Annotated in this window: 98 protein-coding genes (2 of these 98 running past the window's edge); 87 read left to right on the top strand and 11 right to left on the bottom strand. The window is 48.8% G+C overall.

Annotated elements, in window-relative coordinates; genetic code table 11:
- Nucleotides 1–793, bottom strand: the start of a protein-coding gene (locus tag POF51_RS16240) for a sigma-54 interaction domain-containing protein (RefSeq protein WP_069848242.1). It extends 968 nt beyond the left edge of the window; 793 of the gene's 1,761 nt are visible here — the first part of the coding sequence; the start codon lies at nucleotides 791–793; its stop codon lies beyond the left edge, outside the window.
- Nucleotides 794–928: 135 nt separating this feature from the next.
- Here POF51_RS16240 and POF51_RS16235 point away from each other — a divergent pair, with 135 nt between their 5' ends.
- The 18 genes from POF51_RS16235 (at nucleotide 929) to POF51_RS16150 (ending at nucleotide 24,756) form a co-directional block, all read left to right on the top strand.
- Nucleotides 929–2,122, top strand: a complete 1,194-nt coding sequence (locus POF51_RS16235; protein ID WP_271755725.1) for an NAD(P)/FAD-dependent oxidoreductase — start codon at nucleotides 929–931, stop codon at nucleotides 2,120–2,122.
- Nucleotides 2,119–3,144, top strand: coding sequence for a 4-hydroxyproline epimerase (locus POF51_RS16230; protein WP_271755724.1), 1,026 nt, complete (start codon nucleotides 2,119–2,121; stop codon nucleotides 3,142–3,144). Before POF51_RS16235 ends, POF51_RS16230 begins: the two co-directional genes overlap by 4 nt.
- Before the next feature lie 33 nt (nucleotides 3,145–3,177).
- Nucleotides 3,178–4,062 (top strand): dihydrodipicolinate synthase family protein, encoded by an 885-nt coding sequence (locus POF51_RS16225; RefSeq protein WP_017252195.1) that lies wholly within the window; start codon nucleotides 3,178–3,180, stop codon nucleotides 4,060–4,062.
- A gap of 13 nt (nucleotides 4,063–4,075) precedes the next feature.
- Nucleotides 4,076–5,515 (top strand): aldehyde dehydrogenase family protein, encoded by a 1,440-nt coding sequence (locus POF51_RS16220; RefSeq protein WP_271755723.1) that lies wholly within the window; start codon nucleotides 4,076–4,078, stop codon nucleotides 5,513–5,515.
- A 43-nt stretch (nucleotides 5,516–5,558) separates the two neighbouring features.
- The gene (locus POF51_RS16215) at nucleotides 5,559–6,563 is read left to right on the top strand and encodes a proline racemase family protein (protein WP_069848233.1); all 1,005 of its coding nucleotides are present in this window, start codon (nucleotides 5,559–5,561) and stop codon (nucleotides 6,561–6,563) included.
- A 153-nt stretch (nucleotides 6,564–6,716) separates the two neighbouring features.
- On the top strand, nucleotides 6,717–7,082 hold the full coding sequence (locus POF51_RS16210; protein WP_017252192.1) for a YisL family protein: 366 nt from the start codon (nucleotides 6,717–6,719) through the stop codon (nucleotides 7,080–7,082).
- Nucleotides 7,083–7,241: 159 nt separating this feature from the next.
- Nucleotides 7,242–13,796, top strand: a complete 6,555-nt coding sequence (locus POF51_RS16205) for a carboxypeptidase regulatory-like domain-containing protein (RefSeq protein WP_069848230.1) — start codon at nucleotides 7,242–7,244, stop codon at nucleotides 13,794–13,796.
- A gap of 145 nt (nucleotides 13,797–13,941) precedes the next feature.
- Nucleotides 13,942–14,835 carry a MurR/RpiR family transcriptional regulator gene (locus POF51_RS16200; RefSeq protein ID WP_069848228.1) on the top strand — a complete coding sequence of 298 codons (894 nt, stop codon included), beginning with the start codon at nucleotides 13,942–13,944 and terminating at the stop codon, nucleotides 14,833–14,835.
- A gap of 89 nt (nucleotides 14,836–14,924) precedes the next feature.
- Nucleotides 14,925–15,689 carry a glucosamine-6-phosphate deaminase gene (nagB, locus tag POF51_RS16195; RefSeq protein WP_017252189.1) on the top strand — a complete coding sequence of 255 codons (765 nt, stop codon included), beginning with the start codon at nucleotides 14,925–14,927 and terminating at the stop codon, nucleotides 15,687–15,689.
- Nucleotides 15,690–15,810: 121 nt separating this feature from the next.
- Nucleotides 15,811–16,563, top strand: coding sequence for a hydrogen peroxide-dependent heme synthase (gene hemQ, locus POF51_RS16190; protein ID WP_069848225.1), 753 nt, complete (start codon nucleotides 15,811–15,813; stop codon nucleotides 16,561–16,563).
- 121 nt (nucleotides 16,564–16,684) lie between these two features.
- Nucleotides 16,685–17,509 (top strand): YcdB/YcdC domain-containing protein, encoded by an 825-nt coding sequence (locus tag POF51_RS16185; protein WP_244521758.1) that lies wholly within the window; start codon nucleotides 16,685–16,687, stop codon nucleotides 17,507–17,509.
- Between the two features lie 141 nt (nucleotides 17,510–17,650).
- Nucleotides 17,651–18,352 (top strand): hypothetical protein, encoded by a 702-nt coding sequence (locus tag POF51_RS16180; RefSeq protein WP_244521757.1) that lies wholly within the window; start codon nucleotides 17,651–17,653, stop codon nucleotides 18,350–18,352.
- 152 nt (nucleotides 18,353–18,504) lie between these two features.
- Nucleotides 18,505–19,494: an aromatic acid exporter family protein gene (locus POF51_RS16175; RefSeq protein ID WP_083261649.1), complete on the top strand. Its 990-nt coding sequence runs from the start codon at nucleotides 18,505–18,507 to the stop codon at nucleotides 19,492–19,494.
- Nucleotides 19,495–19,719: 225 nt separating this feature from the next.
- Nucleotides 19,720–20,094 (top strand): DUF2642 domain-containing protein, encoded by a 375-nt coding sequence (locus tag POF51_RS16170; protein WP_069848223.1) that lies wholly within the window; start codon nucleotides 19,720–19,722, stop codon nucleotides 20,092–20,094.
- A 14-nt stretch (nucleotides 20,095–20,108) separates the two neighbouring features.
- A complete protein-coding gene (locus POF51_RS16165) occupies nucleotides 20,109–20,306 on the top strand; it encodes a hypothetical protein (protein WP_069848220.1) in 198 nt (65 codons plus the stop codon).
- Nucleotides 20,306–21,814 (top strand): glycosyltransferase, encoded by a 1,509-nt coding sequence (locus POF51_RS16160; RefSeq protein ID WP_244521756.1) that lies wholly within the window; start codon nucleotides 20,306–20,308, stop codon nucleotides 21,812–21,814. Before POF51_RS16165 ends, POF51_RS16160 begins: the two co-directional genes overlap by 1 nt.
- A gap of 46 nt (nucleotides 21,815–21,860) precedes the next feature.
- Complete coding sequence (locus POF51_RS16155) at nucleotides 21,861–22,568, top strand: glycosyltransferase family 2 protein (protein WP_069848216.1); 708 nt, start codon at nucleotides 21,861–21,863, stop codon at nucleotides 22,566–22,568.
- 4 nt (nucleotides 22,569–22,572) lie between these two features.
- The gene (locus tag POF51_RS16150) at nucleotides 22,573–24,756 is read left to right on the top strand and encodes a polysaccharide pyruvyl transferase family protein (RefSeq protein ID WP_271755720.1); all 2,184 of its coding nucleotides are present in this window, start codon (nucleotides 22,573–22,575) and stop codon (nucleotides 24,754–24,756) included.
- A gap of 62 nt (nucleotides 24,757–24,818) precedes the next feature.
- Here POF51_RS16150 and POF51_RS16145 read toward each other — a convergent pair whose 3' ends face one another.
- Entirely contained in the window at nucleotides 24,819–25,007 is a 189-nt protein-coding gene (locus POF51_RS16145) for a small acid-soluble spore protein H (protein ID WP_069848211.1), read from the bottom strand.
- 145 nt (nucleotides 25,008–25,152) lie between these two features.
- Between POF51_RS16145 and POF51_RS16140 the strand changes: the two genes are divergently transcribed.
- The 5 genes from POF51_RS16140 to POF51_RS16120 all read left to right on the top strand — a co-directional run bounded on the left by POF51_RS16140 (nucleotide 25,153) and on the right by POF51_RS16120 (nucleotide 28,122).
- Entirely contained in the window at nucleotides 25,153–25,629 is a 477-nt protein-coding gene (locus POF51_RS16140; RefSeq protein WP_069848208.1) for a MarR family winged helix-turn-helix transcriptional regulator, read from the top strand.
- A 76-nt stretch (nucleotides 25,630–25,705) separates the two neighbouring features.
- Nucleotides 25,706–26,890, top strand: coding sequence for an ArsA family ATPase (locus tag POF51_RS16135; protein WP_271755719.1), 1,185 nt, complete (start codon nucleotides 25,706–25,708; stop codon nucleotides 26,888–26,890).
- Nucleotides 26,887–27,081 carry a hypothetical protein gene (locus tag POF51_RS16130; protein WP_017252176.1) on the top strand — a complete coding sequence of 65 codons (195 nt, stop codon included), beginning with the start codon at nucleotides 26,887–26,889 and terminating at the stop codon, nucleotides 27,079–27,081. The genes POF51_RS16135 and POF51_RS16130 overlap by 4 nt, the downstream gene beginning before the upstream one ends.
- Nucleotides 27,082–27,106: 25 nt before the next feature.
- Nucleotides 27,107–27,457, top strand: a complete 351-nt coding sequence (locus POF51_RS16125) for a DUF6463 family protein (protein WP_069848203.1) — start codon at nucleotides 27,107–27,109, stop codon at nucleotides 27,455–27,457.
- A gap of 113 nt (nucleotides 27,458–27,570) precedes the next feature.
- A complete protein-coding gene (locus POF51_RS16120) occupies nucleotides 27,571–28,122 on the top strand; it encodes an NADAR family protein (RefSeq protein WP_069848200.1) in 552 nt (183 codons plus the stop codon).
- Nucleotides 28,123–28,230: 108 nt separating this feature from the next.
- Here POF51_RS16120 and POF51_RS16115 read toward each other — a convergent pair whose 3' ends face one another.
- Both POF51_RS16115 and POF51_RS16110 read right to left on the bottom strand, forming a co-directional pair.
- Nucleotides 28,231–29,388, bottom strand: a complete 1,158-nt coding sequence (locus POF51_RS16115) for a serine hydrolase domain-containing protein (RefSeq protein WP_069848198.1) — start codon at nucleotides 29,386–29,388, stop codon at nucleotides 28,231–28,233.
- Nucleotides 29,389–29,667: 279 nt separating this feature from the next.
- Entirely contained in the window at nucleotides 29,668–30,267 is a 600-nt protein-coding gene (locus tag POF51_RS16110; protein ID WP_271755718.1) for a hypothetical protein, read from the bottom strand.
- Nucleotides 30,268–30,480: 213 nt separating this feature from the next.
- On the opposite strand from POF51_RS16110, the gene POF51_RS16105 reads away from it, so the two are divergent.
- The 22 genes from POF51_RS16105 to POF51_RS16000 all read left to right on the top strand — a co-directional run bounded on the left by POF51_RS16105 (nucleotide 30,481) and on the right by POF51_RS16000 (nucleotide 57,069).
- Entirely contained in the window at nucleotides 30,481–31,203 is a 723-nt protein-coding gene (locus POF51_RS16105; protein WP_069848194.1) for an amino acid ABC transporter ATP-binding protein, read from the top strand.
- A 50-nt stretch (nucleotides 31,204–31,253) separates the two neighbouring features.
- Nucleotides 31,254–32,066 carry an ABC transporter substrate-binding protein gene (locus tag POF51_RS16100; protein ID WP_069848192.1) on the top strand — a complete coding sequence of 271 codons (813 nt, stop codon included), beginning with the start codon at nucleotides 31,254–31,256 and terminating at the stop codon, nucleotides 32,064–32,066.
- 65 nt (nucleotides 32,067–32,131) lie between these two features.
- On the top strand, nucleotides 32,132–32,821 hold the full coding sequence (locus POF51_RS16095) for an amino acid ABC transporter permease (RefSeq protein ID WP_017252169.1): 690 nt from the start codon (nucleotides 32,132–32,134) through the stop codon (nucleotides 32,819–32,821).
- Nucleotides 32,822–32,848: 27 nt separating this feature from the next.
- Nucleotides 32,849–33,580 carry an IclR family transcriptional regulator gene (locus POF51_RS16090; protein WP_069848190.1) on the top strand — a complete coding sequence of 244 codons (732 nt, stop codon included), beginning with the start codon at nucleotides 32,849–32,851 and terminating at the stop codon, nucleotides 33,578–33,580.
- Between the two features lie 129 nt (nucleotides 33,581–33,709).
- Nucleotides 33,710–34,759 (top strand): ornithine cyclodeaminase family protein, encoded by a 1,050-nt coding sequence (locus POF51_RS16085; RefSeq protein WP_069848188.1) that lies wholly within the window; start codon nucleotides 33,710–33,712, stop codon nucleotides 34,757–34,759.
- Nucleotides 34,760–34,792: 33 nt separating this feature from the next.
- Entirely contained in the window at nucleotides 34,793–35,914 is a 1,122-nt protein-coding gene (locus POF51_RS16080) for an aminotransferase (protein WP_271755717.1), read from the top strand.
- A gap of 223 nt (nucleotides 35,915–36,137) precedes the next feature.
- Nucleotides 36,138–37,019 (top strand): LysR family transcriptional regulator, encoded by an 882-nt coding sequence (locus POF51_RS16075; RefSeq protein WP_069848184.1) that lies wholly within the window; start codon nucleotides 36,138–36,140, stop codon nucleotides 37,017–37,019.
- A gap of 144 nt (nucleotides 37,020–37,163) precedes the next feature.
- Nucleotides 37,164–37,442, top strand: coding sequence for a hypothetical protein (locus tag POF51_RS16070; RefSeq protein ID WP_017252164.1), 279 nt, complete (start codon nucleotides 37,164–37,166; stop codon nucleotides 37,440–37,442).
- Between the two features lie 811 nt (nucleotides 37,443–38,253).
- Nucleotides 38,254–39,432 (top strand): ROK family protein, encoded by a 1,179-nt coding sequence (locus POF51_RS16065; RefSeq protein ID WP_069848182.1) that lies wholly within the window; start codon nucleotides 38,254–38,256, stop codon nucleotides 39,430–39,432.
- Nucleotides 39,433–39,456: 24 nt separating this feature from the next.
- Nucleotides 39,457–40,581: an extracellular solute-binding protein gene (locus tag POF51_RS16060; protein WP_069848180.1), complete on the top strand. Its 1,125-nt coding sequence runs from the start codon at nucleotides 39,457–39,459 to the stop codon at nucleotides 40,579–40,581.
- 123 nt (nucleotides 40,582–40,704) lie between these two features.
- Nucleotides 40,705–41,781, top strand: coding sequence for an ABC transporter ATP-binding protein (locus POF51_RS16055; RefSeq protein WP_017252161.1), 1,077 nt, complete (start codon nucleotides 40,705–40,707; stop codon nucleotides 41,779–41,781).
- 14 nt (nucleotides 41,782–41,795) lie between these two features.
- Complete coding sequence (locus tag POF51_RS16050; protein WP_069848178.1) at nucleotides 41,796–43,523, top strand: ABC transporter permease; 1,728 nt, start codon at nucleotides 41,796–41,798, stop codon at nucleotides 43,521–43,523.
- A 53-nt stretch (nucleotides 43,524–43,576) separates the two neighbouring features.
- On the top strand, nucleotides 43,577–46,096 hold the full coding sequence (locus POF51_RS16045) for an NEW3 domain-containing protein (RefSeq protein WP_442869574.1): 2,520 nt from the start codon (nucleotides 43,577–43,579) through the stop codon (nucleotides 46,094–46,096).
- A 120-nt stretch (nucleotides 46,097–46,216) separates the two neighbouring features.
- Nucleotides 46,217–48,748, top strand: coding sequence for an NEW3 domain-containing protein (locus POF51_RS16040; protein ID WP_271755715.1), 2,532 nt, complete (start codon nucleotides 46,217–46,219; stop codon nucleotides 48,746–48,748).
- 109 nt (nucleotides 48,749–48,857) lie between these two features.
- Nucleotides 48,858–50,366, top strand: a complete 1,509-nt coding sequence (gene argH, locus POF51_RS16035; RefSeq protein WP_271755714.1) for an argininosuccinate lyase — start codon at nucleotides 48,858–48,860, stop codon at nucleotides 50,364–50,366.
- Entirely contained in the window at nucleotides 50,366–51,382 is a 1,017-nt protein-coding gene (locus POF51_RS16030) for an N-acetylglucosamine kinase (RefSeq protein WP_271755713.1), read from the top strand. The genes argH and POF51_RS16030 overlap by 1 nt, the downstream gene beginning before the upstream one ends.
- Nucleotides 51,383–51,392: 10 nt before the next feature.
- Complete coding sequence (locus POF51_RS16025; RefSeq protein ID WP_271755712.1) at nucleotides 51,393–52,130, top strand: PIG-L deacetylase family protein; 738 nt, start codon at nucleotides 51,393–51,395, stop codon at nucleotides 52,128–52,130.
- A gap of 143 nt (nucleotides 52,131–52,273) precedes the next feature.
- A complete protein-coding gene (locus POF51_RS16020) occupies nucleotides 52,274–54,799 on the top strand; it encodes an SEL1-like repeat protein (RefSeq protein WP_271755711.1) in 2,526 nt (841 codons plus the stop codon).
- 232 nt (nucleotides 54,800–55,031) lie between these two features.
- Entirely contained in the window at nucleotides 55,032–55,292 is a 261-nt protein-coding gene (locus POF51_RS16015; RefSeq protein WP_170831594.1) for a hypothetical protein, read from the top strand.
- Between the two features lie 81 nt (nucleotides 55,293–55,373).
- Complete coding sequence (locus POF51_RS16010; protein ID WP_069848163.1) at nucleotides 55,374–55,931, top strand: nitroreductase family protein; 558 nt, start codon at nucleotides 55,374–55,376, stop codon at nucleotides 55,929–55,931.
- Nucleotides 55,932–56,028: 97 nt separating this feature from the next.
- Entirely contained in the window at nucleotides 56,029–56,376 is a 348-nt protein-coding gene (locus POF51_RS16005; RefSeq protein ID WP_069848161.1) for a DUF1801 domain-containing protein, read from the top strand.
- A 78-nt stretch (nucleotides 56,377–56,454) separates the two neighbouring features.
- On the top strand, nucleotides 56,455–57,069 hold the full coding sequence (locus POF51_RS16000) for a PH domain-containing protein (protein ID WP_069848159.1): 615 nt from the start codon (nucleotides 56,455–56,457) through the stop codon (nucleotides 57,067–57,069).
- A gap of 231 nt (nucleotides 57,070–57,300) precedes the next feature.
- Here the strand turns inward: POF51_RS16000 and POF51_RS15995 are convergent, their stop codons facing one another.
- Entirely contained in the window at nucleotides 57,301–58,995 is a 1,695-nt protein-coding gene (locus POF51_RS15995) for a PucR family transcriptional regulator (protein WP_069848157.1), read from the bottom strand.
- A 214-nt stretch (nucleotides 58,996–59,209) separates the two neighbouring features.
- On the opposite strand from POF51_RS15995, the gene POF51_RS15990 reads away from it, so the two are divergent.
- From POF51_RS15990 to POF51_RS15930, 13 genes are all read left to right on the top strand, one after another.
- Nucleotides 59,210–59,818 carry an ankyrin repeat domain-containing protein gene (locus POF51_RS15990; RefSeq protein WP_069848155.1) on the top strand — a complete coding sequence of 203 codons (609 nt, stop codon included), beginning with the start codon at nucleotides 59,210–59,212 and terminating at the stop codon, nucleotides 59,816–59,818.
- 8 nt (nucleotides 59,819–59,826) lie between these two features.
- Entirely contained in the window at nucleotides 59,827–60,738 is a 912-nt protein-coding gene (locus tag POF51_RS15985; RefSeq protein WP_069848153.1) for a DUF2877 domain-containing protein, read from the top strand.
- The gene (fdrA, locus tag POF51_RS15980; protein ID WP_069848151.1) at nucleotides 60,720–62,264 is read left to right on the top strand and encodes an acyl-CoA synthetase FdrA; all 1,545 of its coding nucleotides are present in this window, start codon (nucleotides 60,720–60,722) and stop codon (nucleotides 62,262–62,264) included. The genes POF51_RS15985 and fdrA overlap by 19 nt, the downstream gene beginning before the upstream one ends.
- Nucleotides 62,265–62,266: 2 nt before the next feature.
- Nucleotides 62,267–63,691 (top strand): DUF1116 domain-containing protein, encoded by a 1,425-nt coding sequence (locus POF51_RS15975; protein WP_069848149.1) that lies wholly within the window; start codon nucleotides 62,267–62,269, stop codon nucleotides 63,689–63,691.
- Nucleotides 63,692–63,772: 81 nt separating this feature from the next.
- Nucleotides 63,773–65,254 carry a cytosine permease gene (locus POF51_RS15970; protein WP_069848316.1) on the top strand — a complete coding sequence of 494 codons (1,482 nt, stop codon included), beginning with the start codon at nucleotides 63,773–63,775 and terminating at the stop codon, nucleotides 65,252–65,254.
- 18 nt (nucleotides 65,255–65,272) lie between these two features.
- Nucleotides 65,273–66,223, top strand: coding sequence for a carbamate kinase (gene arcC, locus POF51_RS15965; protein ID WP_069848147.1), 951 nt, complete (start codon nucleotides 65,273–65,275; stop codon nucleotides 66,221–66,223).
- Between the two features lie 27 nt (nucleotides 66,224–66,250).
- Nucleotides 66,251–66,703 (top strand): nucleoside deaminase, encoded by a 453-nt coding sequence (locus POF51_RS15960; RefSeq protein ID WP_069848145.1) that lies wholly within the window; start codon nucleotides 66,251–66,253, stop codon nucleotides 66,701–66,703.
- A gap of 218 nt (nucleotides 66,704–66,921) precedes the next feature.
- A complete protein-coding gene (locus tag POF51_RS15955; protein ID WP_069848143.1) occupies nucleotides 66,922–67,977 on the top strand; it encodes an ankyrin repeat domain-containing protein in 1,056 nt (351 codons plus the stop codon).
- Between the two features lie 551 nt (nucleotides 67,978–68,528).
- Complete coding sequence (locus tag POF51_RS15950) at nucleotides 68,529–69,182, top strand: YcdB/YcdC domain-containing protein (protein ID WP_244521755.1); 654 nt, start codon at nucleotides 68,529–68,531, stop codon at nucleotides 69,180–69,182.
- Nucleotides 69,183–69,325: 143 nt separating this feature from the next.
- Nucleotides 69,326–69,892: a DUF1273 domain-containing protein gene (locus POF51_RS15945; protein WP_069848141.1), complete on the top strand. Its 567-nt coding sequence runs from the start codon at nucleotides 69,326–69,328 to the stop codon at nucleotides 69,890–69,892.
- Nucleotides 69,893–69,948: 56 nt separating this feature from the next.
- Nucleotides 69,949–70,461 (top strand): hypothetical protein, encoded by a 513-nt coding sequence (locus POF51_RS15940; RefSeq protein WP_069848139.1) that lies wholly within the window; start codon nucleotides 69,949–69,951, stop codon nucleotides 70,459–70,461.
- A gap of 233 nt (nucleotides 70,462–70,694) precedes the next feature.
- Nucleotides 70,695–71,555: an MBL fold metallo-hydrolase gene (locus POF51_RS15935; RefSeq protein ID WP_069848314.1), complete on the top strand. Its 861-nt coding sequence runs from the start codon at nucleotides 70,695–70,697 to the stop codon at nucleotides 71,553–71,555.
- 555 nt (nucleotides 71,556–72,110) lie between these two features.
- The gene (locus POF51_RS15930) at nucleotides 72,111–72,803 is read left to right on the top strand and encodes an aspartate/glutamate racemase family protein (protein ID WP_069848135.1); all 693 of its coding nucleotides are present in this window, start codon (nucleotides 72,111–72,113) and stop codon (nucleotides 72,801–72,803) included.
- A 94-nt stretch (nucleotides 72,804–72,897) separates the two neighbouring features.
- On the opposite strand, the gene POF51_RS15925 is transcribed toward POF51_RS15930, so the two are convergent.
- Nucleotides 72,898–73,347, bottom strand: a complete 450-nt coding sequence (locus POF51_RS15925; protein ID WP_244521754.1) for a pentapeptide repeat-containing protein — start codon at nucleotides 73,345–73,347, stop codon at nucleotides 72,898–72,900.
- 128 nt (nucleotides 73,348–73,475) lie between these two features.
- On the opposite strand from POF51_RS15925, the gene POF51_RS15920 reads away from it, so the two are divergent.
- From POF51_RS15920 to POF51_RS15890, 7 genes are read left to right on the top strand one after another with little or no spacing between them, the layout of a single operon-like run.
- Complete coding sequence (locus POF51_RS15920) at nucleotides 73,476–74,552, top strand: putative 2-aminoethylphosphonate ABC transporter substrate-binding protein (RefSeq protein WP_017252107.1); 1,077 nt, start codon at nucleotides 73,476–73,478, stop codon at nucleotides 74,550–74,552.
- 17 nt (nucleotides 74,553–74,569) lie between these two features.
- Nucleotides 74,570–75,619, top strand: a complete 1,050-nt coding sequence (locus tag POF51_RS15915) for a putative 2-aminoethylphosphonate ABC transporter ATP-binding protein (protein ID WP_069848131.1) — start codon at nucleotides 74,570–74,572, stop codon at nucleotides 75,617–75,619.
- A 5-nt stretch (nucleotides 75,620–75,624) separates the two neighbouring features.
- Nucleotides 75,625–77,334 carry a putative 2-aminoethylphosphonate ABC transporter permease subunit gene (locus POF51_RS15910; protein ID WP_069848129.1) on the top strand — a complete coding sequence of 570 codons (1,710 nt, stop codon included), beginning with the start codon at nucleotides 75,625–75,627 and terminating at the stop codon, nucleotides 77,332–77,334.
- A 3-nt stretch (nucleotides 77,335–77,337) separates the two neighbouring features.
- Entirely contained in the window at nucleotides 77,338–78,132 is a 795-nt protein-coding gene (gene phnX, locus POF51_RS15905) for a phosphonoacetaldehyde hydrolase (RefSeq protein WP_069848127.1), read from the top strand.
- Nucleotides 78,129–79,247, top strand: coding sequence for a 2-aminoethylphosphonate--pyruvate transaminase (phnW, locus tag POF51_RS15900; RefSeq protein WP_069848125.1), 1,119 nt, complete (start codon nucleotides 78,129–78,131; stop codon nucleotides 79,245–79,247). Before phnX ends, phnW begins: the two co-directional genes overlap by 4 nt.
- Before the next feature lie 19 nt (nucleotides 79,248–79,266).
- On the top strand, nucleotides 79,267–80,430 hold the full coding sequence (locus POF51_RS15895) for a saccharopine dehydrogenase family protein (RefSeq protein ID WP_069848123.1): 1,164 nt from the start codon (nucleotides 79,267–79,269) through the stop codon (nucleotides 80,428–80,430).
- 25 nt (nucleotides 80,431–80,455) lie between these two features.
- Nucleotides 80,456–81,244: a DeoR/GlpR family DNA-binding transcription regulator gene (locus POF51_RS15890; protein WP_069848121.1), complete on the top strand. Its 789-nt coding sequence runs from the start codon at nucleotides 80,456–80,458 to the stop codon at nucleotides 81,242–81,244.
- Between the two features lie 56 nt (nucleotides 81,245–81,300).
- On the opposite strand, the gene POF51_RS15885 is transcribed toward POF51_RS15890, so the two are convergent.
- Together POF51_RS15885 and POF51_RS15880 are read right to left on the bottom strand one after the other, a co-directional pair.
- Nucleotides 81,301–82,947: an AraC family transcriptional regulator gene (locus tag POF51_RS15885; protein WP_069848119.1), complete on the bottom strand. Its 1,647-nt coding sequence runs from the start codon at nucleotides 82,945–82,947 to the stop codon at nucleotides 81,301–81,303.
- A gap of 125 nt (nucleotides 82,948–83,072) precedes the next feature.
- Complete coding sequence (locus tag POF51_RS15880; protein WP_069848117.1) at nucleotides 83,073–84,059, bottom strand: ABC transporter substrate-binding protein; 987 nt, start codon at nucleotides 84,057–84,059, stop codon at nucleotides 83,073–83,075.
- 274 nt (nucleotides 84,060–84,333) lie between these two features.
- On the opposite strand from POF51_RS15880, the gene POF51_RS15875 reads away from it, so the two are divergent.
- The 7 genes from POF51_RS15875 (at nucleotide 84,334) to nagA (ending at nucleotide 92,835) form a co-directional block, all read left to right on the top strand.
- Nucleotides 84,334–85,308, top strand: a complete 975-nt coding sequence (locus POF51_RS15875; RefSeq protein ID WP_069848115.1) for an ABC transporter substrate-binding protein — start codon at nucleotides 84,334–84,336, stop codon at nucleotides 85,306–85,308.
- 129 nt (nucleotides 85,309–85,437) lie between these two features.
- Complete coding sequence (locus POF51_RS15870; protein WP_069848113.1) at nucleotides 85,438–87,030, top strand: AraC family transcriptional regulator; 1,593 nt, start codon at nucleotides 85,438–85,440, stop codon at nucleotides 87,028–87,030.
- Nucleotides 87,031–87,162: 132 nt separating this feature from the next.
- Nucleotides 87,163–88,218 (top strand): FecCD family ABC transporter permease, encoded by a 1,056-nt coding sequence (locus POF51_RS15865; protein WP_069848110.1) that lies wholly within the window; start codon nucleotides 87,163–87,165, stop codon nucleotides 88,216–88,218.
- 2 nt (nucleotides 88,219–88,220) lie between these two features.
- Nucleotides 88,221–89,252 carry a FecCD family ABC transporter permease gene (locus POF51_RS15860; RefSeq protein WP_069848108.1) on the top strand — a complete coding sequence of 344 codons (1,032 nt, stop codon included), beginning with the start codon at nucleotides 88,221–88,223 and terminating at the stop codon, nucleotides 89,250–89,252.
- Nucleotides 89,253–89,457: 205 nt separating this feature from the next.
- Complete coding sequence (locus POF51_RS15855; RefSeq protein WP_083261646.1) at nucleotides 89,458–90,492, top strand: VOC family protein; 1,035 nt, start codon at nucleotides 89,458–89,460, stop codon at nucleotides 90,490–90,492.
- Nucleotides 90,493–90,540: 48 nt separating this feature from the next.
- A complete protein-coding gene (locus POF51_RS15850) occupies nucleotides 90,541–91,620 on the top strand; it encodes an NAD(P)H-dependent flavin oxidoreductase (RefSeq protein ID WP_069848106.1) in 1,080 nt (359 codons plus the stop codon).
- Between the two features lie 45 nt (nucleotides 91,621–91,665).
- Nucleotides 91,666–92,835: an N-acetylglucosamine-6-phosphate deacetylase gene (gene nagA / locus POF51_RS15845; RefSeq protein WP_069848104.1), complete on the top strand. Its 1,170-nt coding sequence runs from the start codon at nucleotides 91,666–91,668 to the stop codon at nucleotides 92,833–92,835.
- A gap of 508 nt (nucleotides 92,836–93,343) precedes the next feature.
- Here the strand turns inward: nagA and POF51_RS15840 are convergent.
- Nucleotides 93,344–95,197, bottom strand: coding sequence for an SgrR family transcriptional regulator (locus POF51_RS15840; RefSeq protein ID WP_069848102.1), 1,854 nt, complete (start codon nucleotides 95,195–95,197; stop codon nucleotides 93,344–93,346).
- A 148-nt stretch (nucleotides 95,198–95,345) separates the two neighbouring features.
- On the opposite strand from POF51_RS15840, the gene POF51_RS15835 reads away from it, so the two are divergent.
- The gene (locus tag POF51_RS15835) at nucleotides 95,346–96,566 is read left to right on the top strand and encodes an MDR family MFS transporter (protein WP_069848100.1); all 1,221 of its coding nucleotides are present in this window, start codon (nucleotides 95,346–95,348) and stop codon (nucleotides 96,564–96,566) included.
- A 38-nt stretch (nucleotides 96,567–96,604) separates the two neighbouring features.
- Here the strand turns inward: POF51_RS15835 and POF51_RS15830 are convergent, their stop codons facing one another.
- Entirely contained in the window at nucleotides 96,605–96,976 is a 372-nt protein-coding gene (locus POF51_RS15830) for a VOC family protein (RefSeq protein WP_069848308.1), read from the bottom strand.
- A 98-nt stretch (nucleotides 96,977–97,074) separates the two neighbouring features.
- Here POF51_RS15830 and POF51_RS15825 point away from each other — a divergent pair, with 98 nt between their 5' ends.
- Nucleotides 97,075–98,001, top strand: a complete 927-nt coding sequence (locus POF51_RS15825; RefSeq protein WP_069848098.1) for a serine/threonine protein kinase — start codon at nucleotides 97,075–97,077, stop codon at nucleotides 97,999–98,001.
- Here the strand turns inward: POF51_RS15825 and POF51_RS15820 are convergent.
- The gene (locus tag POF51_RS15820) at nucleotides 97,982–100,021 is read right to left on the bottom strand and encodes a VWA domain-containing protein (protein WP_069848096.1); all 2,040 of its coding nucleotides are present in this window, start codon (nucleotides 100,019–100,021) and stop codon (nucleotides 97,982–97,984) included. The genes POF51_RS15825 and POF51_RS15820 overlap by 20 nt on opposite strands.
- A gap of 550 nt (nucleotides 100,022–100,571) precedes the next feature.
- Between POF51_RS15820 and POF51_RS15815 the strand changes: the two genes are divergently transcribed.
- The 13 genes from POF51_RS15815 to POF51_RS15755 all read left to right on the top strand — a co-directional run.
- Nucleotides 100,572–102,740 carry a transcriptional regulator gene (locus POF51_RS15815; RefSeq protein WP_069848094.1) on the top strand — a complete coding sequence of 723 codons (2,169 nt, stop codon included), beginning with the start codon at nucleotides 100,572–100,574 and terminating at the stop codon, nucleotides 102,738–102,740.
- Between the two features lie 150 nt (nucleotides 102,741–102,890).
- Nucleotides 102,891–103,316 (top strand): membrane-associated protease 1, encoded by a 426-nt coding sequence (locus POF51_RS15810; protein WP_069848092.1) that lies wholly within the window; start codon nucleotides 102,891–102,893, stop codon nucleotides 103,314–103,316.
- Nucleotides 103,317–103,418: 102 nt separating this feature from the next.
- Complete coding sequence (locus POF51_RS15805) at nucleotides 103,419–103,865, top strand: J domain-containing protein (RefSeq protein WP_069848090.1); 447 nt, start codon at nucleotides 103,419–103,421, stop codon at nucleotides 103,863–103,865.
- Between the two features lie 189 nt (nucleotides 103,866–104,054).
- Nucleotides 104,055–104,609 carry an FHA domain-containing protein gene (locus tag POF51_RS15800; protein ID WP_069848087.1) on the top strand — a complete coding sequence of 185 codons (555 nt, stop codon included), beginning with the start codon at nucleotides 104,055–104,057 and terminating at the stop codon, nucleotides 104,607–104,609.
- A gap of 71 nt (nucleotides 104,610–104,680) precedes the next feature.
- On the top strand, nucleotides 104,681–105,211 hold the full coding sequence (locus POF51_RS15795; protein ID WP_017252081.1) for an FHA domain-containing protein: 531 nt from the start codon (nucleotides 104,681–104,683) through the stop codon (nucleotides 105,209–105,211).
- 5 nt (nucleotides 105,212–105,216) lie between these two features.
- Entirely contained in the window at nucleotides 105,217–106,056 is an 840-nt protein-coding gene (locus POF51_RS15790) for a PP2C family protein-serine/threonine phosphatase (protein WP_017252080.1), read from the top strand.
- 20 nt (nucleotides 106,057–106,076) lie between these two features.
- On the top strand, nucleotides 106,077–107,927 hold the full coding sequence (locus POF51_RS15785; protein WP_069848085.1) for a PP2C family protein-serine/threonine phosphatase: 1,851 nt from the start codon (nucleotides 106,077–106,079) through the stop codon (nucleotides 107,925–107,927).
- A complete protein-coding gene (locus POF51_RS15780) occupies nucleotides 107,924–109,201 on the top strand; it encodes a normocyte-binding protein (protein WP_069848083.1) in 1,278 nt (425 codons plus the stop codon). The genes POF51_RS15785 and POF51_RS15780 overlap by 4 nt, the downstream gene beginning before the upstream one ends.
- A complete protein-coding gene (locus POF51_RS15775; RefSeq protein WP_069848081.1) occupies nucleotides 109,192–109,887 on the top strand; it encodes an iron-dependent peroxidase in 696 nt (231 codons plus the stop codon). Before POF51_RS15780 ends, POF51_RS15775 begins: the two co-directional genes overlap by 10 nt.
- A 51-nt stretch (nucleotides 109,888–109,938) precedes the next feature.
- A complete protein-coding gene (locus POF51_RS15770; RefSeq protein WP_271755706.1) occupies nucleotides 109,939–112,611 on the top strand; it encodes a molecular chaperone in 2,673 nt (890 codons plus the stop codon).
- A 44-nt stretch (nucleotides 112,612–112,655) separates the two neighbouring features.
- Nucleotides 112,656–113,435, top strand: a complete 780-nt coding sequence (locus POF51_RS15765; RefSeq protein WP_271755735.1) for a DNA and RNA helicase — start codon at nucleotides 112,656–112,658, stop codon at nucleotides 113,433–113,435.
- 14 nt (nucleotides 113,436–113,449) lie between these two features.
- Nucleotides 113,450–114,118, top strand: a complete 669-nt coding sequence (locus POF51_RS15760) for a hypothetical protein (protein ID WP_271755705.1) — start codon at nucleotides 113,450–113,452, stop codon at nucleotides 114,116–114,118.
- Nucleotides 114,115–115,343: the 5' portion of a contractile injection system protein, VgrG/Pvc8 family gene (locus tag POF51_RS15755; RefSeq protein WP_271755704.1), read on the top strand. Its footprint extends 196 nt past the window's final position; 1,229 of the gene's 1,425 nt are visible here — the first part of the coding sequence; the start codon lies at nucleotides 114,115–114,117; the stop codon falls past the right edge of the window. Before POF51_RS15760 ends, POF51_RS15755 begins: the two co-directional genes overlap by 4 nt.

Genomic DNA, 115,343 nt, shown 5'->3' with positions numbered 1-115,343 from the left:
CTTGCTGTAAGTGGTTCACTTTTTTGTTGGCGTTCAACAGCTCCTGATTCAGTCGGACCTGGCTCGTGATATCGGTTTCCGCCGCGACAGCACCGATGATTTTGTCATGCAAATAGATCGGATTGGTATTGATGAGCACGACGAGATCCTCCCGCGGCTGATGCTGATGACGGTAGAGAGACTGTCCGCTTTGCAGAGATTTGAGCGTTTCGAGCATCTCGAGTGGGAAAAATTCGGTGATCGGGCGACCAATCGTTTCTTTTGCTTTCAAGGAAAAGATTCGTTCAGCCCCTTCTGTCCAAACCATCACACGTGCTTTTTCGTCGATGACGGATATAGAAGCGTCCATGGTCTTGATCATCGTCTCGAAATACGCTTCCAAGATCTCGTACGAGGAAAAAATGGCTTGTATGACTGCGCCTCGATGAAGGTAGCCGATAGGGACTCCGGGCTGTTTTTCGATCAGGAGATAGTTGTGAGTAGCTAGCAGGTGGATAGCGTCGGCCAATGTTGAATCCAGTGTCGTCACAGCAGCTGGTTCCCAAGGGGCTTGTGTGCAATCGATCGTCAAGTTGACGGTTAAATGGGAGGAATTGGCCACATACCAGGTGGCTTGACGCTGGACAAATACAGGAATGGTTTCGTCCAACTGAGGAGGGAAAAGCTCTTGGTCGTTAAAAATCCGCATGTTTGTCTGTATCAACTCGGTTAAGGCAGGAAGTTTGTGATTCAACTCGATCATCCCTTTTAAAAGAGGTAGTTCAAGTGTATAAAATTTTGAACATTTTCTCATTTATTATACATTCGCTCTTTCGGTTGTCAAAGAATTTAGACGAAATATTTTGGGAATCTCGCTTGGAACGATTGGCATGGCTTTTGCAAAAAAAGAGTAAGAGAGTAGCAGAATACGCATTTGAGGAGAATCAGCATGACAGTACAAACCCATGCGCAGATTGCGGTAATCGGCGGTGGCATAATCGGTGCGGCGATTGCGTATTACGCTGCGAAGGCTGGATTGGATGTCGTTGTCCTGGAAAAAGGCGAGCTGGCATCAGGGACGTCCTCACGCTGTGACGGGAATATTTTAGCGATCGACAAGGACCCCGGCTTTGACAGTCAGATGTCCCTGAAAAGCCAGATGCTCGTTGATCAGCTGAGCCGGGAGCTGGACCATACGTTTGAATATCGGGCGCCGGGAAGCATTCTCGTCTGCGAATCAGAGGCAGAGATGGAAGCCGCTCATGAATGGGTGAGACGGCAAAAGGAAGTCGGACTGCCATTTCGGATGCTGGACCGATCGGATATTCGGCAGGAGTCGCCTTACTTTGCCGACGACTTGCTGGGAGGCTTGGAGTGCGCCACCGATTCTACCGTCAATCCGTACATGCTGACCTTTGCCCTGTTTGAAGGAGCGAAAAAGCATGGAGCGAGGATCATGCGCCGTACAGAGGTCAAGTCGCTTAGACGTGATCAGGTGACGGGAACGTTTCACATCGGGCTTGGTACAGGCAGCATGACAGCCAAGCAGGTCGTCAACGCCGCGGGAGTATGGGCGCCAGTCATTGGCAACATGGTCGGGGTGGATATTCCGATCGTTCCGCGCAAAGGGCATTTGATCGTCGCCTCGAGACAGATGCCTGTCGGCGTGCGAAAGGTGATGGAGTTCGGCTACCTCATCTCGAAGTTTGGCGGAGTGCGACAAGTAGACGAGGAGACAGAGAAGTATGGAGTCGCGCTCGTATTTGAACCGACAGAAAGCCAGAACTTCTTGATTGGCTCCAGTCGTCAGTTTGTAGGCTTTGATTCGCGGATTGATCTGAATGTCGTCAGGTGCATGGCGAGAAGAGCACTGCGCTTTTATCCGAAGATCGCCGACTTCGCCATTATCCGTACGTATTGCGGTTTGCGCCCGTGGACAGAGGACCACTTGCCGATTATTTCTCGCGTAGAAAAAGTTCCTGGTTACTTTATCGCGGCTGGTCATGAAGGAGATGGAATCAGTCTGGCTGCCGTCACAGGCAAGCTAGTGTCCGAGATGCTAGTCGATCAGACAGACACCATTATTCCGACAGAGCCGCTGTGCTTGGAACGGTTTACGAAAAAAGGAGTGTTGCATCCATGAAAGCAACGAGGGTGTTTACCACCATTGACACGCATACCGGGGGAAACCCTACCCGGACGGTAATCAGTGGTCTGCCAAAGCTTACTGGGGCCACGATGGGAGAAAAAATGCTGCAGATGAAGGACGAGTACGACTGGATTCGCACGTTTTTGATGTATGAGCCGCGCGGGCATGATGTGATGTCGGGTGCCTTGATTGTTGACCCATGCCATCCGGATGCGGATGTGGGAGTGATCTATATCGAGACAGGCGGATACTTGCCGATGTGCGGCCACGATACGATCGGTCTATGCACAGCGCTGGTGGAGACTGGCATGATCCCCGTGACTGAGCCGGTGACAAAGCTTACGCTCGATACGCCAGCAGGACTGGTCGAGGTAGACATACAGGTAGAGGGAGGAAAAGCCAAGGAAGTATCATTTGTGAACATTCCAGCCTTCCTCTATCAGCAAGATGTGACGGTAGATGTAGAAGGGATTGGAGCGGTGACCTGCGATATTGCGTACGGTGGAAATTTTTATGCCATCACAGATGCACGCAAGCTCAATTTCGAACTGACGCCAGCCCATGCATCCACCATTGTCGATACGGCTGTCACGATTCGAAAAGCGATTAATCAGGCCATGGAGATCGTTCATCCAGAGAAGCCGTTTATTCGCGGACTGACCCATGTGGAGTTCTTTACGGCCCCTGACAATCCGGGAGCGGATGTGAAAAATACCGTCGTCGTACCGCCGGGCGGAATCGACCGATCGCCATGTGGAACGGGCACTTCCGCCAAGCTGGCGACTCTGTTTGCCAAAGGGGAGATCGGGATAGACGAACCGTTTGTGCATGAGAGCATCGTCGGTTCTCTGTTTACAGGAAGAGTGCTGCAGGTGACGGAGGAAGGGGAGCTGCCTGCTGTCATCACCCGAATTGCAGGCTCGGCCTGGCTGATGGGTAAGCATACGATTTTTTACAATCCGGAAGACGAGCTGGCGAATGGCTTTTTACTCATACCAGCCGCAACTGATCATTAAAACACAAACCCAAACGTGAGAGGAGAATGAAAAATGGGAAGATTTGAAGGAGTGTACGTGGCGATTGTCACACCGTTTACAAGCGACTATGAGGTGGATTACAAACGCTTGACGGAATTGTGTGACTGGTTGATTCAGGAGGGCGTAGACGGACTGGTTCCGTCCGGTTCGCTGGGAGAATACGCGACAATGACAGGAGAAGAGCGGGCAAAAGTCATTCATACCGTGATCGCTGCCGCAAAAGGTCGAGTACCGGTGGTTGTAGGCTCTGCTGCCCCGTCTACCCGTCAAGCTGTGGAATGGGTGCAATTCTCCAAGGATGCGGGAGCAGCAGGCGTAATGGCCTTGCCTCCGATTAACTACAAGCCATTGGAAAATGAAGTGTTTGCCCACTATGAGGCACTGAACACAGTCGGGCTGCCGATTATTGCCTACAACAATCCTCACGATTACAAAATCGACCTGACACCGGATATTTTGGCAAGACTGGCGAAGTTTGAAAATATCGTCGCGGTGAAGGAATTCTCCGGAGACGTACGCCGCATGCAGGACATTCTTGCCCTGACGGATTTAGAAGTCATGGTCGGTGTAGACGATCTCGTCATGGAGGGTGGCTTGATCGGGGCGACAGGCTGGATCTCAGGTGTACCGAATGCACTGCCAAAAGAAGGCGTGGAGCTGTTCCGTCTGGCACGGGCAGGCAAGCTCGCCGAGGCACAGGCGCTTTATCGTCGATTGTTGCCGTTGTTCCACTACGACGCGAGTCCACAATTGGTACAGTCGATCAAATACATGATGGAGCTGGCAGACTTCCCAGTAGGACCGACTCGTCCGCCGCGTCTGCCGCTGTCTGAAGAATACTACGCGGGCATTAAAAAGGCGTTTGACTACGCTGTCGGCGCTGCAAGTGGACGATAGGGGGACGGGCAGAATGCACAGCAAAAACTGGATTGGCGGCGAATGGATGACGCCGTCAGGGAAGGAACTAACGGTCAAGAACCCATCGCGTATCACAGAAGAAGTCGGCGTTCTGCACCTGTCTGATCGGTCGCATGTTTTTGCCGCTGAACAGGCAGCTCGTGCAGCACAGATCGGCTGGGCAAAACAAACGGGTGCGGCTCGTGGCGAAATCCTTTTTCAAATGGCTGCCGCACTAGAGGCAAATGCAGACAGCTTGGCACAGCTGGCAAGCCGGGAAATGGGCAAGCAGCTTGGCGAGATGCGCGGAGAAGTGGCGCGCGGGGTCAGTCTGTTGCGCTATTATGCCGGAGAAGGGATGCGTTCCAACGGCAACCTGATTCCTTCTTCAGATACGAACGTTCTGCAATACAGCCGTCGTATCCCGCTCGGAGTCGTGGCGGTCATCACTCCATGGAACTTCCCCGTTGCGATCCCCATCTGGAAGATCGCCCCAGCACTCATTTGCGGGAATACAGTCATCTGGAAGCCAGCGGAAAATGGTTCGCTCACAGCGACACGACTAGCTGAAATATTTGCGGAAACAAAGCTGCCTGCGGGTGTGTTGAATCTGGTGATTGGCAAGGGCCGAGAGATCGGCAATACACTCACGAATGAAGCTGAAGTCGATGCAGTCAGCTTTACTGGCTCATCTGAAACAGGCAGACAGATTGCCATCGCGTGCGCGGGTCGCAATATCAAGTATCAAACCGAGATGGGCGGAAAAAATGCGGCAGTCGTTTTGGCTGATGCTGATCTGGATAAAACGGTTCCGATTTTGCTCAGTGGCGCGTTTCGATCGGCTGGTCAAAAATGTACGGCTACCAGCAGGATCATTGTAGAAAAAACGATCTATCAGCCACTGGTCGAGCGATTGCAATCGGCTATGGAGACGTGCCGGGTAGGAGATGCCAGCGATCTGGAAGCGTATTTGGGGCCAGTTGCCTCGGCTGCACAGTATGAGACGGTTGGGCAATACATCGCATTGGCTAATGATGCAGCAACAGTCATTGCCCAAAGCCCATCATATGCAAAAGAGGAGCAAGGCTATTACATCCGTCCCCAAATTGTCGAGGGTGTTGCTGCCAATCATCGCCTCGTTCAGGAGGAAGTGTTCGGACCATTGGCTGTGCTTTTGACAGCAGACGGTTTTGACGAGGCAGTGGAGCTGTGCAACCAGTCTGTATACGGACTGAGCGCTTCGCTGTTCACCCGAGATTTGGCGAGTGCCCATCGCTTCTTGGATGTAGCGCAGGCGGGAATGGTTCGGGTCAATCAGGAGACGGCAGGTGTGGAATACCAGGCTCCATTTGGCGGCATGAAGCTGTCCAGCTCACATACACGGGAGCAGGGTCAGGCGGCGCTTGATTTCTACAGTACGACGAAAACATGCGCGATCAAATACGCGTGGTGATCCATCGAGCTTTTCGCCAATCGCATAAAAAGGTGAGGATGTTATGCACATCAATCAGTTGTTTACGACAATCGAGGCCCATACCGGAGGGGAGCCACTGCGCATCATGACAGGCGGCATCCCACCGCTCGCGGGCAAAACGATTCTAGAGAAGCGGCGCTATTTTCGGGAGGAGCTGGACTATATCCGGCGGATCCTTATGTATGAGCCGCGAGGGCATCATGGGATGTACGGTTGTGTCATGACAGAGCCTGTCAGTCCAGATGCGGCATTTGGCGTGCTGTTCATGCATAACGAGGGCTACAGTACCATGTGCGGGCATGGAATCATTGCGGTTGTGACGGCTGCCATTGAGACTGGAATCCTTCGGCTGGAAGATCCAACAGAGCGTATTGTGATTGACAGTCCAGCAGGAAGAATCATTGCACATGCTAACGCGGAAGAATCGCTGGTCCATTCCGTCTCGTTTGAAAATGTCCCCTCCTTTGTTTTGGCACAAGACGTTCCTATTGAGTGGGGAGGACGTACCTTTTCAGTGGACATTTCTTTTGGCGGAGCATTCTATGCAGTAGTACAGGCGGAAGATATCGGGGTTCAGGTAGAAATTGAGCAATTGGCCGAGCTGCAAGAGTGGGGCAAGCGAATCAAGGAACAAATCGAGGCGACAATGGAGGTTGTTCATCCGTTGGAACCTGAGCTTAAAGGCATCTACGGGGTGATTATCTCGGATAAGCCGAGAGTGAAAGGATCAGACCTGCGCAACGTGACGATTTTCGCCGACAAACAGATCGATCGCTCACCATGCGGTACAGGTACTGCGGCTCGCGTAGCCACTTTGCATGCGCGAGGCAAGCTGGCTGCTGGAGAATCGTTTGTCCATGAAGGAATTGTCGGGAGCCAGTTTATCGGCAAGGTGGTAGCAACCACACAGGTGGGGAGCTATCCGGCTGTCATTCCGAGCATAGAAGGAACGGCGTTCATCACAGGTCTGCATCAATTTGTCGTTGACCCTACGGACCCGCTGAAAGACGGATTTTTACTGCGATAGGATCGTTTGCTAGAAAAAAGAGGTTGCCGATCACAGGCAGCCTCTTCTTCATTCCCCAAAATGCCTGGTCACAATACTGCCACGCATTGGGACATCAGCATTTTTCCCCTTCTTCTGGTATAATGGACAAGATTGAATTTAGGAGTAAAGGGGTTGAATTTTTTGCCGTACAAAGCGTTAATTGAAGCGCATGTGGGTAGCTGGGAAGTCGCATTCGTGCTCTTGATCGTTGCCTACATCCTGTATCGCGTGGGTAAAGCAAAAGCAGGCAAGATCGTACATATGCTGCTCAGACTCATGATGGTCATCATTCTTGTATCGGGAGCTTGGATGCTTTTCGTGGGTCACGCAACAGATTTCTATTTCTACATGAAGGGCATCATCGCGGTTATCGCCTTTGGTTTGATGGAAATGTCTCTGGGCAAAGCAAAGCGACAAGAAGGCAGCATCGGCTTCTTCATCGGCTGTATTGTCGTTTTGGTGCTGGTTATTCTGCTTGGCTATCGCGTATTTATGTAAGATAGGCAATACGGGAAGGAAAAGGGTTTCCTCGCAAGAAATATTTGCGGGCGAAGGCCCTTTTTTTGTTGGGACGGGCACGAACAAGCCAATTAGCAAAGGGAGGGCCGGGGCCATATCACTCTATGTACATATGTTAGAGGGGAGAGGTGAGGAAAAATGGCCTATCCTTCTGACAGTCAATTCATCCCGTTTATGCTCGGGGGAAGTTCATTCGGGGACGTCCCAAACGATGAAAGTCCCGGCTCTGTCGACATGGTAGGAAACGCTACATTTCCTGTTGCTTTTTTAGCGTATGATGGAACGAATCTTTATTTTCGGATGAGAGTCAACGAAGACCCAAGAAATTCGCAGAAAACAGGGTTTCAAAACTTTGCTTGGGGATATTTGGTCAATACAACTGGGGTGGCTGGCACATACCAGTGGATGTTGGGTGTGCAAGGCTTGCGTAATCGTATTGCGTTAATTCAAAATACGATTGTTGAATTCAACTCGTGGACGGATCAGGCAGAGGGCACAAACGGCAGTGGAGCGCCGAACTGGCAAGCGCCGATTATCAATTTTGACACAGCTCGTGTGCGGCTGACGAATGACGGTTCAAATTTTAGCGGCAATCCTGATTACTTCATCGATCTCGTCATGCCGGCTGCTACTTTTTTTTCAACGATCGGTGTTACCTCCCTTACTTCCCTTCAATTCCTTCCGTTTACCTCTACCAATGACAACAATTACAACAAGGACTCTCTGCGGACCAGTGAAGGCTTTAGCTTTGTCAATTCCTTGAGCGATACGACTACCATAGCGACGGGAGACGTACGGGCCAGTCTCGCAATCGACAAGCAGCTAACAGCAGGACCGGCAGTCGTTACCACAGGACAACTATCGCAATGGACGGGATCGATCAGTGTTACCAATACGGGGAAGAGCCAGGCAACGACAGTCGTTGTCAACGATTTGATTGAGCTGGATCAGGTAACGGCTTTTACAGTAAATACAACAAGTATCGGCTCTGTCATCTACAATCCCCTCACGAAGGTGCTCAGCTGGACGATCGGCAATTTGGCCGCTGGTTCTACTGCCAGCTTGTCATTTACGGTCAATGGGGTTTTCGCGGTCTCTCCAGGCGGAACGCGGCGGTTAAACACAGCGACAGTCACTGGTGTAGACAGCTTCTCTGGCGGGATGCTTTCTCCTGTTCAGGATAATATTGTCATCACGGTTAACTTGGCTGGAAGTGTTGCTGGCGTAGTGCTTGACCAGTCCACGAACTTGCCTGTGGCAGGTGCGCATGTCGAGCTGTATGATTCGATTCCCGTACTAATCGGAACGACGACAACGGACACAGATGGTGCCTATTCGTTTACTGGATTGGCTCCTGGTCTGTATTCTGTGTCGGTGACCGCGCCGACTTATGACCCAAAAATTCAGTTCGTGAGCGTTTTAGCAGGGCAAACCACAAGATCAGACATTCTGCTTCCTCCGAGTCCAGGTCAGGTGAATGGGACGATAACAAATACCGGATTGGCACCCATATCAGGGGCAGTGGTAAAGCTCATTAATACGACAGGCGTGACCGTAAACCAGACAGTGACAGGGGGAGGGGGGACCTATTCGTTTACCAATGTCGTGCCGGGTGCCTATACCCTTGCAGTCAGTGCGGATACATTCCAGCCAGCAACAGTCGCAATCAATGTCATTCGAGCCCAGACGACTACACAAAATGTAGTGCTCCAGACATCCGTTGCCCAGCTATCCGGTCTGGTGACAGGTCCGGGTGGTATACCGATTGCCGGGGCATTGGTGGAAGTGCTGAACCAGACAGGTATTACGCTGACGGAAACGACAACAAATGGAGCTGGCACGTATCTGCTGACCAAGCTCGCAGAGGGTGTTTATCAAATCCGTGTCAGTGCCGCAGGCTTTTCCACACAATTAGCTGGAATCAGTCTGCAAGCGGGCGATGCCAAAGTCCTTGATTTTTCTTTGACGACTGCATTTGGAACGGTAAGTGGAACCATTTCCGATGCGCAAACGGGTGAGGAAATCCCAAATGCGAGCATCAAGGTGGTAACTCGTTCGGGAATTGTTGTAGGAGAGACATTAACCGACGTGAATGGAGACTACTCCTTATCTTTACTAGGTCCCGAAACCTATGTCCTTACGGCTGCTGCTGAGGGGTATGCGGGCCAAACAGTGGGGATAGAAATCATTGCTGGAGCTACTACAACGGTTGACCTCCAATTGGAAAAGCTGGCAGGGGTATTGAATGGGACTGTCTCGGACACAGGGAGCAATCCGCTTGGTAATGCCACTGTCATTGTTATGAAGGGAATTGTTCCTGTGGCGCAGGCCATTACCGACAATGCTGGCACCTTTTCCTTCCCGCACTTGGCCCCAGGCACGTATACCGTAACCGCTTCGGCTTCTGGTTATTCCACTGTTGTGTTGGGGGCAACTGTGCTGCCTCAGGAAATAGCGTCCCTTGCTTTTGTCCTGCAAGCTTCTCCGGGATCAATCGCAGGACAGGTGGTCGACAGCGGCAATCAGCCGATTCAGGGAGCCACTGTCATCATTAGGGAAAATACAGCAGCAGGTGCTGTTGTCGCTACAGTATTGACTGATGGAAACGGACAGTATGTGGTACCTAATTTGCTACCGCAGGCGTACGTTGTCATCGTATCTGCTCCAGATAAAACGACAGTGATCACAGGCGCAGTCGTCACCTCATTGACGACAACAACGGTGAATGTACAGCTGGCAGATTTGCCGGGAAGCATTTCAGGTTCGATTTTCGATGCTACGTCGGGTCTGCCGATCACAGGCGCTTCGATAGAGGTTAGCGTGTTGAACCAAGCTGGGGCAATCATCGCCCATGCAAATAGCGATCTGTCTGGAAATTACGTGATCACAGGGCTTGCACCCGGAGTTTACACCATTACCGCTCGTGCAACCAATTATGAAACGAGCAGTGCTTCCGCCACTGTACTTGCGAATACGAATACGCCTGTCAGCTTGTCATTGTTTGCGAGTCCGGGTGAGATCCAAGGACAGGTGCTCGCTGCAGGGACGTTACAGCCGATTGCCGGTGCACAGGTAAATGTTCTCGATTTCAATGGCTCCGTCGTGCATTCGGTATACAGCGATAGTCAAGGAAGCTTTGTTATCACGGGCTTGGCAGCAGGTCAATACGTCATCAGGGCTTTAGCGGATGGCTTTCAAACCAATCACGTCGGAGCCATTGTGCTCGCGAATACAACTACTCCTGTCCAGCTTCAGCTCAATCAGGATTTCGGTTTTATTAGCGGGACAGTAGCACCTGTCGTTCCGGGAACTACCATTCAATTGTTTGATATCAATAACCTGTTGATTGGTACTGTCGTCGCAGATGGGAATGGGGCATTTTCATTTTCAGGGGTCGCACCCGGCTCTTATATCCTTACAGCTACCGCTCCTGGCTACGCTGTGCAATCTGTTGGGGCGATCGTACAGCCTGGGCAGACGACCAACGTTTCATTTGCGCTTACCCCGAATCCGGCCAGTATTTCTGGAACCGTGCTAGACACGGGGATGCAGCCGATTGTCAATGCCGTTGTCCGTATACTGGATTTGAATGAGACGACAATAGGCTTTGGCTATACGGATTCAAACGGTGCCTATACAATTGGCAACCTGCCTGCTGGATCATTTGTCGTGGTGGCAAGTGCCCCTGAATATGTTACAGGCTCGGTTGGTGTTACACTTGGACCCGGTGAAAATAAGACCGGGGTAGACTTTACCCTTGAGGCAAATGCAGGCGGGATTAGTGGACAGGTGACGGATGCGACAAATCCCGCGATAATCATTGCAGGCGCCGTTGTACTGATTCGTTCCATAAGTAACGGAAATGTAGTGGCTACAGCAAGTACCGACCAGACTGGTAGCTATTTCATTCAACATCTGTTGCCGGGTGCTTATACCGTCACGGTAAGCGCGCCTAGCTATGCTGATCAATCAGTAGGGGCCAATGTAGTCAGTGGAGAAACGACGGGGGCTAATGTGGCGCTCTTGCCAATGCCTGGGTCCATCGTGGGAAGTGTCATAAACAGCTTGGGTGTACCTGTTATGGGAAGCGAAATCAACGTCAAGCTGATGGATAGCAATCAAGCCGTCATACAGAGCTTGCTCGCGAATGAATCGGGTGTATTTTTCATTGGGAGTGTCGCTCCCGGTGTTTACACCGTTATCGCGTCAGCGCCTGGCTATGCCGTAGGAAGTATCGGCGTGATCGTGACAGCCAATACTGCAACTTCAACGACTGTCACGTTACCTGACTTGCCTGCGGCTATCTCGGGTGTGGTGACCAATCAGATGACGGGATTCGGGATTCCGGGAAGCACCGTGCTCATTACGGATGGCCATGGCGTTGTGCTTGCTCAATTATTGACAGATGATCAAGGCAATTTTTTGGCAGAGAAGCTTCCGCCGGGTGTCGTAAATGTAACCGTTTCTGCGCTGAATTTTGTATCTGTCTCGCAGGCGGTTATTTTGCAAGGGGGCATGACCACCAACTTTCAGCAGCAATTAGTTCCCAATCCCGGCAGTTTATCCGGTGTTGTGACTGATCTGGAGACGGGCTTGCCGATCATTGGTGCAACGGTAATCGTCTTCGACAGCACCCGTGCCGCTGTGGGCTCCGTATTGACTGATGCAACGGGTAACTTTTCACTTGATAGGCTGGCTCCCGGAGGGTACACCGTCAATGTCAATGCAACTGGATATGCAAGCGATGTGGCTGGCGCACAGATACAAGCAGGGGCTGCGTCTGTATTAAGCTTTGCGTTAAACGAGTTGCCCGGTGGGATAGCTGGTACAGTGCGAGAGGAAGGTACGGCCTTGCCGATTGCTGGTGCGGTCATTACTGTTCGACAGGGAAGTCCGTCTGGAACGATACTGGCTATTGTCCTGACGAATGCGCAGGGTCAGTATATGGTGAGTGGACTGTCCCCGGCGAGCTATACACTGATCGCAAGTGCTACGGGATTTGCTGCTGAGGCTTCAACAGCTATGGTCGGATTGGGAGCGACTACCGGTCTTGATTTTTCTCTGCCGAGTCTGCCTGCAAGTGTCACAGGAGAAATTAGTGACGCTCTTCTCAGCACTCCTTTGCCGAATACGCTCGTCCGATTGCTGGGCAACAATAACACGATCCTCTTTTCAACGCAGACAGACGCTCAGGGGATATACTTCCTTGATGGATTTGTGGCTGGAAATTACACCATTTTGGCAAGGAACGAAAGCTATCAGAGGGAGAGTGTCTCCTTTGATGTAGCTCCTGGGGGAACAGCTACAGTCAATATCCCACTGGACCCGAATCCTGGTGTTTTGCAGGGCACTGTCAGGGATGCACTTGATGGTACGCCACTGGTAGGGGCGGAAGTGTTGATCTTTTTCCCTGGCACAAACAACTTGTTGTCTCGGACGATTACGGACGGTCTCGGTCAGTTTAAAATCGACGGCTTGGCGCCTTTAACCTATACACTTGCGATTAGCGCTCAAAACTACACTACCCAACCTGTTGGTGCGACGATCTTTTCCGGACAGACCACTACGATTGAAGTGGGGCTGCCCCCTTTTCCAGCCGCTGTAACAGGTCGGGTACAGGGTGCTGGTGGAGGAGTTGTTCCGAATGCATTGATACAAGTGAAGGATTCACACGGGACATTGTTCGGCAGTGCGATTACAGATGACCTGGGCAACTTCGCTGTTGGCAATCTGCCGTCAGGAACGTATTTCATAAGCGCAAGTAAAGACAACTACGCAGCGGCAACGCAGAGTATCACCGTGACTGCTGGACAGACACTTGGCGGAGTCATTTTGACGATGTCTCCTCTACCAGGCAGCATCTTCGGACAGGTGACCAATCAGTTGACGGGACTCCCGATCACAGGGGCAGCTGTTGCGATTCAGCTATTTTCTAACGGCTTGTTTGTTGCCAACACCGTTACGAACCAGAGTGGGCAATTCCAGGTGAATGGCTTGACGGCTGGCGTGTACAATGTCATCGCAAGCGCAGATGGCTTCGGTACACATTACAGTACAGTTACGGTCGCAGGTGGACAGACGACCGTAGCGACAGTAGAGCTATTGCCAATCGTGGGAACGATATCCGGGATTGTTCTCTTGCCGGACGGAACCCAAGCCAGCGGAAACAATATTCAATTATCGCTATTCAACTCAGCTCAGATTCGCCTGCAAAATATTCTGGCTGAGCCGGATGGAACCTTCCATTTTGTCAATGTCGCTCCGGGGACGTATACCGTTATCGGGACCATCCCGGGCATTGGTACCGGTCAGGCACAAGCGGTCGTTTTGCCGAACCAAACAACCTTTATCATCATCCGCCTTTCTCAAACGGGTACGATACAAGGAACGGTTCGATCCGGTTTGACAGGTTTGCCAGTTGCTGGAGCGACCGTGTATGTGCAAACGGTGAATCAACCAATCAGAAAGACGGTGGTGGTCCAAACAGACAGCTTTGGCAAGTATAAGGTGACTGATCTTGAACCTGGCTCCTACTTGGTTGTTGCCAATGCGATGGGGAGTGGAGAAGCGAGAGGGACAGTGACGCTAGGTGCAGGGGAAATCGTGACGCTCGATCTGGTGCTGCTTCCAGCAGCAATGAGCGGATCTTTGCGGGTCGCAGCATGTCCGACCATTTTGTTTACCCCATTTTGATATTTTGGAGAATTACTCCACTAAAAATAATTAATATGGCGGATAACTCCTTTTTTGATATAATAGCTGTAGAAATACAGCTATTTTGTTTTGGGTAAAAACAACTGAGAAAATCCTGACTTTTATTCAAGGGGGAGCGAGCCATATGGTGAAACAGCAGGAGGAGCTGTCCCATCCATTGACAGCTACCATCACGAAGACAAATACGCTTTTGCATATTCAGAGTCTCCTTCCCTCCTTTACGAAATCGGAGCAAAAGGTTGCCCACATCGTCCTACAGCAGACAGATAGCGTGATTTATTCATCGGTGATTGACCTTGCCGAAAAGGCGGGAGTAGGTGAGACGACCGTTTTGCGATTTTGCAGGAAAATAGGCTTCCATGGCTATCAGGAATTCAAGCTGGCATTGGCGCAAGAATTGGTTAATCCAGTCAAAAACTTGCATGGCGAAGTAGGAGAAGACGATTCACTGGATATCATCACGCACAAAGTAACCGCAACCAATCAACAGGCGATTGGGGATACCTCAGCTTTGTTTCAGATCGAACAGCTGGAGCGCTGTGTAGACCTTTTGCAAAAAGCAAACACGATCCATTTTTACGGAGTAGGTACGTCAGCGGTAACAGCACAGGATGCCAAGTACACGTTTTTGCGGATCGGGCTTCGAGTGGACGCTTTTAATGAATCACATCTGCAAGCGATGGCTGCAGCGACTCTGGGACCGGGGGATGTCGCGATCGGCTTGTCGGTATCCGGCAGTACGAAAGACACCATTGATTCATTGAAAGTCGCCAAGCAGGCAGGCGCAACTTGCATTTGCCTGACGCACTATCGACGCTCACCGATTACGAATGTAGCGGACATTACGCTTCTGACCGCAGCGCAAGAAGGTCCGTTGCAGGGAGGCTCTCTCGCAGCCAAAATTGCACAGCTGCATGTACTGGATGTTATTAGTACCACAATAACAATGCGCAACAAGGAAAAGGCCCTTTTATATAAAGAGAGAACAGCGAAGGCTGTACTGGAGAGAAAATACTAAAAAGGTGGTTCAAAAAGTCGTCTTTTGATCATGGAGTAGTACTGGGAGACTTTTTGAATTTATCTTATCTTGGATAGGAGTGGTTGGAAATGAAGCTCGTGATCGTGAAAGATTACGCGGAGCTCAGCAGAAAAGCTGCTGAAATGCTCGTAAGTGAAGTAAAAGCAAATCCGAAGACCGTCTTTGGCCTTGCAACCGGAGGCACACCAGTAGGGATGTACCGTGAGCTGATCAAGCTGTCGCAAGCAGAGAGCATCGATTTTTCGCAAGCGAGCAGCTTTAATCTGGATGAATACGTCGGACTTTCCTCGACTCATCCGCAAAGCTATCGCTCGTATATGCAAGAAAACTTGTTCAATCACATCAATATTCCTGCGGAGAAAACACATGTGCCAGCTGGGAATACGACAGATCATTTGGCAGAATGTGCACGCTATGAGGAAGCGATTCGTTTGGCAGGCGGGATCGACATCCAGGTGCTGGGGATCGGCAATAACGGCCATATTGGCTTCAACGAGCCTGGCTCCTCTGCGGAATCATTGACACGCGTGGTCCAGCTCACTGACAGTACGATTGAAGCAAATGCCCGCTATTTTGATAGTGTGGACCAGGTTCCGACTCAGGCAGTTTCCATGGGGATCAAGACGATTCTTGGCACTAAAAAAGTCGTACTTCTCGCAAGTGGAGAGGCAAAGGCAGAGGCAGTGCGATTGATGCTGGAGGGTGAGCCTACGGCAGATGTACCAGCTTCCTTATTGCAACTGCATCCGAATGTAACGGTCATTGTGGATCACGGGGCAGCGAGTAAGCTGACAACCTCCGTACTGGCAGGAACGAAACCAAGCGGCAGCTAATGCGCCGCTTGGTTTTCATTTTTCTTGTTCACCAATCTGTTCCGAATACGCACTTGTTCCTTATGCTATACTGGGAATGTTGCAAGAAGGTCACCAGATTTTTCAAAGGAGCTGATTTAGAATGAGCGCAAACGAAGCGTTGCTTACATTAGAAGGTTGGTATACGTATCATAATTTCCGCACTATCAATTGGGAAAAGTGGAAAGCAGCGTCCGCAGCAGAACGCCAAGAAGCGTTGGACGAGCTGAATGCATTGATCCGCACATGGGAAGCGAATGAGGGAGAGAACCAAGGAAGCACGGCTGTCTACTCCATCCTTGGACACAAAGCAGACCTCGTGTTCATGTTCCTGCGTCCAACCATGCAAGAACTCGATGAGATCAAAACAGCGTTCAATAAAACTCGCTTTGCTGCCTATACAGAAGCTCCTTATTCGTATGTATCCGTAGTAGAGCTGAGCAACTATGTACATAACCCAGGTGAAGATCCAAAAGCGAATCCGCACGTGCGCGACCGCCTCTATCCGATCCTGCCAAAATGGGAGCACATCTGCTTCTATCCAATGAACAAAAAGCGTGATCTGCAAGACAACTGGTACATGCTCTCCATGCAGGAGCGCCAAGAAATGATGCGTTCCCACGGCTTGATCGGTCGCTCCTACGCAGGTCGCGTGAAGCAAATCATCGGTGGCTCCGTTGGTTTCGACGATTGGGAGTGGGGCGTAACTCTCTTTGCCAACGATCCGCTGGAATTCAAGCATATCGTCTACGAAATGCGCTTTGATGAAGTGAGTGCGCGCTTCGGTGAATTCGGCAACTTCCTCGTAGGTAACGTATTGAACATAGAAACATTGGCGAAAAAGCTGGAAGTATAATCAACATCCCAAAAAATCCGCTGTGCGAGGTCGTCGCATTGGCGGATTTTTTTATGTGAGCCTTTGTTATTCAGAAATGGTAAAATTAGGTTGTTTGGAATTGGAGAGGAGAGGTTGATTTGTGTTAAAACGTACTACATCATGGGGTTTTTCACTCGGCGTGTCGTCTGCCATTTTGATGACGACTGTATTCGCCTCAGTAGGGGAAGAAAGTTTGACGACAGTCGTACATGCTGCAGCCGAGAAGACACTTTCGGAGGAAGAGGCAATCGCGCTTGCCAAGAAGCAGTTGATGCTTTCTGGTGAGTACAAGCTGGAAATGGCCAAATTAGAAGACAGCTATGAACATTTATGGCAAAAAGCAATGTGGAATAGTATCTGGAATAAAAAAGATGGTGGATCGATTTATGTGCAGCAGGACGCAAGAACAGGTACCATATGGAATTATACATATCCTGTAGCAGAAGAAGACTTGGGTAGCAATGAAAAGAAGCTTACAGAAGATCAGACCATCCAGGTGGCAACTCAATTTCTTGAACGAGTAGCGACAGAAGAAGAACGGAGCCGTTTATCAAAGCCTAATGAATATCCTGATCCGTATGTTAACTATTATTCTGCTAAAAAAGGAACCATTGTAAACTTTACCCGTATCGAAAACGGGATTCCTTTTCTGGAAAATGGGTTTCGATTCAGAGTGGGCAGCAATGGGGAAGTGATCGGTTTTGAGCGGCATTGGTCTGAGGGGAAACTTCCAGATGCTTCGAAAGTTATCGAGATAACAGAAGCAGAAAAGAAATGGGATGAAGGGGCGTTCCCATCATTCTTTTACAAGGATATGTCCTCCCGTGTTCAAAAGGAATCTGAATCATACCAGCTCGTTTATGATTTCCAGAGAATTGACCCGCAGGTTGTCGATGCCATCACAGGAAAAATGCTTGATTCGTAAGGACAGTTTGCCAAAGAAAGGAAGATAGAGCCGTTAGGGAAAACGATTCCTCCAGCTACCACTGAAAGAAAGCTCATTACGAAAGACGAGGCGCAAAAAATAGCAGAGCAACATATCAAAAAACTCCCCGGAATATACAGTTTGAATGGCAAGATCAATGAATCAGGTTCAGGATCGGATAAAAAGAGCTGGCTTTTCGAGTATGTTTTGCAAACAGGGGATGGCAAAAAGTCAGATACTGTACACATAATAATTGACGACAGTGGCTGTTTCGTCTATTTCGGTTTAAATGCAAAAATCAGATTCAAGGAAGCGAGCAAGAAAATAGAAAAGGGTATTACCTGGTCAGAAGCACAGGAGAGTGCACGAAAATTCGTGCAAACATTCTACTCCGATCAGTCAGGAATCATATATGCAGTTGATTATGTTCCCAGTGAGGAAAGGATCAAAGAAATCTGGGAAATTGATGAACCGTATGCGATCGAATTTGGCTACCTAATAAACGGCGTACCGACAGGCGATGACAGATTCTTTCAAGTCGATGTCGATGCTGAGACAGGGGAAGTAGTGGAGGTTTATAACTATGAGTATAGCGAGGGTCCTTCCAGTGATTCATCTCTTCCTCCCACAAATGAAGTTGGTATCGATCTGAAAATGGCGAAAAAAGTCATGAAAGAGAACAAGAAGCTCATGCTCACTTACTTTCAGCCAAAAGTTGAGGGAAGTTATGGAAGAGAGAAAATGCTTGAACACCCCCTCCTCGTCTATCGTTATGTGGGAGAAAAAGGACTCGTCAAAGCAGACGGCAAGTGGCACAGTTTTACCAAGGAACGAAAGCAGTAGCCCAGTGTGTGACATGAGCCAGACCGCATGAGTACCCGCACCGACATTCCTTTGAAAATTAACGAAAGCTTGTCTTTGGTTCCCCGGTACTTTTTGATACAGTATAGTGAGATGAAACAGCAAAGTATTTTTGACAGCGGAGGGGAACAAGACTGGGCTTTCTCAAGTTTAAAATTGGTTATCGTACGTTAAAAACAGCCATTGGAACGGCTATCTCGATTCTGATCGCCCAGCAGCTAGGCTTGATGTATGCTTCTTCTGCGGGGATCATTACGATCTTGTGTATCCAAGTAACAGTCAAGCAATCGTTTCAGACAGCGTGGAATCGGATTCTAGCTAGTTTATTGGGGCTGGGAATTGGGGTCTGCCTGTTTTCCCTTATGGGCTATACGCCGCTTGCCATTCTCCTTTTCATTTTGCTTTTCTTGCCGCTCGCAGTGCGATTTGGCATTCAGGAAGGCTTCGTCAACAGTATGGTTGTACTCATGCACCTGTATTCTTCCAAGAGAATTGACGGGATGCTACTGCTGAACGAGGTCGCTTTGCTCGTCATCGGTGTGGGTGTAGCCTTATTGGTCAATCTGTACATGCCGAGCCTCGATAAAGAGCTAAAAGGGATGCAAGTAAAGGTGGAGAAGCTGTTCAGCAAAATCTTGCGGGAGTTCTGCTATTACTTGCGTCACGGAGAAAGTGATTGGGACGGGAAAGAATTGATTGAAACAACAGGGGTATTGGAAACGGCGATTCGTTTAGCCTCGCGAGATGTTGGCAATCGATTGGGCCGCCGCAATGATTCGTACTACGAGTATTTTGTGATGCGACAAAAGCAGTTCGAGTTATTGGAACGCATGATGCCGATCGTCTCTTCCTTGGATCATCAGGTAACAGAGAGCCATCGGATCGCAGATTTTCTCGAGCGAATCAGCGCCTCGGTGCACCCGGGCAATACCGCCTACCGGTTTATCGACCAACTGCGCGTGATGCAAGAGGAGATCAAGGCAGCAGATTTGCCGCGAACGCGAGAGGAATTTGAGACGCGTGCCTCGCTGTTCTATCTTCTTCGAGAGATTGAGAGCTATTTGTTCATCAAGCATGAGCTAGGCAAAAACAGGGACGAAAAGGCTCAGACGGCAAAGAGTTAGACAAGCAATAGTGCGTAACTATGAAAGAATTGTAGAATATCGAGGGAGGGGCTGCGAATACGTTCGCAGTCTTTTTTTGTTTTTCGATAAAAATTCCGTGAACTTTTCATTAAAATCAAAAAATTGCACCGTTGTCCTAGTACGTTTTTGAACTTACTTGTATACGGTGTACAAGCGGCGAAAAATAAATCAAAAGAGTAGGATCAAGGAGATGAGAGTGACCAGATGAAATTAATTGTGAATGAAAAAGAGTTGAAAGAGTATTTTCAAGGGCTGCGGCGTCTCGTCTGGGGAAAAGAACGGACAGACGAAGGACACGCAAATGACAAGGAAGAAGCCATTCGCAGTTCGCTTCGCAAAGAGCTGTATGCAGATGAGTTCGCCGCATTTCTGCAAGAAAACCACAGTGATTTGCGACGTGATTCTTTTCGAAAAGTGCTGCTGCGTTATTTGCATGAAACTGTTGCGCTGGGAACAGATGCAGGGAGTGTCACAGGCGTCCTGGATGAGGTTGGCCGGGACTATGCTGAAATCATAGAGTCAGGCGGTACTCGTGTGCTGATTCGTTTCGCGCAAATTAACTCTGTTCAAGAGGTGTAAGGAGGAGAAGACAAATGAACTATGCACAGAAATTGAGAACGTTTATAGGCGATAGCGTACAAGTCGTAACTGGATTCGATGTGGTTTCCGGTGAGTTGCTCGGCGTGACCAATTCGACATTAACCGTGCGTGCAGCAAGTGAGCCAGGCTATGGCGGCGGTCAAACAGTTGTATTTCAACTCGACCGCATCACGTATGTGCGTGTCGTCTAATGGTGGGGCGGCAAGGGAGAAGGGGCCAAACGCCCCTTTCCATCCTCATTCCTGCCATGCATGGGACAGCTCATCTGCCAAAGCTGATTGCCGTATGTAAGCAGCTTGCACCTCTGGAGATCATTGTGATTTCGAAAAGGACCCTGGAGCTTGGCTCTGGTATTCGCGTCGTTCCTGCAAAGGATGCTGAGAATCTGTTTTCATGGAGGAGAGAGGCTGCGAAGCATGCGAGAGGGAGTGTCCTGCTTTTTCTCGGCGAAGAGCAAATCGATTCGCTGTCTGGGTTGCAGCGCTTCTTGTTCCCGATTTTATATGGAAAGGCACAGGTCGTTTTGCCCCAGCATGATTCTCGGAACAGAAAGATGATAAAACCACAGCCCATCCACAGTTTTTCCTTGCTGGTAAATAACCTTTTCGGTCGCTCTGACCTGCGTGAAGCTTCCTTGCTGGACACACCTCATGCGATGACCAGAGAGGCACTTTCCAAAATCGGGGTGGAACAGTTGGCACAGCCTGCACAAGCGCACAAGCGGGCGCTTAAGAGCGGTCTGTTAATTACCACGCAAACGATTGGAACGGGAACGGAAGAAATGATGTTTTTGCCACGGCTTCACGGTTCGTTGCTCAAAGAGCTTTCTATGTATGAAATGCTGGTGATTGCCGAACAGCTTGATCTCGTCTCGCGTCTTCCTTTTCGCGGCGGACTGTCCGATGGAGGCAGGCGAAGAGATATAGCAGAGACAGTGAGCGGTACAAACAGTGGTATGCCTGTTACGCAGGTAGGGAAATGGCCCTTGCGACAAACAAGTCTGTACAGCGGGAAAACGGTATCCGTAATCATTCCAGCCTTTAACGAAGCAGCGACAATCCAGCAGGTGATCCGTGAAGTTCTTCGGCTGGAGCCAGTTGAAATTATAGTGGTCGTCAATGGCTCGGATGATCAAACAGCACAGCTTGCCCGTGAATGCGGAGCGACGACCGTAGAGTTCCCATACGCATTGGGAGTAGACACAGGACGGGCGATTGGGGCAAGTTTGGCGAAAGGCGACATCCTGCTGTTTGTCGATGCGGATGTGATCATGACCGCGCATGATTTGTATCCATTTGTACTCGCATGCCAGTGCGGCGTGGATGTTGCGTTGAATGATGTTTCTATTTTTTTGAATCAGCCTTGCGCTGACAACGTTTTTGTGGCTTGTCGCCAAGCTCTCAACTTGGCTTTGAATCGTAAAGATTTGGGGATCGGGTCTATGGTGACCGTCCCCTTTGCCTTACGCAGGGAGGCGGTTGCTCCGCTCGGGTGGCCCATACTGCTTTGCCCGCCTAAAGCACAAGCAGTATACGCACAGGCAGGTGTAAAGATGGAATTGGTTCATCAGGTGAACAGCTTCTCCTCCAACCGACTCCGGCCAGAAAAACACTTCGCCAGCTCCGGAATGCCCCCTGCCGTCGAACAGATTGCAGGTGACCACGTGGAAGCCTTGCAGTTTCTGGCGAATGGACGGTAGCGAGGATGCGATGTGAAAACAAGAAGACTGAAAGGAGGGAATGAAATTGGCAAAACAGCGAATAGAGGGTCTCGTAAGTGTCGTTATTACGAATTTCAACAGGGCTGCTTATATACGAGAGTGTTTGGACAGCATTCTTCAGCAAACCTATGAGAATTGGGAAATTGTCCTGATTGATGATGCTTCGACGGATCAATCGGTAGAAGTCGCCAGAGAGTGGCTGGAACAAAATGAAAGGTTTTTTCCGGGAGACAATCAGGTACTGATTCATGCGCTCCCTCGCAATGTTGGCTTTGCGGGTGCCATCAACTGCGGGCACTACATGAGCCGAGGTGAGTTCATCGCGAATCAGGACTCGGATGATTTCTCTCATGTCCTGCGCCTTTCGCGGCAGGTTGAGTATTTAAAAAGTCATCCCCAGATTGATTTGGTCGGTACGAATTATTACGCATTTTCGTCCGATCACCCGGAAAAAAAGGAGCTTGCTACTTGGATCAAGTACGGCGATGACATTCGCAAGGTATATGGGAACGGCGGACACTGTGTCTGTCACGGTACCTGCATGTTTCGGGGGCGCTTGTTTGATCAGATTGGTGGCCCGACTCGTCGGATCGACGGTGCAGAAGACTACGAATTTATCGCCAAAGCCTTGAATGCGAGAGCAGACGTCAACAATATCGCAGAAGCATTGTACTATTACCGAATCCACGCTGAGCAGCGTTCGGCGCACTATTATCGGAAAAAGGGGGTGTGAAAATTTGAATAGCAGTAATGATCGCATCTTGATGGTGCTGGATAATTTGGGGACAGGCGGAACCGAGACACATGTTCTTAGCATAGGCAAAGCGTTGCAAAAAAAGGGCGCCCAACTGTTTTATGCTGGCGGGAACGGCCCCCTCTATCAAGCGTTTGTCGATGCAGGTTTTTTAGTTGAACGAATCGACTCCGCACGGGAACCCCTCTCGGCACGCGGGCAGCATTTGATCGAGAGTTACCAGGGGGTTATGAAGAAGCATGGCATTAGCATCGTCCATGTGCATCAGACTCCTTCAGGCTTACTCGCCGCTACTGCCGCTAATCAGTTGGGCATACCCGTCGTATTTACCTTGCATGGCACGTACTATCCAAAGGATGAAGCGATAAAAGTGGCACAGCTCTGTTCCGCTGTCATCAGTGTGAGCAAACCTGTCCAACTATTCTGGGAAAAGCTAGGGGTGAAAACCACACTCATTTCCAATGGGATTGATGTGGAAGATTTCCGGCCTGACTCTGCAGAAATGGTGAAGCTACCTTCCTTGCCTTCTGATGCCACAGTGGTGACGTATGTCAGCAGGCTGGCTTGGCAAAAAGCAACGGTGTGCAACATGGTGTTGCGAGCAACCAAAACATTGCGTAGTGAAATCCCCAACCTGCATATCGTGGTGGTGGGTTCGGGTGCCCAGTCCATTCATGTACATGAGCTGGCAAAAGCGTTGAATAAAGCAGCAGGGCAGCCCTATATCCACATGGTAGGGGAGCAAACCGATGTCCGACCGTATTACGCAATCAGTGATTTGGTGATTGGAACAGGCAGGGTCGCACTCGAGGCGATGGCGTGTGGAAAGCCTGTGCTTGCGATCGGAAATCATGGCTACGTCGGTTTGGTCGCGCCTTCGTCTTACGATTTGGCTTGGGACTGTTACTTCGGTGACCACTCCTCTGTGCAGAAGCCATCTCCTCAGTTGATCGATAGCGCTCTGCGTCAAGCGTGCCGAAACCGGAGTCAGTTGAAGGAAATAGGAGGTCTAGGAAGAGCATGGGTCCAATCCAATTTTCATATCACGCAGAAATGTGCCTCCTTACTTACCATCTACGCTCAAGTGAAGAATGGGGGAGGTCAGACGAATATGAAAAAAGTCTTGTACGTAGGTTGGCTAGGGTTCAAAAATTTGGGTGACGAACTGATGTGGCATGCCTTTCACGATTTGTCCCGCAAATATCTCGACCCAGCAAAATACAAGGTGATTCCTTCGCTGCCAGGGGTTGACCTCAACGATTTAAGCGAATATGACACCATCGTTTTGGGGGGAGGCTCGCTTCTTGTTCCCGGTTATGTGGATGTAGCCTATCGTGCAGTTGAACAGAAAAAGCGGCTATGGATCTGGGGGAGCGGATTCGATTCACAGGATAAGGTGCAGCTCGATTCCTCAGGCATATTAACGACGAAGCTCATGACAGACAATGAAAAGATGAGCCAGAGGCTGCAAAAAATCGCGGAACACGCTACGTTCTTTGGTGTACGAGGACCGGTTACTCTTCAATACCTCCAGCAAGCGGGAGTAGGCGACAAAGCATGGATCAGCGGAGACCCGGGAATGCTGCTCCTTCCTGCACCATCAGCAGCAGGGGTAGACAAAAGCAAGCGATTAACCATTGGTATCAACTGGGGGACATCCTATAATCGCATCTATGGGAAAAACGAGGACGCCGTAGAGGATGCGCTGGTGTATGCAGCCAAGAGGCTCATCACATTAGGCTACGATATCCATTTGCTGACGATGTGGGGGCCGGATCGGGAAGCCATCAAAAGACTGCACAAAAAAATCGGCGATCCAACGCATACGATCCTCGACTTGGAGCTGCACGACCATTCAAAAATGCTGGAGCTGATGAAAGGTTTTCAGGCGACGATCAACTTTAAGCTGCATGCCAATGTGCTGAGTGCTGCTGCCGGAGTTCCATTCGTCTGCTTAGCGTATCGCATCAAAAGCATCGACTTCGCTTACTCCTTGGATCTACCGGAGCTCCTCGTCTCAACAGATGAGCCACTATTAGCGGAACGAATTCTCATCTGTACCTGGGATGCAATCGCACGCAGGGAGCAGATCGCAGCAAAAATAGCAGCCAGTCAAAAAAAGATGATGGAGAATTTGGAGCAGCCGTTTATCCAAGGTCTGCTGTAAATCAAAAGGGGACCTGTGATTCGCTACAGGTCCCCTCCTTCATTCATGAAAAGTGACGAAAATCAGTACTCACCGTGCTCCCGCAAGCTGGCTACAGGAACACTCATCTCCTGATCCGGCTGATTGAGCGGGTAAATCCTCGCCATGTCGTTGTCATCATCGATGTGCTGGATGTATACGGGTATTCCATCGCAGGTAACATTCGCCATAACGGGTGAAGAGGCGATTTCTTTCGCGCGCTGTTTATTCATTTTGATTCCTCCTGTCATTCGTAACAGCCTTAATATGTACGTCAGCCCAGCAAGGTATACTTTTTGCGCCTGTTGACATTCCCTAAAATATGTAATAAATTGAAGAGGAAATTACTACGAAATCGTACTAAAAGGAGTCACCGGTATGCAGCAACTATACGACCTCTTTCTGAAAACCGGTTTGCGTCCGTTCGCTTTTATGTCTGATACGATGCAGCTTGAAGAAAAACTGACTCGCTCCGATTTGTCGACCCTCCTCATATTGCTGTTCCGCGGAGACTTGACCATGTCAGAGCTGGCGCAAGAAATGGGGGCGCCGCTTAGTTCGATGACCAGCATCGCGAAACGGCTTGAACGCAAAGGGTACATCGCGAGGGCGACCTCTGTAGAGGATCAACGGGTGAAGCTCGTCACACTGACACAACCAGGCAAGCAGCTCGCAAAAGAATCGGAGCAAATGATGTTGGCGATGCTGGGCAGGCTTCAGGAAGCATTTACACCGGAAGAAATGGAGCAATTCACTACCCTTTTACTCAAAGCCGCCAAGGTATTTCAGGAGGGAGGACCTGTCAAGCCTCGCGAAACAAAGGTTCGTTCCATCAAGATCAACATCGAGGAATAGTCGGTTCGAGCCTGCTTCTTTTTTTGTCTAATTACTACGAAATCGTATTAAATGGATCGTGAAGGAGAGAGTCGAGATGAGAATCGTCATTTATACCGGAAAAGGTGGAGTTGGGAAGACGAGTGTCGCAGCAGCAACGGCTGTTAAGCTGGCAAAGCAGGGAAAGAGGACGCTCGTACTCAGTACGGATGCTGCACACAGTTTGGCAGATTCATTGGGGACTGTGATCGGACCAGACCCCGTGCCAATCAGCGAAAATTTATGGGGCCAGGAAGTAAACAGCTTGCGGGAAACCGAGCGCAACTGGGGAGCCGTTCAGGGATGGCTGACAACACTGCTCGACAAAGCACAGCTGACTGATATAACAACGGAGGAGATGCTCGTTTTTCCTGGTATGGAGGAATTGTTCAGTTTGCTACAGATCAAGGAACACGCCATGAGCGGGCAGTTCGACGTCCTGGTAGTAGATTGTGCCCCAACCGGGGAAACACTGCGTCTGCTCAGTTATCCGAACGTATTGAATTGGTGGTTGGAGAAAATTTTTCCGACGGAGCGCAAGCTGATCAAACTCGTTCGCCCAGTGGCCAAGATCGTCAACAAAGTAGAACTTCCTTCTGATGATGTGCTAGACAGTGTCGAGCAGCTCGCTCGGGGGCTGGAGGAAATGCAACGAATTGTTTTGGACCCGGAGATTACATCAGTGAGGATCGTCGTAAACCCAGAAAAAATGGTGCTTGCGGAAGCAAAGCGCTCGTTCTCGTACTTGAATCTGTTCGGGTTCAATACGGATGCGATCATCGTGAATCGGGTGCTTCCGGATGAAGCGGGAGAAGGATTTTTTGCCCACTGGCGAGAGCTGCAACGAAAGTATGAGAACGAGATCGTGGAAAACTTTCAGCCGCTCCCGATTTTGAAAGCACCAATGATGTCAAAAGAAGTGATTGGGTTGCCCATTCTAGAAGAATTGGCTGACATCGTTTTTGGAACAGAAGACCCATCCACCAAGCTTTATCAGGGCAGAACGGAACTGATTCGAGAAGTGGACGGCGAGATGCATTTGGAGCTGACGATTCCTTTTGTAGATAAAGCAGCCTTGGATTTAACGCAAACAGGGGATGAATTGACCGTAAATGCGGGTGCCTACAAGCGAAAAGTCATCTTGCCACGAGTATTAATGGGACGACAGGTTACGGGAGCGAAATATGCGGAAGATCGGCTGATCATTCGTTTTAGCGAAAGGGAAGGGGCTGCCCAACATTGAGACGTACTGGATTGAATCGGGTGCTGACGATTCTCGGGAATATGGAACAGCATGAAACCAAGCGACATGTGAAAAATGCCTGCAAAGAATGGCTACTCGCATCGCGGTCAGTAATAGACAGCATGATCGATGCGTTACAGGATGAACAGGAACGTCCGAGAGCTCATAAAATCAACATTTCCAAGGAATAGGCCAACTTGAGAGGAGAGAAATGACATGGTAAATGGCATCAAGCGCCAAATGGGTTTCACTCTCATCCTGACAGGACTGCTGCATACAGTAGTCGGACTCTTTTTCTACGCGGAGCCACTTCAGCAGATCGTCGCAAATGGCTTTTGGAATGCGGTAGGGCGAGAGGAAGAAGCTGCTTTCTGGTTTATGATGTTTGGCTTTTTGTTGATTTTGCTCGGATATATGGCGGATTGGCTGATGAAAAAGAAGGGAATGGAGCCGCCGGCTACCTTCGGGTGGACAATTCTTGGCATATGCGTGGTCGGGGTGATTGCCATGCCTGTATCGGGCTTCTGGCTAGCCTTACCACAGGCAGGCATCTTGCTTCGCAAGTGATGTAAGAAATTTGCGGATAGGTAGATGGTTCAGATAAAATGAATGTACCATTTTCCATATGTTTCAATATCCGAGGATGGGATTGTCTAAAAAAGAAAGATGGGGATAACACAATGGAGCACATATATAACGTCCAAACCTTAATCAAAGAATCGCAAAAAACCAGAGTGAAATACTTGTTCTTTTGGGGACATACACAGAAGGAGTCAGGCACTATCGATAAATCATGCTTCAGCCAATGGTATCCGGCCGCTTTTGTAGAGGACGGTATCACGTACTTGACCGCTGAGCATTACATGATGGCGAAAAAGGCTGAGCTGTTCGGTGATCTTGCCATTCGTGATGAAATACTCAGGAAAAGCCATCCAAAACAAGCGAAGGAATTGGGACGAAAGGTTCATTCCTTTGACGAGGCTGTGTGGAATGCGAACAAGACGGCGATCGTTCGCCAGGCAAACCTATTAAAATTCAGCCAGCATGCCGATTTGAAAGCGTACCTCTTGGACACAGGTGACCGCATTATTGTGGAAGCGAGTCCTTATGATCGGATATGGGGAATCGGGATGGCCCAAGATCATCCGCATGCGGAACAGCCCGAAAAGTGGCGGGGAGAAAATTTGCTCGGTTTTGCATTGGTGGCAGTCAGGGAGCAGTTACGTTCGTGATCCAGGTTGCCCGTCTTTTTTGGGGGGAGCAAAACAGAAATAGACGTACAAATACGCCATTCTTTCCTATGATTATTCAGAAAGAATAGCGTATTTTTTCCTTTTTGCCTACTTGCTAAATTCTGCAAGTAACATATTTTTAAAGTTAGCTTTACCCAAATTGTTCAAATTGACGGTCAACATATGCTTGCCTCCAAGTGTACCCCCAACAAGAGTAATAAACCCTGGAATGCTACCTGTATGTCCCCATATCGAAACACCGTTTGGAAGCTTAGTTTCATAGATTCCAAGACCATATCCGCTGATTTCAGCACTTCCTGTAGGAACTGTAGTAAGCATTTCTTTTAATTGCTGTTCCTTCAGTAATTTGCCACTGAGTAAGTAAGAGAAGAATTTATTTAAGTCGTCGGCAGTAGAAATCATATCTCCAGCCGAGCTAGCTATACTTGGGTTATAATAAGTAACGTCTTTTAGCTCACTTGCTCCGTCTGGATGGAAATATCCACGGGCATGGTTGGTGCCTGGAATAACGCTCGAATTGCCAGGTAGGAATGTATTCGACAATTCAAGCGGTTCAATAATCCGATTTTCAATCTCTTCTGCATAGCTGTTTCCGGTTATTTTTTCAATAAGGATACCCAGTAATACGTATCCTGTGTCTGAATATGACCAGCCCTTCCCTGGGGCAAAGTCTGGAGGCAGAGAAAGCCCAATCTTTACTAATTCTTCAGCGGTATATGATTTTTTGGCATTCATCATATCAGCGTCTTTTGACCTTAAGTATTCAGCGATACCACTTGTATGGTTCAATATCTGCCGGATAGTAATCTGGTTACCATCATATCCGTTTCCTTGAATGACACCAGGCAACCATTTTTCGATGGAGTCGTCTAGATTCAGGCGATTCTCTCCAGCTAATTGAAGTACAACTGTTGCGGTGAACGTCTTCGTCACGCTGCCAATGCGAAAGCGAAAATCTGTTTCCATTGGTTTCTTAGTGCTCAGATTCGATACCCCAGCGGCGTAACCCCATGTTTTTCCATCCTCATAAGTTTTAGCGAGTATCCCCGGGTTTCCAAGTTGCAATATATCCCGCATTGCTTGCTTGACGGAATTACGATCTCGTTGAGTGCTTGTTTGTAACGAACTAGATACATTTTGAGTGGGCTCTGCTTTTACAATTGAGGTTGGCGTTATGTATAACAGGGAACTTCCAGTTATTAAAAGGGCCAGACTTGCAAATGTAATTTGACTACGTTTTTTCATAAGGCATTTCTCTCCTCTATTTATATTGTATAGGTGATTGCTTGTTCTTTTCCTTGAAACACTCTTGTTAAATGGTTTGTTTTTCATATATAAGTCATATCTGTTCCGCCTTTCACGCCGCGTTGTTTTTTTATCATACAGAATGAAAATCTCTTTTTTCTTACGCATTCCTTACAAATTACTTATGTTTAAAATAGCTTGACATTGTGCTGCATTACAATTTGTCTTTACACGAAAAAGTGGTTGAGCAGACATCGTGCTGCCCAACCACTTTTTTCTTTATTGCACAGAAAACGCAGCTTTGACCTGCTCCAAAGACATAACCATTTGCCCATACAGCTTCCCGTCCGGAGTTCCGGGGTCATACGGATTGGACTGAGGTAAGGAGGCAACGTAGACGAGCCCATGTGTTTGTGCCAGTACATCACCCAGCGGCGGTCCTTCCAATTTGGACAGGTGATTCCAATGTGGTACCGTCATGACAAAAATGGTGAGGAGTGAGGATCGCTCCTCCTTTCGTTGATTGGGAGCGAACATAAAATGCGCTTCGTATTTTGTCGGCACATCCAGCTTGCCCTCCAGTGGCTGTTGGCGAGGGGGACGCTTAGTCGTCGATGAGAACTCCTCGACGATGTAATTTCCGGTCCAAGAGGGAGGGATGGCAAACGTAAATGTCTCGGTGATCGGGATCGGCACCGTGAACTGATTGTTTATGGTTCGACCTTTGATCTCATCGGTTGTCGGTCTTTTGACTTCCCGCTCAGGGTCAGATGGAGCCGCTTGCTGTGGCGGTGGCGCTGCTTGTGGACCTGTCAGTGAACAGGCGGAGAGCAGAAAAATGAGGATGAGTCCTACATAGAAGTACGATGCTACTTTCATCACGGTCCTCCTTGATGTATAAAACACTCCCGCTTATTCATTCCACGCAAGGAGGAAAACTATTCCATAGTCTTATCGTGAATATTTATTCAATAAAACATATTTTTCTTGAATATCAGAAAATATATAATTATAATTTAAATCAGAAATCATTTCCGTTATTCGGAAAAATTAATGCGCAATTCATCCGGGACATAAATGGGGGATAGCAGGATGATTGAGGTTAAGCAGCTTGTCAAATCTTTTGGCCCGTTAACCGTGTTGAAGGGCGTTACGCTCACGGTGGAAGAAAAGGAAGTTGTCGTCTTGCTTGGAGCCAGTGGTTCAGGAAAAAGTACTTTGCTCCGATGTTTGAATTTTCTGGAATTTTATGACAGCGGAGAGATTCGAATCGGTGGTCAGCAAATTGATCCACACAAGACGAATCTGAATCAGTTCCGCGCCGAGGTCGGTATGGTTTTTCAGCACTTTAATCTGTTTCCGCACAAGACCGTTTTGGAAAACTTGATCGAGGCACCTGTTCACGTCAAAGGGATGAATGTAGCAGAGGCCAAACAATTAGCGTACGAGCTTCTGAAAAAAGTGAATATGCAGGATAAGGCCGATGTCTACCCGGATATGCTCTCTGGTGGACAAAAGCAGCGGGTTGCCATCGCCCGGGCGCTTGCGATGAAGCCGAAGATCATGCTTTTTGATGAGCCAACCTCTGCACTCGATCCCGAGCTCGTCGGTGAAGTGCTACAGGTCATGAAGCAGCTCGCCAAAGAAGGAATGACGATGATCGTCGTGACACATGAAATGGGGTTCGCTCGTGAAGTAGCAGATCGGGCGGTGTTCATGCACGATGGACAAATTCTGGAGCAGGGACCACCGAGTGAATTCTTTGAGAATCCGCAGCATGATCGTACCAAGCAGTTTTTAGGTAGCATCCGTTAAAATCCGCTACATCTAAATAATATAGAGATGAAAAACAGGGGGAATCACCAATGAAAAAACGTGCAAAATGGTCCGGAATTTTGTTGTCCACGGTTCTAATGGGCTCGCTGCTACTCTCGGCTTGTGGATCACAGGCAAGCGCACCGGCAGCAGGTGGACAAGCTTCTGGAGACGGTGGGAAGAAAGATTTTACGTACGCCATGAGTGGCGTGTACAAGCCGTTTAGCTTCAAGGAAAACGGGCAACTGACTGGCTTTGACGTAGAAATTGGACAAGCGCTGGCAGAAAAAATGGGCATGAACGCAGTGCCGATCACCAATCCATTTGAAACGATCATCCCCGGTCTGGACGCGAAAAAATACGACGCTGTCATCGGGAGCTTGACCGTCACACCTGAGCGTCAAAAAGCTGTTCTGTTCACCAATCCGTACTACCGTTCCGGTTCGCAAATTTTCGTGCAAGAGGGCAATACCACCATCAAGAGCAAAGAAGATTTGAAGGGCAAAAAGATCGGCGTAGTAAAAGCATCCAACTACTTGGATTGGGCGAAAAAGCTGACCGATGAAGATAAAATCACGCAGTATGATAGCGATATCACCGCTTTGCTCGACCTGCCGACAGGACGCCTCGATGCCGTGATTACCGACCAGGTAGTTGGCTTGCGATTCATTAAAGAAGGCGGCGGAAAAGTAATTGACGTAGGCGAACCACTGAGCTTTGACGAGCAAGCGATCGCTGTGCGCTTGGGTGACCAGGAGGCAGTAGATCGCCTCAACAAGGCGTTGGACGAAATCGTCAAAGACGGTACCTATGAAAAGATCAGCCAAAAATGGTTTGGCCGCAATATCCTGCAAAAACAGTAAGTGGGCAACGGGGTGTCCCTGATGGACGCCCCCCTTTTTAACGCTTCATGTGAGGAGGATTGCACGTGATTATTGATATTTTTCTATCCAGTTATCCCCTTTTTCTAAAAGCGACATGGCTCACAGTTCAGTTGACGGCCGTTGCCCTGATGCTCGGTTGTGTGGTAGGTCTTGTCATTGCCTTTTTCCGGATATCCGATAACAAAGTATTGAACTACATCGCACACGTCTACATTACCGTCATTCGCGGGACGCCTTTGATCGTGCAAATTTGTATTCTGTACTTCGGCTTGGCAAATTTGGTGACGCTCTCGCAGTTTTGGGCAGGAGCCATCGCGCTGGCAGTTCATAACGGCGCGTATATTGCAGAAATTTTCCGAGGCGCCATCCAGTCCATTGACCGTGGGCAGATGGAGGCATCCCGATCACTCGGAATGTCGTACCCGTTGGCGATGCGCAGAATCATTTTGCCACAGGCGTTCCGTCGGGCGATCCCATCACTTGGCAATCAGTTTATCATCGGGCTCAAAGACTCATCACTGGTCGCCTACGTAGGGATGCAAGATTTATGGGGAACCGGTCTGGGTGAAGCAGCCTCCAACTACAAGCAGCTAGAGACTTACATGGTCGTAGGCTTGTACTATCTCGTATTGATCATGATCTTCTCATATTTCGTAAACAAACTGGAAGCACGATTAGCCAGAGGCAAAGCCCCCAATAAACAAGCGAAAGACAACACGAGTGTGGCGGCGTAACTCTTAGTCATGGAGGACGAAAGAAAGATGGTTCAATCAGTCGAACGGGCGATGAAAATTATTCGGGTACTGATTTCAGACGAAAAACATGCTTGGCCGATTTCGGAGCTGGCGAGCGCAACGGGTCTACCAATCAGTACGCTCCACCGTTTTCTCGAATCTATGATCCAGTTCGGATTGGTTGAACAGGACCCAGTCACCAAGCATTACAAGCCGGGATATACGTGGATGGAAATCGGTTTTATCCTGCATGAAAAGCTAAACCTGCGGGCTGTGGCGAGGCCTTTCATGGAGGAGCTGGCGAATGAAGTCGAGGAGAGTATCTTCCTCAACGTATTGGCGGGGACGGATTCGATGCCGATCGAAAAAGTAGAAAGTCCACTGAAAATACGCATAGACGAGAACCTGGGGGAGCGGATTCCTCTCACACTCGGCGCCCCTAGTAAAATCATTCTCGCGTATTTGAAGCAGGATGCGATCACGAAAGTCGTTTCATCCCAGCTTTCGCCAGACAAGCAGCCGTCATTTTTCGAGCAGCTGAGTGAAGCGAAGAAAAGTGGTTATGCGATCAGCTACGAAGAGAAGACGGAAGGCACCATGGCAGTCGCTGCTCCAATCATCGGCTACGGAAATCAACTCGTCGGAGCACTCTCGATCAACGCCCCGTGCTTTCGGGTGACAGAAGATCGATTGCCCCTACTCATCGAAAAAGTGAAACGCCAAGCTACGACGATTTCGGCAAGAATCGGCGGCGCATAAGTTAACCCTCCATTCCAGCATCTGTGGATGGAGGGTTTGCTTTTTTTATAGTAACCATTAGATCTTTCAATTTTTTCGCCTCGAAAAACTGTGTTAGTGTGAAAGAAACAGTGGGGAGGGGAGAGAGACATGTTTCCATTTCGCGTGATTAATCAGGAAACAACGGAAGATGTGCTGGATATGGCTAGTGTCATCGAAGTGGTAGAGCAAGCCTATCAAATGAAATCGAGTCAGCAGGCGACGTTGTTTCCACTCATTTTTCATGAGTTTGTAGAGGGCAGAGCCGACATGGATATCAAATCCGGTCATTTGCCGCAAGCCGATATATTTGGACTCAAGCTCGTCTCGTGGTTCGGTGACAATGACAAGAAAGGTCTGCCACAACTAGTCGGTACTGTGATGGTAGTAGACAGCCGAACTGGCGTACCGCAGGGGATTTTGAGTGGTGAGCACATTACTTGCATGCGTACGGGAGCTGCCGGAGGAATCGGTGCAAAGTATTTGGCACGTCCCGAATCGGAGAACCTGCTAATTGTCGGGACGGGACATCAGGCTCCTTTTCAAATCATGGCGACACTGATGACGATGACAGAGATCAAGCGGGTGTACATCTGCAATCCGCGATCACCAGAAAAGGCGCAAAGCTTTGCCGCCAAAATTAAAGAAAGCCTCATGACCAGATTCGTCTCCAAGTATGCGGGAGAAGAGTACGAGCGGTATGCCAGCCGTTGTGACGTGGAGTTTATCGCGGTGGACAATCTCGAAGAAGCGACTAGACAAGCAGATATGATCATCACCGCAACTCCTTCACGTGAACCGATGATCCAAGCGGAGTGGGTAAAGCCGGGGACGCATATTACCTGCATAGGGGCAGACATGGAAGGAAAACAGGAAATGGATGAACGGCTTTTTGCAAAAGCGCGCGTCTTCGTTGATGATGTCGGACAGGCTGTACGGGTGGGAGAGACAAAGGTAGCTGTAAAAAAGGGGCTGATAACAGAGGGCGATATCGCAGCAGAGATTGGCAATGTCATCCCCGGTCGTGCCCAAGGAAGACAACATGTAGAAGAAATCACGATTTTTGATAGCACCGGGATCGCGTTCCAAGATTTACTGACAGCTGCACACATTTTGAAAGTGGCGGATAAGCGCGGTGTAGGAACGATCGTTGATCTGTAAGGGTGAAAGGATAGGATTAGGAGGGGAACGACAATGAGAATTGCACCTTTTAAAGTAGAAGAATGGATGAACGCCTACGAGATGGAGGCTGTTTACAATATTGCCGAAACATGCGTCGATTCGCTGACGGTAGAAGAGTTGATCCGCCTTTCCGATGAGCCGGAAGATTTTTTCCGCGAGATGGCCCAGAAGAAGCTGACGTACGGTCATATCGAGGGTTCGCCGGAATTCCGCAGCCTCGTCGCGAGTATGTATCAAACGATGAAGCCGGACAACATTTTGGCGATGAACGGGGCGATCGGAGCGAATTTTCTCACCTTGTTCTCGCTCGTTGCGCCTGGTGACGAAGTAATTACAGTGCATCCAACGTATCAGCAAATTTATTCGGTACCGGAGTCGTTCGGAGCGCAGGTCAAGCTGCTCAGACTTTTGCCGGAAAATGATTTTTTGCCTGATCCAGTTGAGCTGCGCTCGCTCATTACAGACAAGACCAAGCTGATCTGTATCAACAATCCGAACAATCCATCTGGAGCTTTGATGGGTGAAGGGTTGCTGCGAGAAATCGTAGAGATTGCCCGCTCCGTAGATGCTTACTTACTGTGTGACGAGGTGTATCGAAATTTGCACCAAGACCCGGAGGTTGTGGTACCATCTATCGTCGACTTGTACGAAAAAGGGATTGCGACAAGCAGCATGTCCAAAGTGTTTTCATTGGCGGGCCTGCGTCTAGGGTGGATTGCAGCACCTCAGGATGTGATCAAAAGCTGCTTCCAGCACCGCGATTACACGACCATCAGCTGCGGGATGCTGGATGATATGCTGGCTGTCCACGCACTGAAAAACCGCGACAAGATCATGGAGCGCAGCCTAAAGATCGTGCGGGACAACCTGCAGATTCTCGACGAGTGGGTAGCGAAGGAGCCGTTGGTCTCTTACGTCAAGCCGCAGGCTGGAACAACCGCAATGCTCAAGTACGAGCTGGATATCCCTTCGGAAACGTTTTGCATTGACCTGTTTAAAACGACAGGGGCGTTTTTGACACCGGGCAGTTGCTTCGACATGGAAGGGTGGTTACGAATCGGGTACGCCTGCTCGACAGAAGTGCTTCAAGTAGGTCTATCAAAAGTATCGGAGTTTTTGGAGTCACGCAAATAAGGGATAAAGTAGGAGAGGGAGTGTCTCTTCGGTGGAAGAAAAGAGACACTCTTATGCTCGCAAGCTGGCGGAGATTATAGGGGAGCACGCATAGGGTATCGGTTGAACATAGAGCCACTCTCGGCTACACTTTTTCTACAGAGGTTGTTCAAAAAGCCGACTTTTTGAACACGCACTTACACGAAGAATGGGTGTCGTTCGGTGAGGGAGTGGATAATCAATCATGGAGTTACGCAATCTGAAGACATTTCAGGTCGTTGCCGAGCATTTGAACTTGACGAAGGCTGCAGAGCAACTCGGATACAGCCAGCCTACGATTACACTCCAGATTCAAGCATTGGAGCGGGAGCTGGGTCATCCTTTGCTCAATCGGGTAGGCAAGCGCACGTTTTTGACACCGGCCGGAAAAATAGTGAAACAACATACGGATCAGCTTTTCTACGTTCTCCAGCACATGGCGGAGGGACTTAATCACTTAGACATGCCTGTAGGACCGCTGGTCGTGGCGGCCCCGGAGTTTTATTGCATCCAATACATGCCCCAAATTCTGAAAGCATATGTAGAGACACATCCACAGGTCAATTTGCAGGTGATTTCATGCACCAGTCAGGAGACTTTGAAAAAAATACAAGCCCACGAGGCGGATATTGGGATCATTGCGGGCATCACCTCGCAACCAGGTATTCATTCCAGCGTCGTGGACTTGGAACAATTCACCTTGATTGCTTCTCCTGATTTGATGAAGGACAAAACACTGGCAGAGGCTCTCGTGACCTTTCCTTTTTTGTCTTATCAGGAGGGGTGCAATCTCGATGAATTTATTACCCAATGCCTGTTGGAGTTAAACTACATCCCACCCTCAGTCATTAAATGTAGCAGCGAAGAAACGATCAAACGGTCAGTCCTGAATCAAACAGGCATAGCCCTGCTCAGTAAGGTTCTAGTGGAAAAAGAGCTTCGAACAGGAGAACTAATGGAGCTGTACCGCTTTTCCAAGAAAGCAGAAACATCGCTGGTCTGTCTGGGTCGCCGAAGAGAAGAGCCTGCAATCCAGACCTTCATGGAACTGGTCAAAGACATCTGGTTATCCGTAAGAGAAGAGTAGTCATGACAAGGGGCTGTCTAAGGAGTCCCTCAAAAGTAAAGAAGCTGGGAAAAACGGTTTCGTTTTTCCTAGCTTCTTTTTCTGTGTGGAACGGCAATAATATTGTAAAATGAAAGAAGGTAAGAGAAATAGGAGATGACAAAAATGAGTAAGCAAGTAAACGAAAAGGAACTCGTTTCGCATTTAGCTACCAAAACAAAAGTAGATCCGCAAAAAATCATGATCGTACTCAAGCATGAGCAAGCGTACATGAACAGTGCGAAGGCAGATGCAAAAGGTGATGTCGACGTTGATTTTGATGATCTCGTAGATTACATCATGGGTAAGTCAGATGTGAAGCTGGATGAGATCACCGTCGAGAAGATCCTGGATGTAGAGATGGAATACTTGATTAAAAAAGGAATCGCTGGATATATAGACTAATAGAGGACGTCTGGTTATCAGGAAAAGAAGAGTAGTGTTCCAAGCACATTCCCCTTGTAGAGGGTGATGTGCTTTTTTATTCTAATTGAAAACAAAGAGACAAAAGGGTAATTATGATAAAAAATCTAAAAAATCTCTGAAAGACAGTGGCTCGCGGTGGGGAGAAGAATATTTCCAGTCTAGGCTCCAGGCTCCGTCCCACGGGGAAGCTGGACTGCCCGCTCCGAAGGGATTTGCGGGGAAACGCAAAAGTGGTAGCCGCTTCGTAGCGCGGGCACGGTTGCGTTTCTTTTGCCCGCAAATCCCTTCTCCGCTTGGTAGGACTCCACAAGTCGCTACGTCTGGAAATATTCTTCTCTGGCGTAACTGCGCACATTCTTCAATCTTTTAAGGCATTTAAGATCCGTTTAACACGGAAAGCACGTAGAGGAAACAGGAGAAAACAGCGAAGATCTTTGGTACACCGACCGAGACGGAATGCAAAAAGCGAAACACGCTCTTAAGCGTCCACCTCTGAAACACATCCTGAATGGACCACTTTGGACGCGGTTTCGCTTATTGCATGGAGTCGGGCAGTGAATCCCTCAGCGGGTGGGACAAGAATCTGAGTGTTTTCTCCTGTTTCCTCCCCACCACAACAGCGTGACGAATGTATTTTTAGTATTTTTTAACAAGGGATATATACACTAAAAATCCAAAAAATATCTGAAAGACAAATGTAAATTGTTTGACTATTAGTGGTCGTCGTGTCTATAATTTGGTTATCTTTGTTAGTAATGTTAACTAACTGTGTGGCGGTGATCGAAGAAGCGTGCAAGCTCCCAAAAAAACAGGTAATAGCAAACTCGTGAAAAAACTGAATAAAGAAGAAGTATTGCAACAAGTCGTCTTGCACGGGCAAATTTCCCGTGCAGATATCTCCAAGCAGACACATCTCAGCCGTCCATGTGTTTCCGCCCTTGTAGATGAAATGATCCAGGAAGGACTCCTACAAGAAGTAGGAATGGGCGATTCCAAAGGCGGCCGAAAGCCGATTTTGTTGGAGTACAACTATCAGGCGTACGCCATTGCAGGCGCGATTTTTGAAGGATCTACCCTCGACATGGCCATCGCAGATATGAAAGGTGAGTTCTTGGCTCGCTATCGCAAACGGCTGGCACAACCAGCGAATGGCGAAACCGTCATCGAAGATTTGGCAGCCGGACTGGATCGCTTGCTGCGTGAAAGCGGCATCCCGCGAGAGCGTCTACTCGGAATGGGCGTCGGTTTGCAGGGAGTCACACAGCGTGGCAGTGGAACCGTCAGCTTTTCGCCCAGCACAGGATGGATGGGTTCACCGATTCAGCAGACCATCGAAGCGCGACTCGGACTGCCCGTCATTATCGACAATGACGTGAATATGATGACACTGGGCGAGTATGTCCGTGGAGCAGGGGTCGGCCATACCAACGTCGTCTACATGTATGTAGGAACGGGGATTGGGGCCGGGATCATTTTGGATGGACAGTTTTATCGGGGGAGTCGTGAGGCAGCAGGAGAAATCGGCTTCATGATGATCGGCCCGGTACATAATCGCCCGAATGGCGCGTCAGGCGTGTTTGAGACGCATTATTCGATTCCGGGTATCCAAGAGCAGGCTAAGGGATTTCTCTCTGACCTTCAGGAAGGGTCGAGTGTCATAGAAGAGCTGATCCGGCACGCCAAACAAAATGCAGAAGCAAAAGAGCTTCTTGCAGATGTGTATCGACATTGGGCGTACGGAATGGCGAACATCATCAGTATTTTGAACCCGGAAATATTGATCCTGAGCGGGGAGATGGTCCACGTCGATGGTGAAGGGGTGAAGCAAATTCACGAATGGCTGAGAGAATGGGTGCCCGAGGTGCCTAATCTTGAAAAAGCGAGTCTGGGGGAGCGAGCTGGTTTGATTGGTGCTGTCCATAGTGTTTTGGAAGCGTTTCCTTTCACACGACTGCTTGACAAAGAGTGAGAAGAACAAGAGGGGGAGTTCGTTTTGAAAAAGACAACTAGCAAGCTGAAAACATGGATGAAGGGCGTATTTGTCAGTTCCTTGGCTCTGACTGTGGCTGCGTGCGGCAGTGGAGGACAGGAAGCAAAGCCTGCGGACAACAACGCAGGCGGCCAATCAGGCACGGCTGCTCAACCTGCTGATTCATCGGGTGATCCACAAAGACTGGTGATTTACACCGGACGGGACAAAAACATTTTTGAAATCGTATTGCCAAAATTCAAAGAAAAGTACCCGAACATTGAAGTGGAAACACTCGAGATGGGTGCCCAACAAATTTTGGAGCGCGTTCGTGCAGAGAAGGCGAACCCGCAGGCTGACTTCTGGTGGGGTGGTACCCAATCTGCTCTAGCGACAGCAGCCAATGAAGATCTGCTGGAGCCTTACAAGCCGACTTTTGCAGACAAGGTTCCAGATTTGTACAAAGATCCTCAAGATCGCTGGTACGGCGAAATGCTTTTGCCAGAGGTTATCATGTACAACTCGCAGGTGCTGAAGCCAGAAGAAGCGCCGCAAGATTGGGACGAATTGATCGATCCGAAATTCAAAGACAAGATCGTTATCCGAAACGTACTGCCATCCGGCACGATGCGTACCATTTATTCTGCAATGATCTTCCGTCAAGGGGCGGATACTCCTGAAAAAGGTTATGAATGGCTGACCAAGCTCGATGCCAATACAAAAGAGTACACGCAAGACCCGACAAACCTGTATTTGAAGCTGGATCGTCAAGAGGGCGTCATCTCCTTGTGGAACCTCCAAGACGTTCTGATCCAAAGCAAAAAGAACAACCATCCGTATGACTTCATTTATCCGAAGAGCGGGGCACCAATTCTCGTAGACGGCGTGGCTCTGGTAAAAGGCGCGAAAAACCAGGACGCAGCGAAAAAGTTTATGGAATTCTTGATGAGTCCTGAAATGGCTGCCCAATTGGCGAAGGAGCGCTTCCAGTTCCCATCTCGTACGGACATCAGCAAGGACGATTTGCCAGACTTCATGAAAAATCTCGAGCTGAAGCCAATGGAACTCGATTGGGCTGTCATGGCTGCAAAAGAAAAAGAGTGGATGCAGCATTGGGATGAAAACATCAAGGGTAAAGGCAAGAAGTAAGGAAGTTTTTTTTCAAGCAGCTAGGCGGGAAGGCGTTGTCCTTTCCGTCTAGTCACTTATAGAAGTTGTTTGAAAACGGACGCAGCTTGAAATGACTTGCGATGAAGGAGGAAACACAACCCGATGAGCAGCGTAACACTTGATCACGTTCACAAAAGGTTTGGCCAAGCAAAAGGGGTCGAAGATGTTCACATTCATATCGAATCAGGAGAGTTTTTTACTTTTCTCGGTCCGAGTGGCTGCGGCAAAACGACTACTCTGCGCATGATTGCCGGCTTTTATTATCCAACGGATGGCCATATCCGCTTTGGATCACAGGAGGTTACATCTCTTCCTCCCCATAAGCGCAATACCGGGATGGTATTCCAAAACTACGCGTTGTTCCCGCACATGACTGTTTTTGAAAATATCGCGTTTGGTTTGCAGGTTCGGAAAGTGAACAAAACAGATGCAAAAGAGCGCGTAGAACGGATCATGAAGCTGGTCCGTCTGGAAGGCTATGGTGAACGCCGCATTGATCAGCTTTCTGGGGGACAACAGCAACGGGTAGCACTGGCACGGGCGCTGGTCATCGAGCCGCAGATTCTGCTGTTGGATGAGCCGCTGTCCAATCTGGATGCGAAGCTTCGCGAAGAGACGCGTTTTGAGATCAAGAGACTCCAGCTGGAGTTGGGGATTACGACGATTTACGTTACGCACGATCAGGCGGAAGCGATGTCGATGTCAGACCGGATTATGGTCATGCAGAGCGGAGAGGTGCAGCAGATAGGCACACCGCATGAGATTTATCATCGTCCTGTAAACCGTTTTGTCGCTTCTTTTATCGGCGAGACGAATCTGTGGGAAGGGACAGTTACAGGGTTTGATGGCGACGAAGTGCTGGTTCGCACGGCTTCTGGACAAATGCTCAGCGGATTTAAGAAAAACGCTTCTCCACGTGCACAGCTGTCAGTTGGGGAGAAGGTGACAATGTCGATCCGTCCTGAATCCGTCCTGGAGAGTACAGGCAACGAGGGACAAAATGTAGTGACAGGCTCTGTTGTCATGTCTGAATTTACAGGGGCGTGTGTCAATTACGTCACAGAGGTAGGAACGGAGAGCCTGCGCAGCATGTCGATCAACCTGGGACGACCGATTAAACAGCGCGGCGATGCCATCGGCCTACATATACCGAAAGAGAGCATTTATTTTGCCGGATAAGGGGGAAGAAGCTTTTGAGAGCAGAGTTGCAGCAAGCGCCGACAGCAGCCAGACGAAAGTCCATCACCGCTTCACCCGCCTTCGTCTACGTGCTGGTAGCGCCACTCTTTTTAATATTGTTGGCTTATGTCGTTTATCCATTGTTCGAAACGTTCGTTGCGAGTATCAAAATCGATGAAGAAATTACGTGGAAAAACTATATTCGCTTCTTCAGCCTAGAGCATACGGCCAACCTGGAAGCGTTGTGGAACAGTATCTACATATCGGTTCTGAGTGTCATTACATGCGGAATCGTTGGCGTCGCGATGGCGTTTTTATTGGAACGCTATGATTTTCCTGGACGAAAAATCCTTTCTGTTCTGGCTTTGGTTCCGATGGCGTTGCCTCCACTCATTGGCGTTCTCTCGTTTACCTTTTTGTACGGAGAGAGTGGAATCATTCCACGGGCGATCAAAGAGCTGTTCGGGCTTGCCCAGGTTCCTTTCTCGTTAAAAGGAATTTGGGGTGTGGTCATCGTTCATACGTTTACGATGTACACCTACTTCTTCATGACAGCTACAGCAGCAATCAAGGGACTCGACCCGTCCTTGGAAGAGGCGGCAGCCAGTCTTGGAGCGAATCGCTTTACCGTTTGGCGGCGCATTATTTTGCCGATGCTTACGCCAGCCATGGTCGCGTCTTCTCTGTTGGTTTTCATGATTTCGATGGCTTCTTATACGGCGCCACTCATTTTCGGAATTGACCGGACAATGACGATGCAAATCTATCTGTCTCGCACCAATGGAGATTTGGACATGGCTGCGACACAGTCTACGATTCTTTCGATTGTTTCCGTGGCTTTTCTTTTGATCATGCGTTGGTACCAAGGCGCGCGCAACTACCAGAATTTGAGCAAAGGGGTCAGCGTGCACCGTACCGAGATCAAGAGCAAAGCAGGACGCTACACCACGATTGTGCTGTCGTTTATCGGTACAGTCATTCTGATGCTGCCAATTCTCGTATTGGTACTTATCTCCTTCTCGGTGGATGGTACCTGGACGGTGCAAATATTACCTCCGGAGTATACCTTGTCGCATTACATGGATTTGTTCACGGATAGCAAAACATGGCGTCCGATTCTCAACAGCTTGCAGTTGTCTGCTATTGCGGTAATCGGGATCGTCATTTTCGGTGTAGCTGCGGCTTATGCCATGGTTCGCCTCAAGTTTCGCGGGAAAACGCTTCTTGATGTGTTGATCATGCTGCCATGGGCATTACCAGGGACAGTTGTGGCGATCAACCTGATTGCAGCGTTCAGTGAGCCGAATGCATTCAGCTTTGGTCAGGTTTTGATCGGAACATTCTGGATTATCCCGTTGGCGTATTTTGTCCGACATCTACCACTTGTGTTTCGTTCTACCAATGCGACTTTGATGCAGATGGACCCATCTGTCGAGGAGGCTGCGCGGAATCTGGGTGCTTCCTGGTGGTATAGCTTCAGACGTGTCGTGTTCCCGATGGCTTGGGGTGGAATTCTCGCAGGTACGCTCTTGGCATTCGTTCAGTGTATCGGGGAGTTCGTGGCTTCGATTCTGATCTTCACACCGAAGACAACGCCATTGTCTGTCGCGGTATTCCAACGCATGTACAGCAATGAATTTGGCACCGCTTGCGCCTATGGTGTCTTGCAAATCGTGGTCATCATCATCGTGTTGTTCATCTCCAGAAAACTGACCGGAGATAAAGCGGGAACTGCCGTATAAAGCTGGATGCCTTCGTGAAAAAGGAGGAGTTTCACGTGGATGTCAGTGAATCGATGGACAAGAAATCACCGATGGTGCAGCCGACTAAATTGCCCTGCCCACCCATTCCCGCATCTCTTCGTACCATGCAGGGGGAACACGGACTGCTCGATCTGTGGAAAGCGATTAAGCCGCTCGCTACCATTGCCAGTGCCATGAACACAGGTGCCCATCCAGACGATGAGCACAGTGCCATGCTCGCATACTTGGCGCTGGGGAGAGGCGTGTATACCACGAGTGTGATCGCGACAAGAGGGGAAGGCGGCCAAAACGAAATCGGCTGCGAGCAAGGTACCGCGCTTGGGATTATCCGCACGCGCGAACTGGAAGAAGCCTCATCTCTCGGCAATGTGACGCTTGGCATCTTAAGCGAAGAGCTGGATGATCCCATCCATGATTTCGGGTTCTCCAAATGCGCCGAAGAAACCTTCCGCAAATGGGGCGAAGAGGTCGTGTACGAGCGATTGATTCGAAAAATCAGGGAGCTGCGCCCCGATGTCGTCATCGCTTGCTTTGAAAATGAACCGACGACACACGGACATCACCGGGCGATTACGTTACTGACACAGCGAGCTTTCCACGAAGCAGCCGATCCACAGATCTTTCCTGCGCACAGGCAGGCTGGACTTTTGCCGTGGCAAATAAAAAAGCTGTATTTGCCTATCATGGACAACGATGATTATCACGTGGCTGTACCCGTGGGGGAATACGACCAAATCTACGGCTCATCCTATGTCCAGCTTGGTGAGCGATCGAGGTTTATGCATAAGACACAGGGCATGGGTGTTCATTACGACGAAGGCCCGACCTACAATTACTACCGCTTGGATGCATCTGTTTCCCCGGCACCGGAAAAAGAGCGCGACTTTTTTTTCGGACTGCCCTTCAGTTTTACTGATCTGGCGCAGAGCATCGCTGCAAAAGGCGGGCAAGAACTAGCCGAATTGCTTCACCGTATGCACGATGCGGCTACAGATATTTTGAATGCCTACCCGCGTTTTGCTGAGGTGGCACAAAGGGTTCACCGCATGAAGGCCTTGCTTGCGTCTGCACAACAAGAAGTATGCAAGGCTCCACTCGATGAAGAAATAAAGATTGATTTGATGTATCGGCTAGGACTCAAGGAAGCGCAGCTAAACCGTGCCAGTGCCGAGGCTCTGTCTTTGGTCGTGAAAATCAAACCGGAGACGGGCGAGTGGGTGGCAGGTCAGACGACAACCGTCACCGTAACGGCTTACAACGGCGGCTCGCTTGAGGTTGAGCATGTGCAGCTGCGAATGCGTGTCCCCGCTGGATGGACGGCGAAACCACTCACGCCAACTGCGTTTCCACGACTTGCTTACAATCAGACGGTGTGCACCGTATTTGAGGTATCGATTCCTGCACAGACGGAGCTGTTCCATCCTTACAAGCCGTCCGTGCTCGATGTCGAGGTGCTCTATTTCGCCTTTGATACAGCCAGTACGATTCGTGTGGAGCCGGATAGCCGTGTAGCTGTGCTTCCGCCGTATGCCGTCACGCTGACACCGTCAGATGTGGTGCGAAACACGCTGCATACGGATGAGGCGATCCCGGTTAAGGTAACACTGAAACAGTACCGTCCGGGAAGCTCTACAGCTAAGGTCGCTCTCGTTGTCCCGGCAGGCTGGACAGCGGAGCCAGCCTATGTCGATGTCCCGTTTTCTTTCCGCAGCGAGACGAAAACGATTGCGTTTACGGTTCATACCACGCCGCAAGTGAAGAATGGCAAATATCAGATCAGCGCTACGGTCGCGGGGACAGACGGTGTGACAGAGATCGCGCAGGATGTGCAGGTCATTGAATACCCGCATGTCGGCCGCACGTATTTCATCCGACCTGCTACGCTGACTGTTCAAGCCTTTGACTTGGCCATCCCGAAAAATCAGCGAATCGGCTATGTATCCAGCGGCTTTGACAATATGGATAAATACTTGCGCGCGGTTGGGGTGAATTGCCTCAATCTTGACGCAAACGAAATACAATCGGGCGATTTGTCCCGCTACGACACGATTGTTCTCGGCATTCGCGCATACGGATTCCGCCGCGAATTAATCGAGAGCAACCAGCGTCTTTTGCACTATGTAGAAAACGGCGGAAATCTCGTCGTTCAATATCACAAGCCGGAGGACAAATGGAAGCCGCACTTGGCACCTTACCCTATTTTTATCGGCGAGTCGCTGATCGATTGGCGGGTGACCAATGAGCAATCAGACGTCCGTATGCTGGCCCCTGACCATCCGGTGTTCCAGGAGCCAAACGTGATCACCCAAGCAGACTGGGATGGATGGGTGCAGGAGAGATCCATCTACAATCCCTCACGCTGGGGAAGCGAGTATACCGAGCTGATTGCGACAAGTGATCCGGGAGAACCGGAGTTTCGCGGCATTTTCCTCACGGCGCACTATGGAAAAGGGACGTACACCTACAGCTCGCTTGCCTGGTTCCGCGAGATTCCACAGCTAGTCCCTGGCGCTTTTCGTTTGTTCGTCAACATGATCAGTCAGAAGCAGTAATGCCCCATCCACTCCGGGCCAACCGTGGGTCGATCCATGGCTACATCAATGAAATGCAAACGTACAGACCGCCATGATTGATATAGACATCAATCTGAAAATGGAATGGAGGAACGTTCATTGAGTAAGGGGAAACTTGCCAAGCTGTACACGATTACGACTGCAGCGGTGCTAGCCACGAGTCTGATTATGCCGGTAGCACCCGAGACTGCCCATGCAGACCGCGGGGTTGTCGACCTGTGGAAAGCCATCAAGCCGCTCACTACGATTGCCAGTGCGATGAACACCGGAGCGCATCCGGACGATGAGCACAGTTCGATGCTCGCGTATTTGTCGCTTGGCAAAGGGGTGGATACATCCAGTGTCATTGCGAACCGAGGCGAGGGAGGACAGAACGAGATAGGCAGCGAGCTGGGTAATGCGCTGGGGATCATTCGTACCCGCGAATTGCAGGAAGCTTCCAAAATCACGAACATCCATCTGGAGAACCTCAGTGAAAAAATTGATGACCCTATTTTTGACTTCGGCTTTTCCAAAAGTCCGGATGAAACTCTTCAAAAATGGGGCGAGGATGTCGCGTACGAAAAGCTCATCCGCCGTATCCGGACACTGAGACCCGATGTCGTGATTCCCGCATTTTTGAACGAACCTTCGACTCACGGTCATCATCGCGCGATTAATGTTATTACGGTACGGGCATTTAAGGATGCCGCAGATCCAAACGTTTTTCCGCAGCATGCAAAGGAAGGCTTGGCTCCTTGGCAGGTGAAGAAGCTGTATCTGCCTGCAAAGGAAAAGGATTACTCGGTCAAGGTGCCTGTTGGCGACTATGACGAAATTTATGGTGCCTCTTACGTCCAACTCGGCGAAGAATCCCGTTTTATGCACAAGAGCCAGGGGATGGGACGTCACTATGACGAAGGGCCAAGCTTCAATTATTACAAGCTCGATCAATCCATCGTAGAGACAAAAGACAAGGAAGCGGACTTTTTTACGGGAATTGCCTATTCGTTTGACGATTTAGCCAAGGAAGTTGCCAGACAGTCTGGCGGGGAAAAAGTCGCGGGTGAACTGAAAAAGCTGCAAAAGGATGCCGCAGAAGTCATTGCTGCGTACCCAAGCTTTGCCTCAGTAGCCAAGGAAGCACATGAAATGCTGGCGGATGTGGAAAAAGCGACGGCAGTAGTCGAAGCGTCCTCCTTGCCAACTGACACGAAAACAGACTTGCGCCATCGTTTGGGAGTGAAGAAATCCCAGTTGAACAAGGCTAGTGCCGAAGCGCTCTCGCTCGTAACCAAGGTTAAGCCTGAGACAACTGAGCTGGTAGCAGGCCAAACGACAAAAGTAACGGTTACGGCTTACAACGGCGGCCAAGCAAAAGTCGGGAAGATCAATCTCGCGCTGAATGTACCAAAAGGCTGGCAAGCCAAGCCGCAATCGCCCACCAGCTTCTCATCGCTCGGCTACAATCAGACGGTGAAAACGACATTTGATGTTACGGTTCCTTCTGATGCCGCTTTGTTCCAACCGTATGCCGCTCCAGCCATTACGGCAGATGTCAGCTACAGCTTCGCAGGCTCGACGGCGATTAGCCATGTGACACCAGCAGATGCCATTGCAGTTCTTCCATCTTTTTCTATGGTGCTGAGTCCAAATGCGACGGTTTTGAATACGCAGAAGCCAGAGGAGCCAATCCCGGTCAAGGTTACGGTGAAAAACTACAATCCAGGTGCAGCGAAAACAACCATTACTCTCGATGTGCCAAAAGGCTGGAGTGTAGAACCACAAGCAGCACCGCTCGCCTTTGAGGCCAAGGGAGAAACGAAGTCGGTTGCCTTTACAGTCAAAGCAGATGCTTCGGTCCAACCGAATAAGTATACGGTGACAGCAGTAGCATCTGGCAATGGTAAAGAGAGTCGACACGGCGCCCAAGTCATCCGTTACCCGCATATCGGCACGACTTACTTTGTTCAACCAGCGACGCTTGCGATCCAGGCATTTGACCTGAAGGTGCCGGAAGGATTGAAGGTCGGTTACGTATCCAGTGGCTTTGACAATATCGATCAGTATTTGTCCCAATTGGGGGTCAATGTGACCAATTTGTCGGCAAAAGACATCGAGTCTGGCGATTTGGATCAATACGATACGATCGTGCTGGGCATACGCGCTTATGGTTTCCGACCTGAGTTGATTCCTTCAAATGCACGCTTGTTGAAATACGTGGAAAACGGCGGAAATCTGGTCGTGCAATACCACAAGCCAGAGGATAAATGGAAGCCAGAGCTGGCTCCTTATCCGATCAAAATCGGTGCTCCGCTGATTCAATGGCGTGTCACAGACGAAAAATCCAAGGTAACAGTATTGGCGCCTGATCATGCATTATTCCATTCGCCAAACAAAATCACGGAGGAAGATTGGGACAACTGGATTCAGGATCGTTCCGCTTACAATCCTTCCGAGTGGGGCAAGGAATACACAGAGCTAATCTCCAATGGAGATGAAGGCGAGAAGGAATTTACGGGTACGTACCTCACCGCCAAGTATGGAAAAGGAACGTATACCTACAGCTCGCTCGTGTGGTATCGCGAAATTCCGTCACTCGTACCGGGTGCGATCCGATTGTTTGTCAACATGATCAGCCCACAGCAGTAATCATAGTAGAAGGGAAGGCGATCGTTCGGCGGTCGCCCCCCTCCTAAAAGAAGATCAGACGCAAAAATAGAAGCAGCATACGAATGGGTAGGAAGGAGATGCAAGAAAGATGAATTACAGAGATCGAATTTTTCAACAGGAGGGAGCCAGTTTCCCTGGCAAGACATACGTGGAGGCGGTTTTGGAGCCTGCATTCAATGAAGCGAAGCACCATTTGCTGCATCCGATGATGGCGATCAACAAGGCACATTTGATCATGCTTCGTGAACAAGAATTGCTCACTGACGATGAGGCCAAAAGAATTGCTGGTGCACTGTGTGGGATCGAAATGGAAGAGCTGCGCCAATCGCATTACACCGGACAGTTTGAAGATTTGTTCTTTCAGGTAGAGAGCCGTTTGCTGGAACTGGCTCCTGATGTGGCAGGAAATCTGCATCTGGCTCGCAGCCGCAACGACATGGGGATTACCATTTACCGCATGGTGCTGCGTGAAAAATTGTTGGTGACCTTGGCTTCTGCCCTCTATCTGAAAGAGCATTTGCTCCTCTTTGCAAATGAGCATGTGGATACGATCATGATTGGCTACACGCACACACAGCAGGCACAGCCGACGACAATGGCGCATTACATCATGGCGGCTACTGACATGCTCAGCCGTGATATCAAACGACTGATCCAAGCCTATCACACAGTCAATCGCTCACCGATGGGGGCAGCGGCCTTGACGACTTCTGGCTTTGCGATCAGCCGGGAGCGGATGCGCGAATTGCTTGGATTCGATGAGCTGGTGGAAAATTCCTATGATGCAGTCTGCGGCGCTGATTATTTGGGGGAAGTAGCGACAGCCGTACAATTGGCAGCGATTAATTTGGGGCGTACGGTTCAAGATATGCTACTGTGGTGCACACAGGAATTCGCGGGGTTAAAAGTCGCGAGTCCATACGTGCAGATCAGCTCCATCATGCCGCAAAAGCGCAATCCGGTTTCCTTTGAACATATGCGCTCTCTGTTGTCCAGTGCAGCAGGCAATGCGACGACAGTGCTTACGATGATGCACAATACGCCTTTTGGCGATATCGTGGATACCGAGGATGACATGCAGCCGTACGCGTGGCGGAGCATGGGAGTACTCGAGCAGATGTATCGCTTGATGGCGAGTGTTGTGGGTACGATGGAAGTGAACAAGGACGTCCTCTTGGAGCGGGCAAAGGGCAGCTTTGCGACCGTCACAGAGCTGGCGGATACATTGGTGCGCACGGATCAACTTTCGTTCCGCAAATCTCATCACATCGTGAGTCGTGTGGTAAAAGAAGCGATGAGCGAGCAACTCGCTGCAAACCAAATCAGCTTGGAGCTGGTAAACCGTGCAGCCGTGGAAGTAATCGGGCGGGAGCTGTCGCTCACAGCAGAAGAGCTCAGACTGGCGCTTGACCCTGTTCATTTCGTAATGATCCGCAAGCTTCCAGGTGGACCAAATCCAGAGGAAATGAAGCGCATGATCGCCGTTCGCCAAGCGGTTCTCCAGCAGGAAACAGAATGGCTGGCACAGAAGAAGCAGGCGAATGCGAATATGATGAAAGGGCTTGATCAGATGACAGCTGAATGGAGTGTGGGGTAATGGCAGTGGTGCGAATACCTCTTCTGGCAGTGGACGGAGGGGGCACCAAGTGTCTGGCGGTACTGGTGGACCGCTCCAGAAATGAAATCGGTGCAGGACGCTCCGGTTCATGCAATTATCAAGGGATCGGGGAGGAAGCGGCAGCTCGTGAGTTGGTTGCCGCGATCAGCCAAGCTCTGGACGATGCGATCGCTCGTCAAACAGTTGCCCCTTTTATGAGCGGCACTTCGACACTGGATGGACCAATCGAATGGGAAATCGAGTGCGCGGTGTTCGGGATCGCTGGCCTGGACACAGCGTATGATCGACAGGTAATCTCGCGGATGGTGAGCAAGGTACTGAACCAGCTCGATATTCGCGTCCAGCACTTGATTGTGGAAAACGACGGATTTGCGGCATTGCTCGGTGCGACCGGAGGCAAACCCGGCATTCTGGTCATCGCAGGGACAGGTTCGATTGCCTTTGGTGTAAACGATGAACAGGAAACGGCGCGAGCAGGAGGCTGGGGGCATCGGGTCGGTGACGAGGGTAGCGGCTACTGGATCGGCAAGCAAGCGATTATGGCTGTATTAAAAGCAGCGGATGGCCGTGGCGAGCCGACCGTATTGAAGGAGCTGCTTCTCCCGCACGTTGGACTGGGACGCGTAGATGAATTGTTTAACTGGACGTACAGTGAGCATTATTCCGTAGAGAAGGTAGGAGAGCTGTCGCCGTTGGTCAGTCAAGCGGCACTTGCCGGAGATAAGGTGGCAGCAGCTATTTTGCAGGTCGCAGGCGAAGAGCTTTTCGATGCTGCTCGGGCTGTCATTGATACGTTGCAAATGAAAGCCAAGCCGTTTCAGATGATCATGCAGGGGGGCGTTTTGCAAAACGATGATCGCGTGCGAGAGATCGTCGTAGAGCGCGTCCGAGAGTACGCTTCGCAGGTCGTCATCGAAAATGCACAAAACGATCCGATTTACGGTGTCATAGCAAAAGGATTGGCTTATTTAGAACGCCAATCGGGCGGCAGGTGAGGTGCAAGAAATGAAAAAAGTAATGGTTGTCTTTCCCCATCCGGACGATGAGTCTTTTGCCTGCGGGGGAACGTTGGCAAAGTGCAAGGACGCCGGACATGAAACGTGCTATTTGTGCATTACCTCCGGCTGCAAAGGACGCAGTGGTCCATTCGATATCAATTGCCGAGAAAAGCTGGCAAAACATCGAGAGCTAGAGCTGAAAACAGCGGCGGAAGTGCTCGGAATCAGTCGTCTTGACTTGTTCCGGTACCCGGATGGTTCCTTGCAAAATGCCGATCTGGATGAGCTGGTGGGTAAGATTCGGGAAGCGATATTGGAATGGAAGCCCCATGTCGTCGTGACGTTTCCGCCGGACGGGGTAACGGGTCATCCCGATCATATCGTCACGTGCGAGGCGACGACGCGAGCGGTCGAACAAGCGGAAGCGAGCTTGACTCCCGCAGAATATCCTGATCTGTACTATGTTTCGATCCCGCACTACTACGATCATTGCCCGGATCATGGTCCAAAGCCAGCAGTTCCGATTACAGGCAAGGTCGATATTTCGGGCTATCGGAAACAAAAAGGAGAGGCGCTGAAGGCTCACTTGAGTCAGGAGTATTCCGTGAATCGCGCTTATCCGGGTGTGATCGATGGGGACTTTGGTGTCATTGGCTGCTATGAGTACTTTACTTTGGTGCGGTCAGCGGGCAAGGCGATCGAGCCGGTTAGTGTGGGTGGGAGTATTCCTCTCATTGACCTGTAATCTAAAAAGTAGAAAGGGCTGACCAGCATGATTTTTGCTTGTCAGCCTTTTTCGTTGGATAGAACATCAGTCGGATTGTTTTGCCCTGCTAGATTTGCTTACAATGTGATCAAGTGCAATTGGAAATCAAAGGGAGAGAAGACATGTCACACAGAGTCTATGTATATAACGTCAGTGAGCCCTCTCAAGCGCAAGACAACGACACGATGATGGTAGAATGGGGCTATGAGGTCCCACTACTCTTGCAGCCGCTCTTCATAGAAGGTGGTTCAATCGCCGGAAACAATTACAACAACCATACCGAGCCGGACAATTCCGGACTCTATTACGACGCGCAGACAGGCATCGAAAACGTGAAGCGATTCTACGATTTTCTGGAGAGACAGGAAGGGCTAATCCGTAACAAAGAAGCATTTTTATATGCGAGAAATCAGCTTTTGAGCTATCTGGAAAAACGAACGCTTCCGTATTTTCACATCGATGCCTGGGATGTATTCAATATGGATGACATCCCTCATGACGAGCAGGCGGAAATTTTGCGCGCCAATATTGCCCATAACAACGAGATCATGACAAAGGCAATGGACAACGATGACATCTCATTGCTGAACTACTCCGAATTGATGGACGTGAACCCAGGCTTTCGTTCTTTTTCCGAGCTGCTCAATTATGAGGACTACCAATACGGCTGGGGACACATCTGGCAGCCTTATGAAGAGCATTCCGACGTGGAGATTTTTGAGGAAGCTGGCTTGCTTGGTCTAAAAGACGCAGAGGGAAACGTATTGCTCGCTCCTCAGTTCGATGCCTTTTACGATTTCGCTTCCGAAGATCTCGCTGTGGTCGCCCGAGATGGTAAATACGGCTATGTACATAAATCCGGGAGAATTGTCATTCCATTGGAGTGGGAGGATGCCTACGATTTTGAATACGGCTCTGCTGGTGCCATTGTCAAACGAAACGATCGATATGGTCTGATCAATCTGGAAGGCAAAACAATTGTCCCTACCGACTATGAAGAATTGGAACCGCTCGATTACCAACGATTTTATACGGCAAAGAAAGACGGAAAATGGGGCGTGCTGGGGGAAGCTGGTTTTGTAACGATAGATTTTGAGCATGAAGAAGCTTTCAAGTGTGGGGACGGATTTTACCATACAGCGGTTAAAGGCAGGAAAAATCAGAAAATCTTTAACGAATATTGGAAATACATCGGGGAATTCCCTCTGGCGGCGGTGGAACAGATCGACGAAGGGCTTATCCTCGTCAAACCACACAAGGATGCACGTCATAGCACCTTGTACAAAAGAGACGGCGCTGTCGGCGCATCCGGCTTCGATAAATTGAATCGGCAAACCCATTTTCCGAATCTACTTGTTCTACGCAAGGGAAAGAGGTACGCCGCTTATGGCAAGCAGCAGGAGAGCCTTCTGTTGCCGTATGAATACGATGAACTGATTGATTTGCAGGATTATACGGAGACAAGGCAGGGCAATCAGGTGCTGGCCAAAAAAGATGGAAAGCTAGGCGTTTTTTATGGAGATGCCGATCAGCCAGCATGGTTATTCCCCTTAGACGATTATGAGAATATTTTTCGGCTGCATCAGGATGCGTATGCTTTGAAGAAAAATGGATTATGGAGCATTGCCTTATCGCCGGAAAAGCGATGGAGTGATTTTGAATTCGATTTGGTGGTGAAAAAGGCATTTGTCGGGGGTTTTGCTTATGCCTTCAAGGGTCACGACGTTTATGTAGTAAGCGAGTACGGGCTGTCGAGGGCAGAGAAAACGCTCGTTCTGGAGGATGTAGAAGATCGTTATTCCAGCTATTATTTTGATGCTGAGGTTCGCAAGCGACTGCTGGCCTATGCCAAAGGGGAGCAATCGGATGTTGACAGTGTAGATCAGTACACGCCAGTAGAAACGTTGTACAATCTGGGCATGGAAGCGTATGAAGCAGGTGATTATGAGAAAGCCATTCTGTACGATACGCTTGCTGCTAAAAAGGGCTATGCCCCATCCATGAACAACCTAGCGCATATGTATTACAGTCTAGAAGGCTTCGAGGATGCTGATAAAGCTTTTTACTGGTATGAATTAGGGGCTGCGGCAGGCAACCACCATGCTATGAATGGATTAGGCTGTTGCTATCGACACGGGGTAGGCACGGAAGCTGATGCCGATCAGGCAATGTACTGGATGGGCAAGGCGGCAGAACACGGTCATGCACTGGCTCACAACAATTTGGGGGCCATCTATTATGACGGAGAACTGGTGCCGCAAGATTTGGACAAGGCCCTCTGGCATTATGAGCAGGGGGAGTTATTGGGCTCGCCGGTTTATGGTTGGCTTGGCTATCTTCACGATTCAAAAGCAAACTACGAAAAGGCGCTGCATTATTATCACCAAGATTACGAAGGAGGCGGCGATATCAGTGCCTATAATTTGGGGATCTTCTACTATAATGGCTACGGTACAGCCAAAAATATCGACGCCGCTATCACTTATTTTCACGCTGCTTTGGAAAGAGACTACCCGCATGCGCATCTCGAACTGGCAAAGATTTACCGGAATGAAGAACAATTTACGGACGAGCTCCTGGTGAAAAAGCACATCGAAGAAGCGGAAAAGGCAGGTCTTGATATTCCTGAGGAGCTTGCACAATCGTAGAAAAAGCAAAAAGCGGATCGACAAGAAAAGTCGTCGGTCCGCTTCCAACTAACCAGCATGCTAAATAATGGCTTCCACTTCAATCCGGTCGCCGATTCGGATTGCGCGACAATAGCCTACAACCGGTTCCCAAGGTGAACCTGTGAATACTTTCTTTCGATTCATAGTAGAAAGCCCCTCTCTTTTCCGCAATAATTGGAATATACTACAAAAAGGAAGGCGAGTGGAGCGGATGATAGACTTTTTTTTCACCCTTTTTTCCAAGTACAAGTGCTTGATACACACCGCGTTTGGTCATGAAGAATACATCCGCGTGGTAAACAAGCTAAGTGCTCATGGCATTCGTTTTCGGACACGCAGTCACTCTCAAGCAGTTCGTCATTTAGGGGGAGACATGGGGATGTTGCCCCAAGAACAAGACCATAAGCAGTATGACATCTACGTGGCGAAAGAAGATGAACACCAAGCACATTTGGCGATTCATTCCCGTTGATGGATACCTATACGATCATGACAAGCTCTTATATAATGAGTGGGATCAGTAAGAAAATGGTACACCCGAGGAGGAACCAATATGTCCGTACTAGAGGCACTCAAAAGCAGAAGAGCCGTGCGTAACTATATTCCAAAAGAAGTAGAAACAGAAAAAATCCAAGCGCTGCTAGATTGCGCAGTGTTAGCGCCGAATGACCGCTTGCGTCAGCCGTGGCATTTTTACGTGATCAGAGGAGAAGCAAAGCTGCGGTTCGAGGAAATCGCGAAGGAATTTTTGCTGGAGCGTTTTCCGACCAAGCCGAATCTCGTGCAGGATTCCTTGGCCGTCCTGGAAAAAACACCGCTCGTCATTGTCGCGACTGCTGATGTGATCCCAGGAGATGAAGCATCTTCAGAGGATAATGAGTACGCGGTTTGCTGCGCGATTCACTCCATGTGGCTGGCAGCGAAGGAACTCGGACTTGGCATGGTATGGCGCACAAGAGGAGTCGGCTTGGTTCGCGACGAGCGCTTGCTGCAATTACTCGGATCGCCTGAAAATAAAAAGGTCGTGGGCACGCTGTTCATTGGTTATCCCGAGGCAGATGCGCCTGAGACGAGTCGGGTGGCGGCGGAAGAAAAGACGACCTGGCTGTAATCAATAGAATAGCAATCGAGAAGAAGCCTCCTATTGCATCTGTCGATTATCATAAAGACTAGAAGCACCATCACTTTTGGGAAGCGGAGGACTATTCATGAATCAGCAAGTAACGGATTATATCCAAAACATAACCAATGAATCTCAGGTAGAAGTTTGCAATCGGATTCGCCAGCTCATCCATGAAAATATCCCGAATGTAGAAGAGCAGGTGAAGTATAAACAAGCCTTTTATTCCATTCAGGGCAAGCAGACATGTGTGTATTTTCCGGCAAAGGATTGGATTCATGTGACGCTGTTTCAAGCGGCGAATCTGGATGCTCCAGCTGGCTTTTTTGAGAAGTCTGATCATGCTGACCGGAAGACCATCAAAATACGGAACGGAAAAGAATTTGATTTTGATGTTCTTGCAGGCCTCCTCAAAAAACTGGGTGAAGCGCAGTAGTTGTTTGCAACTAAGTCTCCCCACGCACGTATAAATGGATAAGGTTAGACCGTACATATCGAGGGGAGCTGTTTCATTATGTTTGGAAAGCTTGCGGCAGACGCGCTTGGCTTGAGCAATGTGGGAATCGTGGTAAAACCAGCAGATTACGACAAGGTGGATGCTGATGATTACATCATGCACGAGGACAATGAGAAAATTTATTTTTTGATCAAATCAAAGTCCGACGAGTATTGCTTCACCAATCTGGGGCTAGTTCATCTGGATGGAACGAGTGCCACCAGCAAAAAACGCATGCTGCGCCGCTATTCCTACCATACACACCCGATCTCTGACGTGTATCTGGAAACAGCCGGAACCGTCGATTTGGATGTAGAAATCAAGTTCACCATGGGCAATGAGCACTACTCGATCGATGTCAACAAAAAGCATTTGGAGGAGCTAAAAGACCTCTACAAAGCTCTTGTGAAGATCGCATCGATTATGCACGATAACGAATTTGCGCTCCAGCATGCAAAAGAAAGCCTCCACGTCGCCCAAAGCACACTGGGCCGCGTAACAGGCCAGCAAGCAGACGTAGCTTCACAATTCAAGTCCATCAACCAATACACCTTCGATTGGCTGGAAGACATCCGATACAAGTATGTCGTGAAAGACTTTGGGAAAGTCTTTGAAAAATACATTCAAAACTAAAAAGGAAGAGCCTCTTTCAAAGAGGCTCTTTTTGTATTTTAAGCGAAATCTTCGACAAGCCCCTACTCCTACGAGTAGACCAAACCGGGTCAAACAAGCAGCTGTACGGGAAGGTGTGTCACATGTTTGGAAGGAGACCGCCCGAACGTAGTGAGGATATAGGCGACTGGAAAACATGTGGCACGCCTTCCTCCCGACCACTACAGCCTGATGACCAAGCTCTTTCAAGCTCTACTCCTTGTGCAAAAGCTTGCCGATCTTGAGCGCCAGCTGGATTTGAAGCAGTTCCTCCGAGTTTTTCAAATCCATGTTCAAAATCTCCTTGATCTTCTCGATTCGATAAATAAACGTATTGCGGTGAATGAACATCGCTTTGGCTGCTTCACTGACGTTTTGATTGTACAGAAAGTAATTGTCCAAAGTCACCATGAGGCTCGTGCCGAACTCTTGATCATGCTCGTACAGTTTCCCCAGTCGCTTCAAAAAGAAGTCTTCCAGTTCAATGTCCTTAATGTTGGAATCAAGGAAATGATAGACGGAGTAATCATCGAAATGAGAGACGTCGCCCTTGCTGTTGAACTTCTGCATCAGGCGGATCGCTTCATGTGCTTCGGAAAAGCTTTTATGAAGCGAAGCGATGTTTTTATACTGACGTCCTACCCCAATAAAGAACAAGGTTTTCTTGATTTTATCCACGAGAGCGCTGTACAGCTCATTGGCGAATTGCTTGGCTTCACTTGCAGACACCACGGGTTTTTGCTCATTTTGTCCGATAAGGATGATGATCCGATTGTTTCGATAAAAGCAGGTGATTTCTCCAGGAGCTTTGCTCGAATGGTCATAGACGAGATCGACGCATTTTTTGGCGATCCGATCCAGCTCGTACTTGCGATCGATTATATCCTCCAAATTCTCCAGCTCAACCGGCTCGATATTAATAACCATACAAAAATACATGTAGCTCGATTGCAGCCCGTGTAAATCGCACAACGTTTGAAGGGAATCAGCCGACGTGATTTTTCCCGTTAATAGATCATCGAAAAAGTCTTGTCTGATCTTCAGCTTCACTTCCTCGATTTCCCTCGCCTTGATCCGCTCCAGCGCCACGATGGTGGACGCCTGTTCCAGCACAATGTAGTCAAATTCAGTCAGCTCCCAAATGGTTTGCCAGACGACGATGTATCCATAGATGTGATTGGCCACAGCAACAGGTAGAATCCTGCATTTAATCTCATCATCCTTTACATGGTAGATACGCTTGATCGACTTTTTGATCTGGCTAATATTTTTCGGGACGGACTCCGTGAAGTCACGGGTAAAAACAGGTCTGTTTTTGATCAAGGTCAGGCAGGAGTCAAGCGGAATCGGATTGTGCCAGATTTCCGTGTAATGAAGCAAATGCCAGTCCTGATCCAGAATAAGGATCGGGTTGTTGATCGTCTCAGACAGCTCGGAAGCAATGCGATCCAGTCCGCCACCTTCCAGCGCAATGCGAAACAGTGCGTTATGCATGTCCAATGTTTTGCGGTTCAACAAATCATAACGCCCAGAGGCTTTTTCGTTAATAATGGCAATTACTTTAGACAACGTGTATTCAAAAGGCAGGGCCAAGAGCGGCAGCCCGTACTTGTTGGCATGATCAATCATGTTTTGCGGGATTTGATCGAAATAGCGATGCATCTTGATAACGAGCCCGGAGCAGTTGATTTCCGCCAGCTCTTTGATGATTTTATTTTGTAATTCAGGATTGTCCTTGAAAATATACCCGGTGGAGAGCAACAGTTCGTTGGAAGACAGCCAGTCAAAAGCATCCGGGTTTTCCATAATATTGACGATGGAGATAATGTTGTTGATGCCTTGCTCTCCGGCGATGATTTTGATGCCGTCTATGGATTGAATGGTAAGCAAATCCTTGATGGTCAGCACCCTGTTCACTCCTTTGCCACAAAGGGATTCCTGTAATTGTGCAATGTGCACAAGTGAACCTCAGTTTTTTTAGTTTCGATACACAATGACGATTCCATTCACCATGTCTAAAATAATGATGTAAGTACGAGGGCTTGTCTAATTGTTTTTTTAAGAGCAAGTGCTCAGCCAATCTTGGCGGGTTGTTGAATCACGAGATCATGGAGGGCTTACTATGACAGACAAAAGCGTAGTACAAGCATTTCTCGAGGCAGCGGCTGAGGGGAATATCGAAGCACTGAAAAAGCATTTGGAGCAGGGCGTAGATATCAATGCAAGAAACAGACAAAAGCGTACAGCGATTCTGACTGCTGCCATGAACGACAAATTGGAAGCGGTATCGTTTTTGGTAGAAGCCGGTGCAGATGTAGATTTGCAGGATGAGACATGCTTCAACCCGTTCTTGTTCGGATGCATCAACGGCAAGCTGGAGCTTGTCAAAATGATGATCAAGGCAGGAACAAACCTGGAGCTGTTGACTCGTTTTGGAGGAGTAGGGATTACACCAGCGTGCGAAAAAGGCCATGTGGACATCGTACGTGAGCTCGTAACGACGACTGACATCAACGTAAACCATACCAACTTTGTGGGTTGGACACCACTCATCGAAGCGATCATCCTCAATGATGGCGGTGAGAAGCAACAAACGATCATCAAGCTGTTGATTGAGCATGGCTGCAATGTACACATGGTAGATAAATACGGCGTAACACCGCTTGAGCTTGCGAGAAGAAAAGGCTACACCGAGATCGAAAAAATCTTGCTCGAAGCAGGAGCAAAGTAAAGCGTCCCATGTACATCCAGGCGTTATCTGGCGATGCTGGTTTCCTTGAGCGTTTGGCACGAGCAAACTTTAGCGGGACCGTACACAGTATTTTTGAGCGAACGATCAATCTGACATGCAGCGAAAACGGGGAATTGTACACCATTGGAAACTATCAGCTAGACAATGCACCGAACACGCTCATCATTGATGGAAAAGGCTTTTCAGAGCTGGGGCTGTCAACTAACGCTCCGGTTATGACCGAAAATAACACGCTCGTTATCGGAGCGAATTTACGAATATGGATTCAGCAAGCAACAAAGTGGGAAGGTGAGCTTCCTTCCTATCCTTGTGACATAGAAGGCGTAGATGTATTGCGCAGAAATGTGGCGTTCACGAAAAACTACGTGGACGTATACGGCAAGACGGGGGGGATGAAAATGTCCTCCCACCCTGCCAGTCCGTTTGAGAAAGAGATGTCCCGTATGCTGATCCAGCGTGCAGGCATGCTTTCCGACGATCTGGCGAACAACCGCATAGAGTCAGCTACTCAGCATGCGATAAGTCTTATCGGACTGGGGCCGGGGTTAACGCCCTCAGGTGACGATTTTTTAGTGGGATTGTGCAGTGTATACAAAATGCGAAACATTTCCTCTTGTTTGTCATGCCCATTTTTCGATGAAATCGTCCGTACGTCCCAAGCATTAACGAACGAAATCAGTGCGATCACGCTGAAAAAAGCAGCCCATGGACAAGTAAGAGAGTCGCTAAATGACTTACTTTCATGCATGGTGTCCGGCTCCATGGAAGAGCTTGTCCCTGCTTTAGACAAAATCATCGGGATCGGCTCGTCGTCGGGTACGGATATCCTGCTTGGCATCCTATGTGGTTTGGAACGAAATCTAGAAGCTGGAGGTAACGTATGTCTACCAAAGTCGTAATCAAGCAAAGCACGTATTTTGACTCCGTATCCCTGATGTCTCTCTCTACAAAAGCAAATCAAATTGAAGGTGTCGAACAAGCGGTTATTGCGATGGGCACCGACATGAATAAAGAGGTATTGAAAAACGTAGGCTTGCTCACACCTGAGCTAGAAGCAGCGAAAACGAGCGACCTGATGATTGTGGTGAAGGCGGCGACAGACGAGCTGTGCGAGAGCGCTCTCATCGCCATCGATGAACTGTTCAAGAAAAAAGGCGGCAGCAAATCCGCAACGGAGATCAAATACTCCACGATTGATTCAGCGGCAGCCAGCATTCCAGAGGCGAACCTCGCTGTGATCTCTGTAAACGGCGCGTTCGCGGCGAGAGAAGCGAGAAAAGCGTTGGAAAACGACCTGCACGTCATGCTGTTCAGCGACAACGTGAGCATTGAGGAAGAGATCGCTCTGAAGCAATTCGCGCATGAAAAAGGCCTTTTGATGATGGGACCTGACTGCGGGACGGCGATCATCGGCAATGTAGCGTTGTGCTTCGGAAATGCCGTGAGAAAAGGCAACATCGGGATCGTAGGTGCATCGGGCACAGGCAGCCAAGAGGTAAGCGTGCGTATTCACGACTTCGGCGGCGGTATCACGCAGCTGATCGGTACAGGCGGTCGCGACCTCTCCGAGCAAGTCGGCGGCATCATGATGCTCGACGGAATCAAAGCACTGGAAGAGGATGAGGCGACAAAGGTTATCGTGCTCATTTCCAAACCACCAGCACCGAGCGTTCAGGAAAAAGTATTGGCGCAAGTGAAAAACTGCAAAAAGCCTGTGGTTGTGTACTTCATTGGTGGAGAAGAAACGCCAGTTCTGGAAGCGGGCGGGCATTTTGCAAAAACGAGCAAGGAAGCAGCCATCAAAGCAGTTGTACTGGCAGGTGCCAACGAAGACGAGCTCAACAAGCGCGCCCTCAACTGGCCACTGATTGAAGAAGTTCGAGCAAAACTGACACCTGAGCAAAAATACGTTCGAGGTCTGTTCTGCGGCGGTACACTGTGCGATGAAGCGATGTACCTCGCGATGGACAAGTATGAAGACGTATACAGCAACATTCAAAAGAAAGCAGACTACAAGCTGAAAAATATCCATAAGAGCAAGGCTCACACTTTCCTCGACATGGGCGATGACGACTTTACAAATGGCAAGCCGCACCCGATGATCGATCCTTCCACGCGCATCGCGAGATTTTTGGAAGAAGCAAAAGATCCTTCCGTCGGCGTGATTTTGATGGACTTCATCCTTGGCTTCGGTTCCCACGAAGATCCTGTTGGTGTCATGCTGCCAGCGATCATCGAAGCAAAAGCACAAGCAGCAAAAGAAGGCAGACACCTGGAAATCTTGGGCTATGTGCTGGGGACTGACCTCGATACACCGAACTTCGACGAGCAAGTGAAAAAGCTGATGGATGCGGGTGTAACGATTGCGAGCAGCAGTACGAATGCAGGTCTTCTGGCTAGAGAATTTGTTGCGAAAGGGGAATAATCATGAGCAAAATCAATGAGCTGTTTAACGGAAAAATTCATGCGATCAACGTAGGGATCGAGTTTTTCAAAGACGATATCATCAAGCAAAATGCGAATGCGTCTCATCTGGATTGGAAGCCTCCAGGCGGCGGAAAGCCTGAGCTGATCAACGCTCTCGACAGACTGGAAAACGCTGCTGTCGCTCGGAAAATCGCTGCGGCAAACAAGCTGGCGGTAGAGCGCATCATCAACTCCCAGCCGATGCTCGTTGGCTTCGACCAAGCGATCAATGTGGTGCCAGGCATGACAAAAACCACGATTCTGCACGCAGGTCCGCCCATTACGTGGGACAAAATGTGCGGCGCGATGAAAGGTGCCGTAACCGGCGCAATCGTATTCGAGGGCTTGGCAAAAGACATCGAGGAAGCTGAACAGGTAGCTGCTTCCGGCGCAATCACGTTCTCTCCATGCCACGAGCATAACTGCGTAGGCTCCATGGCAGGTGTCACATCCGCTTCGATGTTCATGCATGTAGTCAAAAACAAAACGTATGGAAATGTCGCGTATACCAACCTGAGTGAGCAAATGGCGAAAATTTTGCGCATGGGTGCCAACGATGAAAGTGTCATCGCCCGTCTGAACTGGATGCGCGATGTATTGGGACCAATGCTGCGTGATGCGATGAAGATTGCAGGTGAAATCGATCTGCGTCTCATGCTAGCGCAAGCGCTGCACATGGGCGATGAATGCCACAACCGCAACAACGCGGGTACGAGCTTGTTGATTCAAGCACTGACTCCGTACATCTTGGAGACAGATTTCACCAAAGAACATAAACGCGAAGTATTCGATTTCGTAGCAAGCAGCGATTACTTCTCCGGTCCGACATGGATGGCGATGTGCAAATGTGCGCTGGATGCAGCACATGGAATCGAGAACAGCACGATTGTCACCACAATGGCGCGCAATGGCGTAGAGTTCGGTATCCGTGTAAGCGGTATGGCTGGAAACACTTGGTTCACAGGACCGGCTCAAAAGGTAATCGGTCCCATGTTCGCAGGCTACAAGCCAGAGGATTCCGGTTTGGATATCGGAGACAGTGCGATTACAGAAACGTACGGTATCGGCGGCTTCGCGATGGCGGCAGCTCCAGCGATTGTTGCGCTCGTAGGCGGTACGGTTGAAGAAGCGATCGGATTCTCCACCACGATGAAAGAAATCACGACAGCAGAAAATCCAAACGTCACGATTCCTCTCCTGGACTTTCGAGGTGTAGCAACAGGTATCGATATTCGTCAGGTGATCCAAACGGGCATCCTGCCAATTATCAACACTGCCATTGCGCATAAAGACGCAGGGATCGGCATGATCGGTGCGGGTATTACGTATCCACCGATGGAAGCTTTTGAAAAAGCATTGCTCGCAGTAACGGAAACGGTTAGCTAATTGCTTTTCATCCTAGGTGACTCAGCTTTCGCAGCAAAAGAAGGTTGCGAAAGCTGGGTTGAATGAGGAAGGTGAATGAACATGGGACAGGCAAACGTAAAGGAATCATATGAAGAATTTAAGTCCTATGGATACGCGGACGATATTTTGCCAAAGACTTCCGAAAATCGAGATTGGGGCACCTTTAACTACGTGACCGTGTGGATGGGCGCTGTGCATAATCTCATGTCGTACATGACTGTAGCCGGATTCTTTGTCCTCGGATTATCCGTTCCGCAAGTCTTGTGGGCAGTCATGATTGCTGCCTTGATTGTCTCGGCTGGCTATGTGTTGAATGGCTATGCGGGACAGAAATACGGGATTGGCTATTCGATGCTGTTACGCAGCTCTTTTGGTGTAAAAGGCTCGATCATTCCTGCTATATGTCGCGGGCTTATCGCTGGTGTTGTGTTTTTTGGGACAAAAACAATTATTGGCGCACAATCCTTTAATGTCATTTTTGAGAAAATATTCCCTGGTTATATGAATATGGTTCCAGGCTTTGATTTTCTCGGATTAGATTTCCCGACGATGCTTTCTTATGTGATCCTCTGGGTCATTACAGTTGGATTGTTTTTAGGTGGAATGAAAATTCTCAGTCTGTTTAGTAAATGGTCTTCACCGATCATCTATATTTTCATTGTAGGTGCAGCGATTTGGGCGATCAGCGTTGCTGGCGGATTTGGTCCGATCTTTGCTTATGCTCCTGCCAAACCGATGGAGAATTGGCTTGTATTTATCGCATGTGTAAGTGCATTGGTATCGAACTGGGGTGGCCCGATTGTAAATATTGCAGACCTTACGCAAAGGGCAAAACACCCGAAAGCTCCGATGATTGGTCTGCCGCTTGGAATGATTACATCCTACATCCTGTTTGGAATTACGTGTGTAGGATTGTTGGTTGGAACGCAAATTGCGTTTGGCATCAAAGACTTTAATGTCGTCGCTGCCATTGATCAAATTGGGAATCCTGTTGCCGTCATTGTCTTGTTGCTGGCACTGAATATAGGTTCGACGAGCTATGTTGTGTTTGGGAATTTGCTTCCATCTGGACTACAGATGACAGCGCTTCTTCCGAAATTGTTTACAGTGAAATCAGCGGCTATCTTAACAGCTGTATTGGGGACTGTCATTTTACCTTGGAAGCTGGTGAATGGTACGGCCGCGCTGTATATGTTCTATAGCTTTATCGGCTCCATGTACGGTCCGATTACGGGGATCATGCTGGTTAGTTTCTTCATTGAAAGAAAAAGAAAGCTGGATTTATCCAGCATCTACGTAAAACCAGGTGAAAACGGAGAATACAAAAACGGCGTTAATATGGTGGCATGCGGCGTATTGATTGTCAGCTTCTTGATTACGCTATCCGGCTCTTTCTTGCCAAATGTGCCACTATTGGCAAACATCAGCAAGTCTGCTTTCCTTAGCGGGATGATTATCTCCAGTGTTCTCTATGCATTGAGCTATAAATGGAACAAATCAAGTGCGATCACGCAGCGTGAAACCACTGCAAAAGTATCTTAACCAAAGGAGAAGTGCCCAGTGGAAAAACTCGTAATTGTTGCTATCGGCGGCAACTCATTAGTGAAAGATAATGGTCGCAATACCATCCAAGACCAATATGAAGCCGTATGTGAAACCGCGGCAAATATCGCGGATATGGTGCAAGAAGGCTACAACGTTGTCGTTACTCATGGCAACGGACCGCAGGTTGGATTTGCTTTGCAAAGATGCGAAATCGCGAATGAAGTGTCCGGGATGCCTACGATCCCGCTGGTCAATTGCGTGGCGGATACGCAGGGGGGAATCGGCTACCAAATCCAGCAGGCACTCACCAACGAATTCGCCAAAAGAGGAATCAATAAAAAGGTTGCGAGCGTCATCACACAAGTAGAAGTAAGCAAGGAAGATCCGAATTTCGAAAATCCAACGAAGCCAGTCGGCTCCTTCTTCACGCTGGAGCAGGCGGAAGAGATGCGCAAAGAGCATCCGGACTGGGTATTTATCGAGGATTCCGGTCGTGGCTACAGAAGAGTGGTTCCTTCCCCGAAGCCAATCGACATCGTGGAAAAAGACGCAATCAAATCGTTGATCGAAGCGGGATATGTGGTAGTCGCTGTTGGCGGCGGCGGTATTCCGGTTGTGAAAACGGGCGAAAATACGTACGATGGGATTGATGCTGTCATCGACAAAGACTTTGCTACCAGCTTGCTGGCAGAGCAAATCGATGCACAGACATTGATCATTACGACAGGTGTTCCACAGGTATGCATTCACTTCGGCAAGCCGAATCAAAAGGCGCTGGAGCGCATCACGGTAGAGGAAACGAAGCAATACGTTCGTGAGGAGCACTTCGCAAAAGGCAGCATGCTGCCAAAAATCGAGGCCAGCCTGAGCTTTTTGGAGAAAAACGGGTCAAGCGTGATCATTACGAACCCAGAGAGCTTAAAGGATGCCATTACGAACAAAGCAGGGACGCACATCGTAAAATAATGACCTCTTGAGGGAGGGTGCAAGACAATGGATTACATGAAGCTGGCAGTGGAAAAAACGATAGAAGGCATGAACAACAAGCTCGGCGGACCTTTTGGAGCGGCTGTGGTGAAAGGGGACGAAATCATCGCCGTATGCAGCAATCGCATGATGGCCGATATGGACCCGTCCCAGCACGCAGAGATGGTAGCGATTCGTGAAGCGTGCAAGACCTTGGGCACGATGGATTTGACAGGCTGCGAAATTTACGCGACATGCGAGCCTTGCCCGATGTGCGTGGGGGCTATCATTTGGTCCGGCATCAAGGTCGTTCATTACTGCTCGACTGCGGAGGACGCGCATGAGAACGGTTTTTCGGATAAGCATCTGCGCGACTATTTTTCCGGTAAGGATACGAGCGTTTTGAACATGATCAAGGTCCAGAAGCGTGAGGACTGCGATCAGCTGTTTAGGCACTTTCATCAGTTGAACAAAGAGTAGAAGGTAACTGAATAGCAGACAAGAAACACGGATGTTCGGAGCATGAAAAAAGGGCCTTATAAGGGCCCTTTTCTTTTTTGTTATTCCCCTAAATTTAACATGTTTGATGCCATCTCATTTTGTTCAATCTGAATATAGTGCAGCTAGTCGAGCTGCGTTATGAAGGGAAATGACTCCTGATTATGGTATAATCTACCTAATCAGGAGGTATTAAAGATATGTCAATAAAAATGAAACGGAGTTTACTCCTAGCTTCAGTTTTGGTGATTTGCGTGAGTATATGGACGATTGTCATACAAAATATGACAGGTTCGAATTCATTATCAAAGCCAGCCTTCACTTCTACTAATCAACAACAGAAAACGATTGTTAATGAGGAACTACTTATTAAGGAACCGGAGCCTGAAGATAATCAAGAACTTCCAAATCAGCAAGAAGATATTGCTAGTAGCAATTCTAATTATAGAGTACCTAGTGAGGTGGAGCAGCCATCAATAAATACTCTTCAAGAACCAGAGGTATCTATGAATCTCGATTATGAACAAATTGTAAGAATTGGCCCGAATGTTAAAATTGTAGCCATTTCAGATGATAAGATGGCTTCTGAAGAAGCAAGACAGGCAAGAAAAGAATTAGAGGCTTTAGTTCCTCAATTCAACGCACTATTTTTCATTGATGCCGCTTCTGAGAATGAAATAGATATTCTAAAATTATTTTTGAAAGCTGGAATGGACCCTGATGCATATGTAGAAGTGAAAGAAGGTTCCAAGAGTACTGCACTCGATTTAGCAGTGTCAAACGGCCACCTTGATGCTGCAAGGTTACTTCTAGAAAACGGGGCAAATCCGAACTTACTGATAGAAATTAAAGGAGGTTTCAAGAGTACTGTACTCCAAACAGCAGTTTCAAACGGCAGACTTGATCTTGCGAGGTTACTTCTAGAAAACGGGGCAAATCCGAACTTACTGTATGATCAGTTCACCATAATCACCTTAGCAGTAGCAAAAAATAATTATGACATGGTAAACGAATTACTTAAGTATGGCGCTGAGCCTGATTTAAATTATCAGAACTTTAGATCACCACTAATGCGTGCAGTTCAAGATAACCGCTTACATATTGCAAAGTTGTTATTGGAACATGGAGCTGATCCTCTTCTTGCTACACAGTATGCCCCAGAACACCCGACCAAGTTGGGGAGTCCGATCGCAGAAGCAAGAATGTTGGGGAATCGTGAAATGATTGCTTTGCTAGAAGCATTTATCCGTGATTAGAACCAGAGATTGTTATTAATCAAACCTCATTTTCAAGGGATCATGCTCAATCGTCCTAATCTGAAGGAAATGATTTGTGAGGCTCGTGTCCCTGCCATTCACTCCAACTCTGCTATGAAAAAAGCGGCAGGAATCACGCTAAAGGTAGCATTGCTAGGTTTCAATGCATACCTGTGGCAGCAAGCAAGCCTGAATCGAAAAAGCAGTCGTCGACAAAGGCCGTGCAGACGGCTTCTAGCAAACAACCAAAGAAAGCGGTCAAAAAGCCTTCAACCCCATCGAAACAGTCGGATGGTCCAGACGTTCAGATAAGCTTTACAGTTGAACCAACTACGATACATTATGAAGAGACGACTTATACAACAAGGAGCAGCTACGGCGGTGGGTCGTTCAATATGCCGCTCGAATATAATCCGTATACGGGATGTCATTTCACATGTTCCTCATGCAGGAACATTTTTTTGCAAAAAAATGGTATAACTTGAATTTAATAAGGGATAGTTGTCCAATTAGATTAATACATAACCTGGAGGTGGAAACCAATCTCCCTCATGCCTGGTGGAAAAGCAGTAAAGGTGAAAAATGAGCAGGAGGCAACGCGGATTTACGAAAGCGAGTTTGGTATCAGCTTGAACTTAAGTACATTCAAAGGCTACAGAAGCGAAACGGAAAGGGTCTATGTTTCCCCTGATGAAAATGAGGTTTTGTTTACGAAGGATGGCGTTGTGATCGGTTTTATAAGCTATTCGAACGCCAAACCCCAAAAAGGGAAGGCAACATTGTCCGAAAAGCAGGTTCTTGAGAAAGCTGTTCAGTTCATGCAAACATATCTCAAACAGGAAGAAAAGGAGTTCTACTACAGGGTAAATCCTGATAGGGAGAATCCACATAAGTATGTAGTAGAGTTTGTGCCATTTGTTGAGGGACTTCCGCTGGTATACGGACAAAGCATTGATGTTAGTGTGAATGGAGTCACAGGGAAAATCACCGAGTACCATCAAAAACTCGACCAAAAGCCCGCCAAGCTCTCGGATAAGAGGAAGGCTGTCTCCATAGATGCAGCAGCCAAGGCCCTGCTGGCGAAACCCACTGAACTGCGATACATCTACCCATTCGTTAATGGTGAGAGGTTAGCCAAACCGGTTCTTGCCTATTCCATTGATGGTAACGATATCAATGCCCTGACAGGTAAGGTCGAAGAGTAGGTAGAATGAAAATCTTCCACGACAGTTAGAACACATCATTTGTGATAATATAAGAAAAAATGAGACGGAACACGAATGAATAGACAGCGAGTGAAAAGAAATCTATTTTCTGCTAGAGCTTCTTTGAAACTAGAGGTGGCATCATGTTAAAACGTTTATTTGTTTCAGGATACAAGGCTCACGAGCTTGGCATTTTCAATGAAAAAAATCCGGGGTTAGCCATTATTAAGAAAGCACTGAAGCGGGAACTCGTAAGATTCCTTGAGGAAGAATTGGAATGGGTCATTACATCAGGCCAACTCGGGGTAGAAATGTGGGCAGCCGAAACTGTTCTGGAATTGAAAAAGGAGTATCCACATCTAAAACTGGCGGTAATTACTCCGTTTTTGAATCAAGAGGAAAAGTGGAAAGAAGAGACCCAGGATTACTACCGAAATATTGTGATGCAAGCCGACTATATCAATAGTGTCTATCAAACACCTTACCAGGGAGTTTGGCAGCTTGGAGAGAAAGACAAATTCTTGCTATCCAATTCAGACGGTATCTTGTTAGTTTACGATGAAGAAAACGAAGGCTCGCCGAAATTTCTAAGTAAGCTCGCCGCAAAAAAATCAGATATGGGCGATTATCAGTTTTTTCGAATTAACGCATATGACTTACAGAACATTGCAGAGGAGCAGCAGCAAGAATTATATAATGACTATTTCTAAACAAAGAAACCAGCTATGAAAAGCTGGTTTTTATTCTTGGACAGTAGGAGTTTAGCATGGAACTTAACTTAATAAAATCAATTGGAATGTTAAAACATAATGTGTCAACTGAGGAAGTTGCTCAAATTCTTAGTTTTCTAATAGAAAACGATTCCTTCCTGTTATTTTCTTTCTATGAGAGAAATATTCATTTACTCGAGGCGGAGATTCAAGAATTCATCAATGAGAGACGTCTATTTACTAATTCCGAATGGGTATTGCCGTGGGAAGAGACAATTCCTCACTGGGACCAACCAAATAATACACCGCCCAATATTATTTGGTTCTCAGTAAAGACAAAGGACGAGATTATTAAAGCGATAGATATCGACAGTTTATTTCGATGTGTTGTAGTGAAGGAGGGTGACGGTTTTAATAAATACTCGAATGTGATATTCCAACAAGAATATTATGCAACTTTTGACGAAGAAAATTTTGAGCATTATATTGGGTTTACGAACAAGGTTGAATTTCTTAACGCCACATGGTCAGAATTAAAGAACCGATTTCATGTAAACTTAGTTGAATAGAGTAGAGGACCTTGTTGGATAAAACCAGGTCCTCGGGTCTGTCAAAGTTTTTGTATAAACTCAATCAACCGATATTAAAAAGGTTTCATCCCATGTATCTACAAAAACGCCTGGTAACACGGGCGTTTTTTTGTTTGTGCGAGGGGGAAGTGTTGTGTGATACCATGGGAAATATTGCTGTGTCATTTTGTAGAGAGAAAATTACATTGGCGTATTTGGAAGGGGAGAAGGAAATGTCCACGATCGAACAGATTACCGAGCATATCTTGATTATGCATGCAAGTCATGACACGGATCGCCCCATCCTAGCAGCCATTACGGGGGCAAGAAAAACCCTCTTGATTGATGCTGGAAATTCACCGGCGCATGCCGCTTTGTTTCGTCAGGAGTTGCAAAGGCTAGGCGTTCGTCTTCCAGATCTGCTCATACTGACTCATTGGCACTGGGATCATACATTCGGAATGTCAGCATGGGATCTACCTACCATCGCGCAGGCAAAAACAGCGCATTCATTGAGCAAACTGATGGGGCTGGAATGGTCGGATGAAGTCATGGAACAGCTCTGTAAGGAGAAGATCATCAATGCCAGTACGATGGCGAACATCAAAAAAGAGTACGGAATGAACCGGGACTTGATCCGAATAGTCGAGCCGGATATCCTATTCGATGAATCGATCACGATCGACCTTGGTGGCGTGACATGTCAGGTGAACCGTGTCGGAGGAGATCATTCGGAAGATTCGTGCTATGTGTACGTAAAAGAGGATCAAACGCTGTTCTTGGGAGATGCCTTGGGTCCCTCTGTCTATGACGGACCGCGCAGTTATACAGCCTCCCGTTTTCTGCGCGTGTTGAAGCAAGCGTACCAGTCTGAAGCAATTCTTTTCGTGGAATCGCACGGCCGGCCATTGGATCGAGCTGCCTTTCAAAAGGAGCTCAGTGATTGGGAGCAGCTAGCTCTGCTCACAGAGCAATACGGGCAAAACAGAGAACGGATCGTAAGCGAGATGTGTACCTTCCTCCAGGTGTCAGAGCTTCCTCGTGAATTTTCAGAAGCTCTCGAATGGTTCATGGTAGGGGCTGCCTATCAATGATCCGATTCATTGGGTTGGTACATATGATTTTGTGATAGCTACCTACTAAAACTCTTACAACCGCAAAATTGAAAGTAAGGTATATGATTTGCAATATTGTACAAACTGATAATAGATACGGAATTGCAGATGTGTTTCCTATAACCCACGGCTGGTTAAGCCATACAAAATTAGTTAGGCCATTTGATTTCGTTCGTGACCCGTAATTCTTAATGGAATGATGGGTTTTTTTAATTTGTATTTGTAATATCGTTTTGATTGTTTCAAGTGAATCCCTGTTGGTTCTCTTTTTCAATAAGGTGATTGGACTATTTATGCGTCGCTCTAGATGGGAGATAGTGGTATATTGGATCATAACGGAAATGGAGGGAGACAGCCATGGAGAAACACCGAGTATAGTTGCTCGGGGGAAGCGGCTACTTGGGGAGTCAAATCTATCATGAGCTTTTGCAGCGATACTGCAAGAGTTTTCACGAACGGCTACAGACCCGTTGTCGTCAGGCGGGATGGGAAAACGCAAATGGCAACGATAGCGACAAAGGAGAGTAGAGAACAATGAAAACAATCGGATTAATTGGCGGCATGAGCTGGGAGTCCTCCTTGGTCTACTACCGTTTTATCAATGAAACCGTCAAGGAGAGGCTGGGCGGTCTGCATTCGGCGAAAAGCATTATGTATTCCGTTGATTTTGCCGAGATCGAAGAAATGCAACGTGAAGGAAGATGGGAAGAAGCAGGAGAGCGGATGGCGAGTGCGGCGAAAAGTCTGGAAGCGGCAGGCGCCGACCTGATCGTTCTCTGTACAAATACGATGCACAAACTGGCGTATGCCATCGAGGAAGCGACCGATTTGCCGTTTCTTCATATCGCGGATGCGACAGCCCAAGCGATCACGAACCACGGGCATAAACGAGTGGCACTGCTCGCGACGCGATTTACGATGGAGCAGGAGTTCTACACAGGGCGGCTGCGTGATGTACACGGATTAGAGGTACTGCTGCCGGATGAAGAAGAGCGAAAACTCGTCCATGACATCATCTATCACGAGCTGTGCGTCGGAACCATTCGCGAGGAATCCAAGCGTACATATCAGGCGATCATTGAGCGATTGGTCAAGGAAGGTGCTGAGGCAGTCATCCTCGGTTGCACGGAAATCGGTCTGTTGATCACAGCCGAAGATTGCACGGTCCCGGTATTTGATACGACTGCGATTCATGCAGAGGCGGCTGTGGAGGCTGCTTTGCAGTAGAAGATAGGCAAAAAACAAAAGACTTAGCGCATCCCATTTTCTACTTGAATGGATGACTGAGTCTTTTTTTGTGCAAACGAAACGTGAATGTCCTTTATTTGTCCTTGATTAAATCCGAAATCAAGATTCCGTTTATTTTCAACCCAGTAATGTCGCAATCCGTTATCTCCACATTGGATAAATCACAATTTTTGAATTGCCCACGAGTAAGGTTACAGCTGTGAAAGCTTACCGGTTTATACTGCCCATCGGGATTATAATTCCCATCTCCCTCATTCGGAAGAACCACGTTATGAAATTCTGTTCCAAACAAATGTGCCTGATCAATAACAGCGTGGCTAAGATTAGCATGCTGAATGTCTAAGCCTGACAAGTTTGCGTTCGAGATTTTGATTCCACTCATATTCACATCATTCAAAGTCATTTGACTCATATTTACGTTGTTGATTTTGGTCTTTGCCAAGCTGACATTATCCATATCAAGTTCCTCAGCTCTAACCTCCTGCCATTTAGAACCTGATATATCCGCCATTTGCAAATCCAACTAAACACAACTAAATACACATGAAAACAATCTATTAACGTTTCGTTCACATCCGCTTAATATTTTCCCCGTAAGATTGGTTTCGTAGGAATCAAGCAATGAACAATCCGCAAAGAGGAGAGGTTCTCATGAAAAAATGGCATTATCCTTTACTTGCTTCCGTTCTATCAATCGCGTTTTTAGCAGGATGTGGACAATCAACAGGGTCGCAACCAAACACACAAGCTTCCAAAACGGAAAGTACAACCGCCTCAGGAGAGATTACTGTTTATACGGCGCTGGAGGATGACCAGATCAAAACGTATTTGGAATCCTTCAAAGCAAAATATCCAGATGTAAAGGTCAATATCGTCCGTGATTCTACAGGGATCATCACAGCAAAGCTGCTGGCGGAAAAAGACAACCCACAAGCAGACGTCGTATGGGGAACAGCAGCGACAAGCCTACTCGTACTCGAACAGCAAGGCATGCTCGAGGGGTATTCGCCAAAAGGAATCGAGAAAGTATCCCCGGAGTTTAAGGATTCCAAGGAACCTGCAAGCTGGGTAGGAATCGATGCGTGGGAGACAGCGATCGCGGTCAATACCAAAGAGCTAGAAAAACGCAATTTGCCTATCCCACGCTCATATGAAGACCTGATCAAGCCGGAGTACAAAGGATTGATCGTGATGCCGAATCCAGCGTCTTCTGGAACTGGGCTACTCACGATTAACGGAATCATGCAACTGAAAGGCGAGCAAGAAGGCTGGGCGTACCTTGACAAGCTGCATGCAAATATGGCGATCTACACACATTCAGGCTCGAAGCCAGCGAAAATGGCCGCATCGGGTGAATATCCAATTGGCATTTCCTTTGGCTACCGTTCGATTACCGAGAAGAAAAAAGGTGCACCCGTTGAAGTCGTCTTTCCAACAGAAGGCTCGGGTTGGGATGTAGAGGCGAATGCCTTGATGAAAAAGAGTGAGATCAAGCCAGAAGCCAAGCTGTTCTTGGACTGGGCCATCTCTGATGAAGTCATGAAAGCCTATAACCAGAACTTCGCCATCGTCAGTGTCAAGCAAGAAGGCGCGACACTCCCGGAAGGTTACGCAGTAGATCCAATCAAGCAATTAATCAAGCTCGACCTGAATCAAGCCGCACAAAATCGTGACAACATCTTGGGTGAGTGGGAAAAACGATACGCGACCAAGAGTGAACCTAAGTAAGCAGCGAGGAGAACAGCATGACACAATCCTATCTATCCATTCAAGGGGTCAGTAAACGCTTTGGTTTGTTTGCCGCATTGGAGCACATTTCCATCGAAATTGACAAGAATGAATTTGTTTGTCTGCTCGGTCCCAGTGGCTGCGGTAAAACGACATTACTGAGAATGCTGGCTGGATTGGAGCAGCCGACGACAGGCAAGATGATCCTGGGAGGCAGGGAGATTACTTCCCTGCCACCAGCGAAACGAAACATTGCGATGATGTTCCAGTCGTACGCCTTGTTTCCCAATTTGACGGCTGCCGAAAACATTGCCTTTGGCCTGCAAGAAAAGAAGCTGGGAAAAAAAGAGATCGCAGCCAAAGTAGAAGAGGCGCTAGACATGGTAGATTTGTCTCATGCCGCCGCCAAATATCCCAGCCAGCTCTCAGGCGGTCAACAGCAGCGAATTGCCTTGGCGCGAGCGATTGCACTATCGCCGGATGTCCTGCTTTTAGATGAACCATTATCCGCATTAGATGCAAAGGTAAGACAAAAGCTGCGCCGGGAGATTCGGCGCTTGCATGAGCAGTACGGCATGACAACAGTGATGGTCACGCATGACCAGGATGAGGCATTGACCATGGCTGACAAGATCGTCGTCATGGATCACGGCGAGGTCGTTCAGGTAGGTACACCCGAGGAGATCTATAACAAACCAGCCACTCCGTTTGTTGCTGATTTTATCGGAGCGATCAACTTTTTTGAGTACAGTCGCTTTGAGAATGCGCAATCTGATCCGAATCGCTTACTTGCGATCAGACCGGAGCATGTGCGGCTTTTGCAGAACGAGTCCGAATGTGCCATACCTGCGACTATTTCCGAGATAGAATTTCGCGGTGCTTTTTACCGAATCTTTCTGGAGTGGCAAGAGGAAGGTCAGATAAAAAAAGAGCATCTGACAATCGATTTGATAGCGGCCGAGGCACAAAGACTTGGAATTGCCCGAGACAAAAAGGTGTGGCTGGAGTTTCCGCTGGAGAATTTGCTGACCTTTGAGCATGCGCAAGCCATAGAGGAACAGGGGTGAGCAGCATGAAGGAAATGACATCGATTTTCGATGGAAAAGCCATGCAAAAGTGGCTCATCGCTCTCGTCGTTCTTGGATTGTTAGCGAGTGTTCTGTTGCCACTTGGCCAGCTGTTTTCCAAAGCATTCTATAACAAGAACGGTCAGTTCATCGGACTGGACAATTTCGTTACGTACTTTTCGACCCCAGCACTGGCAGGGTCGCTGAATAACACCTTGTATATTTCTGCGATGACGACGCTGATCGCAGTCACACTCGCTTTTCTGTTCGCGTATGCCTTGACGCGTAGCGGGATTCGCGGAAAACGAGTCTTTCGGGCGATCGCGCTGCTGCCGCTGTTTGCACCCACGATGATGCACGGAATCGCCCTGACCTACCTCTTTGGGAATCAAGGGCTGGTGACGACGGGAATCTTCGGGTTGCTCCCGTTTCAATGGGACATCGATCTGTACGGCCCAGTGGGGATTATTTTGGCGGAGATCGTCTATGTTTTCCCGCAAGCGTATTTGATTCTCGCTGTTTCTCTTGCTTTTGCCGACTATCAGCTGTACGAAGCGGCGGATACGCTCGGAGCGAACCATTGGCGCAAGTTTTTTGTAGTGACGATTCCTAGCGTGAAATACGGTATCGTCAGTGCCTGCTTTGTCTGTTTTACTCTCTCGTTTACTGACTTCGGAGCACCAAAGGTTGTCGGCGGACAGTTTTCCGTACTGGCGACAGACGTCTACAAGCAGGTCATCGGTCAGCAAAATATGACGATGGGAGCAACGGTTGGGCTGCTTTTGATTATTCCCGCTCTCGTGGCGTTTGTCGTGGACCGGATTGTTGAGCGGAAGCAACACGCGGCTGTAACAGCCAAGTCCAAACCGTATCGAATCAAGGAGAATCGTTTGCGTGACTTGTTTTATTCCATTCTTTGTGTGAGCGTCAGCGGATTTTTGCTGCTCCTCATGACTGCGGTGGTGCTGGCTTCTTTCATCAAAGTATGGCCGTATAATCTGACTTTCGGCTTGGATCATTACGACTTTTCCAACGTTGCTGGAGAAGGGATCGAGCCACTGTGGAACAGCATTCTTGTCGCCTTGCTGACGGCAGTGATCGGGACGGGGGTCACGTTTATTACCGCCTACACGATTGAAAAATCCCAAGTGTGGAAGGGGCTTCGCCAAGCTGGATACTTCCTGTCGATTCTCCCGCTGGCATTGCCGGGGATGGTCATTGGACTAGCGTACATTTTCTTCTTCAACAATCCGTCGAATCCATTTCACGGTATGTACGGAACGATCTGGATTTTGATTTTGGCGAACGTTATTCATTTTTTCGCAGTCGGCTTCATTACAGCAACGAGCGCGTTGAAAAAGCTCGATCCCGAGTTCGAGCAAGCGGCAGAGTCCATGGGGATCTCGCAGACAAAGCTAATGTGGCGTGTCACGATTCCCGTCTGTATGCCGGCGATTGTCGAGATGGCGGTGTACTTTTTCATCAACTCGATGGTGACGATCTCGGCGGTTGTTTTTCTGTACGCAGCGGATTTCAAGTTGGCATCTGTTTCCATCGTCAACATGGATGACGCCGGGGATGTGGCTCCGGCAGCAGCGATGTCGGTATTGATCGTCTTCCTCAACATCATCGCACGTGCTGGTGCAGAATGGATCGCATCCAAACTTCGCAAGCGGACAACAGGGTCCTACCAAGAGAAAGGTCAGGTGGCATAAAGCATGAAAGCAGTAGTATTTGATTGGGCAGGAACGATGGTAGATTACGGATGTTTCGCTCCGTTAGCTGTCTTTTTACAGGTGTTCAAAAAACGGGGGATTGAGCTGACAGCAGCAGAAGCACGCGAACCGATGGGGATGCTCAAGCGCGATCATATCCAGGCACTTTGCAAAATGGAGCGGGTAGCAGCGCTATGGCAAGAGCGTTACGGTCGACTTCCAAATGAAGCGGATGTGGACGAATTGTACGCTGACTTCGAACCGATGCTGATGGAGACGCTGCACGAGTACGCCACTCCTGTTCCGGGAGCAATTGAATTGGTAGGACGACTTCGCGAGCAAGGAATCAAAATTGGCTCGACCACAGGCTACACGAGGGACATGATGAATGTTGTAGCAGCATCGGCTAAGCAACAGGGCTACGAACCAGACGCACTTGTCACCCCAAGTGAAGTGCCTGCTGGACGTCCATTTCCATGGATGTGCTATCAAAATGCGATTCTACTGGACGTATTTCCAATGAACGAGATCGTCAAGGTCGGTGATACGACGAGCGATATGAAAGAAGGAAGAAACGCCGGGATGTGGACCGTTGGCGTCCTGAAGGGTGGAAGCGAACTCGGCCTGTCCTTGGAGGAAGTGACAAACATGCCACAGGAAGAGCTGGATAAAAGACTGGCTATCGCAACAGAACGACTGATGGCAGCGGGTGCGCACTACGTGGTCGCGGAGATCGGATGCTTGGATGAGGTGCTAAAAAACATCGAGATGCTTCATGCAGAAGGAGAGAGACCATGAATCAGACACGACTAACCGACAATTCGTACTTGTTGCTCACCCCCGGACCATTGACCACTTCATCAACCGTACGCGAGGCAATGCTGCGGGATTGGTGCACGTGGGACCGTGATTACAATGAACTCGTACAGGCAATCCGCCAAAAGCTCGTCCGATTGGCAACCTCCCAGGTAGAGGATTATACGAGCGTCTTGATGCAAGGCAGCGGGACCTTTTGTGTGGAAGCGGTGGTGAGCAGTGCGATTCCCGCAGACGGCAAGCTGCTCGTCCTGACGAATGGCGCATACGGGGATCGGATCGTGGAAATGGCACAAGTCCATGGAATCGCAACAGAGGTAATTGACTTTGGTGAAGTGACAAAGGCCGATGCAGAAGCTTTGGAGCAAAAACTCGCGGCAGATGCAACGATTACGCATGTGGCTGTGGTGCATTCGGAAACGACTACCGGCATGCTTAATCCCATCAAAGAAATTGGTGAAGTCGCCAAGAAGTACGGAAAAGTCTATATCGTAGATGCGATGAGTAGCTTCGGTGGCATTCCGTTGGACGCAGCACAGCTCTCGATCGACTTCCTGATCTCAAGCGCAAACAAATGCATTCAAGGCGTGCCTGGTTTCGGCTTTGTCGTTGCCAAAACGTCAGCGCTCATCCGATGCAAAGGGATTGCCCGTACGCTGTCCCTCGATTTGTACAGCCAGTGGAAGACGATGGAGGAGCAAAACGGAAAGTGGCGCTATACTTCTCCTACTCATGTCGTGCGAGCCTTTTATCAAGCACTGATAGAGCTTGAGGCAGAGGGGGGAGTTGAAAAACGGTACGAGCGTTACCAGCGAAATCAGCAGTTACTCGCAGAAGGCATGGAGCGTATCGGTTTTCGCATCCTGTTGCCAAAAGAATCGCAATCGCCTTTCATTACTTCCTTTTATTATCCCGAAAGCGAGGCGTTCACCTTCGCGGAGCTGTATGAGCGTTTGAAGCAGGCAGGTTTCGTCATTTATCCGGGCAAAATCTCGCAAGCGGACACGTTTCGGATTGGCAATATCGGAGAAGTTTACCCCGAAGATATTGAGAGATTAATCGTTGCGATGGAAAACAATCGTTTCTGGCTGGAATAAAGAAAAGGAGGCTATCGTGATGAAAGTGTTTTGCTTGGGTGGAGCGGGAAATATTTGTCGGGAAGCTGTGCTCGATCTCGTGTTGCATTCGGATTTTGAGCAGATCACGATCGGTGATTTTAATGAAGAAGAAGGTCGCAAGGTAGTCGAGTGGCTGAACGATCCTCGCGTAGATTTTGTTCCGGTAAATGTACGCGATCATGCGGATACGGTCCAAAAAATGCGCGGTTACGACATCGTCATGGACGGAACCACGATCACACTGAACGGCCTGTCTACTGCTGCGATTGCGGAGGCTGGCTGCCATGGCATCAATTTGAACGGTTTTGGGGAAGAAAACGCCTCGGATGCGATCTTCCGCGACCATGGGAAGACCTGCCTGCCAGGCTTTGGCATGACGCCTGGACTGACCCAAATGATGGCGATGCATGCAGCGAACCAGCTCGATGAAGTCGACGAAGTGCGTGTCAGCCACGGTTCCTTTCGCCCGATTGCCTTTTCCAAATCGATCACAGAGACGACGACCTATGAGTATGATCCAGATTTGCCAGGGCGCGTCGTCTATGAGAATGGCGCATTCATTCAAGTACCGCCATTTGCTCGCCCACGCGAGATAAAGCTTCCTGAGCCATATGGAAAAACCATTCAGTACATCATTCCTCATGCAGAAACGAAGACGCTAGCACAGGCTTTGTCTCCAAAAGGAGTAAAGCTAATCGAGGTGCGGGGAACATGGCCGAAGCAAAACATGGAGCTGGTCAAATCCCTCTATGATTATGGCTTTTTACGGAACGATCCCATCACGGTAGGGGAAACAAAGGTGGGAATCCTTGATTGTATCTCCCAATACCTCTACAATTCTAGGGAGGGAAAAGAGACGGAATTATACGGGTATTCGCTTCATGTCGAGGTAACAGGTACCAAGGACGGCCGCAAAGTAGGGCACACCCTGTACCATACACATCCGGCATCAGACGGCTCTGTAGCTGACTGGGCAGGGCTGCGCGCCTATACCCGCAACGTAGGAATCCCGCTGGCGATTGCGACTGAGCAGATCGCGAAAGGAAATGTAAAAGCTATTGGCGTCATTACACCAGAAGAAGCATTTGATCCGGCTGTGATTTTTCACGAGCTGGCAAAACGTCAGATTTTCATCCATGGAGAAAAGATCGAACTGACGTAAAGCACGAGATAGGGGGACATTCGGCGTGTCGTTGTTCGGGGAAGAGCGTAAGCAAATCATTTTGCAGTTGATCAATTCCAATGGCAAGGTGCGGACCAATGAGCTGGTCGAAAAGCTGCAAGTATCGTCTGAGTCTATCCGCAGGTATTTGGAAGAGCTGGAGGCGGAGAAAAAGCTGAAGCGCGTCTATGGCGGGGCAGTAAAGCTGACAGTGGAGCGCTCCGAGCCCTCTCATTTTGCCCGTGAAGTCTTGCGAGCGGAAGAAAAGAAACGGATTGGGCGGCTGGCAGCGGACTTGGTGCAAGATAGCGATACCATTGTCATCGATGAAGGGACAACGCCTTTGCAAATGATCAGCTTTCTCGTGACGAAAAAAGAATTGACGATCCTCACTAGCTCGATCACGGCGCTGAATCGATTAATCGAGTACCAAAACAATGGAATGCTTGCGGCAGATATCTACTTCCTGGGTGGAAAGGTGAGCGCCAAGCATCATCGGGTAAGCGGGACCTATGCAGAGAAGATGATGAAACAATTTTATGTGGACAAGGCGTTTATCGCGGCTGACGGCATCCTGCTCCATAAAGGCTTGACCTGCTATGAGCCAGATCGAACGGAACTCGCCCGTTGTTTCATCGAAAATGCCAATGAAAGCATTGTGCTAGCGGACCATTCCAAGATCGGTGTCAGCACATTGTGCAAGATCGCAGACTTAGGAGAGGTCGACATCGTGATCAGCGATATGGCAGCACCAGCAGAATGGAATAAAGGACTCCAAGCAAGAAACGTAGCATGGATGGTAGCAGAGGAGTAGTAGTAAGAGTAAGCAGGCCAGCGATTCCCCACGACAGGGAAGCTGGCCTGTTTGCTTCAGGAAGAATGGCGCAGCAAAAGTGGCAGCATTTGCAGCAATCTCTCTCTGGTAAGAGCAGCGCCCCAATTCCATTTTTGCGCTTCTACAAAATAGACATAGCCGTTCTGAACGGCAGGCAGACTCTTCCACCTATCACTTTGCATCAATTCAGAAGTAGCCTGACGCGATTCGGTGTCTTCGGACAGCAGCATAAAGATCCGATCGCCTGCGTACAGGGGGATGTCCTCCTCTCGAATTTCGATAAAGCCGTAGCCAGCTTGCAGTACTTCTTGAATTTTATCCACAGGAGAAAAACCGTTTGGATGGTAAAGGGCGGAGGAAAGTCCTGAAGTGCCCATTACGAACAGACGCCCGCCATGCTCATGGATAAAGACGGATGCAGTCTCACCAGGCACAAGCTCGGAGCGGAGCTGATTCCACATGGTGGTAGCATTCGTGTGGTATTTCCTGAGCCATTCCCGCGCCTCGTTCTTTTTCCCCAGCCAATCTCCGAGTGTATGCAACCGTTCCTCCAGCGAAGCAAATGAATTAAACGTGAGCGTTGGGGCAACCTGGTTCATCTGCTTGTATTTGTCTTCTTCTGCGTTCGCGAAAATGATCAGATCTGGCTTCAATGACTTCAAATGGTCATAGTCAACGGGAAAGTCGATATCCTGCATGTGTTTTACCTTGTCTCGATAGATGGTTCGTTCCATCCAGGTAAAATTCCCTCCGACGATATTTTCAACATGGAGTGCGAGCAAATCATTAAACGTCTCCCCAATATAAAGGATGCGTTGTGGCTGAAGGGGGATCTCTACCTCATGGCCTGTCCAGTCCTGCACGAGCTCCATGCGGTGAGTCAGCCTGGAATATTGCCTTGGCGTGTAACCGGTCGTCTTTCGAAAGCGACGATTGAAATAATACTCATCCATGAAGCCGACCTGCGAGGCAATGTCCCGCAATGAATCGTTCGAGCTTTTCAGGAGCTCTTTCGCATGATGAATACGCAGCGCTGTCACATATTCCAAAGGCTTTTTACCCGTCAACTGGCGAAAGAGCTGCGTGTACTGCCACGACGGCACATTGGCCAGTTGTGCCAACTGCTTGACCGTCATGTTCTCTTGATAATTTTGTTGGATATAACGAATGCTGTTCTCGACCTCTGTGCTCTTGCTAGGGATAAGGTCAGGAGACAGATTTTGCTCCAGCAAAAATCCGAGTAGCTTCTGGAACCGCAATTGCTGCCAATAGCTGTCCATTTCAGAAGAAGTTGATTTGCCTAAGAGCAAAGCGTCACATAAGCGCAAGAGCCGGGCAGAGGGGTGAGCGGACAGCTCGATACGGCCATCAAGCAATGCGTATGGGTACGGTAGAGGTCTATTGTCTGGATCGAACGAGATGACGGTAAACGAGATTTGGTAGCACTCAGTCGCGCTGTCGTACATGGATTCAATCGCAAAAGGAGTAGACGGTGAAAGCAAAAAACACTTTCCTGCCAAAGGTGAAATCGTTTGATCGTGAATACGGAGGCTGCCGTAACCTTTTGTGAAGAAGAGCAGGGTATGGAAGGGAGTGGGTGAAGGACAAGCCGTCCGCTCTACTTGATACAACTGAAAATGAAGGGAACCGAGCGGGGGATGAGGTGGTATAGAGTGAAGCATCGGTTATGCCCTCCTTTTTTATGTGAGAATAATTATCACTCGCTTTGTCAATCGTATACAAAAAAAAGAAGCTTTTCAATCATTGTTGAAAAGCTTCTCATGTTTCATTCAGGCGACATGATGGACTACTTCGCCAGGATTTCAGGAATCCTTTGCAGGAGCCACTCTCTTGTTGTCGCATCACTGCTAGATTTTTCGATGTCGATAAAGTAGACATAACCGTTTTTAACAGCAGGAAGGTCCTTCCAGATACGTGATTTTAGCAGCTCCTGCGTTGATTTCTCAGCTTCCTCGCTCGCAGTATTCAGAATAAAGATACGATCTCCCGCTATTTCGGGCAAACGTTCCACAGAGATGAGTTCAAATCCTTTTTGTGCATCGAGAATTTCCTGAATGGGCGCAGTGGGCTTGAATCCGTTTGTATCGTAGAGGACTTGGGAAAGCCCTGTTCTTGCCATGACAAACAGCCGATCACCCGGATAATAGGTAAAGACAGAGACGGTTTCTCCTTCTTTCATGATGCCAGACTCCTTCAGCTTCTTCCACATCTCCTCCGATTTGAGCTTGTAATCGGCAAGCCATTTGGTGGCTGCTTCCGGTTTCCCAATCATATCACCGAGCTGGGTCATCCGCTCTTCCAACGGGGCGAATGTATCAAAAATGACGGTAGGGGCGATTTTGGTTAGCTGTTCATATTCTTTTTCTTCGGTATTTGCATGGATGATCAAGTCAGGCTGTAATTCAAGGACCTTTTCGAGATTAATGGGAAAACCGACATTCTGGACATCGTGCAGTTGGTCTTCAAAGATTTGGTTGGTGTACCCGAATCCCCCAATCGGCTTCACGCCCAACGCGAGCATATCGCCAAATGTCTCACCGGAATAGATGATTCGTGCAGGGGAGACCGGGATGTTGCCTACATGCCCGAGATAATCAGTATATGGACGCGTTTGGCTTTTCTGACTTGCCTCGCTGCTCGTTGCGCTTGTTGCTTCTTGTCCAAGTGTGGAAGCGGTAGTTGCTTGCGAAGCGGATGGACTGCATCCAATGAGCAAGCTGCCAGCCAGAATGAAAATTCCTAACGTTCCGGTCATGTTGCGCATGTGTTTCATTTCTATTTTCCTCCAGTAGTCGTTTGAATCTGTTTGTTATCCAATGATAATCATTATCAGATATAGCTTAGCAGCTCAATGGACAAACGTCAGATAGCCATCATTGATTTTGTACAAAGAGAAGGATTTCACACGGACAGTTGTGGAGTTTGGACAAAAAATAATGGAGAAAATGCATTGTCAGATGGCGAGGAAACACATATGATCAGGATGCAAATAGTGAGAATGAGAATCAATTTTATAATCATCAGCAGATGTGAGAGAGGGTAGAAAGATGGTAAGAACGGTTCGGAATGCAGGATTGGCATGGATGGCATTATTATTGATCATGATGCTCGTGTTAACTGCGTGTGCAGAAAAAGCAGCGGAGCCAACATCCACTGAGCAGAAAGCACCGACAGAGAACACCGCTGCGAAAACCAAAGTGGTGAAAGACGCCTATGGCGATGTAGAGATTCCGGTAAAGCCACAGCGGGTAGCTGCTATTTATCAGGAGGACTTCTTGACAGCATTGGGTGTGACCCCGGTTGTCCAGTGGTATCACCCGGCATGGGGCAAACAGGATTACCTCGGGCTGGACGTGCCTCTTTTTGATATTACAGGAAGTATGGAAGCGTTGCTTGCAGCCAATCCGGATATTATCATTGTGGATGGCTACGCTGATCCCAAGAAATATGAGGAATTCAGCAAGGTAGCTCCTACGTACAAGCTGCCGGATGAACTCCGTAACGACACGATTGGAAGACTCAAGAAAATCGCCGAGGTGCTAGGCGTTCCAGAAAAAGCAGACGAAGCGATCCAAAAGTACAATGAGAAAATTGCGGATACCAAAGCAAAGCTAGAAAAGGCGATTGGCAATGAAACAGTAGCCGTCATTCGTTTGAACGTGGGAAATAAGCCGAATTTGGCCCTCTTCGGAGATGGCAATGTTTACACAGGCATGCTTTATAAGGAGTTGGGTCTTACGCCATATTCCGCTGCCAAAAATCAAGAAACACATGTGGTATTATCAGAAGAAGCCATCCCGGCTATCGATGCAGACCATATCATTGTTTTCTCGTCGAACGGCACGTGGACTTCCGAAGAAAACAAGGATGCGCTCAAGATTTTGGAGAGCCCAATCTGGAAATCTGTTCCTGCTGTGAAAAAAGGCCATGTCTACCCAATGGAGCGGACACATTGGCAATCCGGTGCCATACTGGCCAATATGAAGAAGGCAGACGACTTGGTCAAAGCGTTTGTAAAGTAATCGAGTTCAATAGAGAAAGCGCGTCATATCGGCTGATGCGCTTTCTTTTTCATTTGTGGAGCTTGTCCTCGGGATGTTTACTCATTATAATAATAAATGATAATCATTCTCACGAGAAGGGTGAGGGAGATGAATAACGAAGCATCCGGGGCCAAGCTATCTCCACCATCATTCTTTGCAATGACGGCTATCCAAAAAGGTAATGTGGAAAGATGGCAGGACTATCAAGAGCCGGAAGACTACACGATGATTGTAGCGACAGACGGAGAAGGGCTCATTGAAATCGAATCATCGACTTATCGGTTCACTCGGGAGCGTTGTTGGATTGCAGCACCGCGTCAGAACGTTCGGATCAGTTGCACGAGTCATGTTCTCGACTATTATTATCTGACTTTTCGTGTCGTCCACACGGGAGCTCCGACGAAGGCACAATCTTCCGAGGCTTTTTTCTGTACGGGGGAGTTGACCTGCACGCCTTTTTCACGTGTCGTTGAATCGATTGCGGAGATTTACAAGCATCGCGATGGCACGGAGGCGTTGCAACGATTTTACCATCACGTGCGGTTTGAGGAATTGCTATGCGTTTTGGCCCAGCAAAATGTGCCAGGTAAAACAAGTTTGGACCCGAGGCGAGCTGTTGAACGTTCGATTGCGTATGTAGAGGAGCATTACCAGGAGCCGCTGACCGTAGAGCAGTTGGCAGAGGAAGCGCATGTGGCACGTTGGCGATACACACAGCTTTTCAAAGAAATAACAGGACAACTACCGCTTGATTACATCCATCAGCTGCGGATGAATCAGGCGAAGCAGCTACTGCTCATGACAGGTGATCGGATCAACGAGATCGCCCAAAATGTCGGATTCAACAGCGAGTATTATTTCAATCGTCGTTTTAAGCAGAGTGTAGGGCTCACGCCAGGAAAATATCGCAACATTCATCGGGATGATTTACGAGTCATCTCTCTTTATATGGAGGATTATTTGCTGGCTCTTGGCATTCGCCCCGTCGTTCAATGGGCGCATACATATTGGGGGCAGCAGGACTATTTGGGCCTGCATGATGTACCGACCTACGATGTGCTGACAGATGACGTGCAGCTCTTGTCCAGTCGTGCCCCAGATGTCATTATGCTTCGGGAATGTACAGGCTGGAAGGAGAATGCGTATGCCAAATGTGCCCGGATTGCCTTCACATGCGTGATTCGGCAGTTCGGTCCTGAGTGGCGAAAAACATTGCGCACCCTTGGTGATCGGTTGGGCCGAAGTGAATTGGCAGAGCGGTCAATCGAGCAGTATGAACAAAAAGTAAGAGCTGCCAAAAATGTAATGGGACGCAGTCTCAAAGGGCAGAAGGTAGCCTTCTTGCGCATATCGGCCGATGAAATCCTTGTGGAGAAAAACTACACATCGCAGGTGTTGTTTCAAGATTTGGAAATGGAGCCGGCTCCACTGGTAAAAAAACAATTTGCCAAGCAGGTGAGAGAAGGGGTATCGTGGGAAGAGTTGTCTACGCTGGATGCTGATCATATTTTTTTCGCCTTTGACAAATGGCATCAGGGAAAAACAGGTGCCGAACAGCTACAGCTCAACCATCCCGTGTGGCAAGCGCTTCCTGCTGTCCAAAACAAGCGGGCGTATCAAGTGGATTTCATGACCTGGATGAACCACGGTGTGATCGCCAACGGAAAAAAGGTCGATGATGTCCTCAAGGTGTTAGCCTAAATGTACAAAGGCAAGCGCGCGTTTATCCATTGACACTGTTTTCATACATCGCCTAAAATTCTTTTGTGATAATAAGAATCAATATCATCGAAAACAACTCAGCTCCATACCAACGAAAAAAAGGTGGCACGTATGAGTCAACACGCACATTCCCTGAAAGAGGGGAATAACGGAAAGCCGGTTGCGTTTCGCTCTCGCCCTTGGGCAGCGACGCTAATTTTGACCGGCGGGGTTTTCGCATTAATACTAGGGATGTTTTTGTCTGTGTCATTTGGAGCAGCCGACATCCACTTTGCTGTCGTATGGGAAGCTATTTTTCAATTTAATCCTGATATTACGCAACACCAAATTATTCAGGAGATTCGTTTGCCGCGACTTCTCGGCGGTGCAATGGTCGGGGCGAGTCTCGCTGTTGCAGGTGCCATCATGCAAGGGATGACACGCAACCCGCTGGCAGATTCCGGATTGCTTGGTTTGAACGCAGGTGCCGGATTTGTTTTGGCTCTCTGCTTCGCTTTTTTCCCAGGTCTGCCGTTCATGTATCTGATTCTCTACAGCTTTTTGGGTGCTGGTGTTGGGGCAGGTATGGTTTACGGGATTGGTTCCTTGGCAAAAGGCGGCTTGACTCCCGTGCGTCTCGTTTTGGCGGGTGCAGCATTGACCGCACTATTGTCTGCGTTAAGCGAAGGGATTGCCCTTTACTTTAAAATTGGACAAGATTTGGCCTTCTGGTATGCAGGCGGTGTGGCGGGAACCAAATGGTTTCAGCTTGAAGTCATGTTTCCGTGGATTCTCGCAGCCCTTATTGGTGCCATGATGCTGTCGCGTTCCATTACGATGCTCAGTCTTGGAGAAGAGGTAGCAAAAGGATTGGGGCAGCGCACGGCGTTAGTGAAACTGGCAGGCATGATCATCGTTCTGATTTTGGCTGGATCAGCAGTTGCCGTTGTTGGGGCAGTAGGCTTTGTTGGATTGATCATTCCGCATATGACCCGCTTTTTGGTTGGGGTCGATTACCGATGGATCATTCCTTGTTCAGCCATTTTGGGTAGCTTGCTCGTCGTTTTCGCCGATTTGGCCGCAAGAATGGTAAATCCGCCGTATGAGACGCCGTTAGGGGCACTTATTGCGCTAATCGGTGTACCGTTCTTCCTTTACTTGGCGCGTAAAGAAAGAAGGGAGATGTAATCATGCAGCATATGGTTTCCCATTACCAAACCCGCAAAAGAAATAGAGCCTTTGCGGTTATGACGATACTCGCTATCCTCATTTTCATCGCGTTTATCATCAGTATGAACACAGGCTACATACGATTGTCACCAAGCGATCTGCTGATGACGCTGATCGGTTCTGGAACAGACAAACAAAGCTTGATCTTGTTTGAATTTCGCTTGCCGCGGATTGTTATTTCCCTCCTGATTGGAGCAGGACTTGCCGTATCTGGGTGTATTATTCAAGGGATTTCCCGTAATGCATTGGCCGAACCCGGTATTTTAGGGATCAACGCTGGTGCTGGCTTGATGGTGATGCTGTTCATTTCATTTTATCCCTCGACGTCTGCCGCACCTGTTTTTTTGCTGCCGGTGTTGGCTTTGCTTGGGGCCAGCGTGACAGCAGCGCTGATCTTCGTCTTGTCATATAAAAGACACAAGGGATTGTCTCCGACCCGTATTGTATTGACGGGGATTGCCGTGGCGGCTGGGATGAGTGCCGCGATGATCGTCTTGACGCTGAAGCTGAGTCCGGATAAGTACCAGTTTGTGGCGACTTGGCTCGCCGGTAGTATCTGGGGGACCAACTGGAAGTTCGTTCTTTCGTTGCTGCCCTGGATCGCCATTTTAATCCCCTATGTTTTTTACAAAGCACGTGTCATGAACGTGCTCAATTTGGGAGAAGAGTTGGCGAAAGGCTTGGGTGCACCCGTTGCCAAAGAGCAATTGAAGCTGCTGGCTGCCGCAGTCGGGCTTGCTGCTTCCTGCGTGGCAGTGAGTGGAGGCATCGGTTTTGTCGGGTTGATCGGTCCGCATTTGGCCCGCAGACTAGTGGGGCCAAAGCATGAAATGCTTTTGCCTACAGCAGCGCTAGCGGGTGCACTATTGGTCATCGTGGCTGATACCATCGGACGCTGGATCATGCAGCCGTCAGAGATTCCGACTGGTATCGTTGTAGCCGTTATCGGTGCTCCGTATTTCTTGTACTTGCTGGCACGTTCAAAAGCATAGTTTCGCAAATTGTGGATTTGGCGAGCGTTTTCCCGTCTAGTTACGAGGGAGACGCTCGTTTTTGTATACAGCGAAGTGGAGATCAGGCAATTTGGGAATTGAAAAGAGGGAAATGTTGGAGGACAATGGGGGGAAGAAGCAACCGCCTTGTGTTTGCTATAATATCAGCATAAGCATGTATCGGGACGAGAAGGAGTAAAGGCATATGATCGATCGATTAGACCACTTGGTTTTGACGGTAAAAGACATCGAAGCAACCTGTCACTTTTACGAAAAAGTCCTGGGAATGAAGGTTGTAACGTTTGGCGACGGTAGGATGGCCCTGCACTTCGGCCAGCAAAAAATCAATTTGCATCAAAGCGGACAAGAATGGGAGCCAAAAGCGATGCATCCAGTCGCAGGCTCCGCTGATCTATGTCTTGTCACATCGCTTCCACTGGAGCAAGTCATCCAGCATATTCATGCATGCGGCGTCCATTTGGTGGAAGGACCTGTTCCAAAAACAGGCGCCATCGGGCCGATTCGTTCGGTGTATTTGCGTGATCCGGACCATAATTTGATCGAGGTCTCCCAGTACCTGCCACAGGAATCAGGGGCGGCTTCCCTTGTTCCTGCCATCAAGGAGATTTCCAAGAGATTGCAAGAACGTGAACGAGGGACGAGCGGCGCATACAGTGTCTTGCTCCCGCTCGTCAAAATGGCTGACAACCAGCTAGGCATTTTATTTGAAAAAAGAGCCAGTACGATGCGGCGACAGGCGAACGAGGTTTGTTTTCCGGGAGGGCGAGCTGAGAAGAGTGACGAATCCCGTTGGGTGACGGCTGCTCGGGAAACAAGCGAGGAGCTGGGTATTCCACTTGATCGGATTCATTTTGTAGGCGAACTGGATCAGGTGATTGGGCCAGGCTCCTCCATTATTACGCCCTTTATTGGATTCGTGGAAGGAATTCCAGATATGAAGCCGAATCCAGACGAGGTCGGAGAGGTCTTTATCCTTCCACTCGATCGGCTGTTGGCAACACAGCCAGCGAAGTATCTTTCCTCAGTCATGACCGAGCCCGAAGAGGATTTTCCTTATCATCTGATCCCGGGTGGCAAGCGATATCCGTGGCGAAAAGGGACAGTCGAGCATTTGTTTTATGAGGTGGACGGGCGTGTCATCTGGGGGTTAACCGCCCGGGTGTTGGCTCAGTTTCTTGAATGGATTCGCAGCGACGACCAATCAACTAGTAAACAATAAAAGCGGTTGTTCATTTTGAACAACGATAAGCTGAGGAGTGGATTTACCATGTGGACAAACAATCCTATCACTTCGCGTTTACATTTGAAATGGCCGATTATTCAGGCGCCAATGGCAGGGGGGGCGACCACACCCGCCCTGGTAGCCGCTGTCTCAGAAGCAGGGGGACTCGGAACGCTCGGTGCGGCGTATATGTCTCCTGAGCAGATTCGTGAGGCGATCAAGTCCATTCGGGCGTTAACGGACAAACCGTTTGGGGTGAATCTGTTTATCCCGGAAGATTATGATGCCGACCAGCCGATCGCAGAGAGCATTGCCCAGGCAATGAATGAGGTACGAGATCGACTGGGTATCCCGCAAAACCCGAAGGTGACGCAATTTACAGAGCCGTTTGGTGAGCAGATGGCTGTCGTTTTGGAGGAACAGCCCGCGGTTTTCAGCTTTACCTTTGGTGTTCTGGATCATCGCTTGATGGCAGAGTTGAAGCAGCGGGGAATCACTGTCATCGGAACAGCGACAACCGTTCGCGAAGCGATTGCATTGGAAGCGAGCGGAGTTGATATGATTGCCGCTCAAGGCAGCGAAGCAGGCGGGCACCGTGGTTCCTTTTTGCCGGATTCACCAGGCAATATGATTGGAACGATGGCGCTCGTCCCGCAAATGGTGGATCGGGTCAAGATTCCCGTCATCGCGGCTGGAGGGATCATGGATGGTCGAGGGATCGCAGCAGCACTCGCGCTCGGGGCACAAGCGGCACAGCTCGGAACGGCTTTTCTGACGTGTAAGGAGAGCGGAGCACATGCCCTGCACAAGAAGGCCATTTTGGAGACGAGGGAAGAGTCCATCGTGATGACACGTGCTTTCTCTGGTAAATGGGCAAGGGGTATTCAAAATGAGTTTATGACAACGCTCGCCCCATTTGATCACGAGCTCCCGACCTATCCGGTACAAAATGCCCTGACCAAAGACATTCGAGCCGCAGCGGGCAAGCAGCAGCAAATTGCGTACATGTCGATGTGGGCGGGGCAAGCAGCTCCACTCAGCCAGGAAATTAGTGCGAGTGAGCTCGTTGAAAAGCTGGCAGCGGAGACGACGAGGATTTGCAGCAATCTGGGGCAACCCCAGTAGAATAAACGCGCAAAGAAAGCCACGCGAAAGACGGAGGAAATCAGAGTGAACCAGGAATACGCTCTCAAGGGGAACCTTGTCGCAGATGGACAGGAATTGCATAATGGTCTCGTAGTCGTGGGAAATGGAAAGATCACCTATGTTGGCAAGGCTGATGAGTATGGAAAAGCTTTGCCAAATCATGTGGTGACAGTAGAGGATGGCTGGATTTGCCCTGGATTCGTCGATATGCACATGCATGGGATTGATGGATACGACACGATGGACGGGACGCCGGAATCACTTCAGGCCATCTCGACTGCACTTGCACGGCATGGGGTGACGTCTTTTTTGGCGACGACGATGACAGCTCCTTATGATCAATTGGAGCAGGTGCTGGTAAACATCGCGCAGAACAGCAGGGAAGGGCTTCCGGGGGCAGAAGCGATCGGCATCCATCTGGAAGGCCCGTGGATCAATCCTCGTTACAAGGGAGCGCAAAAAGAAGAAAACATCGCGATCCCCAAGCTCGATGTAGTGCAAAAGCTTTACGGGTTATCAGAAGGTCTGATCAAGGTCGTGACGATTGCGCCTGAACAACCGGAAGCACTTGAAGCGATTGCATGGTTAAAAGAACGCGATGTCATCGTGTCTGCTGGACATACAGGCGCTACATTTGCCCAGGCGACGGAAGCGGTAGATGCGGGCGTGCGCCATTTTACACATTGCTTCAATGCCATGACAGGACTGCATCATCGGGAGCCGGGCGTAGTGGGCGCCGCGATGTATCATGAGCAGTTGAGCACAGAGCTGATCGCAGATGGCATCCATGTGCATCCAGCAGTCATGAAGATTTTATATCGGGTCAAAACGGCTGAACGTCTCGCCCTCGTCAGCGATTCCATGCGGGCAGCCGCGATGGGCGAAGGGACGTACGACCTTGGTGGACAAGAGGTTCACGTCCACGACAACCAGGCAAAGCTCGCAGACGGAACACTTGCTGGAAGTATCCTGACGCTGAATCGGGCCGTCGGTAATATGGTGACGTTGAGTGGAGTAGCGTTGCCAGAGGCAGTGGAAATGGCTTCCCATACGCCAGCAAGTATCCTTGGCTTTGGCGACAGAAAAGGACGTCTGGCAGCAGGTTACGATGCAGATATCACGGTTTTGAATACACAATTTGACGTGACAATGACTTTTGTAGCAGGTAAAGAAGTTTATCACCAGTCAAAGTAGTTTCTTATTAGAAAAAAGCAGTCCAAGGTCGCTCTTGGATTGCTTTTTTTAGCTTGAAAGAATAAAGATGTCCTTGAACGGTTGTGGTCGGGGAGAAGCCCTGCCACATGTTTTCCAGTCGCCTATATCCTCTCTTCGTTCGGGCGGTCTCCTTCCAAACATGTGACAGGACTTCCGTACAGCTGTTGTTTTCTGCTTAGTTTACAGCGTTTTTGAAGGTCAACCCAGGGGGAGCTTCATAACGTCTTCCAGGACGACCTTTCAAACTGTTGTGAACAAAAGCCGCGTGGGAAGAAGTGCATTTCCAGTCCAAGCGCCTCTGGAGCCCTACCTAGCGTAGAAATGAATGGCGGGGAATTTCAGCTTTTATCACATACAAAAACGTTGGAACGTTTTCTGGTTTGAAGCGCTCCCGCCATTCATTTCGGAGCGGACAGTCTTCCCCCCTGCGGGGCGGAGGCCGAAGCGTAGACTGGAAATGCACTTCTTCCTCCACCACAGCTCCTTCTTAAAACTGCTGCTGCAACGCCTCCGGCTGAAACCAGATCTTATGAAAGTCCAGCCAGCCCGACGAATTGATCGATACGCCTCGTAGAGACTTGTGAAACGACGTAAGGGTCTTTTTCTGAACCAGATACAAGACAGCATAGTTTTCCTTGATCACGGCTTCGATCCTGGCGAGATGGTGTTCCCGAGCAAGCCGATCTGGCTCCTGAAACGTCAAGCAAATCTCCTTGTTGATCGCCCGAGCCAATGTTTCATCAAATGCGGGGAGAAAGTAATTTCTTTGCAAATACATCTCCAGCTCGCTAATTTGATCGTTGCTAAACACATTGCCGTATAGCTGGCAGTCATGTTCAGGCAAACAATCGCGATTCGAAAATTCCCATGGTTCTCTCACGGCGACTTCCAGATGAATGCCATAATCGCCGCATCGTTGTTGAATCCATAGCGCATCTTCTTCATGGTAGGCTGTGGTCACGAGACGCAATGTTTCTCCCTGATAGTCGCTTTCCTGTAGCAGGGACATGATCTCAGCATGGCAGGGCTGCTGGTTCTCTCTCGCTCTTACCTCCCTTAAAGCAGGGTGATACGTGCGGAAGCCTTTTGCCGGGTGTATGCGATCTCCGCCCAAATCGGCTATCATTTGATTCCGGTCAATTAGCCTATCCAGCGCTTGGCGGAACTTGATATGATTGTGCGGACCGCTCTTCCACTGGTTAAAAACAAGCAAATTGCAGCAGGAAAAAAACGCCTCCGTATCGCACCAGTCCTGACCATCCTGAATGACTGCTTCCTTCAATGCTTGTGCTTTCGACTGGACCCCGTGCGACACCATCACTGACGCCCAATTTGGTTCTTTTAGGCGCCCCATATCCAACTCGGGGAAGATCAAAATTTCCACACGATCCAACTGCGGTCTCCCAAGAAAATGAGCTGGAAATGCCTCTAGAATACAGATGCCCTCGTCAAGGCGGGTCAGCTGAAAGGGGCCGGTTCCAATTGGCTTTTCTCCAAAGCCTTTTTCATCCTGCCGAACGATTTCTTCTGGAACAATGCTTGCGTGAATCGTTGCCAGTAGCCGCAGCAGCAAGTAATTCGGTTCTTTTAGCAGGATGCGCACGGTTCGCTGGTCCATAGCCTCAATCAGTTCTATGTCACGAAACATCCAGCTTGCTTCATACGTGTCTGGATGAAAACGTAGTCGATTCAAGGAAAACACGACATCATGGGCAGTCAATTCCCGTCCATGGTGAAAAAGCACGTTCTTTTTCAAATAAAAGGTCCACTGCTTGGCATCTGGGCTGCTTTCCCAAGAGTGGGCGATGGAAGGCAAAATAGATCGACTGTTCAGATCATAATGGACGAGCGTATTGAATAGCTGTCCCGCCAAATGGGCATCGAAGTGATAATAAGCGTGTCCAGGGTCCAGCGTCACAATCGTGCGGTACACCGGAAAGCGGATGATATCTTGGGAACGGTTCGATACCGAGTGGTTGGAGAAGCCCATTCCTTCTGAGAGCCAATCCATGATCTGGTCTTTGACGGCAGCTTTGCCGTAGCGATTCATGAGCTCCATCGCTTCTTTGACGTCGCCCTTGTCTATTTGCAGCTTGACCTCGGTGAGGAGGATTTCATCAGAATCAGTATGAAGCGTCATGACCGAGACATTCCCTCGCCCGCGTCCCGCCTTCCATTCGATCCAACGCAGCTCGACTAGCTTACGGACAATCAGCTTGGCGTAGCGAGGCGTGCAATGCCAAATCCCAGCCAGCTTTTCGATGGAGACAGGGAACGGTTTCCCGATTTCTTCTTGATGAAAAAACGAACGAAGCTCTAAAAAATGCAGAACGGTAACCATGCAGGCCCCCATTTCTCATATAAAAATGCATGTGCGAAAAGGTGATCAGATTCAATCAAATCGAACCCTTTTTTACCTTTTTCTAGATCCATATACTGAAGATAACACGAGAGATAACAAACGGGAATGGGAAAGAGAGATGGGGAGAATGAGATTTCATCCGGTGGCATGGGGTGTCATTATCGGAACCTTCTTGTCACGCACAGGCTTTTTTATGACGCTTCCGTTTTTGGGCATTTATTTAGGAAAGGTAAAAGGAATTGATCCGGCGATCGTTGGCTCGATCCTCGCACTCAGCTTGCTGGTTGGAACGATTAGTAGCTTTGCTGGGGGAGCACTGTCAGACCGATTGGGCAGATATCCAGTGATGATCACTGCGATGGGAGCTTGGAGCATCGTCTTGATCGGATTCGTTTTTGCGACGGAGACGTGGATGTTCTTTGGTTTAAGTGCCTGCAACGGCCTTTTTCGAAACGTATTTGAGCCGACTGCCCGCGCCCTGCTGGCGGATGTCACGCCGGATGATCAGCGGGCAGCTGTTTTCAATGCCAGGTATTTCGCAATCAACCTGGGTGGAGCAATCGGTCCGTTAATCGGCTTGCAGCTGGGCGCAGGGAGCACATCCTTGTTACCCTTCCTCGTCACAGCCATTATTTTTGCCGTGTACGCAGCTGTGTTGGTGGTATTTATGGTCATATTCAAGGAACAGTTGAAGAAGGACGTGGCTGCTGATCCGGTCACCATGAATCAGATGGCACGGATTGTTTTTACAGACAAAGTATTTCTTTACTTGTTGCTCGGGAATTTGTTCGTTGCTGGTGCCTACTCACATCTGGACACCACACTCTCCCAGTACATTGGGCATGATCGAATAGAGGCATATTCCTTTTTGTTTGTAGTGAATACTATCTCGGTTTTAGCGCTTCAATATCCGCTCGCGAAGTTTATGAAGCGGTACTCATTGATGACCGCGTTGAAGCTGGGCTGTCTATTGTTTGGGCTGGGGCTGTTCGGCTTCGGGCTATTTACGAATTTGTTTTGGCTCTCCGTGGCGATGGTGGTGTTTACGATCGGCGAAATCTTGTGCTTTGTCGTCGGAGATATCCTGATCGGGGAGATCGCTCCCCAGCATTTACGTGGAGCGTATTACGGCGCCAGCGGCTTTGCCTTCCTTGGACAGAGTGTGTGTGCGTGGGTCGGCGGAGTATTGCTCCAGGTACTCGGCTTTGGACAAGGGCCGCTCATCTTCGCCATCCTCATGCTGTTGACCTTTATCGCGTTTCCGTTCTATCAACGGGGCAAGTACGTATGGGAGCAGCGGCAACATCAAAGAAAAAGCTGTGAAAAATCATCACAAGTTATGATTTGAATAGGGTGCCATCTCTTGTTTTTTCCATATCCAACTGACTAGTTGTTCTTCTGAATGACTCCCCACATGTTTCCGCTCGGGTCAAAAAACTTGAGCACCCATCCGAAGCCATCGTTTTGGTAGTGGGTAATCGAGACTTCATGGGCCTGCAAATATTCATGGAGTGCATGCACATCGGAAGTGGTGTACAAAAAAACAGGCATGGGTTGATGATCAACGGTAAAGGTTGCGGACGTCTGCTCATCTGTTTCCCATATCATCAAGGTGGGCCCCGCAGACAGGGCAAGAAAAGCGGAAGTACGATACCGCACCTGTAAGGAAAAGCCAAGGTGATTGCAGTACCAGACAATGGCCTCTTCCAAATTTTTTACGGGAACTTGTACGTGAAGCAACGATTCCAAATGTGCCATGATCAATCATTCCTCTCTCCATCTTTTTTCTTTATATTGCCAGAATCCCCCATCTTTCGTTATCATTTTTTGAGAGGAAAGATAGGGGAGGCCATGACATGGGACAGATAGAACGGGAAAGAGGTCTGAAAAAAGGCACGATCCTGCAAAAAGCTTATCGGATCAAAAAGACCATTTCCACAAGTGAGCTGTCGAATGTGTATGTGGTCTACCATATGAAAAGCAAGCGGACACTCATTCTCAAAGAGTTTTTCCCTCAAGCATTAGCTATGCGAGATTTGGATCACGTGAAGGTCATTTGTCGCAGACCATCGTTACAAGCCAAATTCGACATGCTACTAGACAGCTTTTGGCAAGAGGCGTCCCTACACCAAGAACTGAATCATCCAACTATCATCGGATACATCGACCATTTTGCCGGAAATGGCACAGGTTATCTCGTCGTTGACTATTGCAAAGGGAAGACGCTGGATGAGTATGTATTAGCCCAAGCCGAGCTTGATCTGGGAGCATTTTTGCATCAGACGGTACTTCCGGTATTTGACGGATTAGACTATTTGCACAAAAAAGGCATCATTCATCGCGATATCAAGCCCAAAAACATCTTGGTCACAGAAGCTGGTCATCCTATGCTGATCGATTTTGGCTCCGCGATCTATTTCGATAAGGATGAACCCAAGCCGATCGTGACGACAGAAGGATATTCACCGCTTGAGTTTTACTCGGGTCAATCCAAGCAAGGAGTAATCTCGGATATTTACAGCCTGGCTGCCACGCTGTATTACTGTCTGACCAAAGAGCGTCCCGTTGATGTGGCGGCAAGAGTGATTGAGGATCGCTTGCCATCGCTTCGAACGATCAACCCAGAGGTTCCGCTGCTCCTGGCGAATGTCATTATGTGGGGCTTGGCCGTCGACTCGAAAAAAAGATGCCCCACACTCAAGCTGTTTGCGACAGCGATTCGTGCAGAGCATCTGATTTGGAAGGGAAAGGCGCGCTTCTCTTTTAGGAAGCTTCCTCACTAGACGTTTTCTTAAAGCGAATTTCGATCTCGGTCATCCGATCCTCGAAGGTCACATACACCTTGTCGTTGTATTGGAGGACGAGCTTTTTATGTCGGGGCATGGCTTCCTTGCCCCGCTCAACTGTGCAGTGACTATGATTGACCAAGAGTAGCGTCTGATTTTTTCCTGGCTGGAAGTAAATCTTCTGCGCTTCGGGCAAATGCTCATTCACATCCAAACTGGTGAACAGATCCTGCAACGTGATCCGCTGTTTCTTGCCAAAGGAGGCGAGAGGCCAAAACTTGACAGGAATGTCATTGCCGCTTGCCGTGTGCAGGAAATACCCCTCAAGACGACCCACAAAGGCAGGTTTAGGACGTGTAAGCAGGTAAACACCATAGCCGATCGCAGCTACGAGTAACACAATCATGCCGATGGTGATGTAGCGATCCCATACCGAGTGTACGGTAATGACGAGCGGGCCTGTGACACTTGCTCCTTCCACATCTGTGGCGGTGATGGTGATTTCTGAAGTGCCACTTTTCTCTGGTGAGAGCTTCAGAGCCGCGTCTTGAATCGTAGCGACAAATCGTTCGTCTGGATCAGCGGTGACGATGGTATAGGTCAGCTTGTCGTTATTGGCGTCGGTGAAGAACGAACCTAAATCGATAGCCTGCTCACCGTTTTCCTTCTCGATCGTCAAGGTATTTACCGAGGCAGCAACTGGCGCGATATTCGTGATATCAAAAACGCTTGTAGCCGTCTCGCGATAAAAGTCCGGGCCATTCATAAAAATTCTCCACTCGTACTTGCCTGTGTGAGGGAAGACGTAGTCGACTGTAAAGCTATCGCCAAGATTCTTCATCGGGACCTTTTCTTCTTTTTTTCCCGCGAGATCGGTTACGATCAGTTCTGCTTGCATGGATGCGTACACATCCTTGTCATCCAGTCGTTTGCCACCCTCCAGATGGTGGAGATAGGTAGTCAACGTAGCAGGATTCCCCTTGATCACAGGTTCAGGCTTGACCTCTACACCAGCCATCAAGCTGTAATTCCCCAGTAAATTGATTTTCACCAAATCCCCGGGTTTGCCTCTAAATTTTACGAGATAGTTTCCCTTCTTCGGCTTTTCTATTTTCATCAGGGAGTATTTTTTAGATTTCATAAAATGCACATTTTGCGATTGATAGTACACTTGCGATTCCAGCAGCGGATTGTTCGACAATAGGATAATATTCGCTTCCTGCATGCTGGCGTTAGGAATGGTCACGGTCACTTCCTGCAAGCCCCCGGTAGCTGTCATGGCCGCCACTGATACGAGCTGCGATTGAATATGCTTGGCAAAAATCTGATTGAAGATTTCGGGCAGATCATCCGTACTTTGTGTGACAAAGGAAGTTCCGCCTGTTGCCTCTGCGATTTTTTTCAATTGATCCTTTTGGACGGAGCCATCGCTATTGAGGCCAATCGTATAGATTGGATAGCCTTGCGCTTTTGCTTTTGCGATAGCTGTCTCCACGTCCTTGTTGGATGCTGCCACACTCCTGCCACCCGCATTTTGCCGCAAATCTGTTCCCCCGTCTGAGAGAAGGATCAAAAATGGCTTGCGTGCCGGGTCCTTTGCTTTTTCAATCAGATCTGCCCCTCTGCGCAAACCGAGTCCCAAATCCGAATACCCAGAGTACCGCATCCCTTGAATGGTTCGCTTGAGCTGTTCCCGATTTCTTGCTTCGGCCATGCTCGCTAGAGACTGAGCTTGTACAATTCGATCATTATAAGCGACAAAGCCAATGCGGGTACGCGTGGCTTCGCTCATATCAATGAACATACTCATGACCTCTGCGGCTGTTTTGCCAGGGTCCGTTTTGTTCATGGAATTACTCGTATCAATGACAAAGACCGCGTCTACTCCCGCATCTGCTGTTCCATTTGCCCCCGCAGTAAGAGGGGCGGACAAGAAGAGCATGGGAAGGAGCAGTCCAATGACCACCATTCGAAAAAGTGGCGGCAGAGAGAGGGTTGACTGACGATTTTTGTACATACATTCACCTTTTTTCTGAAAAAAATTTTAAAAAGTTCATACCTTACTAAAATGGGACGATTTACCTATAAATGTTTGTTCGTATAAAAGATCGGTTTCCTATTGCCGATGTATATAAAAGTTAATAACACCCATTTATGTAAATATGAGGTGAATGCATAATACTCCCCAGCGGCAACTAGGGAGAAATATCTATCAGTCCTTGTGCTTCTTTCCTAGTAAGAGAGTGGACAAGGCTGTGCTTATCACAATTTTTTCGAAGAACTAGGAAAGGAGACTCTGTGTCTTCAGCATAAAACGAGAATCCAAGAAAAGGAAGATTCGTGGAATAAAATGGGTCTAAATACTGGGACTGGTCGATGAGGTATAGGAAATTTGTCACGTTTCGCGGAATGTTGACAAATAATGCGGGCAAAGTTTAATTTAAAGGCAAGATTTTCTGCTTGTTTTTGGTATAAATGTCACGTTTTGTATTTTCTTTTGTGAAGTAGGACTCATCATCTATCAAGTAGGACTAAGTGGTTAAGCAGACAACAGAAAGGGGCCATTTATGGACATTATTAACCAGACCAACCGAACCATGCTGTTCGAAGAGATCAACCCGGAAAAATTGGACCTGATCACTATTGTTGGAGATGTAAAAGGCATCGACAGTCTCAGTGACGACAAGATCAAGGAGATCAACGAGCACCTCCTCGTGCGCAGCTTCGATGAGTTTTTGGACAAGTTCTCCCCGAGCGTTTATTCGTTCTACAATGCAGCGAACCAAAAAGTGATGTACACCTTGAAAAAGCCTGACGGAATTGCAGAGGATGCGATTTCTGAGATCAAGATCGATCAGAGCAACGACTTCTTGAAAATGCTGTTTACCCTGATTGATACGAAGCGCAGCCAAGGGATCACAAACGTGGATTTCAAATTCGAGAATTTGCTCGATATGATTTCCCCGAAAAAAGTGATGGATGACATCCGTCAGGTGCGCAAAGAGATTCACTACTTGTACGGCCATTACGAAAAGCTCGATGATGGTGATCCGAAGAAGCTCGATCTCGGTGACAAGCTGAACACGATGTTCGAGGATGCCAGCAAAAACTACAACAACGTCATGGCGATGCTGCCGCTGGCAATTGAAGATATCAAAACACGACTGCTCTTGGGCGGCGCACAAGAAGAGAACCAATCCGAAGCGATTCAGATCGGGATGCTGACGATTGGGGAAGACGGAGAACTGAAGATTATCGAGGCACCAAAGAGTGACAGCCGCGAGCTGATGGTTCTCGATGAAAACAGCGGAAACGGACTGATGAACGTTTTCGAAGAGGATTACGAGTTGATCACAGAGACGCCATCCTCCTATGTAAAAGATCTCGTGGTGCGCACCTTCTGCCCGCTGCCGACGGTACATACCGAAGTGAACATTGAGACAGAGGTACAAAACTACAATACGTATCTGGAGTTTTACAAAAACGCCAAGGACGACTTCGTAAAAACGGTGAAGCCTTTGGTTGAGAAAATTTTGGGCGTGAAGATGTTCTTCGATCAGTACGTGACCAAGAACAAAGGCATGCAGCCAGCTATGCTGATCACGAATACGAAGCTCGACATGCTCGTGAAGTCCAGCAACATTCCACGTCTGGAGACTTACCTGAACACGGTCAACGCGAAAAATGACTTCACGGATACGATCTGGTTCGGAATTGTTCCATCTGTTGATATGGATTCCGCCGGAAAAGCACAAGTGACTCGCGAGCGTTTCCGTGGGAACGAAAAAGTCGTCAAGCAGGACGGCAATACGATGGAATCGCTCACCATGCTGCTCCAAGTCGTCAAGGACTTCAAGGTACAAGTGTTCTTCAGCTTCAGTACAGGTGAAGAAACGACCTTCAACAGCATGGCGACTGCGGGTATTGATAAATACATCGACAAGTGCGGAATCCTGGTGCGCAAAGAATTCAGTGAATTCGCGATCCCGAGCATTCCGAACTTCACGATTATTCCGAAAGATAAATCAGGAGTTGTCATCGACAGCAGAATGCTGCAAACCGAAGACGGCGTGAAGCTGTCCCAGGAAAAAGAAGACATCCTGAAGCTGTGGATCGAGGGTGTTTATGTCGGTGCCAGCTATGTAGCTGCTGGTGTCGTGGCAGCGTACCAGTGTCCAGAGTACTTGCGTGAGACATTCAAAGTGGTTAGCCGCGAATATCCGGGTGTGCGCTTTGACATCGAAGCAGGTGAAAATGGACTGCGCGCTATCACGACAATGGCCAAAGAAATCTCTGGCTTCACCAACAACATTAAAGATTCCATCAACCGCAAAAACTTTGGATTCGTCTTTTCTTCGGAAAATGCACAAATCCAAGGCAAAGATATCAAGCGCATTACGGTGTACAAGGCACGCAGCCTCGCCATGGCAGAGGACGGCTTTGATTCCATCTACAAAACACTGGTCAGCACCTATATCGAGCGGATTCTCCGCTTCCAGACTGGTGATTTCAAACACGACAACATCGTGAAGTTCTTCAGTAACAATCCGAGCAGCCAAAAAAGCAAATGGCTGGGCACACGCGGCTTCGTGAACTCCATCATTCACGATGGTGATGACATGAGCTACATCATCGATGACAAGAGCAATCTGTGCCATATCGATCTGGTGTTCAACGGCAATGTGAAAAATCTGGAGGTCACCATCACCAAAGGAACGACTCCGGTCAAAGCATAGCATTGATCCCCTGGAGAGCTGTTTATGAAACTTTTTGACACATTACGCAGGTGGTTAGAGGTGTGTTTCCCAAAACGCACCCTTACACATAAGCCTCGAAGCCAATCAGGTATTTCGAGAGCAAGATTTCATTTCAAGGAGGTTTTATTCATGGGTTTTCGACTCAAAGTAGAAGGTTCTGAAACAATTGAGCTGGGCATGGACAACATTCAGACAGTAAAGTACGACACTGACACGCCAGACGATTCCAACGCGCGCTCCACAGATGTGGGTGCAACACTGAAACTGACTGGCAAAATCATCACTGCAACAGATGGTGACAGTGCGGATGACACCATGAAGCTGGCTCTCTGGTCTTTGGTACCAGCAGAAAAAGCGGATTGCTACCGCAAAGTAACACTGGAAGTAATCGCTGCTGATCAAGTGATCCGCAAAATCTACTTCCCGAACGCATTCGTAGTGGATTACAACGAGAGCTTTGGCGATACCGAGGGTGTAGGAACATTCAGCATCTTCATCAAGCAAAAGAAAGACAAAACCGAACACACCAAAATCGAAGGCGGCTACGCTGTTTAGGTTTTGAGAGAAGTAAGGTAGGAAGAGCCGTACCTCGAAAGCCGTGTTCGAGGTACGGCTCTACAAAATAACCAAAATCATTGCCAGACAGAGGGTGCATGCATGAAAAATTATTACGAGATTCTGGGGCTAACCAAACAAGCTTCCACGAATGACATCAAAAAAGCATACCGTCAACTGGCAAAGCAGCATCATCCGGATGTCAATGCCGGGAGCAGTGAGTCAGAGAGAATTTTTAAAGAAATTACCGAGGCCTATCAAACATTGCAGGACCCAGCCTTGCGCGAGGCGTACGACGCGCGTTACGAAGCTTTTCAGCAGAAGAAACAACAGTCAGGCCATACAAGTGGCACGAAACAAGGGCAAAGCAAACAGCAAGCACAGACTGCATCGGGTATGAACTTCGAAGATTTGGGAAGCACCTTTGAACGATTTTTTGGATTTAATCCGAAGACAGGCGAGATGAACGACAGCATGAAGTCCGGCAAAAAAAATCCACTGGATACAACGGATATGTTTGAACAGTTTTTCCGCATGAAGAAAAAATAAGATGGAAAAATCGGGCTTGGATGACAGCTCTTTCATGACATAGAGGTAGTAGCAACCTGCTCCTGTCTTTGGATGGATGTCCATACATACACCATTCGCCCAAAGCTCGGAGCATTTTTCTTAAGAGGAAGTTCAAAAATTCGTCTTTTGAACAAGAGCATTTATAGGTAGTTGATTGGGGGGAAAGATGTGGCGAAGAAAAAAGGGTACCAAAAGTCCATCAGAGTGAAGCTCATAGAGCTACTGATTTCCATTCTTGTGATTAGTGCACTCATTTATGTCTTTGGTTATACGGACAGCAACACTCTGAAAATTATTACAGGAATTGCCTTCGGACTCTTTTTGTTCGGGGTCATTATCGTCAAATTCGGAAGCCCCGACGAACCAGAGCCAAAGAAAGAGGATGGCGTCACCAAACTGGTTCTATTAGATGAAGATGGAGAGAGCGTGAAGGAGTGGTTCATCCAAGGGGAGACATCCCTTTTGATCGGCAAAAGCTCCGCGCAAAACGAGGTCGACATCGACTTGGCGGACGCGGAATACGCTGCCTTGATCAGCAAGCAGCATGCGGTTCTGAATCAAGCGTCTGGGAACTGGTTCATCGAGGATATTCATTCCAAAAACGGCACAGGCATCAAGCAGCCGAACAAACGAGACAAGAGCAAGCTGGAGATTGAACAGCCGCATAACGTTAAGGCTGGCGACATCATTTACATAGCCAATACCCGATTGTTGTTGAAATAACAACGGCGGAAACAGCGCTTTTACACACATACATATCGTCCTTGCACGGAACGAAACGGGGGAGCAGAAGAATGAGTTTGACAAGATGCGCGAATGGTCACATGTTTAGCACCAGAAAACACGGAAGTACCTGCCCTTATTGCAGTATGGTCGTTGAGCCTGGGGCAAAGCCGGACAACAAAGCACCAGCGAGAGTGGCAGACGACGATAAAACGATGCCGTACCTGGGAGAAACAGAAGGAATTGAGCCTGTTACCGGATGGCTGGTATGTATTGAGGGGCCGCAACAAGGTCAAGATTACCGCATTATGGCGGAGAAGAACTTCATCGGTCGCGCAGAGGATATGCATATCCGAATCGTCGGAGACAACACGATCTCTCGACGCAATCATGCGGTAATTGTTTACGATCCGAAAAAACGCAACTTTTACTTGCTCCCGGGTGATGCGTCGGGGCTTGCCTATCATAACAATGAAGCAGTGTACACACCAGTCGAGCTTACTGCGTACGATGTGCTTCAGCTCGGAAAGAGTACCTTTATTTTCATCCCGCTGTGCGGTGTTCACTTCGAGTGGGACAACTCTAACAAAGGCAAGGAATGATGAGCATGTTTCAACAGGGCGCAATCCCGTATCTGGTCGTCCTCGGCGTGATCATTGCCATTACTCTTTTGTTTCGTCTGCGTGCAACTTTGATCCGGCAAGAAAAGAATCCCGTCATCCAGATCGGAAATGGACAGACGATCGGCAGACGAGAAGAACAGGATGATTACTTTTCTACAGCAACATCGTCTCATGGGACGATTGCGATCTTGGCTGATGGAATCAGTGGACTGGCTAACGGCAGACTTGCTTCAACGCTTGCCGTGACTACATTTATCCGAGAATTTACAAAGCTGGACAACCCGAAGCATATGTCCCTCTTCTTTTCCCGGGCTGCTTCTCTGGCCAATTCGGAGATTTTGCAGGCGCTGAGAGGAAGTCGGGGTGGGACCACGCTGGTCGCTGGCGTAATCGTAGAGGACAAGCTGTACTGGGGAGCGGTTGGAGACAGTATCATTACTGTTTTCCGGGATGGAGAATTCATCCCGATCAATCAAAAAGACATTTATGAGTCGGTGCTGGAGGCTCGTTTTCTGTCCGGCGAGATTACGAAGGACGAGGCGCTGGAGCATCCGCAGAAAAAACAGCTGATCAACTACTTGGGCTACGACAACTTTCAAAATATTGAAATTGGACGTGAGCCGTTTCCACTTGAGAAGGGAGACAAGGTCATTCTGTGTAGTGACGGCGTCTACGATACGTTAACCGAGATGGAGCTCGAGCAGATTTTGTTCCAAAAAATCGCTGCCCATGACGCGGCTGACCAAATCATTGAAGCGGTGGAAAGCAAGCAAAAAGCCAATCAGGACAACGCAACCATTCTCATCCTGGAAAAAGGCTGGTAACGGGGGAGCGGGTAGTACGAATGAGAAAGGACAACAGTGAATTCATTACCGGGTTTCTATCCGAATCAGGCAGCTTCGTTCGCAACAAGGATTACTTTGCCTATGCCGAGCTGGATGATATCGCGTGCTGGGTAATCGCCCGCGGATTGGACAACGATCAGGAAGTAGAAAGTGCAGAGTTGGCGGCCAAAAGCGTTCTGGGCTACTTTTTGCAGAGGCCGTCTATTTCGCGTTATCGCATTCGCCGCTATTTACAGGAGGCCCATCGTGTCCTGCAAGCCGAGAGCCATCGCGTCAGATTAAAAGCGAGCTTGACGGTAATCGTAACGGACTATGCCAGAGTGAGATACGGTGTCGCTGGTAACACCCGACTGTATCAGTTTCGCAATGGCCGACTGCAATGGCAAAGCAAGGATCAGAGTCTTGCCCAACAGATGGTGGATGGGGAGGAAATCGCAGAGGACTCGCTTGATCAGCACGAGGAGCGGCATAATCTCTTGAGCTATTTGGGGACACCCAATGAATTTCGCCCGTTTATCTCCAAGAAGCTTCCGCTCTATGACGGTGATGTTTTTCTGCTTGCCACCCCAGGTCTGTGGGAAAAGGTGAATTCGGCCGAAATGAAGGACGGGCTTCAAGAGGCGACAGATCCTGAAACCTGGATCGATACGTTGGAAGACGTGCTTTTGAGCAAGCAAGAGCATGTCGTTCAAAACTACACGGCAGCCGCTATTTTTGCGAACAAAATTTTCAAGACAGACCCGCAAAAAAAATGGCGGATTATCAAACGGGTGGCACTCATCCTTCTCGTGCTTGCCTTGGCTGGAGGCGGAGCTCTGCTGTTCAAAATGAAAGAAGCGGAGCGCATCGCGGATGCTGCGACAGGCATGTTCGAGCATGAAACAGCCGGAGACGCTTTCATTGCGGAGAGCGATTATCCGAAGGCACTCAAGGCGTACAGCGAAGCCCGAAATGCCGCAAATATCGTCAAAAACAAAATTCAAGCCACTCTCTTGGCGAAAAAAATCCGCATTACACAGTTGATCGTGGATGGAGATACGGCTGTAAAAGATGAGCAGTTCGCCAAGGCATTGGATAAGTACGACAAGGCGCTCAAGGAAATGAAAGGGCGCGAAGATTTTAACGAACCGGAGATTTTGGAGAAGAAAGAAAAGACGCAATCGTATGTACTCGTCATGCAGTGGAAAAAGGAAGGCGATCTCTTGTTTGAGGCGCAGGATTACGCTGGTGCAGAAGCCTATTACCAAAAGGCGCGCAAGCTGGCGTTGGAAACGTCTTTTGTAACAGGAGAAAAGGAGCTTCGCACCAAGCTGGATGAGGTAGCTTCCAAAAAGACCGGCATTGACAAGGAAAAGAAGACGCTCGATGGTGACAAGCTGGAGAAGCAAGGCGACGAGAGCTATGCGGCGCAAGACTTCGAGGGAGCGATCCAATCGTATACGCAGGCGCAGGAAATTTATCAGGAGATTGGTGTGCTGGAAAAAGTTTTGGCGATGGAGCGCAAGGTGACAAAGGCAGAGGAGAAGCTAAATCCTCCTGCTGCTCCGCCTTCGGCAGGTGCGCCAGCAGGCCAACCTCCTGTGCAAGGGACGAGTGCTGCGAGTCAACCTCCGGCAGCTCAGGTGAATCAAACGGCACCAGTTAACCAGACAGCTCCGATCAATCAGGCAGTCCCAGTCAATCCGGTGGCTCCAACTTACCAGCCAGTTCCGGCGCCCCAAGTAGCGCCGACCAATCAAGCAGCCCCGCCAGCCGAGACAGCTCCGGCGACTCAACCAGTTCAGTCACCGCAAGCTAATCCACCAGCTACAGCCAATCCGACACAGGAGGAGGCAGCGAAAACGCCATGAAAGAGATCGTACTGGATCGTTTGAACAAAATGGAGGAGCTGGAGCAGCGCAGGCTACTCAAGCAGATCATGAACGGTGTCTTCCTCAACCTGGTCGAGTATCAGGAGGAGATGCAGAAGAAGCTGGAGGAGCGTGTTTTTTCCGAGATCGAGGACAAGGAAGATAAGCATGACATCTACGTGACCCTCTGCCATCGAGATGATTTTGACCCGATCCATGAGTATTTGTACCCGATGATCCCTGGCGATGAGGAAAAGAAGATATGTGATCGCAAAGAATTGGCGGTCAGGCTCAGCAACCAGGAAGAAGCGGTCATGATGACGATCTTTTTAGAGTGTGAATATGACAAGATTCAGGCGCTGATGATGAGCAAGCGAACCTTCAAGGGTCGTCTGAACACGACAGGCAATCACTATCCAATCGAGGTGCGCCTCCAACAAAGTCGTGTGTATATGGATGAGCTGGAAAAGCTGTACAACATGTTTCAAAAGAACGGGATGCCGTGGAAAACGGTGAATCACCCTTACGCCAGCAAGTTTTTCGATGTCATTCTGGTTGCCTGTGAGGGCACGTTTACAGAAGACGAAGAGATACTGGAAATGTCGATTACCCTTGATGAGTGGGAGCCTTACAGAAAGCTGGACGTGATCCCGTTGTGGAACATCGAGCGTTTGGCTTTAAAAAACATCGGCTTTCCCGTACCTGCCATTGACCGGGTGAACTTCGAGCATGTCCTGTCGTTACGCAAGACGGGTAGTGAGCACGGATATTTGGTGGATGGAGATGAGGAGCTGATTCGCTACATCAAGCGTTCGCCGGAAGAGCTCACGATCGTCTCGCCTCAGGAGAAGTCGGGAGTTTGGAACGTATGCAAAATTACACAGCCTGTCACGACCCGCATCGGGAGACTGGATTACGAATTGGTGTCCAATCGTCGCAAAAACAGCTTCGTTGGGAGCTATGCGCGGAAGCAGGCGATGACCGTACGGGCTAAAGGAGAGATTATCCGAATCGTCCATTCCTTTGAAGCCGCTGAACAATTGGAGCTAGTGAATGTAGAGATCCGGGACAAAAACAATCGGCCTCCCGCTACGTACGGCTTAAATCCGTTCATTAGCGATAACGTCCGTGTAGAAAACGACAAGAAGATCATGGCTCTCGGCTTTCGGAGACGCGGGGCGAACAGCTTTCTTCTCCAAGACATGATGAGCTTCCTCGTCTCCGAGGTTCAGATGTATTTTCCGGAATACAAGTGTGAAGGAGAATGGGCTTGAATTACATCTGGGATTTGGTTATTCGTGCAAAACGTGCAGGGATCGCCCAAAAAGACATCCAGTTCCAAGCGGCCAAAGTGTACTCGCCCTACATGGAGCTGAGTCATGAGGCCATCAACGCCAAAACGGTGGACAAGACAGTAGAAGTGAATCCGTACTACCGCTTCGACGATATTTTCCGTGACCTTTTCGACGCCAATTACTCGGACGATGTAGAGCTTCGGCATACCTTGTTTGATATCATCATCCATTTGCTGGCCGAGATTGATCTGTCGCAAGGGATGAACAAGCGTGAATACCACATCCGTTTTGTATTGCGCGACTTGGAAGCGGGGCTGTTCGGCAGTCGGGTACAGGAAAATATCCGACTTTTTACCAAAGAGGAGCGAGAGATTATCGCAGGTAATATTTTGCGCTTGTATGAGACCGGCGAAGCGGTGTACCTGCTCAAGGATACGATGCGCAAAATTTTCTCTCACTCTACCATTTACGCCAATTGCGAAGAAAAAGATGAGCTGCTGATTTACGTCGGGCAGTCGGAAAGTGAAACGGCACATGCCAAGCTCGCTTTAATCAAGGATATTTTTCTACCGGTTCGGTTCCATACAGAGATTTATTGGCGAAATCATTTCGGCATTTTGGATGTCGAGGAAACGATGCAAATCGACAGTGTTGCACTGTACTAGAGTTTTTTGACCGATTGACCCCAACGAAGGTCGGGAGAGAGGAGAGTTGGGATGACTACCTATTCATATAAGCTTCATCTCCAAAAAGGCAGCGGGGATGGAAATCAACGCAATCATCCAGGCGAAGCGACCTACACACGGGACGAACTGATGGAGATGACGACCTTTCAGCTCCGCAATATTTGCTACAAGGAAAAACTGGTCGGCTCTGTCGTGAACAATCTCGATCGGGAGGGACTGCTGCACACGCTTCTGCGTTTTCGTGGGGCAGAAGAAAACCTTCTGATTGAGCGCGCTGTTCCAGGTGGTATTGAACGCCTCGAAGCTGTACTCCACAAATATTTAAACACACCGATGCCAGGTGTAGATGCGATCAAAATTCCAGCGAAGATGTGCTTGTACATGGGTCTCGCCATTGACAGGCTGGACAACTATCGCGTCGAATCCTCCCAAGGCTTGTCCGAATCCAATGTGCTTTTAGTGAATGACCATATGGAGCTATGCGGCATTCTGCATCTGCATAAAGACAAAGACGATAGGAGAGCGGGGCATTTTACGCTACACGCTCACCAGGATGCTCCATTGAGAAAAACCGTCAATCAAAACTACAGCCTGCTCTTTTTCCGCAAGCAGGATTCGGAGTATTTGTACAAGGCGTATCACCAGGACCATCCGTTGCCGCCTGTCAATCTCCACTACTACAAAGTACCGGTGACTGACCTCGAGATCAGGGAATTGGAAGAAACAGATGCCGTTCTCGCGATTGATTTTGGTACCTCCTCGACGACAGCGGGTGCTTTTCTCGACCATCAGTATGTCAGCTCCCCTTCTAGCAACGACTTGTTGAATGGACGTATACGCTTGAATGCGATCAATTACGTCTCTTTCCCCGATACAACGCAAAAAAACGAGGAATGGATCGAGGTGCTGCCGACGGCTGTCAGCGTGGCGGATTGCTCCTCCCCACATGACGTTCGCTTTCACATCGGTTATGAAGCACTGCGGCACATGAAAAAGAACGGATACAGCACAAACGCGACCGTGTTTCAAGGCATCAAGCGCTGGGTGAACAGCTATCACAAGATCGAAGAGGTCATGGACAGCCAAGGGAATACCGCGACTGTGAAACGAAGCGACATCCTGCGCCAGTACCTTCTTCACGTCATTCAAATGGCCGAGCATCAATTCAAATGCCGCTTTCGTCATTTGCATATCACAAGTCCGGTCAAGCTGAAAACGCAGTTTCTTGAGATGTTCACCGAGATTTTGCCTGAGTATCGCATCGAATCAGAGCACGCTCTCGATGAAGGAATGGCCGTCCTGTTCAACACGATTGCGGATCAAATTGACAAAAACAGCTTTCTGGACGGGGAAACGTACCAAGCGCTCGTCATCGATTGCGGTGGAGGAACGACGGATCTGTCATCATGCCATTTCCGGATCGAGGACGGACATATCTCCTATCGCATCGATATCGATACGACCTATGAAAACGGCGACACCAATTTTGGTGGCAACAACATTACGTATCGCATCATGCAATTTATGAAAATCGTCTTCGCGGACTATTACGGAAAAGGGCGGCAAGTGACCGACATCGACCAGATCATCGACATCCCTGGATCGGAAATTTTCCGGTACGTGGATGAATACGGCGTCGACTCCATCTATGAACGCTTCGAGGCGAGATATCGGGAAGCTGAGGCGATTTTGCCGACTCGCTACAAGGAGTACGAGAATAAGAGCCGGGACGAATATCAGCGTGTCCGAAATAATTTTCACTTTTTGTGGGACCTCGCTGACCACATGAAAACAGAATTTTTCCGTCAGACCGGCATTCTGCGAAATCGCTTCACATCCGATACAGAAAATCGTCAAGAGCCTGATCTAAAGCTGACGGCAGTCGAGCGATGGGTGTTGTCGATACGGGAGGATGGTCACTTCCGGGATGTGTTTGATTTTCCGGATGTCGTATTCAACGCTAAAGAGATCAATCACCTGATCAAGGCGGATATTTACGAGATTTTGCGCGTCTTCTTGGACGATTTTTATCAACAGGGAAGGTTGGCTGACTTCTCGATCATCAAGCTGACTGGGCAGTCGTGCCGGATTGATGTTTTCCGTGAAGCGCTCAAAGAGTTTGTCCCAGGACGCAGTATCGAGTTCCGGCAAAAGTCAGAGGATGCAGGCAAGGTGCCAGATCTGAAGCTGTCTTGCTTACGTGGGGCACTGCGCTACCAAAGTGCAAAAAAGGCAGGCTTCATCGAAGCGCAAATTACGAACCATGCGCCGATCGTCCCGTATTCCTTGACCGCCTTCACGCATAACAAGCAAGAGAGAGTGCTGATTCACAGTCAGGAAAAGCTGAGTCTCGTACATGGCTCTATCTCGCGTCCCTACGGCGTGAGCGAAGTTGAATTTTATCTCAAGGAAAATGACGGCCAGCTGCGCCAGCGGTACTTGTACATGGATGAGCCTGCTCAATACATAAACGTGTTGTATGAGGACATCGCGAGCAAGTACGGAACGCATATCCCGCAGGATGAGACTGACTCGATTCAAAATGGCGAGTCGAAATACTTCGTTTTTGCGAGCGGCAGTGAGTGGGGATTCCATGTCGTGCCAGTAGCTCGTCTGAATGAACAGCTTGCTTTGGGAAAAAAGGTTTTCTTTGCTTTTGAGAGTGACTTGTCCGAGCTGGATTTCTTTGACGGGATGAAATGATCAAGTATCCAGGCAGCTTAAATGAACAGGAAGGGGGAACAGCGGTGTTTTCCCATCTCTATCCCAATTTTCATAAAGGGCGAATTCTCAAGCGAGAGATGCTTGAAAATCTGCGTGATTACCCGCGGCATTTTGTAGATTTATACTTTCAGGATTATACAGACGGCATTATTTCTGGGGTGGATGTATCGATAGGCGAAGGGCACCTCACTGTCGGCAGAGGAATCGTCAAGCGTCAAGGACGGATTTATTTGTTCGACCGCGAAGAGCGTGTTCCTTATGAGGCCACAGGTACGGAGACGGTACTCAAGATTCGCTTTCACGAGGAGACTTCGCTGACCGACTATTACGTTTACGAGACGTCATTTGTACTCGATCAGGAGATAGAGTCACGCCAGGATGAAAAGGAGCTGGGGCGCTTCAAGCTCAAGCAAGGGGCAAGGCTTCGCGGGGATTATCAGGATTTAGCCGATATGGCGACGGAATTCAATACATGGAATATCGTGCATGTCGAACATGCCGGGAGAAACGAGCCAACACTTGCTCCTTTCATCCTGCGGTATTTTGCGAATGAAATGCTGAAAACTGTCACCAATCACCCGTATGATCTCGCCTTTGCCATGCAGTGCTTGAATGCGGACAGGGTAGAGCGGGGGCTCATTCTTCATTATATAGGTAACAGAATGGGGACTGGTTACCGCGAGTACACGAACCTGCAGATTCTCAAATACCTCGCACGTATATTGGATGACGCCAAGAGTGGCGGAAAGTCCTCAAAAACGGAGTGGAAAACAGGCGGGCGTCAGCGGGTTATTGTTGATTAACGAGAGGATGGTGAATGGAAATGGCGCGCATGGATGAAAGCATTATCGGCATGTTGAATGAGCTTTCCGGTGAGGATGCACAGCCAGCAGCAATACGTTTTGGTCCAAAGGGTAAAAACCGACTGGATGTGGTGAACAAATCATTTATTACAGTCGGTGAAGAGAGAATTCCCATGGAGGACAAGCGCGTCCTCGACGATCTCGTACAGATTCGACTCCCGAAGACATTTTCCATCATGAGTCCAGAAGTAGCAGCACTGAAGTATCCATCGGAACGTAGGCCTTCACTGATTTATACGAACGAAACGGCGTCCATTAACTTGGCTTTCACCTATACCGAGAGCAAGCTGACCGATTCTCCTGCACAGCTGAAAGCCTTCATGGATGTCATGAAGCAGGTTTTGCGGAGAACACAGCCGCTCGCTCGTTGGCAGGAGGAAGGAATACGTGAGATTGCGGGGAACAGCGTCGGATTTTTCGAGTTTGTTGCGCCCGCATTGGATACGGACATTTACAACCTGATCAGCTTTGTCTCTCTACAGGAACGCGCTCTTCTCTGCACGTTCAATTGCACGGAGCAGGAGCTGTCGGACTGGAAGCCAATAGGCTGGGGGATCATGGATTCCTTGTCGCTCGTATCCACCAATTCGAATGAAAATGGGAAGGGAGAAGGGAAAATATGAGTCTTCCTGTCATTGCCTACAACAATTTGCAAATCTCTCCTTATCAATTGACGCATCTGGTAGAACTTACGATTACGAAAAAGATTAATGAGCACGCTCGCCTGACATTTACGGGGATCGTACCAGAAGAATTGAAGGACAGCTATGTAGAAATGACGGAAGCACAGACCCCGATCGAAATCAGTCAGGTGGATAGCGACGGCAACGCCACGCCGCTTTTTGCGGGGATTGTTCTGGAGATAGGCATCAAAGCTGTACGAGACGTTTATTATCTGTACGTCGAAGCTGTCTCGCCTACGTACAATCTCGACGTGAAGCGCAAGAGCCGTTCGTTTCAAAACAAAGCCATGACCTATGGTGCCCTTTTGAAAACAATCGCAGGAGAATACCCAGGCATGGACATTATGGACATGGCCTCCAATGGCGGGAAGCTGGGCTCCTTTACCATGCAGTATCAGGAGACGGATTGGCAGTTTCTCAAGCGGCTTGCTTCGCGTTTTCAGACCGGACTGATGCCGGCATCCGTTTTTGAAAAGCCAAAGTTCAGCTTTGGTGTGCCAGAGGGTGCCTCGAAAGGTAAGCTGGACGATTTTCACTATCGAGTGCGCAAAAATTTGAACGAATACCGCCATTCCTCGGAAAACGGGGTCAAGGGCGTGGATGAAAATGACTACATCTTTTACGAGGTCGAGACGGATCGCGTGCTCGATTTGGGCAACGGTGTGGATTTCAAAGGGAAGAGCCTGTATGTGTATGAGGCACATACCGAGATGAAGAAAGGCTTGCTCAAGCATAAGTATTTGCTTGCGTCCAAAAAAGGAATGAGCCAAAAACCGCTCCACAATTCGCTCATTGTAGGGGCATCGGTGCAAGGAAAAGTCATTGAGGTCTCCAAAGACAACGTCAAAATCCACCTCGATATCGACGAGAAACAGAGCAAGAGCGAAGCGCACTGGTTCCCGTATTCCTCGGTTTATACGGCTGAAGGAAACAGCGGTTGGTATTGCATGCCGGAGCTCGATGACTACGTCCGCGTCTATTTTCCGAGCAACAAGGAAAGTGACGGGATTGCGATCAGCTCTGTCCGGAAAAATTCAGACGAGGGCGAAACGAACAAGCTCGGGAATCCCGATATCAAATACTTCCGCACGGCCAACGGAAAAGAACTGATGTTCAGCCCGTCGGAGGTATTGCTTAGCGCAAAGGACGGGGAAATCCTCATTCG

Source organism: Brevibacillus sp. AG (assembly GCF_028369215.1).
GTDB lineage: Bacteria > Bacillota > Bacilli > Brevibacillales > Brevibacillaceae > Brevibacillus > Brevibacillus porteri.
Note: the sequence above shows the minus strand (reverse complement) of the source record. Positions and strands in the feature narration are given on the sequence as shown.

Excerpts from the sequence above, each read along its gene's own strand:
- POF51_RS16235 (WP_271755725.1), top strand. The coding sequence starts at position 929 with ATGACAGTACAAACCCATGCGCAGATTGCGGTAATCGGCGGTGGCATA.
- POF51_RS16230 (WP_271755724.1), top strand. The coding sequence starts at position 2,119 with ATGAAAGCAACGAGGGTGTTTACCACCATTGACACGCATACCGGGGGA.
- POF51_RS16225 (WP_017252195.1), top strand. The coding sequence starts at position 3,178 with ATGGGAAGATTTGAAGGAGTGTACGTGGCGATTGTCACACCGTTTACA.
- POF51_RS16220 (WP_271755723.1), top strand. The coding sequence starts at position 4,076 with ATGCACAGCAAAAACTGGATTGGCGGCGAATGGATGACGCCGTCAGGG.
- POF51_RS16215 (WP_069848233.1), top strand. The coding sequence starts at position 5,559 with ATGCACATCAATCAGTTGTTTACGACAATCGAGGCCCATACCGGAGGG.
- POF51_RS16205 (WP_069848230.1), top strand. The coding sequence starts at position 7,242 with ATGGCCTATCCTTCTGACAGTCAATTCATCCCGTTTATGCTCGGGGGA.
- POF51_RS16200 (WP_069848228.1), top strand. The coding sequence starts at position 13,942 with ATGGTGAAACAGCAGGAGGAGCTGTCCCATCCATTGACAGCTACCATC.
- nagB (WP_017252189.1), top strand. The coding sequence starts at position 14,925 with ATGAAGCTCGTGATCGTGAAAGATTACGCGGAGCTCAGCAGAAAAGCT.
- hemQ (WP_069848225.1), top strand. The coding sequence starts at position 15,811 with ATGAGCGCAAACGAAGCGTTGCTTACATTAGAAGGTTGGTATACGTAT.
- POF51_RS16170 (WP_069848223.1), top strand. The coding sequence starts at position 19,720 with ATGAAATTAATTGTGAATGAAAAAGAGTTGAAAGAGTATTTTCAAGGG.
- POF51_RS16165 (WP_069848220.1), top strand. The coding sequence starts at position 20,109 with ATGAACTATGCACAGAAATTGAGAACGTTTATAGGCGATAGCGTACAA.
- POF51_RS16160 (WP_244521756.1), top strand. The coding sequence starts at position 20,306 with ATGGTGGGGCGGCAAGGGAGAAGGGGCCAAACGCCCCTTTCCATCCTC.
- POF51_RS16145 (WP_069848211.1), bottom strand. The coding sequence starts at position 25,007 with ATGAATAAACAGCGCGCGAAAGAAATCGCCTCTTCACCCGTTATGGCG.
- POF51_RS16140 (WP_069848208.1), top strand. The coding sequence starts at position 25,153 with ATGCAGCAACTATACGACCTCTTTCTGAAAACCGGTTTGCGTCCGTTC.
- POF51_RS16135 (WP_271755719.1), top strand. The coding sequence starts at position 25,706 with ATGAGAATCGTCATTTATACCGGAAAAGGTGGAGTTGGGAAGACGAGT.
- POF51_RS16125 (WP_069848203.1), top strand. The coding sequence starts at position 27,107 with ATGGTAAATGGCATCAAGCGCCAAATGGGTTTCACTCTCATCCTGACA.
- POF51_RS16120 (WP_069848200.1), top strand. The coding sequence starts at position 27,571 with ATGGAGCACATATATAACGTCCAAACCTTAATCAAAGAATCGCAAAAA.
- POF51_RS16115 (WP_069848198.1), bottom strand. The coding sequence starts at position 29,388 with ATGAAAAAACGTAGTCAAATTACATTTGCAAGTCTGGCCCTTTTAATA.
- POF51_RS16110 (WP_271755718.1), bottom strand. The coding sequence starts at position 30,267 with ATGAAAGTAGCATCGTACTTCTATGTAGGACTCATCCTCATTTTTCTG.
- POF51_RS16105 (WP_069848194.1), top strand. The coding sequence starts at position 30,481 with ATGATTGAGGTTAAGCAGCTTGTCAAATCTTTTGGCCCGTTAACCGTG.
- POF51_RS16100 (WP_069848192.1), top strand. The coding sequence starts at position 31,254 with ATGAAAAAACGTGCAAAATGGTCCGGAATTTTGTTGTCCACGGTTCTA.
- POF51_RS16090 (WP_069848190.1), top strand. The coding sequence starts at position 32,849 with ATGGTTCAATCAGTCGAACGGGCGATGAAAATTATTCGGGTACTGATT.
- POF51_RS16085 (WP_069848188.1), top strand. The coding sequence starts at position 33,710 with ATGTTTCCATTTCGCGTGATTAATCAGGAAACAACGGAAGATGTGCTG.
- POF51_RS16080 (WP_271755717.1), top strand. The coding sequence starts at position 34,793 with ATGAGAATTGCACCTTTTAAAGTAGAAGAATGGATGAACGCCTACGAG.
- POF51_RS16075 (WP_069848184.1), top strand. The coding sequence starts at position 36,138 with ATGGAGTTACGCAATCTGAAGACATTTCAGGTCGTTGCCGAGCATTTG.
- POF51_RS16070 (WP_017252164.1), top strand. The coding sequence starts at position 37,164 with ATGAGTAAGCAAGTAAACGAAAAGGAACTCGTTTCGCATTTAGCTACC.
- POF51_RS16055 (WP_017252161.1), top strand. The coding sequence starts at position 40,705 with ATGAGCAGCGTAACACTTGATCACGTTCACAAAAGGTTTGGCCAAGCA.
- POF51_RS16045 (WP_442869574.1), top strand. The coding sequence starts at position 43,577 with ATGGACAAGAAATCACCGATGGTGCAGCCGACTAAATTGCCCTGCCCA.
- argH (WP_271755714.1), top strand. The coding sequence starts at position 48,858 with ATGAATTACAGAGATCGAATTTTTCAACAGGAGGGAGCCAGTTTCCCT.
- POF51_RS16030 (WP_271755713.1), top strand. The coding sequence starts at position 50,366 with ATGGCAGTGGTGCGAATACCTCTTCTGGCAGTGGACGGAGGGGGCACC.
- POF51_RS16025 (WP_271755712.1), top strand. The coding sequence starts at position 51,393 with ATGAAAAAAGTAATGGTTGTCTTTCCCCATCCGGACGATGAGTCTTTT.
- POF51_RS16020 (WP_271755711.1), top strand. The coding sequence starts at position 52,274 with ATGTCACACAGAGTCTATGTATATAACGTCAGTGAGCCCTCTCAAGCG.
- POF51_RS16015 (WP_170831594.1), top strand. The coding sequence starts at position 55,032 with ATGATAGACTTTTTTTTCACCCTTTTTTCCAAGTACAAGTGCTTGATA.
- POF51_RS16010 (WP_069848163.1), top strand. The coding sequence starts at position 55,374 with ATGTCCGTACTAGAGGCACTCAAAAGCAGAAGAGCCGTGCGTAACTAT.
- POF51_RS16005 (WP_069848161.1), top strand. The coding sequence starts at position 56,029 with ATGAATCAGCAAGTAACGGATTATATCCAAAACATAACCAATGAATCT.
- POF51_RS16000 (WP_069848159.1), top strand. The coding sequence starts at position 56,455 with ATGTTTGGAAAGCTTGCGGCAGACGCGCTTGGCTTGAGCAATGTGGGA.
- POF51_RS15990 (WP_069848155.1), top strand. The coding sequence starts at position 59,210 with ATGACAGACAAAAGCGTAGTACAAGCATTTCTCGAGGCAGCGGCTGAG.
- POF51_RS15985 (WP_069848153.1), top strand. The coding sequence starts at position 59,827 with ATGTACATCCAGGCGTTATCTGGCGATGCTGGTTTCCTTGAGCGTTTG.
- fdrA (WP_069848151.1), top strand. The coding sequence starts at position 60,720 with ATGTCTACCAAAGTCGTAATCAAGCAAAGCACGTATTTTGACTCCGTA.
- POF51_RS15975 (WP_069848149.1), top strand. The coding sequence starts at position 62,267 with ATGAGCAAAATCAATGAGCTGTTTAACGGAAAAATTCATGCGATCAAC.
- POF51_RS15970 (WP_069848316.1), top strand. The coding sequence starts at position 63,773 with ATGGGACAGGCAAACGTAAAGGAATCATATGAAGAATTTAAGTCCTAT.
- POF51_RS15960 (WP_069848145.1), top strand. The coding sequence starts at position 66,251 with ATGGATTACATGAAGCTGGCAGTGGAAAAAACGATAGAAGGCATGAAC.
- POF51_RS15955 (WP_069848143.1), top strand. The coding sequence starts at position 66,922 with ATGTCAATAAAAATGAAACGGAGTTTACTCCTAGCTTCAGTTTTGGTG.
- POF51_RS15950 (WP_244521755.1), top strand. The coding sequence starts at position 68,529 with ATGCCTGGTGGAAAAGCAGTAAAGGTGAAAAATGAGCAGGAGGCAACG.
- POF51_RS15945 (WP_069848141.1), top strand. The coding sequence starts at position 69,326 with ATGTTAAAACGTTTATTTGTTTCAGGATACAAGGCTCACGAGCTTGGC.
- POF51_RS15940 (WP_069848139.1), top strand. The coding sequence starts at position 69,949 with ATGGAACTTAACTTAATAAAATCAATTGGAATGTTAAAACATAATGTG.
- POF51_RS15935 (WP_069848314.1), top strand. The coding sequence starts at position 70,695 with ATGTCCACGATCGAACAGATTACCGAGCATATCTTGATTATGCATGCA.
- POF51_RS15930 (WP_069848135.1), top strand. The coding sequence starts at position 72,111 with ATGAAAACAATCGGATTAATTGGCGGCATGAGCTGGGAGTCCTCCTTG.
- POF51_RS15920 (WP_017252107.1), top strand. The coding sequence starts at position 73,476 with ATGAAAAAATGGCATTATCCTTTACTTGCTTCCGTTCTATCAATCGCG.
- POF51_RS15915 (WP_069848131.1), top strand. The coding sequence starts at position 74,570 with ATGACACAATCCTATCTATCCATTCAAGGGGTCAGTAAACGCTTTGGT.
- POF51_RS15910 (WP_069848129.1), top strand. The coding sequence starts at position 75,625 with ATGAAGGAAATGACATCGATTTTCGATGGAAAAGCCATGCAAAAGTGG.
- phnX (WP_069848127.1), top strand. The coding sequence starts at position 77,338 with ATGAAAGCAGTAGTATTTGATTGGGCAGGAACGATGGTAGATTACGGA.
- phnW (WP_069848125.1), top strand. The coding sequence starts at position 78,129 with ATGAATCAGACACGACTAACCGACAATTCGTACTTGTTGCTCACCCCC.
- POF51_RS15895 (WP_069848123.1), top strand. The coding sequence starts at position 79,267 with ATGAAAGTGTTTTGCTTGGGTGGAGCGGGAAATATTTGTCGGGAAGCT.
- POF51_RS15885 (WP_069848119.1), bottom strand. The coding sequence starts at position 82,947 with ATGCTTCACTCTATACCACCTCATCCCCCGCTCGGTTCCCTTCATTTT.
- POF51_RS15880 (WP_069848117.1), bottom strand. The coding sequence starts at position 84,059 with ATGAAACACATGCGCAACATGACCGGAACGTTAGGAATTTTCATTCTG.
- POF51_RS15875 (WP_069848115.1), top strand. The coding sequence starts at position 84,334 with ATGGTAAGAACGGTTCGGAATGCAGGATTGGCATGGATGGCATTATTA.
- POF51_RS15870 (WP_069848113.1), top strand. The coding sequence starts at position 85,438 with ATGAATAACGAAGCATCCGGGGCCAAGCTATCTCCACCATCATTCTTT.
- POF51_RS15865 (WP_069848110.1), top strand. The coding sequence starts at position 87,163 with ATGAGTCAACACGCACATTCCCTGAAAGAGGGGAATAACGGAAAGCCG.
- POF51_RS15860 (WP_069848108.1), top strand. The coding sequence starts at position 88,221 with ATGCAGCATATGGTTTCCCATTACCAAACCCGCAAAAGAAATAGAGCC.
- POF51_RS15855 (WP_083261646.1), top strand. The coding sequence starts at position 89,458 with ATGATCGATCGATTAGACCACTTGGTTTTGACGGTAAAAGACATCGAA.
- POF51_RS15850 (WP_069848106.1), top strand. The coding sequence starts at position 90,541 with ATGTGGACAAACAATCCTATCACTTCGCGTTTACATTTGAAATGGCCG.
- POF51_RS15840 (WP_069848102.1), bottom strand. The coding sequence starts at position 95,197 with ATGGTTACCGTTCTGCATTTTTTAGAGCTTCGTTCGTTTTTTCATCAA.
- POF51_RS15835 (WP_069848100.1), top strand. The coding sequence starts at position 95,346 with ATGAGATTTCATCCGGTGGCATGGGGTGTCATTATCGGAACCTTCTTG.
- POF51_RS15830 (WP_069848308.1), bottom strand. The coding sequence starts at position 96,976 with ATGGCACATTTGGAATCGTTGCTTCACGTACAAGTTCCCGTAAAAAAT.
- POF51_RS15825 (WP_069848098.1), top strand. The coding sequence starts at position 97,075 with ATGGGACAGATAGAACGGGAAAGAGGTCTGAAAAAAGGCACGATCCTG.
- POF51_RS15820 (WP_069848096.1), bottom strand. The coding sequence starts at position 100,021 with ATGTACAAAAATCGTCAGTCAACCCTCTCTCTGCCGCCACTTTTTCGA.
- POF51_RS15815 (WP_069848094.1), top strand. The coding sequence starts at position 100,572 with ATGGACATTATTAACCAGACCAACCGAACCATGCTGTTCGAAGAGATC.
- POF51_RS15810 (WP_069848092.1), top strand. The coding sequence starts at position 102,891 with ATGGGTTTTCGACTCAAAGTAGAAGGTTCTGAAACAATTGAGCTGGGC.
- POF51_RS15805 (WP_069848090.1), top strand. The coding sequence starts at position 103,419 with ATGAAAAATTATTACGAGATTCTGGGGCTAACCAAACAAGCTTCCACG.
- POF51_RS15795 (WP_017252081.1), top strand. The coding sequence starts at position 104,681 with ATGAGTTTGACAAGATGCGCGAATGGTCACATGTTTAGCACCAGAAAA.
- POF51_RS15790 (WP_017252080.1), top strand. The coding sequence starts at position 105,217 with ATGTTTCAACAGGGCGCAATCCCGTATCTGGTCGTCCTCGGCGTGATC.
- POF51_RS15785 (WP_069848085.1), top strand. The coding sequence starts at position 106,077 with ATGAGAAAGGACAACAGTGAATTCATTACCGGGTTTCTATCCGAATCA.
- POF51_RS15780 (WP_069848083.1), top strand. The coding sequence starts at position 107,924 with ATGAAAGAGATCGTACTGGATCGTTTGAACAAAATGGAGGAGCTGGAG.
- POF51_RS15775 (WP_069848081.1), top strand. The coding sequence starts at position 109,192 with ATGGGCTTGAATTACATCTGGGATTTGGTTATTCGTGCAAAACGTGCA.
- POF51_RS15770 (WP_271755706.1), top strand. The coding sequence starts at position 109,939 with ATGACTACCTATTCATATAAGCTTCATCTCCAAAAAGGCAGCGGGGAT.
- POF51_RS15760 (WP_271755705.1), top strand. The coding sequence starts at position 113,450 with ATGGAAATGGCGCGCATGGATGAAAGCATTATCGGCATGTTGAATGAG.